This window comes from Pseudomonas sp. MF09156 (assembly GCF_059862305.1).
In genome coordinates, this window is record NZ_JCBCUR010000005.1 from 1 (window position 1) to 113,585 (window position 113,585).

Sequence of the window (113,585 nt, forward strand, 5' to 3'; positions counted from 1 at the left end):
ACACCGAGCCTAGGCGAGGTGCCGAGTGGTGGGGCAAGAGCCCTTTGCTTACTTTGGGGCTTTTCCAAAGTGAGCCGCCGTAAGGGCGGAACCCTAAGTGGCCATGACCGCAGCAACGGATATGTACACACACCCAAAAGTGCGAGCGGCGTAGAGACTCATGCCCATCGCAGCCAAGCCAAACCAGCTCCCACATTGAAGCGCATTTCACAGACCGATATGCGATTGTCACACTACAATGCCCCTCCACCCCCTCCGGAGCCGACATGGACATCGAACTGGCACGCACTTTCCTCGAAATCACCCGCTGCGGCAGCCTGGCCGCAGCCGCCGAGAAGCTGCACGTCACCCAGACCGCCATCACCGCTCGCGTGCAAAAGCTCGAAAGCCAGCTCGACAGCACCCTGTTTGTGCGCAACCGCGCCGGGGCGCGGTTGACGGCCGATGGCGAGGCGTTTGTGGTGTATGCCAATCAACTGGTGCAAACCTGGGAAGCGGCGCGCCGCGACCTGCCGTTGCCCGAGGGTTATCGCAATGTGTTGCATATCGGCGGCGAAGTCAGCCTGTGCAACCCGTTAATGCTCGGTTGGGCCAAGGCCCTGCGCGAACACATCCCCAGCCATGCGCTGCGCACCGAAGTGCGTGACGGTGAATACCTGTTGCGCCAGCTGGAGTTGGGCGTGCTGGACGCCGCGCTGGTGTTCCAGCCGCAGTACTGGCCGGGGTTGCAGGTGGAGCAGGTGCTGGAGGAAAAACTGATCCTGGTGCGCCTGGCCAGCCGTCCCGATCCCTATGTGTATATCGACTGGGGCCCGGGCTTTCGCCAGCAACACGACGCCGCCCTGCCGGACAAGGCCCGCGCCGCCGTGAGTTTCAACCTCGGGCCGCTGGCCTTGCAGTACATCCTGGAGAATGGCGGCAGCGGTTATTTCCGCACGCGGGTGGTGCAGAGTTACCTTGAAAGCGGGGTGATGGAGCGCGTGCCCAAGGCCCCGGAGTTCAGTTTCCCGACTTACCTTGTGTACTCGCGCGAGCGTGATTCGGCGATCCTGCAACAGGCCCTGGTGCTGCTGCGCGGGGTGGTCAAGGCCGAGAGCGATTGGTCACAGCGTTGGGATCCGGTGCTTTGAACCGGTGCCCATGTTAGCCTCCTGATGTTTTCTCCTGGTCCCACCTGCCGATGAACAAGAAAAAATCCGTCACCATCAGCGACATCGCCAAACGGGTCAACATGACCACCATCACGGTGTCGCGGGCGTTGAGCAAACCCGACCTGGTCAAGCCCGCCACCCTGGCGCGGATCCTTGAGGTGGCGCGTGAGCTGGACTACGTGCCCAACGCCTTCGCCCGCGGGCTCAAGCGCAGTGAAAGCCTGATCATCGGCGTGATCACCGCGTCAGTGGACAACCCGTTCTACAGCGAAATGATCAAGGCGATTTCCCGCGAGGCGAAAAAGCACGGCTACACCATCATGCTGGTGGACACCGATGAGCTGGAGGAATTGGAAAGCAAGGCCGTGGACACCCTGCTCGGTTATCGCGTGGCGGGGATCATCCTCTCGCCGGTCTCCGACGAGCCCGACTACCAGCCCGATTACCTGGAGCGCCTGGGCAACGGCAAGACCCCGGTGGTGCTGCTCGACCGCACGATCCACGACAGCCCGTTCAGCCGCGTGGTGCTGGACAACTACCACAGCGGGATCGAGGCCGCGCAGTACCTGTTGCGCCACAACCCCGCGCTCAAGCGCCTGCTGGTGCTGACCGGGCCCGAGCATTCGCGCATCACCGTAGAGCGCCTCAAGGGCCTGCGCGAAGTGCTCGCCGAGCATCCCCAGGTGCAGGTCCAAGTGTGCGCCGGCGACTACACCTTGATGCCCTCCTACCTGCACACCCTCGACTACCTGGCCGCCCACTGCGCACCGGATGCGATCATGGGCTTCAACCAGTTGATCACCCTGGGCGCCCTGCGCGCCTTGCGCATGCACAATATCCCCCACGACAGCCTGACCATCTGCGGCATCGACCGCCTGCCGTTTGCCGATATCTTCGGCGTGCCGATTGCCTGCGTGGCCCACGATGCGTCGCTGGCCGGCAGCAGTGCGGTGCGCCTGTTGCTCGACCGCCTGCAAGACCCGTACAAACCCCGGGACAAGGTGGTGATCGCCGGCAAGCTGGAGAACGGCTAGCGGCTGGTGTAGCCGCCATCGATCGGCAGGCTGACCCCACTGATCATGCTCGCCGCGTCACTCAACAAAAACAGCACCGGTAACGCCACTTCCCGGGGTTGGGCAAAGCGCCCCAGGGGAATCGCCGCCAGGGCCGGGTCGCGCTTGGCCGGGTCGGCCCAGGCCTGTTGCGCCATGGGCGTGAGGGTCACGGTGGGGTTGACGCTGTTGACCCGGATCCCGAAACGCCCCCATTCGGCACATTGCACACGGGTGATCGCATCCAGGGCGGCCTTGGACGCGCAATAGCCCAGATGATCGTCCAGCGCCACCAGCGAGGCCTGGCTGGAGACGTTGACGATACTGCCGGCGATACCTGCCGCAATCATCGCCGCCGCCACCCGGCTGGCGACTTGCGCGGCGGCGCGGGCGTTGACGTTCATCACGTGGTCGAAGGCGGCGCTGCTGATCGCCGCTGCCGGTTCCAGGCGCGAGATCCCGGCGCAATTGACCAGGCCGTGCATCGGCGGCAGGTCCTTCAGGGCCAGGTCCAGGGCGGCGCTGTTGGCGATGTCCAGGCACAGGGTTTCACAGCCCAATAGGGACAGGGCCTGGGCGTCACGGCCGATGGCGCAGACCTGGGCGCCGCTGGCGATCAGTTGCAGGGCGATTTCCCGGCCAATGCCGCTGGTGGCGCCGGTGACGAGGATGCGTTGGTGGGTGAAATCGAAGGTGGTGGTCATCAATGAATATCCCAAAGCAATAGAGAGCTCATGTGGGAGCTGGCTTGCCGGCGATGGCGGCGTGTGCGCCAACACATTAGTGACCGATACACCGCTATCGCAGGCAAGCCAGCTCTCACATTTTGGTCCGTGTTCACTTAACTCGTTTGCAGGCTGTGCATCACCGGCTTGAGTGCCGGATACAGCTTCAGGTAGTCGGCAAACGCCCGGTCATACGCCTGTACATTCTCAGCCCCAGGCTCAGCCCGCAGCTCCAACTGCACCCACCCCTGTGCCATCTGCCCCTCGTCCACCAACCCCACCGCATGCGCCGCCAACAACGCCGCGCCCAGCGCCGCCTCCACTTCCTGGACGATGGTGTACACCGGGTAACGGGTGACATCCGCGATAATCTGCATCCACAAATCCGAATGGCTCGCGCCACCCACCACGATCAGCCGAGGGTCCAGTGAATGGGCGCCGCGCATGCCCGCCTCGATGTTGTGCCGCAGGGCAAAACTCACGCCTTCGAGCACCGCGCGGTACAGGTGGATGCGGCTGTGATACAGGTTCAGGCCGACAAAACTGCCGCTGGCCTGGTAATCCCACACCGGGCTGCGCTCACCCATCAGGTACGGCAAAAACAACAGCCCTTCACTGCCCGCCGGGATCTGGCGCGCGCTCTGTTCCAGCAGCCACAGGCTGTCCTGGCCGGTGTCCCGCGCCTGTTGCTCCTCGGCCTGGCAGAACTGCTCGCGAAACCAGCTCACCGAGGCCCCGGCGGTAATCGCGCCGCCAAAGATGTACAGGTCCTGCTGGCCGTTGTAGACATGGGGCATGCTCACCAGGCCATGCCGGGCATCCACCTGCTGGTTGAGGTAGCCCCAGCACATGCTGGTGCCGATCATCGCCACGTGGTTGCCCGGCTGGGTGACACCGGCCGCCAGGGTCGCCATGGCCGCATCGACGCCCCCGGCCAGCACCGGCATGCCCGCCGCCAGGCCCAGGCGTTGTGCCCATTCCGGCAGCAGGCCGCCCACCACTTCGCCCGAATACAGCAGGCGCTCGGGCATCATCGCCAACGGGATATCCAGCGCCGCCAGCATCTCGGCCGACCAGCCGCGCGCCACCACGTCGTAGACCCCGCCGATATTGCCGGCGCTGCTGTGATCCACCGCCACCTCACCGGTCAGGCAGTAATTGATGTAGCTGTTGGGCGGCAACAGGTAGCGGGTGTTGGCCCAGACCTCGGGCTGGTGCTGCTTGAGCCAGAGCATTTTGGTGAAACCGTAGTAGCTGTCCAGCGAGTTGCCGGTGACCGCGAACAGGCGCTCCAGGTCGACCTGCTCGCGCACCCAGGCCACCTGTTCGCCGGCGCGGCGGTCCATCCAGATCAGGCAGGGGTGCAACGGTTTCATGGCGCCATCCACGGCTATCCCCGAGCCGCCGTACAGGCTGCTGATGCACAGCGCCTTGACCTGTTCTTTGGCGACCCCGGCCTTGCCCATGCACTCGGCCACACAGGCCTGCACTGCATCCAGCCAGACCTGTGGCCATTGCTCGGCCCAGCGCACTTTTGGCGTGTCCACGCGATAGCCCTGGCTGTGCTGGGCGATGATCCGCCCCTCGCCATCCACTAACAGCGCCTTGGTGCTCTGGGTGCCAATGTCCACGCCAATCACGTATTTCATACTCATTGCCCCGGCTTGAGCAGCACCTTGATCGACTTCACCGAGTTGGCCAGGTCGAACGCTTCGGCCCAGTTATCCAGGGGGAAGTCATGGGTGACGATGCCCTTGGACGTCACCAGGCCACGCTCGAACAGGTCGATGGCCACCGGGTAGCAATACGGCCCCAGGTGCGCGCCGCGTACGTCCAGTTCCTTGCGGTCGCCAATGATTGACCAGTCGGCACTGGTCTCGGCGCCGAACACGCTGAACTCGACAAAACGCCCCAGCTTGCGGATCAACTCCAGGCCCTGGGTCACGCCGGCCGGCACGCCGGTGGTCTCGATATACACGTCGCAGCCGTAGTTGTCGGTCAGGCCATTGATGATCGCGCGGGCGTCGTCCCGGGCGGGGTTGATCACTACATCGGCGCCGTATTTTTTCGCCAACGCCAGGCGTTCGTCGACCATGTCGATCACCACCAGTTTTTTCGGGGTCTTCAGCGCGGCCACCTGCACCATGCACAGGCCCAGGGTACCGGCGCCGGCAATCACCACCACGTCATCGAGTTGCAGGTCGCCACGGTTGACCGTATGGATCGCGCAGGCCATGGGCTCGATCAACGCCGAATCCTCCAGGGACACCGCCTCGGGAATCTTGTGCACGATGGCGGTCTTGGGGATGCGCATGTACTGGGCCATGCCGCCTTCGGCCACTTCGCGCTGGAAGCCGAAGATGTTGTGCACCTCGCACATCCAGTACTTGCCGGACTTGCAGAAGCGGCACTTGCCACAGGGCACGATCTGCTCGGCGATCACCTTGTCGCCGACCTTGACCTCGAAGTGTTCCTCGGCGCCCTCGCCCACTTGCTCCACATAGCCGAAAAACTCGTGCCCCGGCACCACCGGCGCCTTGACCCACGGGTTGTCGCCGCCCCAGAACATCGCCGCGCCCGAGTGGCATTTGCAGTCACTGGCGCAGATCCCGCAGGCGGCAATGCGGATCACCAGTTCATTGGGCCGCGCCTGGGGTTTGCTGATGCGCTCCAGGCGGTAGTCTTTGGGGCCGTGGCAGACGACGGCTTGCATTTGGCTGTGCTTTTCCATGAGGTACTGACCTTTATTGAAGATGAGAGAGCCCGTCGCGGCCACGGCGGCCGCGTTGAGGTACTGCGTTTTTTTACTTGTGGCGCTGACGGCTGATAAAGATCGCCAGCAAAATAATTGCGCCCTTGATCACGCTCTGCACATAGGGCGAGACCCCGAGCATGTTCAGGCCATTGTTCAACACGCCCAGCAGCATGGCGCCAAGCAAGGTGCCGACAATCACCCCGCGCCCACCGGCAATCGAGGCACCGCCCAGGACCACCGCGGCAATCGCATCCAGCTCAAAACCGATGCCGGCGTTGGGCTGGCCGCTCATCAGGCGTGAGGTCAGCACCAGCCCGGCAATCGCTGCGGTCAAGCCGCTGATGCCATACACCAGCAATTTGAAACGCGCCGCGCGCACCCCGGACAGGCGCACCGCTTCTTCGTTGCCGCCAATGGCGTAGATGTAGCGACCGATGCGCGTGTGTTGCAGCAGCACATAGGCCACCAGGTAGGTGACCAGCATGATCAGGATCGGCACCTGGATCCCCAGCAGGCTGGCGCGACCAAAGAAGCCGAACCACTCCGGCAGCCCGGAAATCGGGTAGCCATCGGTGTACATCAGGCCAAAGCCACGGGCGATGCCCATGGTCGCCAGGGTGACGATGATCGGCGGCATATGCAGGTACGCCACGAACAACCCGTTGCCGATACCAAACGCCACGCCAATCAGCAGCCCGGCGCCAATCGCCAGGCCCGGCGGCAGGCCCGCGACCATCAGCCCGGCGGTCAAGGTGCCGGACAAGGCCATCACCGGCCCCACCGACAAGTCGATGCCACCGGTGAGGATCACGCAGGTCATGCCCACCGCTATGATCGCGTTGATCGACACCTGGCGGGCGATGTTGGACAGGTTGCTGGCGGTGAGGAAGTTGTCGCTGGCCACGATCATCACCGCCGTGACCAGCAACAGCCCGATAAACGGATAAAACGCCGGCGAGCGCACCAGCCGCGCCAGGTTCGGGCGTAGCCCCTGGGTGCCTGCGCGGTTAATGGACGTATTCACTTGAGCCCCCTGTTGCATGGCGCATGACCTCTTGTGGGTTGACGGCAGACGCTTCCAGTACCTTGACGATGGCGCCCTTGTGGAACACGGCGACGCGGTCGCACATGCCGATGATTTCCGGCAGTTCGGAGGAAATCATGATGATTGCGTAGCCTTGCTCGGTGAGTTTGCGCATCAGCGCGTAGATCTGCGCCTTGGCGCCGACGTCGATGCCACGGGTGGGTTCGTCGAACACCAGCACGTCGCAGTGATGGTTGATCCAGCGCGCGATCACCACTTTTTGCTGGTTGCCGCCACTGAGGTTGAATACCCGGCTTTCGCCGCTCGGCGCCTTGATCGACAGCTGCTGCATCAGCTCATCGACACTGGCGCACTCCTTGCCCTTGTCGATCAGGCCGCTGGCGCCCTGGTACTTGTGCAGGTTGTTGATGGAGATGTTTTCACGAATGCTGAAATCGGTGATCAGGCCCTCGCTCTTGCGGCTTTCCGGCAACAGGCCGATCCCATGGGCCAGGGCCTGGGCCGGGTCGTCGAGGCTGACCTTTACCCCGCGCAGCCAGACGTCCTTGGTCACCGACGCCAGCGCGCCCATCATGCCCAGGGCCAGCTCGGTGCGGCCCGAGCCGACCAGCCCGGCAAAACCGAGGATCTCGCCCTGGTGCAGTTGGAAGCTATTGTGCGGGCCATTGCGCTTGAGCTGGATGTCCTTGACCTCCAGCAGCAATGGCCCGCGCTCGGTGCTGGGTTTGGCTGGGAAACTGCACTCCAGGCGCCGGCCGACCATCATTTCCACCAAGCGGTCGATGTCGCTGTCGGCCACGTCGGTGACGCCGGCATTGCCGCCGTCGCGCAACACGCTGATGCGGTCGCACACCTGGAAAATTTCTTCCAGGTGATGGGAGATGAAAATCACCGCCACACCCTGGCGCTTGAGTTCGCGCATGATCTCGAACAGCAGTTCGGCCTCGCTTGGCGTGAGGGTCGCGGTGGGTTCATCGAGCACCAGCAGCCGCGCATCCAGGGCCAGGGCCTTGGCGATCTCGACAAACTGCTGCTCGGCCACGCTCAGGTGCTTGACCGGGCATTGCAGGTCGATGCTCACCCCAAGCCGTTGGAACAGTGCCTGGGCGGCTTGCTGCATATCGCGCTTGCGCAGCAGGCCGAAGCGGTTGTTCAGTTCATGGCCGAGGAAGATGTTTTCTACCGCCGTGAGGTAGGGAATCAGGCTGAACTCCTGGAACACAATGCCGATGCCGGCGGCAATCGCATCACGATAGGTCGCGAACTGCTGCGCCTGGCCATCGATCAGGATGCGCCCTTCGTCCTGGTGCTCGACCCCGCCGAGGATTTTCATCAGGGTCGATTTACCCGCGCCATTTTCCCCGAGCAAGGCATGAATCTCGCCACGCTCCACTTGCAGGTTGATGGACTTGAGGGCCTGCACCCCGGGGTAGCGTTTACAGATGTTTTCCAGTTGCAAAAGACTGCTCATGCCGCCGACCTCTCGTTCAGAAGGGAGCCCCGCGCCCCACGATTGACGCGGGGCGTGGACGGTTTACCAGCTGAAGTCCTTGGCCTTGGCCTGGTCGATCAGGGCGATATCCACCGGGATACTGGCGGGCACGTGTGAGCCCCACTTCTTGGCCAGGGCAATGCCCAGGGCCAGGCGGATCTGGTCGCGCGGGTACTGCGCCGAGGTGGCGATGAACTTGCTGCCCGGCTTGAGGATGGCCTTGATCGCTTCCGGCGCACCATCGACGCTGACCAGCTTGACGTCCATGCCGCTGGCCTCGATGGCCGACAGTGCGCCGAGGGAGCCGTTGTCATTGACGCTGAAAATCCCCTTGAGGGTGGGCTGGGCCTGGAGCATGTTTTCGGTGACGGTCAGCGCCTGGTCACGCTCTTGCTTGCCGTTCTGGATGCTGACGATCTTGATATCCGGATGCTTGGCCACGGCCTCCTTGCAGCCGCGGACCCGCTCCAGGATCGGCACCACGGCAATGCCGTCGAGGATCGCGATATTGCCTTTGTCACCGATGTTCTTGGCCAGGTATTCACAGGCCTGGAAACCGGCGTCGAAGTTCTTTGAGCCGACGAAGGAATCCAGCGGGCCATCGGCCTGGGCATCCACCGCCACCACCACGACACCTGCTGCGTGGGCCGACTTGACGGCGGACTGCACGCCAACCGAATCCGTGGGGTTGATCAGCAGGATGTCGATGCCCTTTTGCAGCATGTCTTCGACGTCACTGACTTGCTTGGACACATCGTGGCGGGCATCGGTGATGATCAATTGCGCACCGATGGTCGCCGCCGCTTCTTGCAGGGCGTCTTTCATGGTGACGAAGTACGGGTTGTTGATTTCCTGGAAGGATGCGCCGATGCGCATGGGGGCAGGTTTGGTGTCGGCCAGGGCGACGGTGGAGATGCTTAAAGCCAACAAACACAGGGTTTTGCGAAGCATTTTCATGGCATGGGTCTCTGTTTTGTTTTTATTTTTAGAGCAAATGTTATCGTTAACATTTTGCCAGAAGCTAACAAGGAAATGAGGCTGGCGCAAGCCCCTTGCGCTTTCCCTGTAGGAGCCGGCTTGCTGGCGATGGTCTTTCACGATGACGGGGCATTATTTGACGTTGTGGGTGTTCTGGCTGGCGCCATCGCCGGCAAGCCGGCTCCTACAGGGGCAAGCTCAGTTCGCAAAATCGGCAGGCCGGGCTAAGCTCACTCACCAATAAAAAATACAACAGGCTGCGCCATGACCCATCCCACCGAGGCCTTTCGCCACCGCTACCGTGCCGCGGTCCACCCGCGCTACAACCCGTGGCTGCATGCCGGTTTTGTGCTGATCTACGGTTTGTCCTGCATCCTCCTGGCCTGGGGCAGCACCCAGCACATCCAGGCCTGGGAATGGCTGACCATTCCCCTGACACTGGTGTTTTTCAATCTGTGCATCTACCTCGTCCACCGTCACCTCGGCCATCATAAACACGGCCTCGCCAAGCTGTTCTATGCGCGCCATACCGGCGACCACCACAGCTTTTTCACCCCCGGCCATATGACCTATGACAGCCCCAGGGACTGGCGGGTGATCCTGTTTCCGGCCTGGTTGATCGTCCTCCACAGCCTGGCCATCACCCTCCCCGCCTGGTGGCTGCTCAAGCAGTTCAACCCCAACGTCGCCGGGTTGTTCGCCGGGTGCATGATCCTCGGTTACCTGCTCTACGAAACCTTCCACGCCTGCGAGCACCTGCCTGCCGCGCATCCCCTGGCCCGCTTGCCGTGGATCCGGCACATGCACCAGCTGCACGCACTGCATCACCGCCGTGAGTTGATGCAAGGGCGCAACTTCAACATCGTGCTGCCGCTGATGGACTATCTGTTCGGCACGTTGCACTGGGAGCCCGCCACACCCTCCTCCAAAGACCCGCGGGAAGCACCATGAGCCAAACAATCCGTCATCTGCTGTTGCTGGTGTTGATCCTTGTCGCCGCCTTTTTGCTGCTGATGCCCACCGAGGTGCAGCCAGTCAATTGGGCTGCGCCCAAGGCGCCATCCATGCGGGATGGGCCCTACAGCGAAAACCAGCGCCTGAAGGATGTCCAGCGGGTTGGCGCCCAGGGCATCGCCGGGCCCGAGGCGTTGCTGGTAGATGCCCAAGGTTTACTGGTTACCGGCCTGCATGACGGGCGAATCATCCGCACCGCGCCAGACAGCAACACCCTGGACGTGCTGGTCAACACCGGCGGCCGCCCGCTGGGCCTGGCGCAGCATCCGGACGGGCGCCTGATCATTGCCGATGGGGTCAAGGGCCTGCTGGCATTGGACGGCCAGCGCCAACTGAGCACCCTGAGCACCAGTGCCAATGGCCTGCCCTTCGGCTTTACCGATGATGTAACGGTGGATGCTGCCGGGCGCTACGCCTACTTCAGCGACGCGTCGAGCCGCTGGGGCTATGGCCAGGATGGTGAAGCGGTGATCGAGCATGGTGGCGATGGCCGGTTGTTGCGTTATGACTTCAGCAACGGCCAGACCGAGGTGCTGCTGGACCACCTGCAATTTGCCAACGGCGTGGCGCTGGGGCCGGATGAAAGCTATGTGCTGGTCAATGAAACCGGGGCCTATCGCATCAGCCGCTTTTGGCTCAAGGGCGACAAGGCTGGCACCCACGATCTGTTTATCGACAACCTGCCGGGGCTGCCGGACAACCTCACCTTCAACGGCCGGGATCGGTTCTGGGTGGCGCTGTATTCGCCGCGTAACCCCCTGCTCGATGGCTTGGCCGGTTACCCCGCGATACGCAAGATGATGGTGCGGGCGCTGATGGTGGTGCCCAAGCCCATCGAGCGCAAAGCCTTTGTGCTGGGGTTGGATGTGCATGGCCAGGTGGTCGCCAACCTGCAGGATGGTAGCGCGGGCAACTACTCACCCATTACCAGCGCCCGCGAACACGGTGAATGGCTGTACCTGGGCTCGCTGAAGAACACCAGCATGGCCCGCTTGCCGCTGAAACTGGCCCTGTAGAAGCTGGCTTGCCGGCGGGCGCCGGCAAGCCGCTTTCTGGTTAGCGCACGATGGTCTGGCTGCAGATATGCCCCAGGCTTACGTACTGCGTGATATTACCGCCTACACCAACACCCGGGAACTCCTTGAGCTCGATGCGCCAGCCGCCCATGTTGAACCAGGTCCGCCAGTTGTACGTCTGGCCGGACGAGCTGTCCGGGTAGACCACATTCAGATCGCCGGAGCAGGTGCCCAGGTCGACGTTGCCGGAGGCCGCGCCGGTGATACCGGTCTTGGCCTCGTAGTCGACCCAGTGATAGTTGATGGTGTTATCGAAGCGTTTGTCGACCCGCAGTACCGGGGTCACGCCGCGCAGCGGCTCACCGGTGCTGTCCGACCATTGGGTGCTCCAGCTCAGGCTACGGGAGGCCTGGGTGGCCAGTTGCATGATCGAACTGGGAATGCGCACCACGTTGTCGCCATTCACATTGTTCTGGTTCAGTCGTGGTGCCGAGCCAAAGGACAAGATGTATCGCGCCTGCGGGTTGAGCGCCACTGCCGGGTTGGCCCGCACCCGCACCTTGACGGTGTAGCCAGGCGTGAGGTTGGGGTACGTGGAGGTGTTGTTTGGCTGGATCACCACCCAGTTATTGCCATCGAAGCGCTCGAAAATCCACTGGTTGCGGGTGCCCGCGCCGTCATCGCCAAGGAACATGCCCACGCCCTGGCCGCGCAGCGCGGTGAAGTCGAAGTAATCGACATCGTTGACGCTGTCGAGGTTGCCGGCCACCTGGTTCAGCGCGTCTGGCAAGGCGAACGCGGTTTGCGCGGTGTCGTTGGGCTCGAAGGCGTCGATGTTGCTGTCCACCGCCACGCCAAAACTGAACTGCGAATTGCTCGCGGTGTTGGCCACCATGTACCAGTAGTAATCGCCGGCAGGCATCACGCCGTTGAGGTATTCATCGGCGCTGCCGGCGTTATCAGAGGTGCCCGCCAGCGTCAGGTTACCCTGGCCGTCGTCATGGAACAGGCTCAACGACATATCGGTACCGGCGCTCTGGTTCAGCAGCTGAACCTGGATGCGCGCGCTTTGCGCGAGGTTGAAGTGGTAGGCCACTTGCGCCCCGGTTTCCACACCGCTGACGGTGTACAGGGTGTTGATATCCAGGGTTGGGAACAAGGGAGTGAAAGCGGCAATCGCTGCACCTTGCAACTGCTTCTCGCCAGGTTTTTTCAGCTCATCAACCCGCGTGTCCACCGGCACGCTGCTGGCTGCGGCCTTGCTTGCCAGCGCCTTGGCCTTACCCGCCTTGGCCGCCTTGAGTTTTTGCGTAAGTTCGGCCGAAAGCTTCGAGGACTCAACCTTGCCCCCCACTTTAAGCGCCTGGTCCACCGCTTGCTTGACCGCCTGGGCGGACAGTTTGGCGGGGGCTTGCGAAGGGTACTGCTCGGCCAGGGCAAAGGCCGAAACGAAGCAGGAGGCCGCCATGGCCGCGCCCAGCATAAAGGCTTTTTTCGATTTCATTTTTTATCCATCCATAGTTAAAAAATTGTGGCGTCGGTGCGCGGTGAAATCCGTTCACCTGGGATGGACTGTAGGATATGACTGTATATATGTACAGTATTTTTTAAGATGAATGTGCGAAAGACCGTCACCGCCAAGGCAATTTTTTCACATCGATTTCACTGGCCGACCACGCCCCTGCCCCTACATTGCCCGGCAACACAAACAGCTGTACCTCAGGTGCCAGGGTGAAGAGCGTGGTTGAAATGAATTGCCCGGATGAACGCCGGGCGAAAACCCTCAGGCAGTCAGGGCTGCGTTTCGGTGCGCTGATCGCCCTGAGCCTTGTAGTGATGGGCGCCATGCTCTGGCCCACCACGCCGCAGAACCTGGGCGTCGACAATCGCCTGGTCACTTCCGGGGCCCTGGCAGCCTGGCGCAGTGGCAACCTGATCGTGCTGGTGCGCCATGAAGAACGCTGCGACCGCTCCAGCAATCCGTGCCTGGGCCCTGTCGATGGCTTGACCCGCCCCGGCAGTGTCTCGGCAGTGGCGGTGGGTAGCGCATTCCATACCCTGGGCATGTCCCACAGCGATGTGTTGAGCAGCCCCACCACGCGTACCTTGCAAACTTCGCAGTTCATGTTCGGCGACGTCCACGTGTTACCCGACCGCTTGACCTTGTGTGGCACCGCCCTCGCGCATGACCTGCCGGCACGCAAGATTGCCGGGCGCAACCTGTTGCTGGTCACCCATAGCGAATGCATCGGCGACCTGGAGCGGGTGCTGGGCTACCCCCACGCCGACGGTGCCGAATACGGCAGTTCACTGTTTGTCCGGGTCGGCACCAACGGCAAGCTCAAGGTACTGGGCGTCTTGAACAGCCAGGACTGGGCCGCCGCCCTTGGCCACCTCTAGCAGTCAGCTCACAATATCGCTGCGCCGCAACTCTCCCTGCACCTGCAGCATGAAGGGCGGCTCGGTAGGCTTTCCAGCAATCTGCAACGTGCTCATGTTCGACTGGCGGTCATAACTGACGATGGCTTCGCCGCTCGCCCCAGAAAACCTGCTGACAAACTGCAACGGTCTGCCGCCCAACTGCGCGGTGATCCCTGACACATCGACTTTGTCCTGGCCACTGACAAAGTCCTGGACCCGGTCCGGTGCCGCAGCATTGGACTCGTTGATTTTTCCATAGACGAAGGTGTCGTTGCCCTTGCCGCCCCACAGCGTGTCGGCACCTTCAGCGCCGTAGAGCACATCGTTCCCGTCACCACCGCGCAACTGGTTATTCGCTGCGTTGCCCACCAGCCAATCGTTGCCTTTGCCACCCGTGGCATGCTCGATCGTGACGCCATAAGCAATGCAAACGTTGCCTTTAAGGCCACCCACATCGGAAAACGTCCCCGCCTTGAGGCTGATTTTCTGGTCCTGCTCATAACCCGAAAAGTCCAGCGTGTCGGTCCCGCCGCCATCCCAAATAGCAGCGACCATCTTGTCGTTCTTGCTGTGGATACTCAGGAAGTCACGCTGGGTATTGGAGTTGAAACCGTAGGTGGTGTCGTCATTGCGCGTCTTGAGATTGGCGCCATATCGGGACTGGTAAGCCGTTATGTCGTCCAATTGTGGCGCCGATGAACGAAAGCCGTCATGCCGCATGTAGGCGGTGCGCTCGCCCCTGTAGCTCATGCCGGTGTGGCTTTGCGAATCTTCTTGAGAGTCGAGTTGGTTGCGCGTGAAGCTGCCGTCATAGCGCCCAGGATGCTGTAACCCCATCGCATGCCCCAGTTCATGGACAATCGTATGCCGGCCGGCATCGCCAAGGGCTGCGCTGGCAACGCTGTGCTCCTCTGGCGTGTTTACAAACCACACCTCACCCCCACGGCCACTGCCCGGCAGCACCGCATGGGGGTTGCCGCTCTGGGAACGGCCGTTGCGGTCGACCTTTTGCCCATAGTTGCCAATGCTGATATGCCCTTCGCTTTTTGCCGTCCTGGGCCCTTCGCTGAACTTCACGTTCGCCACATCTGCAATCGACTCAAGGCTGCGCCGGGTCTGCTGCCTCTGGTTCTCGAGGATATGGCTGAACCCGGTCTTGTTCTGCCAAACCTGCTTGGGGTCGGCGGGCGGGGCGCGGAACTCGTAGGAAACCAAGCGCGTGCCATCAGCGTTCGTGTCCGGCCAGCCCGAACTGGAACGCCACAGCGACTTGGCCGCATCCCCCGTGGTCTTGGACGCCAGCCCATTGTGCTGGATGCCATTGCCACGATCATCGCGATGGCGAAACTGATCAATCGTCTGGAACAGTGGACTGCCTTGCATTGCGGGGGTCGACATGGCTCTGGCTCCTGGGTCGTTTCAGATCCGAGAGGCACCGTTGCGTGCGCTCTACCGGCCGAACCTTGAAGGAGCCTGGCTGGCTGCGGTATCACGAAAAGTCTGCATTTGTTATGGGAAACAGCGACGCGCAGGCTGGTTGTTTCAAACAAAGACCGTCGTCACCCCGGCAACGGAATCACCCGCAACGGCCTGACCGACTTGTAGGAAAAGCTCGAATAGATTTCCTTCACACACGGCAATGTCTGCAACACCTCCCGGGCAAATTCGCCGAAGGACTCCAGGTCCTTGGCCACCACTTCCAGCAAAAAATCATAGCGCCCGGACACGTTATGGCAGGCGACGATTTCCGGGATGTCCAGCAACCGCTGTTCAAACGCCCGGGCGATTTCCTTGGAGTGGGTGTCCATCATGATGCTGACAAACGCCGTGACCCCATAGCCCAGGGCCTTGGGCGAGAGAATCGCCTGGTAGCCGCCGATCACGCCGCTGTCTTCCAGGTTCTTGATCCGGCGCCAGCACGGCGAGGTGGTCAGGGAAACGCGCTCGGCCAGTTCGGCAACGGTCAGGCGCGCGTTGCCTTGCAGGGCGTTTAACAGGGCTTTGTCGGTACGGTCCAGGCTGCTGGGCATGTCTTGCCTCAAATTGTTATTTTTATGGGACTTCATCCTTCGCCAGCGGTTTTTCTCGGCAAAGTAGGCAACGTTCGGCCTCGGTTATGAGCATAGCATTGTAGGAAATAAGGAGCGTCCGACATGCACAATAAACACAATACATTCGGCTTTTCTACCCGCGCCATTCACTACGGCTACGATGCGCAAGACCATCACGGGGCCCTGGTGCCGCCGATCTACCTGTCGGCGACCTTTGCCTTCCCGACCGCCGAATACGGCGCGGGGTGTTTTGCCGGTGAAGAAAGCGGGCACTTCTACACGCGCATTTCCAACCCGACCCTGGCGCTGCTGGAGTCACGCATGGCCACCCTGGAGGGCGGCGAGGCAGCAGTGGCATTCAGTTCCGGCATGGGCGCGATTGCCGCGACCTTCTGGACCCTGCTGCGCCCCGGCGATGAGGTGATCGTCAGCCAGACCTTGTACGGCTGCACCTTCTCCCTGCTGCACCATGGCATCGGCCAGTTCGGCGTCAAGGTGCGCCATGTCGACCTGTCGGACCTCGACGCCCTGCGCGCCGCACTCTCCCCCGCGACCCGCATGATCTACTGCGAAACCCCGGCCAACCCCAACCTGCAATTGATCGACATTGCCGCCGTGGCCAAGATCGCTCACCAGCAACCCAACATTACTGTGGTCATCGATAACACCTACTGCACCCCGTACCTGCAACGCCCGCTGGAAATGGGCGCCGATGTGGTGGTGCATTCAGCCACCAAGTACCTCAGCGGGCATGGCGATATCACCGCCGGGATCGCCGTCAGCCGCCATGACCTGGCACAACGCATCCGCCTGCAAGGCTTGAAGGACCTGACCGGTGCCGTCCTGTCGCCCCAGGACGCCTTTTTATTGATGCGCGGCCTCAAGACCCTGGCCCTGCGCATGGATCGCCATTGCAGCAATGCCCAGGCCGTGGCCGAAGCCTTGCAGGCGCACCCGGCGGTCGCGTCGGTAACCTACCCCGGCCTGCGCTCCTTCCCACAATACGAGTTGGCGGCGCGGCAGATGAAACTCTCGGGTGGCATGATTGCCTTTGAACTCAAGGGCGGCATCGCCACCGGCAAGCGCTTCATGAACGCGCTCAAGCTGTTCAGCCGCGCGGTCAGCCTGGGCGACGCCGAATCCCTGGCCCAGCACCCGGCGAGCATGACCCATTCCACCTACACCCCAGAGGAACGTGCCCAACACGGAATTGCCGAAGGGCTGGTGCGTTTGTCGGTAGGGCTGGAGGATATTGCAGACCTGCTGGCCGATATCCAGCAGGCGCTGGCGCATTGCGTCAAGCGTGCGCCGGCGAGCAAACCGGCGACCCATTCTGTGTAGGAATGGGGGTCACTTCACCAGCCGGGTTTCCTTCGAAGGCCGGTAGCCGAAGTAGGCGCTGTAGCATTTGCTGAAGTGGCTGGGCGACACGAACCCGCAGGCCACCAGCACATCGACCTGGGACAGTTCGGTGTGCTGCAGCAGGCGCCGGGCCTCGGTGATGCGCAACTCCATGTAATAGCGCTGCGGTGTGGTGCCCAACTGCTCGCGAAACAGGCGCTCCAGCTGGCGCCGCGAACGCCCGGCATACACCGCCAGTTGCTCCAGGGCCAGGGGTTCTTCGAGATTGGCATCCATCAGGCGCACCACCTCGCGCAGCGGCGCACTGACGCAGATATTTTCAGCGGGCTTGATCCGCCGGTAGCGCGACTCCTCGAACGCCAGGATATCTTCGATACCTTCCACCAGCGCCTTGTCGTGCAGGCTCTTGATCCAGTCCAGGGCCATATGGAACGCACCGGATGGGCTGGATGCGCTGAGACGGTCACGATCGATCACATAGGGCTCGCTGCTGACTTCGGTGGCCTTGGCGATTTCCGTCAGGGCCGGGCGATGCTCCGGATGAATGGCACAGCGATAGCCATCCAGCACCCCGGCCTTGCCCAGGAACCACGCCCCGTTCCATAGCCCGGCGAGGATCACGCCCTGCTGCGCGGCGGCCTTGAGCAGTTCGATAAAGCTTTCACCGGCCTTGAGCTGGGTGCGATAGCCGCCGCAGATCACCAGCAGGTCGAGCTCAGCCAGCGCGCTGTGCTCAAGGCGCGCGTCCGGGCGAATCACCAGGCCCAGGTCGCTGATCACCTCCTGCTCGTCCAGGCCGAAGGTGCGCGAGGTGAACAGCCCAGGACGCAGCAGGTTGGCGGTGATCAGAGTGTCCAGCGCCTGGGTGAAGGCCGGCAGGGAAAAATGTTCCAACAGCACAAACCCCGCGCGAACCAGGCGTGGGGCCTGGCCCGGGGTTTCGTTCAGGTAGCGCAGGTTCTTGCCTTTCATCCCGCCGCTAAATTGCCGTCTTTCCATGAGTGTTCAACCTGTCTGCGGCGCTGTATGAGGCGCCATCGCCAGCAACAGCTTAGGGCTTGATGTTTTTCAACTGGTTGAGCAATTCGAGCAGTTGCTGCAATTGCGCTTCGCCGAACTGTTCCTGGATCTTCTGGTAGTTGCTTTCCATCCCCGCGCTCATCTCGACGAAGCACTGTTGCCCTTGCTCGGTGAGGTTCACGAACACGCGGCGCTGGTCTTCGCTGGACTTGCGTCGACGCACGATGCCGTCGCGTTCCAGGCGCGTCAGCACGCCCGTCATGCTCGGCTTGAGGATGCAGGCCAGGTGCGCCAGTTGATGGCTCTCCAGTTCGCCTTGCTGGCGCAGGATCCGAATCACCCGCCACTGCTGTTCGGTCAATTGATGTTCATTGAGCAACGGGCGGAAAAACGCCATGGCGGCTTCACGGGCCTGCAGCAGGGTCAGCGTCAGGGAAGGTCTGGGAGTGGACATGGCTCACGCGCATAAGAGATCGAAGCGTCGAAGCTTAGGGTCGGCTCCACGGGCATGCAAGCCGGCCGCCGCACAAACTCGTTAATCTCGACACGAATTATTTTATGACGATGCAAATTGTCTACCCAGAATAAATATAACATGTTAACAATATGCCACTCCCTTCAGTGATCCGAAGGGCGATACCTACAAAAACAACAAAAGGAATCTGTCATGCATTTGCGCCTCCTTCCCCTGGCGGCCAGCGCCGGCCTGTGCGCTACGTTCAGCCCCCTGAGCGCCTACGCCGAGTTTATCCAGGACAGCAAGGCCAGCCTCGACCTGCGCAACTTCTATATGAACCGCGACTTTCGCCAGACAAACGCGCCGCAGAACAAGGCCGATGAATGGGCCCAGGGCTTTGTGCTGCGCCTGGAGTCGGGCTACACCGAAGGCCGGGTGGGCTTTGGCGTGGATGCCCTGGGTGAACTGGGGGTCAAGCTCGATTCCAGCCGTGACCGTCGTGGCACCGGCCTGCTGCCGTATGGCGCCAGCCAGCAGCCCGTCGACAACTACAGTGAACTGGGCCTGACGGCCAAGGTGCGAGTGTCGAAAACCGTGCTCAAGGCCGGCACCCTGCAGCCGCAGCTGCCGGTGGCCGCCTACAACGACACCCGGCTCCTGCCCTCGACCTATACTGGCGAGTTGCTCACCTCCCAGGACATCGCCGGCCTGACCCTGAACCTGGGCCGCCTGGAAAAACAAAACCTGCGCGATTCTTCCAGCAACGACCAGATGAGCTACGCCGGCGTCGACAGCAGCCACCTGGACCTGGCCGGCGGCACCTATGCAATCACCCCGCAGTTGGCGACGACTTACTACTACGCACAGATGCAGGACATCTACCGCCAGCACTTCATCGGCCTGGTGCACGACCTGCCGCTGAGCAACGGCATGAGCCTGCGCAGCGACCTGCGTTACTTCGATACCCGCGAGCAAGGCAGCCATGATTTGCGTGGCGCATCGCGAGTGGACGGCGGGCGCATCGACAACCGGTTCTTCAACGGCATGCTGAGCCTGTCGGCGGGGGCCCACAAGTTTGGCCTGGGCTATCAGAACCTCTCGGGCGACGGCGATTTCGCCTACCCCGGCATGGACCCCTATTCGGTCAACCTGGTAACCATCAACGTCTTCACCAAGGCCCAGACCGATGCCTGGCAGGCGCGTTACGACTACAACTTCGCCGCCCTTGGCCTGCCGGGGTTGACCTTCATGACCCGCTATGTGGATGGCAGCCACGTGCAGACCGCCAGCGTGCGTAATGGCCGCGAATGGGAGCGCGATACCGACCTGACCTACACCGTGCAGAGCGGGCCACTGAAAAACGTCAACGTCAGGCTGCGTAACGCGACCCTGCGTTCGAGCAACGGCCTGACCAGCGATATCGACGAAAGCCGCATCATCGTCGGCTACAGCCTGGCGCTGTGGTGATCAACGCAGGCCTGCCTGGCGCAGGCGGTACTCCCCCGGTGTCATGTGCGCATAGCGCTGGAAGAACCGGCTGAAATAAGCCGGGTCCTTGAACCCCAGCTGATAGCAGATTTCATTGGCTGAACCACCGGTAAACAGCAGCAGGCGCTTGGCTTCCTGCATCAGCCGTTCAAGCACCAGGCGCTTGGACGGCAGGTCGGCAATGCGCCGGCATACGTCATTGAGCCGCGCCTCGGTCACGCCGATTTGTTCGGCGTACGCCGACAGCGGCCAATGCCGCAAATAGTGGTCTTCGATCAGCTCATTGAAGCGGTGGAAGATGCGCAGGTCTTCATGGCGCGCCGGGCGTGCTTGCAGGGAGTTGGCGCACAGGCGCAGCAGGCTGATCATGATCAACCGCGTCAGGCTTTCCAGGGCCGCCGCCCGCCCCGCGCCGGTGCTGTTGATCTCGCCGCTCAACTCGTCGAACAGCCAGTCCAGCCGCTTGATCTCGGGCTCGAACTCAGGTGCCAGGCGGGCCAACGCCACGCAGGCGGGTGGGATCTGTGGGCCTGGCGCCAGGCTCGGGTCGGCATCGACCAGCGCCCGCACCCACTGCTGGCGCACGGTCAGTACGTGGCCATCGGCGTCGGCTTCAGTGACAAAGGCATGGGCCACCGTGGGCGGCGTGAGGAAAAACATCGGCCCCGATTCCAGGTACTGCTGATCGTCGAGGTAGACCCGCACGGCGCCGCTCTTGACGTAATGCACCTGGAAGAACCGGTCATGCCGATGCACGGGCATGTTGCGCCCGAAAAAACCCGCCAGGTTGCCGAGCCGATCGTAATGCACGTCGGCATCGCTGTAGCGCTGGTCGTAGACCTGGCCGATGTTGATGTTGGGGATCGGTTTCACAGGCTTCTCTTTATTGTTTTTTGCACCCGATGATTTTGCCACGCTTGACGGTAGTTAACATATTAATTATAACGTTAACACATTAACGAACTGCCTTTAGAGCAGTCGCCATCGCCAGGAGAAATCCATGAGCCGTACCCTGCATGATGTTGCCAGCGGCACCCTGTTCGGCGTCGCGCTGAACTACCAGGGCTTGCTGAACCAGCGTCTCGCCGAATTCGAGCAGCCGCCGTACCAGAAGCCCCCGGTCAAGCCGGTGCTGTTTATCAAGACCCCCAACACCCGCAACAGCCATGACGGCATCGTGCACCAGCCCCACGGCGAGCGCCTGCAACCGGGCCCGGCCCTGGGCGTGGTGATCGGCAAAAGCGCCAGCCGCGTCAGCGTGGAAAACGCCCTGGAGCATGTGGCGGGCTATGTCATCGTCAATGAGTTCAGCCTGCCGGAAGACAGCTACTACCGCCCCGCCGTCAAAGCCAAGTGCCGCGACGGGTTCTGCGCCCTGGGCCCTGAACTGGTGGCCCGCGAACAGATCGCCAACCCCCATCAGTTGAGCCTCAAGCTGTTGGTCAACGGCGAGTTGCGCCAGCAGAACACCACGGCCAATTTTGTCCGCGACATTCCCCGGCTGATCGCCGAAATCAGCGAATTCATGACCCTGCATGCAGGCGATGTGCTGATCACCGGCACGCCCGAAGGCCGGGTGGATGTGCAGCCCGGCGACACCGTCGAAGTCCAGATCAGCGGCCTGGGCCGCCTGGTCAACCACATCCAGGCCGAGGAACAGCCATGAAGCACGCGCGTATCCGTTTTGAAGGCCAGATCCATCAGGTCCACGTCGAAGAGTTCAATGCTGTGCGCCTGGCCGATGGTCGGTTGCTGGCCGAAGACCAGGTGCAGTGGCTGCCACCGGCCACCGGCAATATGTTCGCCCTGGGCCTGAACTACGCCGACCATGCCGCCGAACTTGCCTTCGCCCCGCCGACCGAGCCGCTGGCATTCATCAAGTCGCCGGGCACCTACACCGGGCACAACCAGATCACCTGGCGCCCGGACAACATCGCCTACATGCACTACGAGTGCGAGTTGGTGGCGGTGATCGGCAAGCCGGCGCGCAACGTCAAGCGCGAGGACGCCCTGGAGTACCTGGCCGGCTACACCGTGTGCAACGACTACGCGATCCGCGACTACCTGGAAAACTACTACCGCCCCAACCTGCGGGTGAAAAACCGCGACGCCACGACCCCGGTCGGCCCGTGGATCGTCGACGTGGCCGATGTGCCGGACCCAGGCAACCTGACCCTGCGCACCTGGATCAACGGTGAGTTGCGCCAGGAAGGCAGCACCCGCGACATGATTTTCGATATCCCCTACCTGATCGAATACCTGTCCAGCTTCATGACCCTGCAACCCGGCGACATGATCGCCACCGGCACCCCCGAAGGCCTGGCCGACGTGGTGCCAGGGGATGAAGTGGTGGTGGAAGTGCAAGGCGTCGGCCGCCTGGTCAACCGAATTGTCAGCGAGGCGGACTTTTTCGCCGCCCGGAAAGAGGCTTGAACCCCATGATCAAACACTGGATCAACGGCCGTGAGGTCGAAAGCAAAGACACCTTCATCAACTACAACCCCGCCACCGGCGAGGCGATTGGCGAAGTGGCCAGCGGTGGCGCCGAAGAAGTCGCCCAGGCCGTGGCTGCGGCCAAGGAAGCCTTCCCCAAGTGGGCCAACACCCCGGCCAAGGAGCGCGCGCGCCTGATGCGCAAGCTCGGTGATCTGATCGAGCAGAACGTGCCGCACCTGGCCGAACTGGAAACCCTGGACACCGGCCTGCCGATCCACCAGACCAAGAACGTGCTGATCCCACGGGCTTCGCACAACTTCGATTTCTTCGCCGAAGTCTGCACGCGCATGGACGGCCACAGCTACCCGGTGGACGACCAGATGCTCAACTACACCCTGTACCAACCGGTGGGTGTGTGCGCGCTGGTATCGCCGTGGAACGTGCCGTTCATGACCGCCACCTGGAAGACCGCACCGTGCCTGGCCCTGGGCAACACGGCGGTACTGAAGATGTCCGAGCTGTCGCCTTTGACTGCCAACGAACTGGGGCGCCTGGCCCTGGAAGCGGGGATTCCCAAGGGCGTGCTCAACGTGATCCAGGGCTACGGCGCCACCGCCGGCGATGCCCTGGTGCGTCACCCGGATGTGCGGGCGATTTCCTTTACCGGCGGCACCGCCACCGGCAAGAAAATCATGCAGACCGCCGGCCTGAAAAAGTACTCCATGGAGCTGGGCGGCAAGTCACCGGTGCTGATTTTTGAAGACGCCGACCTCGAACGGGCCCTGGATGCCGCGCTGTTCACCATCTTCTCGCTGAACGGCGAGCGCTGCACCGCCGGCAGCCGCGTGTTCATCCAGCAGAGCGTGTACCCGCAGTTCGTCGCCGAGTTCGCCGCCCGCGCCAAACGCCTGATTGTCGGTGACCCGCAAGACCCGAACACCCAGGTGGGCTCGATGATCACACAAGCCCACTATGACAAAGTCACCGGTTACATCAAGATTGGCCTCGAAGAAGGCGCCAACCTGGTGGCAGGCGGCCTGGAGCGGCCGGCGAACCTGCCGGCGCACCTGGCACGCGGGCAGTTTATCCAGCCGACCGTGTTCGCCGACGTCAACAACAACATGCGCATCGCCCAGGAAGAAATTTTCGGCCCGGTGGTGTGCCTGATTCCCTTCAAGGACGAAGCCGAGGCCCTGCAACTGGCCAACGATACCGAATATGGCCTGGCGTCCTACATCTGGACCCAGGACATCGGCAAGGCTCATCGCCTGGCCCGTGGCATCGAGGCCGGCATGGTGTTTATCAACAGCCAGAACGTGCGCGACCTGCGTCAGCCGTTCGGCGGGGTAAAGGGCTCGGGGACCGGTCGCGAAGGCGGCCAGTACAGCTTCGAAGTGTTCGCAGAAATCAAGAACGTGTGCATCTCCATGGGCAGCCATCACATCCCGCGCTGGGGCGTGTAACTGTGGGAGCGGGCTTGCCCGCGATGCTCGTCAACGATAACGCTGACTTTCAGGGTTAACGCGCTGACCTTGGGTTTTTCGCGAGCAAGCTCGCTCCTACACAGTCCATAGCGCACCAACAAGAATAATGAAATCAGGAGAATGATCATGGGTGAAGTAGTCCTGGCGGCGAAAATCTGCCACGTGCCTTCCATGTACCTGTCGGAACTGCCGGGCAAGCACCACGGTTGCCGCGCAGCAGCGATTGCCGGGCACAAGGAAATCGGGCGCCGCGCCCGTGAACTGGGGGCCGACACCGCCGTGGTATTCGACGTGCACTGGCTGGTCAACAGCGGTTACCACGTCAACGGTGGCGAGCGATTCCAGGGCACCTACACCAGCAACGAACTGCCGCACTTCATCAAGAACATGGAGTACGCCTACCCCGGCTGCCCGCAGCTGGGCGAGCTGATTGCCGCCGAAGCCAACCTGGCCGGGGTGCGCACCATGGCCCACAACATCCCGAGCCTGGAGCTGGAATACGGCACCCTGGTGCCCATGCGCTATATGCACATGGACGTGCCCCAGGAGCAGAAATTCAAGGTGATCTCCATCGCCGCCTGGTGCGCCTGGCATCGCCTGGAAGACAGCTTCGCCTTCGGTGCCGCCGTGCGCCGGGCCATCGAGAAGAGTGATCGCAAGGTGCTGGTGCTGGCCTCCGGCTCCCTGTCGCACCGCTTCTCCGACGACCGCGAAGCCGAAGCCAACATCCACAACTGGACCCGCGAGTTCGACAAGCAAGTGGACATGCACGTGGTGCAGATGTGGCGCGAAGGCCGCTTCAAGGAGTTCTGCGCGATGCTCCCGGACTACGCCGAACACTGCTTTGGCGAGGGCAAGATGCACGACACCGCGATGCTCCTGGGCTTGCTCGGCGGGCCTGAGTACAACCGCCCGGCAGAGATCATCACCGAGCCGTTCGGCAGCTCCGGCACTGGCCAGATCAACGCCATTTTCCCGATTTAACACGGTAGGAGCCGGCTTGCCGGCGATCGCGGTGTGCCTGGCACCCACGCGCCTGCAGTCCGGCCGCCATCGCCGGCAAGCCGGCTCCTACAAGGAGAGCAAAATGCCGCATTTCATCGCCGAATACACCGACAACCTCGAACACCAGGCCGACCTGCCGGGGCTGTTTGCAAAGGTCCACCAGGTGCTGGGAGACAGCGGCGTGTTCCCCCTGGGCGGCATCCGCAGCCGCGCGGTGCGCCTGGACACCTGGCGCATGGCCGATGGCAAGCACGACTACGCCTTCGTCCACATGACCCTCAAGGTCGGCCACGGTCGCGATCTGCCTACCCGTCAGGCGGTGGCTGAAGCCCTGTTCAGGGTGATCACCGAGCACTTCGCCGCCCTGCAGGCACAACGGCTGCTGGCCCTGTCCTTCGAGATGGTCGAGCTGCACCCGCAGTTGAATTTCAAACAGAACAACGTCCACGCGTTTTTAAGCAACCAGGCGGGTTGACCCCGCCTCCCCCAACGGCCTCTCAGACAAAAAGTACAACATCATGAGCACAGCCAATACCGCCCACAGCGTCACCCTTGCCGAGCATGATCGCACCCACAGCACCGTCACCTGGCGCCTGATGCCGTTGCTGCTGATCTGTTACCTGTTTGCCCACCTGGACCGGATCAACATCGGGTTCGCCAAGATGCAGATGAGCAGCGACCTGCACTTCAGCGACACGGTGTATGGCTTCGGTGCCGGCCTGTTCTTTATCGCCTACGCGCTGTTCGGCGTGCCCAGCAATATCGCCCTGGACCGCGTCGGGCCACGGCGCTGGATCGCCTGCCTGATGGTGGTGTGGGGCATCCTGTCCACCAGCATGCTGTGGATCGAAAGTTCCACCGGCTTCTACGTACTGCGTTTTTTGCTGGGCGTGGCCGAGGCGGGTTTCTTCCCGGGGATCCTGGTGTTTCTCAACCGCTGGTACCCGGCGCGCCGACGCGCGCAGATCACCGCCCTGTTCGCCATCGCCGTGCCCATGGCCGGGGTGATTGGCGGGCCGCTCTCGGGGGCGATCCTGGAAAACTTCCACGACTTTGGCGGCATGCGCGGCTGGCAGTGGATGTTCCTCATCGAAGGCGCCCCCGTGGTGTTGCTGGGCCTGGTGGTGCTCAAGTACCTGCCGGACAGTTTTGAAACGGTGAAGTGGCTGGAACCTGCGCAAAAGCAACAATTGCGCGAGCAACTGAGCACCGAGGAAAAGCGCAAGTCCATCACCTCCTTCGCCGGCATCCTGCGCGACCCGCAAGTGTGGCTGCTGGTGGCGATTTACTTTGCGGTGATGCTGGCGGTCAACACCCTGGCGTTCTGGATGCCCACCCTGATCCATGGCGCCGGCATCGGCCGCGACAGCCAGGTCGGCCTGCTGAGCGCCGTGCCGTATCTGGCCGGCTGCTTCTTCATGATCGGCTGCGGGCGCTCTTCGGACCGCAACCGCGAACGCCGCTGGCACTTGTGCGTGCCGCTGCTGATGGCCGCCGCCGGGATTGCCGTGGCTGGCCTGGCACCGGGCAACTCGCTGGTGGTGATGGGCGGCCTGATCGTCGCCGGCATGGGCGCCAGCGCCGCGCTGCCGATGTTCTGGCAACTGCCGCCGGCCTTCCTGTCAAACTGCACCCAGGCGGCCGGGATCGCCATGATCAGCTCGTTTGGCAGCATCGCCTCGTTCCTTGCGCCCTACCTGATCGGCTGGATGCGCGACACCACCCAAAGCGCCAGCCTCGCCCTGTACGTGCTGGCGCTGTTTATCGCCCTTGGCGGCCTGCTGGTGTTGCGCACCAACGCCGCCATCGTCAACCCTCAGTAAGAGACCCTTGTCATGCTCGATCCACAGCTCATCCTGCAAGCCGCTGCCCAACTGGACCATGCCGAACGCAGCCGCGAACAGGTACGCCAGTTTTCCCTCGATCATCCGGCGATCACGATCGAGGACGCCTATGCCATCCAGCGCGCCTGGGTCGCCCAGAAGATCAAGGGCGGGCGCAAGCTGGTCGGGCACAAGATCGGCCTGACCTCGCGGGCGATGCAGGTGTCGTCGAACATCACCGAACCGGACTACGGTGCGCTGCTCGATGACATGCTGTTTGAGGAAGGCACCGACATTCCATTCGAGCGCTTTATCGTGCCGCGGGTCGAGGTCGAACTGGCCTTCATCCTCGGCAAGCCGCTCAAGGGCCCCAACTGCACGATTTTCGATGTGCTCGACGCCACCGAGTGGGTGATCCCGGCCCTGGAGATCATCGACGCGCGCATCCAGCAGGTCGACCCGCACACCAAGGCCACGCGCAAGGTGTTCGACACCATCTCCGACAACGCCGCGAATGCCGGCGTGGTCATGGGCGGCCGCGCGGTGCGGCCAACCGAGATCGACCTGCGCAAAGTGCCGGCGGTGCTGTACCGCAACGGCGTGATCGAAGAGTCCGGGGTCTCGGCCGCCGTGCTCAACCACCCGGCCAAGGGGGTGGCGTGGCTGGCGAACAAGCTGGCGCCCTACGACGTCACCTTGCTGCCAGGGCAGATCATCCTCGGCGGCTCGTTTACCCGGCCGGTGGCCGCCAGCCCGGGCGATACCTTCCATGTCGACTACGACATGCTCGGCTCGATTTCCTGCCGCTTCGTCTGACACCTGGAGGACTGATTCATGGACATGCCTGTCAACCGCTTCAAACAGCGGCTCACCTGCGGGGAGCCGCAGATCGGCCTGTGGCTGGGCCTGGCGCACGCGTACTGCGCGGAACTGGCGGCCAATGCCGGTTTCGATTGGCTGCTGATCGACGGCGAACACGCCCCCAACGACTTGCGCGGCATGCTCGGCCAATTGCAGGCCGTGGCGCCCTACGCCAGCGAGGCGGTGATTCGTCCGGTCATTGGCGACACCGCATTGATCAAGCAGGTGCTGGATATCGGCGCGCAAACCTTGTTGGTGCCGATGGTCGAAAGCGCCGCCCAGGCCCGGGAACTGGTGCGCGCCATGCGCTATCCACCCCAGGGCATCCGCGGCGTGGGCAGCGCCCTGGCGCGGGCTTCACGCTGGAACAGCATCGACGGCTACCTGGACCAGGCCGACGCACAGATGTGCCTGCTGGTGCAGATCGAAAGCTTGCAAGGGCTGGCCAACCTCGACGCGATAGCGGCTGTCGAAGGCGTGGATGGCGTGTTTATCGGCCCGGCGGACTTGAGTGCATCCATGGGCCACCGGGGCAATCCGGGGCACCCTGACGTGCAAGCGGCAATCGAAGATGCCATTGCGCGGATCCGCCAGGCGGGCAAGGCGGCGGGGATTCTCAGTGCCGATGAGAAACTCGCCCGGCGGTACATCGAGCTGGGCGCGGGGTTTGTCGCTGTGGGGGTGGATACCACGGTGCTGATGCGTGGGTTGCAGGGGTTGGTGGGCAAGTTCAAAGACAAACCCGCGCCAGCGAGCACTGGCGGCGTGTACTAATCACCTTCAAGCGCCGCAGGACCCAATGTGGGAGCGGGCTTGCTCACGAAAGCGGTGTGTCAGTCAATATATTCGGTGACTGAACCACTGCTTTCGCGAGCAAGCCCGCTCCCACATTTTGGATGTGTGGTGTTTAAGAGATCGTGTTTCAGCGCTTGATGTTTTTCAGCTCATCCAACAACCCCAGCAAGGTCTGCAACTTCTCCTCCCCCAACTGCTCCTGCAAACGCTGGTAGTTGGCCTCCATGCACTGGCTCATGGACGCAAAACTCGCCCGGCCCTTGTCCGCCAGGGTCACCAGTACCCGTCGCTGATCCTGCTCGGCCTTGCGCCGATGGATCATCCCCGCCGCTTCCATGCGTACCAGCACGCCAGTCATGCTCGGCTTGAGGATGCAGGCCAGTTCCGCCAGTTGGTAAATCTCCAGTTCGTCGTGTTGATTGAGGATGCGGATCACCCGCCATTGCTGCTCGGTCAGGCCGTGTTCGTTCAGCGAGGGGCGGAAAAAACTCATGGCCGCTTCGCGGGCCTGTAACAGGGTGAGGGTCAGGGACTGCCGGGGTTTGAGCATAGAGTCAGGGTCACGTGATATTTAGTTAATGTTTTAACGAAACTCTAACATCCCCGCTCCACGCTCGCGCTATAACTTAAGGGTCGCGCACGTCCATGGCGCGCTGAATCAAAAGCCCCGGCAGGCAGGATCAAGACATTGATCGCGCCAAGGCCCCTAATGAAGACATCTGCTTTAGAGCCTTCCTTCACTTTTCAGGCTGCGCCATGATCACTATTGAAACCCCCACGTATTACACCGCTACCAAGAAGTACAACCTGAGCTTTCCCACCCTGGAACAGGACATCGAGGCCGACGTCGTGGTAATTGGCGGCGGGTTTTCCGGAATCAATACCGCCCTGGAACTGGCAGAAAAAGGCATCACCAATATCGTCGTGCTGGAGGCGCGCTACCTGGGTTTTGGCGGCACCGGGCGCAATGGCGGGCAGATCATGGCCGGCATTGGCCACGACCTCGAGAAGATCAAGCAAGACGTCGGCGAGGACGGCCTGCGCCAGGTGTTCGAGATCAGCGACCTGGGCGCCGACATCATCAAAGACCGGATCGCCAAGTACAACATCGATGCCGACTTTTGCCACGGCTACGGCTATATGGGCTTCAACGCCCGCCAGGAAAAAACCCTGCGGGCCTGGGAAAAAGACTTCAAGTCGATCAACAGCAAGCACGAAATCCGCTTCCTCGGCGGCTCCGACGTGAAGCAGATCATCGGCTCCGACGCCTACGGCAGCGCCCTGCTGCACATGGGCGGCGGGCATGTGCATTCGCTGAACCTGCTGCTGGGCGAAGCCACCGCCCTGGCTGGCCTTGGCGTGCGGATCTTCGAGAACAGCCCGGCGCTGGAAGTCCGCTATGGCGAGCGCATCACCGTGCGCACCGGGCGCGGCTCGGTCAAGGCCAGCAAGCTGTTGTGGGCGTGTGACAGTTTTCTCAACAAGCTGGAGCCGGAGCTGCATCGCTCGACCATCAACACCTACGCGTTCCAGATGATGACCGAGCCGTTGAGCGAAGAGCTGATCCAGCGGATAAGCCCGATTCGCGGGGCCTACAGCGATATCCGCCCGGTGATCGACTACTATCGCGTGACCAATGAAAACCGCCTGCTGTTCGGCGCCGCCACGCCATTGGTCGAGCACATTCCCGGCGATTTGAAAGCCTGGAACCGCAAGCTGATGCTGAAGATTTTCCCCTACCTCAAGGACGTGAAGATCGACCTCGCCTGGGGCGGCCCGATGGCCTGCAGCCCCAACCTGTTCCCACAGATCGGCACCTTGCCGGGGCGCAGCAATGCGTTCTTTGTCCAGGGTTACTCGGGCTTTGGCGTCACCCCCAGCCACATCATCTGCAAGGTCCTGGCCGAAGGCATGAGCGAAGGCTCGGCGCGCTATGACCTGGTCAGTTCGATCCACCGCCCGACGATCATCGGCAAGGACGCAATCCGCCCCTTGCTGCTGACCGCCGGCAAATCCTGGCACCAACTGTCCGGTTACTGGAATGGTCGCCGCTAACCCCGTTTTTATCCCTATGGAGCAACTGCCATGACCCTCGTCACCCTCAAGAAAGATATCCAACTGTCTGAACTCGATGCCTGGGGCACCGTTGCCGATCTCGGCAGCGAAATCCTCGCCGGCGAACTCAAGGCCTTCGGCAAAATGACCTTCGGCGCGCCGACCGACCCGGTCAGCAGCGCCTACTTCGGTACCACCCAGGGCAAGTTCCGCATGGTCTACCCCTTTAACGAACAGGCCACCGTGGTCACCGGCGAGGTGCGGCTGACCGACGAGTCCAGCGGCCAAACCACCACCTACAAGGCGGGCGACAGCTGGTTCGTGACCAAGGGCACGCCAGTGCTGTGGGAAGTGCTCAGCGCAAGTTTCGTCAAACATTACTTCGCGGTCGTATGAACGGAGGCCGGTGATGACTCACCCATCTGACTGGATCACCGTCGGCGCCCTCGCCGACGGCTTTGCCCCCCAGGCCTTTATCCTGCCCAACCTGGCAGACCTGGACGGCAAGACGTTCACCCTGCACTTCGCCAATGGCTGGCAGATAGCGCATCGTTTCGCTCAGCAGAGCCTGTCCTGGAGCGCCCTGGACGGGCACTCCAGCGGCACGGCGCCCTACCGTGCCACGTCGATCCGCCCGGGCCTGTACCTGGTGGACTTCATCAAGCATGAAGGCGGGCAGGACTGGTCCATCAGCCTGGTGCTCGACACCCACAGTGCCTCGTTCACCGCCGTCATCGGCCGCCTGCCCTCCCCGGCAGACACCGCCGAGGGCCTGTACAGCCGCGCCCTGGCGGGCAAGCCGTTAACCGCGGTGGCCGTGGACTTCCTGCATGGCAGCCTCGACCGCCCGTGGCAGGAAGGGTTGTGCCCCCACACGCCGACACGCGAGTTGGTGGGCCTGCGCAACCAATACCGCTACAGCCCGAGCGAGGTCTACGAGCACCTCTACCTCAACGACCAGTTCTATGCCTGGCAGTGCCTCAAAGGTGTCGAGCAAGGCCTGTGCGACACCGATCGCTGCCATTACTACAAGATTGCCGATGAGCTGTACCTATTTGTCTGGCGCGAAAAAATCATTCCCACCCTGGGCCTGGTGCTGATTGACCTGCAACAGCACCGCAGCGACGGCAAGATCTTCGGCTATGCAGGTTCCTCGTTCGATGCGCTATCGAACTTCCCCATCAGTTCCTATTGCCAGGTGCTCAACCGCACGGAGTATGCCGATGACTGAGCCACGCACGGTGCTGATCACCGGGGCCGGCACCGGTATCGGCGCCGCGTGTGCCCGGCTGTATGCGGGCGAAAAGGCACAACTGGTACTGATCGGCCGGCGTCGCGAACCGCTGGAGCAGGTGGCCGCAGACACCGGCGGGCTGATCCTGGTGGGCGACGCGGCCTGCCCCGTGACCTGGGAAGGGTTCATCACGCAGATCCGCCAGCGCTATGGGCGTCTCGATGTGCTGCTGGCCTGCGCCGGCGGCCATGGCGTGGGCAGTGCCACGCAAACCCCACCGGCCACCTGGGAAGCAGCGTTGCGCAGCAATCTCGACAGCGCCTTCTACAGCGCGCGGGCCTGCCTGCCGCTGTTGCTGGAAAGCGCCGGCAATATTGTGCTGATCGGCTCCATCGCCTCACTAGCGGCAGGCCCCGAGGTGTGCGGCTACACCACCGCCAAACATGCGCTGCTGGGGCTCAACCGCTCGTTGGCCCGGGATTACGGGCCGCGCGGGGTGCGGGTCAATGCGGTGTGTCCGGGCTGGGTGCGCACGCCCATGGCGGATCAGGAAATGCAGCCGTTGATGCAGGCCTATGACGAGAGCCTGCAGCAAGCCTATGCCCGCGTGTGCGCCGATGTACCGCTGCGCCGCCCGGCCAGTGCCGACGAGATCACCAAGGTCTGTCGCTTCCTGGCATCGGCTGACGCGTCGATCATCACCGGCGCAGCCCTGGTGGCCGACGGCGGTTCAAGCATTGTCGATGTGCCGACACTGGCCTTCGCCCATCTGGAGCCCACTCATGCCCCATGACCTGGACTTCAGCGGCCAAGTGGTTCTGGTCACTGGCGGCGCCCAGGGCATCGGTCGTGGGATTGTCGAAGGGTTTGCCAGGCGCGGCGCCCAGGTGCTGATTGCCGACCGTCAAGTCGCCACGGCCCAGGCCCTGGCTGACGAACTTATAGCCCATGGTTGCCAAGTCGCGGCCGTTGGTATCGACCTGGCGGATGCCAGCGCGGTGTTCGCGCTGATGCAACGCCAGGAACGACTCGACGTACTGGTCCACAACGCCGGGTATTTCCCGCTGACCTGCTTTGAGGACATCACCCCGGCCATTCTCGAACGCACCCTGGCGGTGAATCTCTCGGCCCTGTTCTGGCTGACTCAAGGCGCCCTTCCGATGTTCCGCCGCCAGGGCCGCGGCTGTGTACTGGTGACTTCATCAGTGACCGGCCCCAGGGTGGCGTACCCCGGGCTGAGCCACTATGCGGCGTCCAAGGCCGGGGTCAACGGCTTCATTCGCAATGCTGCGCTGGAACTGGCGGGGTTGAATGTACGGGTCAACGGGGTTGAACCGGGCATGATCGCGACACCGGCAATGAGCAATCTGGGAGATGGCCAACTCAACGCCAGTATTGCCAGCCGCGTGCCGTTGGGACGCTTGGGCAGCGCCGCCGATATCGCCGGGGCCATGCTGTTTCTGGCTTCGGGGCTGGCGACCTATATCACCGGGCAAACGCTGGTGGTAGATGGCGGCTCAACCCTGCCGGAAGTCTGAAACCCAACCTGTAGGAGCCGGCTTGCCGGTGATGGCAGTCTGTCAGCCGGCTCCTACGTTCAATCTACTGGGCGGGTCAGATCCTGTTCAGGCCATTCGGCTGGAACGAAACGCCTTGGGTGACTGCTCGAACTGCTTCTTGAACGAGCGGCTGAAATGCGCCGAATCGGTAAAACCCCACTTATAGGCAATCGAGGTAATCGATTCGCTACGCAGGAACGGGTTGGTCAAGTCATCGGCGCTGCGCTTGAGCCTTGCGCGCTGGATGTAGCGGCAGACGCTATCGTCCTGTTCTTCGAACAGCCGGTACAAATGGCGTACCGAGATGTTCAAGCGGCTGGCCAGGCCGACGGGGCTCAGGCCAGGCTGGCTGAGGGACTCATCAATGACCTTCTGCACGTAGCTGCGCAGGTTGTTACCTTGCAACGCGCCGGTGTCGTCGCGCGCGTCCTCGTCCTGCTCCAGGGCTGAGCCCAGCAGCGACACAAAGGCACACTGCAACGCCTCGACCTCATCCTCGGCACCTTCGCCGCCCTTGCACAACTGGTCCATCAACACATGCAGCATGCGCCCACAGGCTTTGCTGGAGGAAATCTTGCCAAAGGTTTTTGCTTGGCTGCCCATCTGCTTGCACACCTGGGCGCGCGGCAACGACAGCGAGATATGTTCGATCAAGCCGAACGGGGTGATTTCAATGGAGCCCACCGAGTCCATCAGCAGCAGTTCGCCAGGGGCCAGTTGCACGCGCTGGCCGTTCTGCACGACCTGCGAATAGCCGCTGCGCTGGCTGACCAAAAAGCAATCCTGGTCATTGTCATGGTCGGGGTTGCTGACCTGGCGCTTGATCAGGCCGGCGTTGGTACGCAGGCTGGCCAGGGGCAACCCGCCGTTTGAAAGCATGGAAAACTCGCCGATAAACAGCGAACGGTTAAAGGCCAGTTCGGTGTCGAAGTGGCCGCACATCGCACGCAAGTCGCGGTTCCAGGTGTCGAGCCCCTGTTGTGCACTCTGTTGGATACCCATGGGTGTCTCCACAATGGCTTATTGTTTTTGTCGGGCAATAGTTAACATGTTATCTATATGCGCGCAACAAGTACCTGTCCACCCTTGTGTTTGCACTAATGATGCCAATCAGAGCGTGCGCAATACACGCTGCAAGCCGAGCAGCGCTGCCAGCAGCACGTCCCGCTGTTCGCGGCTCAGGGCGATGTAGCGGCGAAAGGCAGGCATGCGGTTGACCACCTCGCTGCCGCCCATGTGTTCCAGGCGCACGTGCCAGTGCCGGGCGTGCAATTCAATGTGCAGGCGCTTGAAATCCAGGGGCATCAATGCCTGGTGCAAGGCACTGTCCTGTTGCAAGCGCACCTGCAGCTGCCCCAGCAATGCACCCTCGCCCGAGCGTTGCCGGCAGCGGATCCCGGTACGTCGAACGGCCCCGCCATGGTGCAATTCAAAGCGTGCCGCGCCCTCTGTCGAGGCGGGCAGGCACAAGCTGAACTCGGTCATGACCAGGTGCATCAACAGCTGCGATTCGGTGCGCTCGCGAATTTCCAGGTGCAGGCTGCCGTCGTCCAGGGCAGCCCGCGCCAAGGTCGGCGACACCTGCTCGAAACGCGCCAGCCCCAAATTGCGCCGCAGTTGCCCCAGGGTGCGCCCCGGCTGATAGCCCGCTGGCGCCCGTTGTGCGCTGAACAGCTCAGACAGCTTTTGCCGCAGTGCTGACATAGCCGTTGTGAGAGTGACCCGGTTCATTGGCAAACTCCTTGGCCAGCACGTCTTCCACCGACGCCGGCGTGAATGGATTGACCTTCTGCACCACCAGGGTCCAGAACAGCGCATACACCGCAGTGCCGCCCAGCATCACGCCGAACGGGACATAAATATCCGCCGGGTCCATCCCCGGCGGTGTGATAAACCACATCCCCAGCAGGATGCCGGCGCTGGACAGCAGCTGCGGCAGCGGGAACCACGGCGAGCGGTAGGCCCGTGGCAAGTCGGGACGGCGAATGCGCAGGATCACCACCGACACCGTGACCAACAGGTAAGCGAAACTCCACGCACACACCGCCGCCAGCACCAGGTGCATGATGTTGTCGGTGTTGCCGCCCAGGTACAGCGCGTGCAGGCAGGGAATCAGCATCGCCACCAGGATGCACAGCACCGGGGTCTTGAAGCGCGGGTGCAGGTAGGTGAACACCTTGGGCAACGCGCCATCCACCGCCATGCCGTAGAGAATCCTTGGCACGCCGGCCATCAAGGTATTGATGGTGGCGGCGCCGGCAAACAGAAAGCCGATCCCCAGCCACAGCGGCCCGACCTGCCCCATCACCTGCTCGGCAAAGCGTGGAATGGCCATGGGCGTATCCAGCAAATGCACGCCGCTGGCCGCGTCCAGCACTACGTTTTGCACCTGGCGCTTCATGGCCGCGCCGTAGATGAACATGCACGTCGCCACCCCCATCAGGCCGAGCATCATCGCCCGCGGCATGACCTTGGCCGACTGGCGCAGGTCCGGCGCCAGCGGGGTGACGAATTCGCAGCCGACAAACATGAACATCGCCATGCCCACCAGGGACAACACCGTCACCAGGTCGCTGCCCACCATGGACTGGCCAAACCAGCCGTCCAGTTGTACCGCTGGCGCGGCGATCAGGCCGAGCACGCCAAACACCATCAAGGTGGTCCACATGCCGAAAGTGAGGATGATCTCGGCGCGGCCAAAGGCACTGACGCCAAACACATTGAGCAGGCCGAACACCAGCACGAAGCCCACCCCCAGCAACCAGGAGCCACCGGCGGATTCGGCCAGGGTATTGAGGTGTTCAAAGTTCACCAGGGCCATGACCCCGGCCAGGATGGTTTCGGCGGTGCCGGCAAACACGTGCACGATCAGATAGGCCGACAAGGTGCCGGTGATCGCAAAAAAACGCCCCATGCCGCAATTGATGTAGTCGTACACCGAGCCGGTGGTGGGCAGTATCGAGGCGGCCTCGGCGAAGGTCGTGGCCTGGGCCAGCATCATCACCACGGCAATCAGCATGGCCAGCGCAAACGCGCTGCCGCCGATGCCAAAGCCCATGGTCGCGGTAAGGATCACCGGGCTTGCCATGATCAGGCCAATGGTGCTGGCCAATGCGGTGGGGAAACCCACCGTACCCCGGTTCAGGTGCGCGGTGAGTCTGTCATTGATCGACATGGTGCAGATCCTCGAAAGGGATTTTTTAGAAGTGTTTGCACTGTGCGCCCCGCCCAACCTGATCGTCTTGCCCCTGGCTGCCGCCGGTTTTGTTGCTCCCTGCCAGGGCCTGCGGCCTGGCGGCCAGGATCAATTGCCTGGCACGCAGGTGAAAGACTTGCGCCGCCGACGCTCGCCCTAATGCGCCCTCAACTTAACTCTTGGGGACTATAACAATGGAGCACACACTAAAAACCCGCCACCTGCGCCCGGCTGTCGGCCTGGGTCTTGCGCTGTTGATCGGCCAACCGGCGGCCCAGGCGATTGAACTGTATGCCGACGACGACACCACCGTCACCGGCAACTTCCTGGCCGTTTACGGCATGTTCAATAGCCGCAAGAACTACGAAGGCAGCCAGGGCGGTTCGACCTGGCGTGAAGGCTTCATCAAGTACGGCTTGAGCATCGACCAGACCCTGGCTGGCCTGGGCAGTGTGTACGGCACCGCCAACCTGGTGAGCTCCGGCACCTGGGGCGATGGCGATGCCTCCCGCGTGACCGACGGCAGCGAGCGCACCACCAAGTTCGAGGAAGCCTTTGCCGGCTGGCGCTCCGGGGACCTGTTGCCAGCACTGGGCAAGGATGGCCTGGACCTGTCGTACGGGCGCCAGATCATTACCGTGGGCGACGGCTTTATCATCAACGACGACGGCCCGAACCTGGGCAATGGCGTGGCCGACGGTCAGTTCGACCGTGGCGGTGCCTATTACATCGCGGCCCGGCATGCCTTCGACAAGGCAACCGTGGTACGCCTGGGCGGCAAGGACGGCCTGCATGGCAGCCTGATGTGGATCGAGTCCGACAACCGCGCCCAGGCCCTGACCGAAATGGCTATCGGCACCCTGGAGTACAGCGCTGCGCCAGGCACCCTGGGCCTGACCTACCTGCATGGCATCGATGTGGATGAGCGCTTTGCCAACGACCTGCAAAAGCAACGCAAGGGCATGAATCTCTACAGCCTGCGCGGCACCGGCAACGCCGGGATCGACAACGCGCACTTCTCGTTCGAGTACGCCTGGCAAGACAAGGACCCCGGCCCGGAAAAAGCCTGGTACGCCGAGGCCGGCTACACCTTCGCCGACCTGCCCTGGTCGCCGGACCTGACCTACCGTTATGCGCGCTACTCGAAAAACTGGGACGCGCTGTTCGCTGGCTTCAATCGAGGGTTTGGCACCTGGGTCCAGGGCGAAGTGGCGGGCAACTACTCCGGGCCCTACAACAGCAACACCTCGGTGCAGCACGTGGCGCTCAAGGTCAAGCCGCTGGACAACCTGACCCTCGGCGCGCTGTTCTTCGACTACCAGACCGTCAGCAAGCGCAACATGCTCGACCTCGATGGCCGCGAGCTGGACCTGTATGCCGAATGGGCGGTGAACGAGCACCTGATCATCACGCCATTGATTGGCCTGTACCAACCGGACAAGGACCAGGACACCGGCGGCAACCAGGTCGGTGGCAACGGCACCAACGTCTATAGCCAGTTGGTGGTGGCGGTGCCGTTCTAAGACCTGGGTTGCCCCTGAACCACCGCACTTCCCCTGTAGGAGCGGGCTTGCCCGCGATAGCGGTAGTTCATCCGCCGAATGTATCGACTGACACTCAGCCATCGCGGGCAAGCCCGCTCCTACAGGGGCATGGCAGCCACAGACATACGTCCCGGCAGGCACAGTCAAGCTCTAGCTACCCGCGTTGGTTAGCCTCGGGTTTTCCTTTCTGATCAGGAACACCCCCATGAGCGATATCGCGCTGCTGCCCGCCGTCGAAGCCTTCTTGCGTCGAGACCACGGCCTGTTTATCGACGGTGGCTACGTCCCCAGCCAGTCCAGCCAGACCCTGGAGGTGATCAACCCAGCCACCGGCCAGGCCATCGCCACGGTCGCCGATGCGCAAGCCAGTGATATCGAGCGGGCCGTGGCCTCGGCGCGGCGCGGCTTCAAACAGTGGTCGCAGACCGCTCCGGCGGTCCGTGGCAATGTGCTGCTCAAACTCGCCGACCTGCTGGAGCGCAACCGCGAGGAACTGGCGCAGATCGAGACCTGCCAGTCAGGCAAGATCATCCAGATTTCCCGCGCCTTTGAAGTGGACCAGGCCGCGCATTTTTTGCGTTATTACGCGGGCTGGGCAACCAAGATCAGCGGCCAGACCCTCACCCCGTCACTGCCCTCGTTTGCCGGCGAGCGCTACAGCGCCTTCACCCTGCGCGAACCGGTGGGCGTGGTGGTGGGCATCGTGCCGTGGAATTTCTCGACCATGATCGCCATCTGGAAACTCGCCTCGGCCCTGGTGACCGGTTGCAGCATCATCATCAAGCCCAGCGAATTCACGCCGCTGACCCTGCTGCGCATTGCCGAACTGGCGGTGCAAGCCGGCCTGCCCGCTGGGGTACTGAACGTGCTGACCGGCGGCGGCCAGGTGGGCAAGGGGCTGATCGAACACCCAGGCACTGACAAGGTGTCGTTCACCGGCTCGGTGCCCACCGGCATTGCGGTCGGCCGCGCGGCCATGGGCGCCGGCCTGACGCGCGCGACCCTGGAGTTGGGTGGCAAGAACGCGGCGGCGTTCCTGCGCGATGTGAAGCTGGAAACCGCCGTCAACGGCATTATCGAAGCGGGTTTCCTGCACTCGGGGCAAATCTGCGCGGCGGCCGAGCGGTTTTTCGTCCACCGCTCGCAGATCAACCCGGTCATGGAAGCCCTGGCCCAGCGTTTGAGCCGCCTGAATATCGGCTCGCCACTGGATGAGCGCACCGAGTTTGGCCCGGTTACCCATCGCCAGCACCAATTGAAGCTGGAAGGTTTTTTTGCCACCGCCCGCGCCGAAAACAACACGATCATCCACGGCGGCCAACCGATGGAGCGGCCCGGTTGCTATGTGCAACCCACGATCATTCTCGCCAACAGCATCAACGACACGCTGCTTACCGAAGAAACCTTCGGCCCCATCGCCACGTTCCTGCCCTACGACGACGAGGACGAGTTGCTGGCGCTGATGAACCACACCGCCAGCGGCCTCAGCGCCAGCCTGTGGACCAACGACCTGGGCAAGGCCCTGCGCATGGTCCCGGCGATCAACGCCGGCACGGTGTGGGTGAACATGCACACCCTGCTCGACCCCGCCGTGCCGTTCGGTGGCAACAAGTCCTCGGGGATTGGCCGGGAGTTCGGCAGCGCCTTTATCGAGGACTACACCGAGCTCAAGTCGGTGATGATGCGTTACTGATCACTGTGGGATCAGCGCCTCCGCCTCGATCTCGATCAACCATTCAGGCAGCGACAAGCCGCTGACGATGATCCACGACGAGGGCGGCGGGTTTTCGGGAAACCGCTCGCGCAACGCGGCAGCGATAGGCTCCTGCTGATCGCGGGCGGACTCGACGATATACAGGCGCAGCATGATCACATGGGACAGATCGCCCTCGGCCGCCGCCAGGACTTTTTCGATATTGTCCAGGGCGGTCGCGGTCTGTTCGGCGATGCCAGGGCCGACTGTGCGCTCGTCAGCGTCCACGCCCACCTGGCCGGACAGCAGAATCCGCCGACCATCGCGCACTTCCATGGCCTGGCTGAAACCGTATTGCAGGGAGTTGAAGACGGTCGGAGGGTTGAGGGTTTTTCGCTGCATGACGACTCCTTGTTATCTGTAGGAAACAAGGCTACCCCAAGGGTTTTGCCAACTCCTGGAGAAACTGCACATTTCAACATCCAGAAACAGAACGCCTTGCAATCAACCGTGCAAGGGCCGCGCCCAGGACATGCCTGCAGACCTCATCACCACGACTCCCAACCTTAAAGCGCGCAAGGTTTGTGCAAGCAGGTCGTGCCCGGCCACTTGCTGACGCGGGCGTGCCAACCTGGCGAGGCTAACGCCCCTGGCTGAGCATCTGCAGGGTATAGCGCAAGGACGCCGGCAACATCAGCCCATGCCCCAACCCGGCAAAGGTCAGGTGGCGCACCTGTAGCCCATCCACCTGATGCAGTGTGCCCAGCAGCGCCTTGAATGCCGTGTCACTGGCCTCTTTGGCCGGCGCCGCGGCGGCCGGGCTGGCCGGTTCCTGGTCGCCACGCATCAGCAGCAAGCGGGGCTGGCTGCCCCGCAGGCGTTGCGCCAGGCCGTGGGCCTCTGCCGTCACCACCCCTCGGTTCCACCACAACGAAGGGCTCGCCGCCGCGTAGTCATCAAAGGCATGCGGGCGTGTCATCAACGCATGCAGCACCAGCAAACCACCGTAGGAGTGGCCCCACAGCAATTGCCGCTGCGGGGTGATGCCCAGGCGCTGATTGACCAGCGGGCGAATGTTCTGCGTGAGCAAGTCAAGAAACACATCCGCACCGCCACTGGGCACCGCAGTCAACGGGTCCCGTTGTTCCACGGCGCTGCCGACGCTTGGCGTGTAGTCAAAGGTGCGCGCCGTGCGCTCGATCCGCAGTGGCGTGGCATAGCCCACGGCAACCAGCACCGGCGGCGCCACACTGTGCGCCAGTTGCTCCAGGCCCTGGTGGTCCAGCGCGGCTATCGCGGCGTTGCCATCGAGCAAGTACGCCACCGGGGTGGCCGCACTCACGGCAGGCGGCTGCCCCAGCCAGATCCGGTAATGGCGCGCGCCATCGGCCGAATCCAGCTCCAGGGTGCTGAAGCTATAGGCGCTGGCTTCGCGCAACACCTTCGCATCCATCAACTGGTCCGGCGCAGGCCGGGCGACGGCGGCCTGGGCGATCAACAGCAGCGCCAGGCTGATTAAGCGCCCCATCAGAAGGATGCCGTCAGGCTGGTGTACAAGGTACGGCCGGACTGGTTATAGGTCGCAGCCCCCGCCCCTTCGATATTGGCCACGCCCTGGGCGTTGCCTTCACGCCACAGGCGTTTGTCGAACAGGTTATCGACGCCGGCCGTCAGGCTCAGGTTCTTGCTCAAAGCGTACGTTCCGCTGACGCCGGCGATGGCATAGGGCGACAGCTGGTTATTGCCCGAACCCGTCACGCGGTTGCCGTGGTAATCGTATTTTTTCGGGGTTTGCTTGCCGTACCAGGCCACGCTCATTTGCAAGGACAGGTCATCTGTGGCCTGCCAGTCGAGCATCGAGTTCAGGGTGTACTTGGGCGCGACGGACAGCACATCGCCGGTCTGCTTGTTTTTCGATTGCAGCATGTAGGTGAAGTTGTTGGTCCAGTTCAGCTGCTCGGTCAGCGGCAGGGCCAGGGTGCCTTCCAGCCCTTCGACCAGAGCCTTGGGCACGTTCTCCCAGCGGAAGATGCTGGCGTTGGCCGTGCTGCCGGTGCCGCCGCTGGCGTTGCCGACCGGGGTCAGGCCCGACTCGATTTTGTTTTTGTAGTCATTACGAAAGTACGTCAGGCCGGCCACGACCCCGTCATTGCGGTACTCGATCCCCAGCTCCTTGTTGACGCTGGTTTCGGCGTCCAGCTCGGCGTTGCCTTGCAGGTAGCAACTGGTGGTCTGCCCGTAGCAACCCTGGCCGTTGCTGTACAGCAGGTAGTTGGGGTTGAGCTGGTAGAGGTTGGGCGCCTTGTAGGAGCGGGCGATCCCGGCTTTCAGGGTCAGGGTGTCGGTGAGCACCTGAGACAGGTTCAGCGACGGGCTCCAGTTGTCGCCCACGATGTCGTGGTGATCCAGGCGCAGGCCGGGGGTCAGGCGTGTGCCGGGGCGCAGTTCGATATTGTCCTCGACAAATACCGAGAAGATCCGCGCCGAGGACGAGCTGCTGCGGTTGGTCCCGGCAAGCCCGGCGACGTTGCCGCCGGCAGTGGTGGTTTGCCCGTTGGAACTTGGGTCATCGAGTTGCTGCTCGACCCACTCGGTGCCCACGGTCAGCACCTGGTCCACCCCGGCATGCAACGGCAGACTGACTTCGCCATGGGCGGTCAGGTCGCGCAACACCGTGGTGTTGAAATTGCTGCTGGAGAAGATCCCTTCGGTACCGCCCGCCAGGCCCTCGCTGATCCGGCTGTTGCGGGTCTTTTCGTATTGCAGGTAGGCCAGGCTGGTGCCCAGCTCCCAGTCGCCGCGATGGGTCACGGCGTAGGTCTCGCGGTACAGCACATTGGTCTCGTGGCCGAGCAGTTTTTTCACGTTGGCGTTGCTGTTGGTGTTCTGCGTATCGCCGGTATAAATGTTGCCCTGGCGGCTGAAACCGGCTTCCAGGTCGAGGGTTTGTTCGGGCGTGATCTTCCAGCTCAACAGGCCGTTGATGTCCTTGTTGCGCACCCCTTCGCGCCCCGCAGGCAAGGTGCCGATCTGGTTCCCGGTGCGTCTGGATTCATGGCCGCTGTTGATATCGGCGTCGTCGGCATTGGTTTTCGCCACATTGCCGTACACCCGGTAGCTGAGGGTGTCGGTGAGCGGGCCGTTCAGGCCGAAGTTCATGCGCTCGGTCTCGCCTTCGGCGCTGTGCTGGGCGAAGTTGTGATAGATCGTCGCCGAGCCGTGGGTCTCGGTGCCGGGTTGCTGGGTGATGATGTTCACCACGCCACCGGCGGCGCCGTTACCGTAACGGGCGGCAGCCGGGCCACGGATGACCTCGATACGCTCGACCTGGTCGGCGGGCACCCAGTTGCTGTCGCCACGGCTGTCACGCTCGCCGCGCCAGCCATAGCGCACGGAGTTGCGGCTGCCCACCGGCTTGCCATCGATGAGGATCAGGGTGTTTTCCGGGCCCATGCCACGGATATCGATCTGCCGGTTGTTGCCTCGCTGGCCGCTGCTGGAATTGCCCGTGAGGTTGACGCCGGGCATGGTGCGGATGATGTCCGACAGGTCGTTGGCCGGTGGGCGCTTCTTGATGTCTTCGGCGGTGATGATCGACACACCGGGCGCCTGCTTGATCTCTTCCTGCGCCGTGCCCAGGACGGTCTGGGTTTGCAGTTCAAGACGCGCAGGGGTCTCGGGCTCGGCAGCAAAGCCGCTGGCGGGCAGCAGGCTGCAAATACTCAGGGCAAGCAGGGACAGGGGCGGCAGGCGGTGCATGAGGTATCTCCGAAACGTCAAGCCCACCGATAGCGGTAGGCCAGCAAAGATCGCAGATGATAATCAGATGCAATTGCGAGTAAAGAACATTAACTTTCTAAACATTTGCCGCCGCCACCCGCAGGTTCATGCGCAAACCCTGCGTGCCGTGGCTGGCCCATAACTGCCCGCCCTGCAACTGGAGGGCGCGGCGGGCAATGCTCAAGCCCAGGCCAAAACCAGTGCCGGGTGCCCCGTCCAGGCGCAGGTAGGGTTCAAAAATCCGCTCCAGATCGGCTTCATCGACGCCGGGGCCCTGGTCCTCGACGGTCAACAGCCACGTATCCCCTTCACGCTCGCCGCTCAAGCGGATGACACCCCCTGGAGGTGAATGGCGGATCGCGTTGCGCAAGACGTTTTCCAGGGCCTGGGCGAAACTGTTGAGATGGACCCTGATTTCACAATCACCGTCGACTTCGCACACCAGCGCCTGCAATGGCCAGTCCGTTTCGAAATGCGCGTCCTGCACCAGCGCTTCCCACACCGAGGCCACCCGCACGTCCTCAGACTGCAACCGGGGCTTTTCGGTATCCAGCCAGGCCAGGTTGAGGGAGTCATCCACCAGGCGCCGCATCTCCTCGACTTCCCGCGCCAGCCGTTGCTCCAACTGCTGGCGCGCCAGGCCGCTTTCGCTGGCGATTTTCAAACGGGCCAAGGGCGTGCGGATTTCATGGGACAGGGTGCGCAGCAGTTGGCGTTGCTGCTGCAGGCTCTGGCGCAGGCGTTCGGCCATGTGCTCGTAGGCTCGCGCCAACTCACCCAGCTCATCGCCGCGTCGGGTCACCGAACTGCTGGCCAGCGGCGCCAGGTCACCGGCACTCAGGGCGTTCGCGCGCTCGCGCAATTCGTTCAATGGCAACACCAGGTGGCGATACAGCAACAGCCCCAGGCCCAAGGCCAACACCACCGGCACCACGCCGTGGGTAAACAGGTGCGTCCAAGGCGTGAGCCCCGGTGGCAGCAAGCGCTCGGGCAACTGCATGACCAAACGGCCGCGCTCCGGGTGCTGGGGGAAGGCGATGCTGACATAGGGCAGTTCATCCTCCAGACGCTTGCTCATGGGCCAACTGGGCTTGCGCATAAAGGTCAGGTGACTGACTTCGGCCGCCGTCAGCGGTTGGGTGCCGAGGCTTTGCAGGAACGGATCGAGCACACCGACCCAGGTCTGCTCGCGCTGTTGCAGGGCGAGTCGCCATTGCTCCACGGCCCGGGCATCGCCGGTGGCGGCCACCTCTTCGGCCTGGGCGGCGTAGGCACTCAGGGCATCGCGGTCGGGTTGTTCAAGAAAGTAAGTACTGCGCTCGACCTGCAAGCCCCAGCCCCACACCAACCACACCAGCAGCAGGCAGAAACACACTTGCAGCAGTGCCATTTTCCACAGCAGTGGGTGCCGGCGCTGCATCAGCTCAAGCCTTCGCACAGCAACACATACCCCTGATGCCGCACCGCTTCGATGCGCACCCCTTGCAGGTTGATCGCCGCGAGCTTGCGCCGCACATTGCACACATGCACATCCAGGCCGCGATCCAGCCGGGTATAGGCGCGGTGCAACACATGCTGGTACAGGAACGCCTTGGACAGGGGTTCGCCGGCGTGTTCATGCAAGGTGCACAGCAAGCGGAACTCCGAACCGGTCAGGCCTGCCGGGCAGCCGTTGAACATGAGATCCCGGGCGCCTGCATCCAGGTCCAGCAATGGCGGCCTGCTGGCGGGTGCGCCGCGATCAAGTGCCACACGCCGCAGCAACGCGTCGATACGCACATCCAGTTCGGCGAGGCTGAAAGGCTTGGGCAGGTAGTCGTCCGCGCCCTGGCTGAAACCGGTGATGCGATCCTGCTCGGCGCCCAGTGCCGACATCAGAATCACCGGCGTACCCCGCTCGCTGCGCAAGCGCGCCAGTACTTTCAGGCCGTTTTCGTTGGGCAGCATGATATCCAGCAGGACCAGCTCGACCGCTGGATCCAGGGCCAAACTCAAGCCTTCATCGCCACGATGAGCACTGCTCAACATGAAGCCGCGCCGGCTCAGATGGCTACAAAGGTGGGCGCACAGTTCGACGTCATCCTCGATGACCAGGATGCGTGCGGAAGAAGATGGTTTAGGTAGTGGATGATAACTGTTCACAATTAGGCCAGTTTCTCATCCGGAGAAACATTGCGCAACGAACGTTGCGTGTTGAGCTGCTTGGGCGCGGATTATCAATATTTTGAAGAAACTGAATCCGTGGAACCTGGGCTTTTTCAGCTAAACACCAACAATCAAGCTATCTCCTCGTTAGGTCACTTCACCGGATGCAGGAGAATCATCATGTCCAAAGCCACCGTCAGCCAGTTCATGCACACCCTCCATCAACGTCTCACCGAGTTGTGGGATACCTGTGCCCGCGCAGGGGGCGCTCGCTCATGACCCGCTTGCTGCTGGGCGCCGCCATGCTGGCACTGCTTGCCGGGTGCGCCACCGTCAAACAGCCCGAGCTGGACGTTGCGGTCCAAAGCTCCGGGCAGATCTGGAACGCCGTAGCGCACTACAGCGGCCGCACGTTTCTCTCTGGGCCACGCTGGACCGGGACCCAGGGGCCACAACTGACGGCAATCGACCAAAATGGCCAGCGCGCTGCCTATCCAAGCGGTGCCTGGAACAGCTGGGCACCAGGGCGGGATGCTGCCAACGTCTTCGTGAACATCAATGCCCTGCGCCTGGAAGGCGACAAACTGTGGGTCGTGGACACCGGCTCGCCCGAGTTCGGCGGCAACCCCGTCAGCCAGGGTGCGAAACTGGTGTGTATCGACCTGCGTACCAACCAGGTGGTTCGCACCTACTTCTTCGGGCCGGATATCGCCATGGCCGGCAGCTACGTGGATGACGTCCGCTTCAGCGCCGGTAAGGCCTTCCTCACCGATGCGGGCAATGCCGGCATTATTGTCGTCGACCTGGAGACCGGCGCGGCCAGGCGCGTGCTGGACCAACACGCCTCAGTGGTCGCCCGGCCTGAACGGGACTTGATCCTCAGCAACCAGGTAGTCAAGGCCCCCGACGGCCAACCCCTGCGCGTCAACGCCGACCCGCTGGAAGTCAGCATTAACGGCGTCTGGCTGTATTACGGCGCGCTGCAAGGCCCTTGGTTCAAGGTGCGGATCAACGACCTTGCAAACCAGGCCCTGCCCCCGGAACAACTGGCCGCACGGGTGGAGTTCTTTGCCGACATCCCGGCAACCGGCGGGTCGGTCATGGATGCACAGGGCAACCTGTACTTTTCCGACCTGGCCCACGACGCCATGCGGGTACGCCGACCTGACGGACAGATCGACACCCTGATCGTGGACGAGCGCCTGCATTGGGTTGATGCCCCCTTCCTGGACAAGGATGGGACGTTGTGGCTACCCACCCCACAGATGGACCGGGTAGCGCTGTTCAACAAGGGTAAATCCCTGGTGCAGTGGCCAGTGGCGGTTTATCGCTTATCGACACAGCGCTGATCGCCTAGCGCTTTCACATCCCTTTCACAGTCGGGCGCCTAGGGTGGTCCCAGCTCCTAGTGAAACCCTTTAAGCCCGCACTCCCCATCGCGGGCTTTTCTTTGTCTGTAGGGTTTGGCTGAAAGCTGGGTGAACCGTCGCCGGCATGGGCCAGCCTGGCGGTGACTACCTCGCTGTAGATTGCACAAAACTCACCGATCACCATCAACCCTAGAGCAAAAACTCCGAGTAGTTCTTTGGACATATCAAAAACTCCTTCGTATTCAGCGCAATGTTTTTCAGCTCCCAGCGCGCGATGCCGCTCACCAGGGAGTTGTTGCAGTGATACGAAGCAGCCTTGAACAGGCCTGGAACTACCGAAGTGCTTTTCCATGCCCATGTCCTTCAATGGGTGTGAGTCGGCGCAGCCCTAACAAAGGACGGCTGGCTCAGCGATCATACGTTCCGTTGAGCGGCGTGAACAACCAGCACTAGAGCGCCTATAGCGGTGAAGCTGCGATCGCCAGGGCCAGTTGTGCGTCGGACATCAGCGGTGGCGTGTAGGTCGAGCGGTAAAACCTGCACGCCTGCTCGAACTGTGCTCCACGGATCTCGCCATCGGAGCCGATGAACGCCAGGGCATCGCTTTTGGATGATTTGAAAAGCTCTGGAATGTATGAAGTTCCTGCGGTGGCACCCGAGGTAATCACGAAGGGCGCTACCGAGGTGAGCATAAGCGCCCCCTGGAACGGGTTGTTGTTTTCCGCGGCTACCGCCAGATTGCCAACCGATGCCAGGAGGACGATTGCCAGGGATTTGCGCAAATGCATGGGTGATTGCTTCCTTGCGTTCAGAGGGGCGCCACGATAACAGAGTTGGGCCATCCACCACGCAGGTGTCGCAGGAGCATGCCCGGAAACGTGTACAACACGCCCCCGGGCATGCTAGGTCACGGCTTGAGTTCAAACAACGCCGGCATCGGCGGCCATTCGGAAGGCACCTTGCGAAAGTGGCTGAACCCGGCGGCTTGCGCCATTTGCCGTGCGCGCTTCTCGCCCATGAACGCCCCCAGCCCTGCCCCGCCGTGGGACAGTGAACAGGTCATGCAGTACAGGGTGCTCTGCGGGTACATCACTCGACCGAACAGGTTCATGTTCTCGTGAAGCTCATCGGACAGGTTGAGCTCAACCATCAGGTAAGTGCCATCTTCGGCCGTCGCTGCGCGCAGGTCCTTGAGCATCTGCTGGGGATCGGTGGCATCGTGGATCACCACAAAGGTGGTCACAAAGTCGAATTGCTGGCCTCGCAGGGCATCCGAATCGTTCACTTCAAATTGCACCCGGTCACCGACCCCGGCGGCCTTGGCGTTGGCCCGTGCCAGTTCGATGGAAGGCAGGTGGAAGTCGCAGCCGACAATACGGGCCTCGGGGTACGCCTTGGCCATGGTGATCGCCGCCAGGCCAGCGCCACAGCCGAAATCCAGCACGCTGCCGCCGGTCTTGAGTTTTTCTTCAACGCCGTCCAGGGAGGGAATCCAGTGTTGGACCAGGTAGTGCTTGTACCAAGGCATGGTCATGCGTTCCATGCCTTTCCAGGTTTCCAGCGGAAACGCCTCTTCGGCGCAACCACCGCCATGGCGAAAGGCTTCGATGACCTTGGGCGCCATGCTCACGAACGGCACACTCAGCTGGATGATCCCCCCGGCAAAATACGGCGAGTCTTCGTCGGCGAGTACCGGCACAAACTCGGCGGGCATCTGGTAGCGGCGGGTTTGCGCGTCGTACGTCACATAATTGCCGGTAACCATGCTGCCCAGCCATTCGCGCAAATAGCGTTGGTTGTAGCCACTCTTTTGCGCCAGTTGCTCCAGGGTCACGGCCTCGCCGTCGGCCAGTGTCTTGAACAAGCCAAGCTGGTCGCCGATGTAGAGCATCGCACCGCGCAGCGTGTTGCCGTAATCCTCCATGATCCGTGCGGAAAACTGCTGGACCTTGGCTTTATCAACTTCCATAACGTTTGACATCTGTCTCTCCTTGATAAGATTGCAAGCCTTCTCAGTAAGCAATAGTCAGCGGGCCGTCACGTTGGACAGCACGTTATCGACAATGCGTTCGGACATCCCCAGATGGCTTCGGGGCTCGAACAGCCGCGCCAGGACGCCTGCATCCATGACAGCGACAACCCGGGCATCGGCCTCGATCGCCGTGCGGATCGACACGTGATCGCGCTGGCTCGCCTGGGACACTTCGAAGATGATCTGGTAGGCACTGCTCTTGCCGAGCTTGCGGGCCATTTCGAACACCACGGCTTCGGTGCAGATCGCATCGCCATAGGCCTGGGCGGTGCATTCCATCTTCTTGACGTTAACGGTCAGCCCGTCGATGGTCTCGGTCAGGATCGAGAGTGCCATCAACGCATAGTGCGAAACGTCCGCCACCGCACACCATTCCAGGCGTGTGCCACGGTAATCGCGCTCGTGTTCGAGGATCATCGCATCCAGCGCCAGCATGACCTGGGCCTTGGCCAACCGCGCCAGGACCACGACCTGCTCGCAGCCTTCGGGGTTGCGCTTGTGGGGCATGGTGCTGCTGCCAATCTGCTGGTCGCTCCAGCCCACTTCAACTTCACCGATTTCCCAGCGATTGAGCGTGCGGATTTCGTCGGCCACGCGGGCCAGCGATGCCGTGACCATGGCCAAGGTGCTGACGAACTCTGCGACACGGTCTCGGGACACATGCCATCCCGCCAGGGGCACTTGCAGCGACAAGCGCTGCGCGAAGCGCTCAAGCATAGGCATCGCGTGCGGACCAAACGCTGCCATCGTGCCCACCCCACCAAACAGCTGCACCACCAGCACTCGCTGGCGGGCCTCGGCCAGGCGCTGGCGGTGGCGCAACAGTTCGTCGATCCAGCCGGCGACCTTGAGTCCGAAGGTGGTCGGCAACGCAGGGATCGAATGGGTCCTGGCGACCATCAGCGAATCACGGTGCGCATCGGCCAGCGTCGACAGTTTGCCCAGCAAGGTCTCCAGGGCCAGGTCCATCGCGTCGAGGACGTCGCGCATTTCCAGGGACTGGGCGGTGTCCTGGATGTCTTGGGTGGTGGCGCCGTAGTGCACGAATTCACGGGCACTCGGGCTGCAGTTTTTTTGCAGGGCGCTCAGCAATGGCATCAGCGAATGGCCGGTGGCAGCCACGCCCTCGGCCAGCTGGCGCACATTGATACCCGACAGCAAGGCGGCTTTTTCGATTTCCAGGGCCGCCTCGCGCGGGATGATATTGACATCGGCCTGGGCCATGGCCAGCGCGGCTTCCACATCCAGCCAGCGCTGCAAGCGGCAGTGACTGCAGAAAATCTTGCGGCTCTGCGGGCCGGCATAGCCTGAGCCATGGGTTTTCGAGTCGAGAATGTGGCTGTGTTCGTGGCGGCATTGCTCGCCGTCATGACCAAGGCCGAGGTGTTCCGAACGTGCGGTGCAAGACGCACGGGCTGCCATTTCCATCGTTTGCGAATCCATCACATACCCTCCATCGCGTACTGGGGCTGACCGGGGTTTCCTTGGGTTGCCATCACCGCTTCAAGGCCTTCGCTTGAACAGCGGGGTATTGCTTTGTTCGCTACCAGGTCGACCATCTGTGCTGCAAGCCCGGTGTAGGTGGTCGGGTCGAGCAGGTCGTCGAGCGCTTGGCGGGTAAAACAGCCGTGCAGACGCTTGTCGTTGAGCAGGGCCTGGCGAAAAGAAGCGCCCGCGCCCTGGGCCTGCTGGGCGATTTCGTGGACCAGGTGATGGGCCGTCTGCTTGCCCAAGCGAGGCGCCAGCGCGAGCATCACCCGTTCCGACAGGATCAGCCCGCCCAGCAAATCCAGGTTGCTGCGCATGCGCGCTTCGCGCACATCCAGCCCGGCCAGCAGCACGCCCTCCATACGGGCGAGCAAGGCACCGGCGTAGATGAACAGCTCCGGCAAGGCCGCCCATTCGATGCGCCACGTGGTGCCGTCGCGTTCATGCAGTTGGAACGCCGCATCGGTCAGCGCGAGCATCTGTGCGCGCACCAGCCGCGAAAGCGCGCTGATCAGATCCACCGTCGACGGGTTTTGCTTGTGGGGCATGGTGCTGCTGCCCACCTGCCCTGCCCGGCGGCCTTCGCGTACTTCATCGATCTCGGTGCGCTGCAGGTGGTAGATCTCATTGGCGACCCGGCCCAAGGTCGCCGAAGCCTGGACCAGCAGCCAGGCCGCCTCCAGGATCCGGTCGCGGGCGCTGTGCCAACTGCTCAACGGCGCCCCCAGGCCAAGGCTTTCCAGGGTCCGGCGCTGCACCTCAAGCCCCTGTGGGCCAAACGCCGCCAGGGTGCCCACCGCGCCGGTCAGGTTGCCCACCATTACCCGGGCATAGGCCTCATCGAAGCGCTCAAGGTGTCGATCGATTTCATCGACCCACACCGCGACCTTGTAGCCGAACGTGGTGGGCAGTGCTTGCTGCCCGTGGGTCCTGGCGACCATCGGAGTGTGCTTGTGCCGCAGGGCGAGCGTGAGCAAATGCCCACGAATCCCCCGCAGGCGCTGCAACACCAGGCCCCAGGCATCGCGGACCTGCAAGATAAGCCCGGTGTCGAGGATGTCCTGGGTGGTCACGCCGTAATGCACGTACTCACCCAAGCCATCGGCACACAAGGCCTCCAGGGCGCGAATGGTCGGCACCAGGATGTGCCCGGTTTCCATGCTCTCGCGCCCCAAGGCGTCAAGGTCGAGCAGCTCCACACTGGCCACCCGGGCGATTTCCCGTGCCGCTTCGTGGGGGATGATGCCCATCTGCGCCTGGGTCGCCGCCAGCGCGGTTTCAACATCGAGCCACTTCTGCACCTGATTAGCATCAGAGAAGATCGCGGCAAATTCCGGGGACGAGTAAGCGCCCCCGTGGATACGGGACTCTGTTATATGACTCGGCATGTCTGGGTACTCGCGTTGTCCAGGGAGGGCTACTTAACGCGCTGCACGTGTGCCCAGACAGCGTCGTAATAAGCCCTCTCGAGCCGGAAATGCTGGGCCAGGGAGGTCAGGAATGAATTCTGGAACGCGAGGTCCGGAATACGCCGTGAGATCAGCGCCCACTCACGCTTGGCCCGCGGCGGGACCAGGCTGATATGCACCTCGTAGTACTCCGCGTCGTCCTGGCTCAGGCCAGCGTTGCGCAAGGCGTTGTACAGCTTGCCGTGATTGCCGGGGACCACCAGCTCGGTGATGTAGAACACCGCCAGGCCCCAGCCGACATCCGGGTTGCGAAAGCATCGGGCCCGGTTGTTCAGGTAGGCGACTTCCTCGGGCATGGTCGAGATGGCCTCGAAATCGGCAGACAAGCCCACGGCGCCGAGGAGCTTGGCCAACAGCCGGGGGTGGGAGCGCTGCTCGTCCTCTTCGCCCAGCTCGCCGTACAGGTAACGGCCAAGCGCGGCCGCCTCGTCCACGTCGGTCAGGTTGACCAGCAGGTCCGCGGCATCGCGGTACAGGCGGAAGGTGCGGAACCACTGGTGATGCAGGAACACCTGCAGTTGATCACGGGAGGCCTTGCCTTCAAATATGTACTGCGACATCGGGTGGTTTTCCCGCGACTGCGCGGCGATCTCTTCTTCCAGGCGCTGCTGGAAACCGGCTTCGGACAGGGGCGATGCCAGGTCCGCAGACGGCATGAAGCGCTCTTGCACGCTATAGATGGCATTGGCCAGCCAGCGCCGGGTCGAGGCTGTCGCAACGTCATCGCTCAGCGACAGGATGTACAACAGTTGCTGGCACTGCGCGGCGTTCGCAGCATCGCCCTGGTGGCCCGATTCACACAGGGCGCGCAGCATATTGGCAGCGATTTCGATGCGGTTGAACGTCGCATCGGGTTTGAGCGCCTCGGCCAACAGGCGGGCTTCAGCGGTGTGAATATTCTGCAATTGCGGCAACGAGAAATTACGTGGGCTCATCATGTGCTCCATTTTTTTGTTCTGGGGTCGCTGGGAGGATCACGCGGACAGGCGTTGTGCCTGCATCTGCTGCCACAGGCTGTCGAAGTAGGCCTTGTTGATCTCGAAGTGACGCTTGAGCGCACGCATGAACGTGCGCTGGAAGCCGTCATCGCTGGCGAACTTGGCAATCAGAGCCCACATTTCCTCGGTATCGATCTCATCCTGGGTGCCGTGCAGGCGGTGGAATTCACTAGGCCCCTCTGGCACATCGAGGCGCTGCAACAGCTCATAGATGCGCCGATGGTTGACGCAACTGACCGACTCGACGGCGTACAGCAGCGCCAGTCCCCAGGCCACATCGGTGTGGCGCACACAACGAATGCGATTGTTCAGGTAGGCCTTTTCCAGGGGATGCAGTGCCGGGAAATCGATTGCCAACGGAATATCGAAATACTCCATGAGGTGGGCCAGCATCGCCGGGTGCGAGCGCTCAGGTGTCTCCGCCCCCGCTTCGCCGTAGAGGTTGCGGTAAAACACCGAGGCGTCCTCGATGGCTTCGAAGCGAAAGGCCAGTTCCGCCAACAGGCTGTAGAAGTTGTAGGAGCGGGTCCAGTGGTGTTCCAGGAAGAAACGCACGTCTTGCGCAGGCGGCGTGCCCTGGAACAGGTGCAGCGACATGGGGTGGTTGACCCGGCTGCGAGCGGCGATTTCAGCGTCGACCTGCTTGCGGAACTCATCCACCGGCAGCGCGGTGAAACTTGGCAGGTCGGCGGCGAACTCATCTTCGACGCGGTACACCTCACTGGCCATCCAGCGCCGGGTCGGCTCGGTGCGCGGATCGCCGGGAATGTGCAGTTGCAGCAGTGCTGACTGGTAGTGGGCGTAGGCGCCGGTGTCTCCCGACAGGCCTTGGCGGGTCAGGGCGAGCAGCGCGTCCAGCGCGCCAGTGACTTGGGCGTATTGCGCGCCGGGCTTTAAAGCATCAGCCATCAGCGCCGAAGCGTTGTTGCACTGATGGGCGTCCGAGCGTTGTTGCAGGGTAGCAGTATCCATTGATAACCCCTTGATCCTTGTTTTTATGATTTTTTGCGTACTCGAAAAAAAAGCCTAAAGGTTCCTCCAGTGGCAAGGTCAATACCTGTAGGACAATTCTTTTTAATAGAGTTGAAACAGCCAGCATCCATTGGTGATTCACCCGCCGATGGCTGACCAACGGCGAGGTGAACAGGCTTCAGGACGCCGCGGGAACCGTCACAAGAAATGGCACGGTACGAATCTGGTCGCCGCCCTTGAATTGAATCCACAGGGCGTAAGGGCCCGCATGCGCAGGTTTGGCATGCAGCATCAACTGCGCCGACACCGCGCCTGGCTCGCCATGCCCGGCGTGGGCGGCCTGCCCTGGCATTGGCGCCGCCATGGCATGCGCGTGCACGTAGTCCAGCTCATCGGTACTGACGAACACCGCATGGGCCGCCACCCCCAGGTAGGTGTCCAGGTCCTGGGCCGGCTTGCCATCCTTGAGCACCGTCAGCGACATCATGCTTTCGCTGCCGGCACGCAGGGCCGAAGTGTCCAACTTGACCGTGTAGGGCCCATCGCTACCCTGCTCCGGTTTGGCCGGCGCCTGGGCCACCGCCTCGGTGGCGCCCTGCACCGGCACCTCGAAGCGCACCACCTGCTGGCCGAGCCCGCTCGGTACGGCATCGGCATAGACGTAATAGGTGCCCGGCCGAGGAAACTTCATCGCGACCTTGAAACGACCGTCAGCGCCCAGCTTGGCCGCATGCTCATGGATAAAGCTGGTGAAATGGCTGTCGGTCGCCAGCACATGAAGGCGCTGGGTCAGTTCTTCGTCAAACTGCACGATCGGTTGCCCGGTGGCCTTGTCGGTAAAGGCGATCGACAACTCACGTGTCAGCGGCCCGGTTTCCTTGACGATCAGCGCTCCCACGGCCTTTTCACTCTCGCCGGGCAAGGCGAACGTGCCTTTGATGCTTTCCTGGGCAGCCATCGACGGCATTGCCGCCGCGCCTAGCACCGCCAGACCAACGGTCAGAACCTGCTTGGTATCCATATGGGTGACTCCTCATTCGATAAATGGTGGCTTGCGCCAGGAAATCTGCCGCCTCGCCGTCCTTCGCCGAACACCGCAAGCACAGCGCTTGCGTACAACAACGGCGTCTAACGCAGCGCCGCAGCGCCGCTGCACACCTGCCCCGCCTGCTCGCAGATCTGCCAGCCACCGCCGAGCGCCTTGTAGATGCCGACCACCGCCAAGCGCTGCTCGGTGCGCGCCACGGTCAGTGCGCGGCGGCTGGTGAAGTCCGCGCGCTCTGCCTCCAGTACGTCCAGGTACACCCCCTCACCGTCCGTGAAGCGCGTGCGGGCCAACCTCGCCGCCTCGCGATTGGCCGCGGCCTCCAGCAGTCGCAGGCCCAGGGTGCTGCTCGCCGCACTGTTGGCCTGGAACGCGTCATCGGTTTCCTGCAGGGCGCGTAATACGGTCTGGTCGTAGCTGATCAATGCCGCCTGGGTGCGCGCCTCGCTGGCGGCAATCCGCGCACGTACGCGCCCAGTGTCCAGCAGCGACCAGCGAATGACTGGTGCAATAAAGTTCGACTGCATGCCCGAATCGCCCAAGGCGCCGAGGCTTCCGGCCAGCAGGCCGATGGAGCCCTGCACCTGGATGTCCGGATACAGACCGGCTGTTTCCACGCCGATCTGCGCGGTCTCGGCCGCCAGCACACGTTCGGCTGCGGCGATATCGGCGCGCCGGGCCAGCAAGCCGGCCGGGTCGCCCACCTGCAGGGTGCGCAGGTTCAAGGTCTCACGACCGGGCCTGGCCTGCGGTGGCTTGAACCCTTGCGGCGCCTGCCCCAGCAAGACCGCCAGTGCATTGGTAGTGGTTGCGCGACGCCGCTCAAGGCCGGGGGCGACCGCCTCGACATTGCGCAGCAAGGCCTCGGCTCGCAGCCGATCGAACTCGGTGGCGGCCCCCACACTGACCAAGTGCTCCACCAGGCCCAGGCTGTCGCGCTGGCTTTGACTGATGTCCGCCACCACCGCCTGCTCGGCTTCGACTCCTTGCAGCTCGAACCAGGTCGCGGCAACCGTGGCGGCAACGCTCGCCTGTACGCTGCGCAGCAACGCCTGGCGCGAGCCCGCCTGGGCCTGCGCGGCCTCCACCGAGCGCCGGACGCGGCCAAACAAGTCGATTTCCCAGGCGGCATCCAGCGCTGCGCGCGTGGTTTCAAGGGAGCGCTGCTGGCCGGATGGCGTCTCGACTTCGCTGCGCTGTCGGTGCTCATACCCTAACGCGGCACCGCCGCTGGGCAAGAAGCCCTGGCGGCTCTCGCGCAGCATCGCCTTGGCTTCGTCGAGCCGCGCGGTGGCGATGCCGATATCGTGGTTGGCCGCCAGCGCCTGCTGGATCAGTTGGCTGAGGGCCGGCTCATCGAACACACGCCACCACTGCACCTCGACCTCGCCCGTACCGAGACCGGCGATGGGTGCGCCGAAGCTCGCCGGCCGTTGCGCGGCGGGCAGCACCGGCGCGGAATAATCGGGCCCGACTGCGGTGCAGCCAGTCACCAGGAGCGACGACAACAGAAACGCTTGATAGGCCAATCTCATGACGCGCTCTCCTCCAATTGCAGCTTGGGACTCGCGCCCTTGCGCTGCAAACGCAGGGCAAGGCTGCGCATCACCACATAGAACACCGGCGTCAGGAACAGACCGAACAGCGTCACCCCCAGCATCCCGGCAAACACCGCAACCCCCATGGCATGGCGCATCTCGGCCCCGGCTCCGCTGGCAAATACCAGCGGCACCACGCCAGCGATGAACGCCAGCGAGGTCATCAGGATCGGCCGCAAACGCAGTTGGCACGCGTGGATAACCGCTTCCAGCGGGCTGGCGCCTTCGGCTTCAAGGCTGCGGGCAAACTCGACAATCAGGATCGCGTTTTTCGCCGCCAGCCCCACCAGCACCACCAACCCGATCTGCACGAACACGTTGTTGTCGCCGTCCACCAACCAGACGCCAATGATCGCGCTGAGCAGACACATGGGCACAATCAGCAAGACCGCCAGGGGCAGCAGCCAGCTGTTGTACTGCGCGGCCAGGATCAGGTAGGCCAGCAACACACACAGCGGGAAAATAAACAGGGCCGATGACCCGGCGAGCTTTTGCTGGTAGGTCAAGTCCGTCCATTCAAAGGTCACGCCCTCGGGCAGCACCTCCTGCGCCAGGCGCTCCATGAGCGCGACGGCCTGCCCCGAACTGACCCCCGGCATCGCTCCGCCGGAGATGTCGGCCGAGGGGTAGCCGTTGTAGTGAATCACCCGATCGGGTCCGGAACTCGGTGTGACGGTGACAAACGCCGACAACGGCAGCATGTCCCCGGCCGCGTTGCGCACCTGCAGGCGGCCGATGGCTTCGGCCTGCATGCGGTGGTCCGCGTCGGCCTGGGCCGTCACCTTGTAGGTGCGGCCGAAACGGTTGAAGTCGTTGACATACAGCGAACCGAGGTAGACCTGCAAGGACTCGAACACATCGGCCAGCCGCACCCCCTGGCTCTTGACCTGGGTGCGGTCGATATCGACATTCAACTGAGGCGCGTTGACGTCAAGGCTGGTCATCAACCCAGCGACCTGGCCCGACTCGGTGGCTTTGGTCATCAGCACCTGGGTCTGCTGCACCAGAGCCTGGAGCCCGACCCCGCCACGGTCCTCGACCTGCAGCTTGAAGCCGCCGGTCACCCCAAGGCCGGGCACTGGCGGCGGAGGGAATACGCCGAGGAAACCGTCGGGAATGTTCGCGAACTTGGCTTGCAGGCGCCCGGCGATGGCAACCGCCGCCATGTCCGCAGAGGTACGCTCTTTGAACGGATCAAGCATGATGAACATCACGGCAGCATTCGGTACGTTAACGAAGCCGTTGACCGACAACCCAGGGAACGCCACCACGCTTTCGACTCCTGGTTCATCCAGGGCGATTTTCGACATTTGCCGCACCACTGCGTCGGTACGATCCAGGGAGGCCGCGTTGGGCAATTGGGCGATGCCTACCAGGTAGTACTTGTCTTGCATCGGCACGAAGCCCGCCGGTACAGCGCTGAAACCAAACCAGGTCAGCGCCAGCAACCCACCATAAACCAACAGCGCCACGCCGCGACGGCCCACCACCTTGCGCACCGTGTTGCCATACGCCTGCGGTGCCCGCTGGAACGGCCGGCTCAGCACCTGCACCAGGTGCGCGGCACGGCCGCGCAGGCTACGCGGGTCATGTACCACGGCGGCACCGCGCGGGCGCAGCAACAGTCCGGCGAGTGCCGGGCTGAGGGTCAGGGAGTTGACCGCCGACAGGATCGTGGAAATCGCGATGGTCAGCGCGAACTGCCGATAGAACTCACCTTGCAAGCCACTGAGGAAGGCCGTGGGGATGAACACCGCAGCCAGTACCGAGGTGATCGCAATGATCGGCCCGGTCACCTCGCCCATCGCTCGTCGCGCAGCCTGCGTCGGCTCCTCGCCGTTCTCGATATGCCGCTCGACGTTCTCCACCACCACGATTGCATCGTCGACCACGATCCCGATGGACAGCACCAGGCCGAACAACGACAGGGTATTGAGGGAAAAGCCCATCAGATGCATGACCGCAAAGGTGCCGATAATCGACACCGGCACGGCCATCAACGGGATCAGGGATGCGCGCCAGTTACGCAGGAACACCACCACCACCAGGACCACCAGCAGGATCGCTTCCATCAGGGTGATGGCCACTGACTCCAGCGATGCACGCACAAACACTGTCGGGTCATAGGCAATCCGCGACACCATCCCCTCGGGGAAGTTGGCCTCCAGGCGCTGCATGGTATCGCGCACCGCCTGCGCCACATCGAGCGCGTTGGCGCCCGGGCTCTGGATGATCTGCAAGGCAACGGCCGGCTCGCCATCCAACAGGCTGCGCAACGCGTACGCATCGGCGCCCATTTCCACACGGGCCACATCGCGCAGGCGCGTCACCTGGCCGTTATCGCCGGTGCGGATGATGATGTCGTCAAACTGCTCCTCGTCCGTCAGGCGCCCGAGGGTATTGACCGTGACCTGAAATGCCGCACTGGAGTCAGGCGCCTGGCCGACCGAGCCGGCCGCCACTTGCACGTTCTGCTCACGCACGGCGCTGATCACGTCGCCTGCGGTCAAGCCACGGGCGGCGATCAGGTCCGGGTCGAGCCACAGACGCATGCTGTACTCGCCCGCCCCCCACACCAGCACGTCGTTGATCCCCGGAATCCGCGACAGCTCATCGCGCACCTGGAGGTAGGCATAGTTGGAGATATAGAGCGGGTCGTAACGTTGGTCGGGCGACAGCAGGTGGACCACCATGAGGATGTCCGGGGAGGTCTTCTGCGTGACCACGCCGAGGCGCTGTACCTCTTCGGGCAAACGCGGCAGGGCCCGCGAGACGCGGTTTTGCACCTGGATCTGCGCCATGTCCGCGTTGGTGCCCTGGGCAAAGGTTGCGGTCAGGATCATGCGGCCATCGGTCGCCGATTGCGACGTCATGTACAGCATGCCCTCGACCCCGGTGATCACCTGCTCAAGTGGCGCCGCCACCGTCTCGGCGATCACCTGGGGGTTGGCGCCCGGATAGGATGCGGTCACTTGCACGGTGGGCGGCGTCACGGCGGGGTATTCGCTGAGCGGCAAATGAAAGAAGGCCACGATGCCAGCGATCATCATCAACACCGACAGCACGATGGCGAAGATCGGCCGGTCAATGAAAAAGCGTGGGAAACTCATTGCACGCCCCCCATGACCAGCGGTGCATCCAACGGCGCGCCGTCGATGTTGGCGGCCAGCGGCGTCACCTGCATGCCGGGGCGCACCAGCCCCTTGACCACAATGCGCTCACCCGGCTGCAGGCCCTGCTCAATCACCCGCAGGCCGTTGGCCATCGGCCCCAGCTCGACGGGGCGGTATTCGGTCTTGTCGCCTGCGCCGACCACCAATACATAGCGGCGACCCTGGTCAGTGCCGATGGAGTGGTCGGCCACCAACACCCGGGGTTGCGGCGCGCCGGTGTCCAGCTTGACCTTGGCGAACAGCCCCGGCGTCAGGCGCCCGTCGGGGTTATCGACCACTGCACGCGCACGCACTGTGCCGGTCTTGCGGTCGGCCGCATTCGCCAGGAAGTCCACCCGCCCGGCCCGCGCATAGTTTGCATCGTTAAGCATCGCCACCATGACCTTGGCGGCCTTTTCCCCCTTGGACGCGGCATCCTCCCGAGTCGCGGCGAGCGAGCGCAGGTAGGTGCGTTCATCGACATCGAAATACACATGCAACGGGTCAATGGAGACGATCGTCGTCAGCGGCGTCACCCCACGGGTGACGTAGTTGCCCTCCGTGACCAGGGCACGGTCCACGCGACCGCTGATGGGCGCGGTGACACGGGTGTAACTCAAATCCAGTTGGGCGGCGTCCAGCGCTGCCCTGGCGGCATCAACCTGGGCCCTGCCGGCGTTCAGCGAAGCAATGGCAGCGTCGAGCCGATCACGCGCCACCACTTTTTTGGCGAACAGTTGCTCGGCTCGGCCATGCTCGGCCTGGGCCAGCAATGCGTTGGCCTGCGCCTCACGCAAGCGCCCCTTGGCAGCGTTCAGCGCGGCCTGGAATTCCCGTGGGTCAATCACAAACAAAAGACTGCCCTTGGCCACGGATTGGCCTTCGGGCACGCTGACCTGTTGCAGGTAACCACTGACACGCGGGCGCAGCTCAACCTGCTCAATCGCGGTCAAGGAACCGGTGTATTCGACAAACGGAGTCACCGGCTGCGCAACCACCTCGGCCACCGGCACACCAGGCGGCTTGGCGGCATCAGCCACAGGCGCGCTCTCATTACAGCCACCCAACGTGAACACGACAGCTATCGCCACGGCGCCCAGGGTTATTCGCTTGCCGTACATCGTGTACCTCCTTGTAATTTTCAGGACAAACCAACACTTGAGGTTTTATCCGGCTTGCCATGAGGGGAAGGTCAAGTGTTATGAAAATGACAGGTGGGGTTTGTTTGAGGCTTGAGCGTGCGGGGTGGGTGTCGCGTAACTTCGGCTGCTGGGAGGGGCTGGCACTCGTAAGCAGGGGATGCATATCGAAGGGAAATAGTTGATGCAGGCTTTCAAGAAGGCACGGGAGGCCGGGAATTTTTGCAAGGGATGAAAGGAGGAAGAGAGGCTGGGATTAACCGAGACTTTTACCAGGTGCGCCATCAACTAATCGAAAAGTTACTCGCCTCACAAAGCTTTTTACACGTTCGATCTTCGTGATTTTGATTTCCTCCATGATTCGATTTCCAGAGCAAGGTAACAAGAATAAAGAGGCACACCATCTCTTGGTACGCCTCTCTATTGAATTTCAAACCATTCCTAGTGCATTACTTCGACTTAGTCACAGTGAACACGAAATCACTGTCTTGATACGCCGTTGTAGCAGGCCCCCTGAACGCAAACTGAAACTCATTGGCGCTGTTCCTGGTGATGTAGGCAAGACGAACGTCTGCCACGAGACCAACAGGAATCACGCTCGGCACATAACCCTCTTTCGTGCTGCCGTACCCGCCGGGGGTCGAGATTTTATACTCGCCTGGATTTATACGAGTGATGAATGTATTGAACGGGGCGTTAAGGATAGTCCCGTTGCCCAGAGCCGACCCGCTGACTACCGCACTGGCCGCTGAGTTAAAGGCATGGCCCACTGACACGACTTCGTTTGTCGTACAAGTATCCCAACCAATCACCTGGCAATTGGCGCCCATATCAATGAATGGGCGGGAGATATCCGGAACGTAGTCGCCGCCGCTCACAAAGCCACAACCCTCAAGGATAAGGGTGAGCTTTCCTCCACCGGAGGATCGAAGCTGAATATTGCAGCTCGTAAAGTGAACATTCGAAAGGCGATGGAACTGGGTATTACGCACGATGACCGATACTGGTGATGTCCCGACGTTATCCAGGGACAGGTCAGCCACGCCCGCGTTACTCTCAAAATATCCCGAACTCATGTCGAGACAGGCAAGGCCGTTGTCACCAAGAACATTCGCTTTAAATCCGAATGATGCGGGGCTCCCGGGCGTTCCGTTACCCTCGATGCTACCGCCCGTCCAGGTATTGCCAGCACCCATTAAGTCAAAGTAAACGCCTGTCGTGCTATTCCCAGTAGCCACGATCTTGGAAAAAACCATCGCGTTCGGTAGTGTTCCCCCCGCAACCGACCTCGCGATAACAAACCCGATGTTGTTCTCGCGAGCGTATAGGTTGGTGTACTCGTTGCTCAGGCAGTCGCGAATGCTGAAACCGGTGCCCATGTGCTGGACGGATATGTTGGATATATGGTCATACCCGAGGGATTTATGATCAATGCCATAACCGACTCGTTGCGCAGGGACATAACTTCTTTCCTTGCCGACAATCGAAAAATTTCCAAACCGACTATAGCCCCACCCCCCCATGCTACCTGCCGAAATACCACCTATGAGCTGGAAGCCAATGGGCACGCCGGTGGCAACTTCAAATATCGTGTTGCCGAGGGAATTACCCAGGAAGGTAAGGCGCTTAGAAGGGGCGCCAGTATGGGGAAAGTCCGCAGCCGAATGGTCATACGAAACAGTAGAGCCCAGCAGGTACACCCCATCAGCAGCACTCTTGGATCCACCCTCATCGAATGTTTTTTGAATTTCGGCGCTGGAGGAAGCGGCTGATCCATTTCTTGCGCCAAACTGCCGAATATCGACTACATCCGTTGTAGCCAGCTTCCAGCGTGCACCATCAGTGGCTACGATCACAGTACCGCCATTGTCCACCGACGCCGTGTCGGCCAGATCAACGTAGTAATTGCCACCCCCGCCATCACCTTTGTTGTAATAGCCAATCACGGTTGCGCGCTGATTTCCGGATGAACTCAGGGCGCGAAGCGCGACAATGCTATCGACTGTTCTACTATATTCTTGCAAGCCAAGCGCGAGCCATTCATCTGTGCCTTGGGCTTGCTCGTCTACTAAGGCTTGCTGGTTGTGAGTCAATAGTTTCGATTCGATCATGTGGATTACCTCATTAATTAGGGAATTCATTTCAGTACCTTCAATGCCAGTTGTTAGAACGCCTGACGTTCAGCCGCTCGATTGGGCGCGCTTCATGAAACTACCGATGTTCTGGATGTCGCTGACGTTATCCAACGCTCGTTAAGCCTGTTCTCACTCCAAAAACAGGCAGTAGCGATAGCGGTGCATTCTTTGGCGGTTCAAATGGAGGCGGGCTATAGATCTGGTAAAGGCCCACCAACCACCAAGCAGGCCGTATTGGGCTCTCTCCCTCGCTTATTGTCGCGCTGTTGTCGAGGCTAGCGACGGCATACCCCTTAACGGGTCTAGAGAGCGACAGGCTGCAGACCGTACGAGAACCATCAGGTGACTCGACAAACAAAATATCTCCCAAAGAGATTTTTATTTCAACTCCAATGGAGATACAAATATCCCAGATACAAAAAAACCCGCTCGGTGGCGGGCCTGTTCATACAATTGAGGAGCATCACGCGCGTCCTCGCTTTCCGTAAATCACCTCGTGCTTAGGCCCAAAATCGAGACAAGTTCACTCGATATTGGGTCTGATCGACCGACTGACTTGGAGCCGACTTCGAAGGTACGAAAGTGTTTTAAAGCATACCGCCTCGCCAAACCACCCGGCCAATGATACGAATTTCGTTTATCTCACCATCACGCAATGTCTGATCGCCATAACGCGCTTTGTCTGGGTTATCGCTACGGATGATCCAACCGCCGAAATCAGACTTGACCAAGCGTTTCACGATCGTTCCTTTGGACTCGCTCTGCATGGCAAATATCTGACCGTCCCTCGGCTCAATCTTTGATTCATCTATTAGTAGGACATCGCCGTCGTTAATCGTTGGCTCCATGCTGTGGCCGTTGGCGTAGATCACATCTAGATATTTTTGACTAAGGTGATTTGCACGCAACCAAGAAGACTTGAACGCCATGACTCCGCGAATCTCAACGTGCGAATTCTCTTCGCCGTCTCCAGTAGAGCCTTGCGCCGTCAGTTGAAGAACGCCGGTATAGCTTGAGTCGTTTTGAAGATCGAAACCTCGGGCATACACCCGATCATCACTAGATGAGCTTGCTCTGAGTTGGCCAAGGCCGGCAGCCGAAGCCATCCGCTCAATATCACCCTCGATCCTTTTGCTGAACTTGCCAATCGGAATGCCCAGCATCGCCGCCATTGAAACAGCCAATTTTTGGGTCAGTGGCCGATGACCGTTGAGGTGGCTTCCAAGCGTGCCCTGGCTCATGCCAACTGCATGCGCAATCTCATCCTGTGTTAGGCGCTTGTCTTTTGGGCGAGCTGCGTTGTAGTCCGCAATAGCCCTCTTTAGGGCTGCACACTCATCCCGCTCCCACTCCAGCAACTGGCGTCTTTCTCTATTCATTTCGCAAGAATATTCCCAAGGGAAATGGTTAACCATCCAAGAGAGGTAACAACCCGCTTAATCCTCTCAAACAACTAATGAGCGACATCCGACGACAAGGTTTCGAGAACAGACTCTAGCGGACCGTCGCTGCCGACCTTAAGAAGGAAACCGCGATTCGCCTCGCAAAAAACCGCACACATGAAAAAGCCCAACCTTTTCAGATTGGGCTAAGTCATTGAAAAATATGGTCGGGACGGAGTGATTCGAACACTCGACCCCTAGCACCCCATGCTAGTGCGCTACCGGACTGCGCTACGCCCCGACTAGGCGTGAAACTGGGTTCGCTTCATAACGAAGCGATCAGGAATATACCGCAAGCATTTGAAATGTGGAAGTATTTTAAAGGCTTGTTTCACTTTTTCAAAACCACCAGTACATCTTCCAATTCGGAGATCATCTGGCGTATCAGTTGCTTGTATTGGGTGGTGTCGTCTTTGGCTTCATCACCAGACATACGCTGGCGTGCGCCGCTGATGGTGAACCCCTGGTCGTACAGCAACGCGCGGATCTGTCGGATCATCAGCACATCCTGTCGCTGATAATACCGACGGTTCCCGGTGCGTTTGACGGGGTTGAGTTGAGGAAACTCCTGCTCCCAATAGCGCAACACATGCGGTTTTACCGCACAGAGCTCGCTGACTTCACCAATGGTGAAGTAGCGTTTGCCTGGGATGACGGGTAGCTCGTCGTTATGACTTGGTTCCAGCATAAGCCTCAACTCGGGCCTTCAACTTCTGCCCTGGACGAAAGGTGACCACACGGCGAGCCGTGATCGGGATTTCTTCTCCCGTTTTTGGATTGCGGCCAGGCCGCTGGCGTTTGTCCCGCAGGTCAAAATTGCCGAAACCGGACAATTTGACCTGTTCGTTGTCTTCCAGAGCGTGCCTGATTTCTTCAAAAAACAGCTCGACCAATTCCTTGGCCTCGCGCTTGTTCAGACCCAACTCTTCGTACAGACGTTCCGCCATCTCAGCTTTCGTCAAAGCCCCCATACGTCACTTCCTTAACGTGGCGTTCAACCTTTGTTCGAGCGAGGTGAGGATATTTTGCGTCGTGGTATTCACCTCATCGTCATTAAGAGTGCGCGATGGATGCTGCCAGGTCAAGCCAACTGCAAGGCTTTTTCTATGCGGATCAATGCCTTTACCCTGATAGACGTCAAATAGCCTGAGGTCCGTCAGCCATTCGCCTGCATTTTCTCGGATTACTTGCAGCACGGCGCTGGCCGCGACATCACGATCCGCCACCAGGGCCAGGTCACGACGCACTTCCGGGAAACGCGACAGCTCGCTGAATTTAGGCATCTTGCCCGCAGCGACTTCAGCCAACACCAGCTCGAAGACGAACACAGGACGGTCGAGACCGAGGGTTTTCGACAGTTCAGGGTGGATCGCACCGACGAAACCGACCAGGCGACCTTCGCGCTCGATGCGCGCAGTCTGGCCTGGATGCAAGGCCGGGTGGCTGCCAGGGACAAACGCGAAGGCATCCAGCGCGCCGGCAAAGCCCAGCACCGCTTCCACGTCCGCCTTGACGTCAAAGAAGTCCACTGGGTCGCGACCCTGCGCCCAACCTTCCGGCAAACGGCTGCCGCAGACCACACCAGCCAGCATCGGCTCTTGCTTCAGGCCGTCCAGTTGGCCGACAAAGCGCAGGCCGCTTTCGAACATGCGCACGCGGTCCTGCTGACGGTTCAGGTTGTGGGAAAGTGCTTTCACCAGGCCTGGCCACAGGGACGAGCGCATGGCTGCCATGTCGTTGGAGATCGGGTTGGCCAGCAGCAGCGGCTCGACACCCGGGGTGAACAGTTCGAACTGCTTGGGATCAATGAAGCTGTAGGTCACCGCTTCCTGATAACCACGGGCGACCAGCAGGCGACGCAGCTCAGGCAGGTGTGCACGGGCTTCGGTCTTGGGTTGCGGGGCCAGGCGCGCTTGCGGGTAACGAACCGGAAGGCGATTGTAGCCGTACAGACGGGCCAGCTCTTCGATCAGGTCGACTTCAAGGCTGATATCAAAGCGATGGCTTGGCACTTCTACACGCCATTGCCCTTCCCCATCAGCGCTGACGCCCAGGCCCAGACCGGTCAGCAGGCGCACGATTTGCGCCTCTTCAATCACCAGGCCGAGCATTTGCTCGACGCGCTGAGCGCGCAACGTCACCGGTGCAATCGACGGCAAATACTGCTCGCTGACCGTCTCGGTGATCGGGCCAGCTTCACCGCCGGTGATTTCCAGCAGCAGGCCGGTGGCGCGCTCCATGGCTTCACGGGCCAGTTGCCAGTCCACGCCACGCTCGTAGCGGTGCGAGGCATCGGTGTGCAAGCCGTAAGAACGAGCCTTGCCCGCCACAGCGATCTGGTCGAAGAACGCGCTTTCAAGGAACACGTCACGGGTCGTCGCGGACACACCACTGTGCTCACCGCCCATCACACCGGCAATGGCCAGGGCGCGGGAATGATCAGCAATCACCAGGGTATCGCTGCGCAGGGTGACTTCCTGGCCATCGAGCAAGACCAGCTTTTCGCCTTCCTCGGCCATACGCACGCGGATCCCACCGTTGATCTCGGCCAGATCGAAGGCGTGCAGCGGTTGACCCAGCTCCAGCATCACGTAGTTGGTAATGTCGACAGCGGCATCAATGCTGCGCACATCGGCACGACGCAGGCGCTCGACCATCCACAGCGGGGTCGGCCGGGACAGGTCGACATTGCGGATCACACGACCCAGGTAGCGCGGGCACGCGTTTGGTGCCAGCACTTCGATGGAACGCACTTCGTCGTGGACTGCTGGGACCGCTGTCACTACCTGACGCGTGACAGGCACGCCGTACAGCGCACCGACTTCACGGGCCAGGCCAGCCAGGGACAGGCAGTCGCCGCGGTTCGGAGTCAGGTCGACTTCGATGCTGGCGTCTTCCAGGTCCAGATAGACACGGATGTCCTGGCCTACTGGCGCATCAGCCGGCAGCTCCATCAAGCCATCATTGCCTTCGCCAACCTGCAACTCCGCCTGGGAGCACAGCATGCCGTTGGACTCGACGCCACGCAGCTTGGCTTTCTTGATCTTGAAGTCACCGGGCAGCTCGGCACCGATCATCGCAAACGGAATTTTCAGGCCCGGGCGCACGTTTGGCGCACCGCACACGACCTGGAAAGTTTCCGCGCCATTGCTGACCTGGCACACACGCAGCTTGTCGGCGTCCGGGTGCTGCTCGGTGCTCAGCACCTCGCCCACTACCACGCCACTGAAAACACCGGCGGCCGGCGTAACGCTATCGACCTCAAGACCGGCCATCGACAGACGAGCAACCAGCTCATCGCGATTTACCTGCGGGCTTACCCAGCCACGCAGCCATTGTTCACTGAATTTCATCCTGCTCTCCTAAAGGTTCGTTACGACTAGCGAAATTGCGCGAGGAACCGCAAGTCGTTGTCGAAGAACAGGCGCAAGTCGTTCACGCCGTAACGCAGCATGGCCAGACGCTCGACGCCCATGCCGAAGGCAAAGCCCGAGAATTCTTCTGGATCGATCCCGGACATGCGCAGCACGTTGGGGTGAACCATGCCGCAGCCCATGACTTCCAACCAGCCAGTCTGCTTGCAGACCCGGCAGCCTTTACCGCTGCACATCACGCACTCCATATCAACTTCGGCGGATGGCTCGGTGAACGGGAAGTAGGACGGGCGGAAACGTACCGCCAGTTCTTTTTCGAAGAACACCCGCAGGAATTCTTCGATGGTGCCTTTGAGGTCGGCGAAATTGATATCGCGATCAACCAGCAGGCCTTCGACCTGGTGGAACATCGGCGAGTGGGTGATATCGGAGTCGCTACGGTACACACGGCCTGGGCAGACGATGCGGATCGGCGGCTGCTGCGATTCCATGGTGCGGACCTGTACCGGCGAGGTATGGGTGCGCAACAGCATGTTCGCATTGAAATAGAAGGTGTCGTGCATCGACCGGGCCGGGTGATGGCCTGGGATGTTGAGCGCCTCGAAGTTGTGATAGTCGTCTTCGACCTCAGGGCCTTCGGCAATGCCGTAGCCGATGTGGGTAAAGAACTGCTCGATACGTTCCAGAGTCCGGGTAACCGGATGCAGACCGCCAGAGGTCTGGCCGCGGCCAGGCAGGGTCACGTCAATGGACTCGGCGGCGAGCTTGGCCGCAAGATCGGCCTCCTCGAACAACGCCTTGCGCGCATTGAGAACCTCTGTGACACGCTCCTTGGCAACGTTGATCAGCGCGCCGACTTGCGGGCGCTGTTCGGCCGGCAGATTGCCCAGGGTCTTCATCACCTGAGTCAATTCACCTTTTTTGCCAAGGTAGTGAACCCGGATTTGCTCCAGGGCATTGATATCTTCAGCGCTTTGCACAGTCTCAAGAGCTTGAGCGACCAGCGCGTCCAGGTTTTCCATGTACAGACTCCAGATACAAAATAGGGGAAGAGCTTGAAGGCTCTTCCCCTATTTATGACGTTTACCACCTTGGACTACGGCGTAGCCCAGGGTGACTGTCGGGGGTACTTAAGCCAAGGTGGCTTTAGCTTTCTCGACAATCGCAGCAAACACCGCTTTTTCGTTCACGGCCAGTTCAGCCAGAACCTTACGGTCGATTTCGATGGACGCTTTTTTCAGGCCAGCGATGAAACGGCTGTAGGACAGACCGTTAACACGAGCACCAGCATTGATACGAGCGATCCACAGAGCGCGGAACTGACGTTTTTTCTGACGACGGTCACGGTAGGCGTATTGGCCTGCCTTGATTACCGCTTGCTTGGCAACACGGAATACGCGTGAACGCGCGCCGTAGTAGCCTTTAGCGAGTTTCAGAATTTTTTTGTGACGCTTACGGGCAATGACGCCACGCTTTACACGAGCCATGAGTTACTTCCTCTATTCTTGATCCAAAATTAACGAAGGCGCAGCATGCGCTCGACTTTTGCCACGTCAGACGGATGCAGCAAGCTGCTACCGCGCAGTTGACGCTTACGCTTGGTCGACATTTTGGTCAGGATGTGGCTCTTGAAAGCGTGCTTGTGCTTGATACCGTTAGCAGTTTTCAGAAACCGCTTAGCAGCACCACTTTTAGTCTTCATCTTTGGCATGTTCGGATACTCCGCATTCAGTTGATAAACATAATCAGAAGGCCTGCCGTGCCCTATTGATTACTTCTTCTTTTTCGGGGCGATGACCATGATCAGCTGGCGTCCTTCCATCTTAGGATGCTGTTCGACGGAACCGTACTCCAGCAGGTCAGCTTCAACCCGCTTGAGGAGTTCCATACCCAGCTCCTGGTGGGCCATCTCACGGCCGCGGAATCGCAAGGATACCTTGGCCCTGTCCCCATCACTCAGGAAACGTACCAGGTTGCGCAGTTTTACCTGGTAATCCCCTTCCTCCGTCCCTGGACGAAACTTGATTTCTTTAACCTGGATCTGCTTCTGGTTCTTCTTGGCTGCGGCAATCTGCTTCTTCTTTTCGAAGATCGATTTGCCGTAGTCCATCAGCTTGCAGACAGGAGGTACAGCATCGGCGGAAATTTCCACCAAATCGAGCTTGGCTTCTTCAGCCTTAAGAAGCGCGTCTTCAATTGACACAATCCCAAGCTGCTCACCCTCAGCCCCAATTAACCGAACCTCGCGTGCCGAGATATTCTCGTTGATCGGGGCTTTCGGTGCAGCTCGTTTATCTTGTCTCATTTCACGCTTAATAATAATTACTCCGAATCTGGGCGACCACGCCGGGAAACCGCTTGCGCGAGGAACTCAGCGAACTGGGCGACGGGCATCGAGCCCAGGTCAGCACCTTCACGAGTACGCACAGCGACAGTCTGCATCTCGACTTCCCGATCTCCGATAACCAAAAGATAGGGAACCTTGAGCAAAGTATGCTCGCGGATTTTAAAGCCGATCTTTTCATTTCTCAAGTCGGACTTGGCACGAAATCCGCTTTCGTTGAGTGTTTTTTCAACTTCAGCGGCAAAATCGGCCTGTTTATCAGTGATATTCATGATCACTGCCTGGGTCGGAGCCAACCACGCAGGGAACGCGCCCTCGTAGTGCTCGATCAGGATCCCGACGAACCGTTCGAACGAACCGAGGATCGCCCGGTGCAGCATAACCGGGTGTTTACGGCTGTTGTCTTCGGAGACGTATTCGGCTCCCAAACGGATCGGCAGGTTAAAATCGAGCTGCAAGGTACCACATTGCCAGACACGGCCAAGGCAATCTTTCAGCGAGAACTCGATTTTAGGACCGTAGAACGCGCCCTCGCCCGGCTGCAGATCGTACGCAAGGCCCGCACTGTCTAGCGCTGCGGCCAGTGCAGCTTCGGCGCGATCCCACAGCTCGTCGGAGCCAACGCGTTTTTCCGGACGAGTGGACAGTTTCATTTCCACTTCGGTAAAGCCGAAATCGCGATAAACGTCCATGGTCAGCTTGATGAACGCGGCGGACTCGGCCTGCATCTGCTCTTCAGTGCAGAAGATGTGGGCGTCGTCCTGAGTGAAGCCGCGCACACGCATGATGCCGTGCAGTGCACCCGATGGCTCGTTACGGTGGCAGGCACCGAACTCGGCCAGACGCATCGGCAGCTCGCGGTAGCTCTTCAGGCCCTGGTTGAACACCTGCACATGGCACGGGCAGTTCATCGGCTTGATGGCGTAGTCGCGGTTTTCCGACTGGGTCGTGAACATGTTGTCGGCGTAGTTGGCCCAGTGCCCGGACTTTTCCCACAGGCTACGGTCAACGACCTGCGGAGTCTTGATCTCCAGGTAGCCGTTTTCGCGCTGAACCTTGCGCATGTATTGCTCAAGCACCTGGTACAGGGTCCAGCCGTTCGGGTGCCAGAACACCATGCCCGGCGCTTCTTCCTGGAGGTGGAACAGGTTCAGGCGCTTGCCGATCTTGCGATGGTCACGTTTTTCGGCTTCTTCGATGCGCTGGATGTAGGCAGCCAGCTGCTTCTTGTCAGCCCAGGCAGTGCCGTAGATCCGCTGCAGTTGCTCGTTCTTCGCATCGCCGCGCCAGTAGGCACCGGACAACTTGGTCAGTTTGAACGACTTGAGGAAGCGCGTGTTCGGCACGTGCGGACCCCGGCACATGTCGACATATTCTTCGTGGTAATACAGGCCCATGGCCTGCTCGTCCGGCATGTCTTCCACCAGACGCAGCTTGTAGTCCTCGCCACGGGCGGTGAACACGTCGATCACCTCGGCGCGCGGCGTGACTTTCTTGATGACGTCGTAATCTTTCTCGATCAGCGCGTGCATGCGCTGTTCGATGGCGGCCAGGTCGTCCGGAGTGAAAGGACGCTCGTAGGCGATGTCGTAATAGAAGCCTTCGTCGATGACCGGGCCGATCACCATCTTCGCGGTGGGGTACAGCTGCTTGACCGCATGGCCAATCAGGTGCGCGCAAGAGTGGCGAATGATCTCCAGCCCCTCTTGATCCTTGGGCGTGATGATTTGCAGGCTGGCATCGGAGGTGACCAGGTCGCTGGCATCAACCAGCTTGCCGTCGACCTTGCCAGCCACGGTGGCCTTGGCCAGGCCTGCACCGATGGATGCGGCGACCTCGGCTACGGAAACCGGATGATCGAATGAACGTTGACTGCCGTCGGGAAGAGTAATAGTTGGCATGGCGCCTCCTCTCCTAGTGGTGACCCCTACCAAAGGTCACGTGGGTTGGGATGAGCCAGTACAAGATCCAACACCAGGCCGCTCATTGCTGAGCGCCTGCCTTACAGCGGCAGGAGCCTTTCGGCCAACCGATAATCGAACCAGAGTGACTGGAGTTAAACAAAAGAAGCCTGGCATGAAAAAAGCCAGGTCGTGGATGCTAGCACAGATGAACGGTCATGGCGCTGCCCTACCGCCTTGTAGCGACAAACTCCAGGCTTTTGCAGCCAAAAGTGAACTTGGGCTGTACGACGGGCCTCAAACACACTGAAAATCGCCGTTCGTCATATCGACTCAAGGAGCATCTAACCATGCGCAGCACCTCGATCTTCGCCCTTGCCGCTTCCCTGGCCCTGTTCTCCATCGGCGCACAAGCCGCCGCGCCCTCCAACTGGCCTGCCGGCGCCCGGGACAGCTTTGTTCAGGACTGCAGCGCTGCTGCAAGCCAGAACGTTGATGCCAAAACCGCCAAAGCCCATTGCGAATGTGGCGCGGACAAGATCAACGCAGAATTGAGCACCGCGGAAATCAAGGAGCTGATGACCAACCAGAACGCCAGCCCGGAGCTTAGAAACAAAGCAGTCGCGGCTATTTCGTCCTGCAAGGTCGTAAAGAAAAAGTAAGCACGACGAGAATTCAGTCCATCAAAAGGACCTGAAAACTCTGTGAAAACTGCTATTTCGCACAATTTACACAGCTTTTACGGCTTTTTTTACTAGCGGATATTTCGTGCTAAAGCCCCGTAAACCGGGGCTTACAGCCAGCCAGGGCACTGAAGAAAACGCGATTGATTAGCAAACAGTGCCTTGGGGGGGCTCCCAAGCCGAACATTTCGACTATGATAGCCCAGTGTGCCCAGTTGGCCTGAGCAGCACAGTACTACTGAAAATATATGTTTCTTGGAGATACACCATGTCTAATCGCCAAACCGGCACCGTTAAATGGTTCAACGATGAAAAAGGCTTCGGCTTCATCACTCCTCAAGGTGGCGGTGACGACCTGTTCGTACACTTCAAAGCTATCGAAAGCGACGGTTTCAAAAGCCTGAAAGAAGGCCAAACCGTTTCCTTCGTGGCTGAGAAAGGCCAAAAGGGTATGCAAGCTGCACAGGTTCGCGGCGAGTAATTCTCCGCTGAGCTAAAAAACCCCGTCCATGTGACGGGGTTTTTTATGGGCGATACAAAAGCGCTGCGTTATCAGCCGCAGTTGACGCGGGTGATCACCAGGTTGTCATCGGTATTGAGGTTCAGGCGATCGGAGCGGTATTCAAGGGTGATCATATCGTTGGGCTTGAGAATGCGTGCATTCTGCGCACCTGCGCGAGTACGGGCCTGCTCCAGCAATTGCGGCGAGGCTTTCTGCCCGATTGCAAACTCCGCAGCCTTCGATTCACAGCGTGTATGAACAGCCGCAGCCGTGTCTTTGGCCGGCTCAGAGGTACCCGAAGTGCTGCAGCCCGCCAGGACGGTTGCCGCCAACAAAGTACCGAATGATGCGAGCTTCCAAGGCATGAAGCCTCCTATGATAAAAATGGACAGAGATCGTGCGACCGTGATTTGGCCAATAGGTTTCAGAATTGTCACAATTGGCCGTAAGCGAGTCTGCCTGACTCGGCCCTACGGCCGGATGAATCATTCGTCACCAGATATGAACAAGTGTCAGTAGACGTCGATGTAGTCAAACGGCGGATTCGGCCAATTCTGTTTCAGCGCGTTATAAATCTGTGTCACCCACACCTCATCACTGGCTGCTATCCGGCCCACATAGCCCGACCCTGCCGCCCAGGTCTCCAGGCGAAACAACAGGCCGTTGACGTCCATCCCGCCCACCACGCAGGAGGAGATATAGGCGATACCAGCCTTGGTCACCCGCAATTGGGTGTGCTGGTCGTCGCTGGCACTGGCAATCATTTGGCGAACGGCTTCCAATGTGAGGCTCTTGGGGTTGGTCAAATCGATGTGCACGTGGCTTGTCCTGGCAATTAAACAAAGTACCAGTGTCGCACAGCCCTCCCCTCATGCCTAAGTAGCAGTGCCAAACGCGGCGCAAGATGGTTAACTCTGCAGGCCATTCCAGCCTTTGCGAACCGCGAGAACCCGATGACCATCGTTACCATCAATGCCGATATCAAAGCCAAGTGGCCCCAAGGGCAAAGCTCCTACAGCCCAGGCAGCCCGGAAGAATTGGCAATCATCGGCATAGACCTGCTGGTCAAGGAACTGGGCACCCAGGCCGCACAAGCCTTTATCGGCCAGATATTCGAAAAATACCCGGCCGACCATATGGGCGTCGAAGACCCCCAGCGCGAATAGAAACCCGCCAACAGGCCGCTTACTTCAGGCGCGCCAGGCGTTCGGTGAGCAGGTCGAAGAAGCCCTGGGCATCGCCGCTTTCCACCCAGAACACGTTCTTGTCGTGCTTGAGGCCATCGTACCAATCGACGATGGTCTGGCCGAACGTCGGGCCTTCGCGGCTATCGACCACCATATTGGCCTGGCGCCCGGTGAACAGCTCAGGCTTGAGCAGGTAGCCGATCACGGTGGCGTCATGCACCGGGCCGCCGCTCATACCGTAGTGCTCCATATCGCCTTTGACGTATTCATTGAGAATATCGCCCACCACTTTGCTGGCGTTGTTGTTCAGGTCGGCGATCTTCTTCAGGCGCGCGTCGCTGGTGAGTATCTTGTGGGTCACGTCCAGCGGCAGGTAGGTCAGCTTGACGCCACTTTTGAGGACAATTTCAGCAGCCGCCGGATCGGCAAACAGGTTGAACTCGGCTACCGGGGTAATGTTGCCGCCATTAAAATGCGCGCCGCCCATGACCACCACCTCCTTGATGCCCTGGGCGATTTGCGGCGCCTGGGTCAGTGCCAGCGCCAGGTTGGTCTGCGGGCCGAGCATGGCAATGGTGATGCTATGGGGCTTGGCGGTGCTCAGGGTCTTGATCAGGTAGTCCACCGCATTGCCTTCGGCCAGGCCTTTTTTCGGCTCATGCACGGTGACCCCGGAAATGCCTTCCTTGCCATGAATATTCTCGGCATAGATCGGCGTGCGCAGCAGCGGCTGCGGCGCGCCGGCATACACCGGAATCTCTTCACGGCCCGCCCACTCACGGGCCAACCGGGCATTGCGTGAGGTCTTGTCCAGGCGCACGTTGCCGGCCACGGTGGTCAATGCCCGGATATTCAGTTCCTGTGGCGACGCCATCGCAAACAGCAGCGCGACCACATCGTCTGCGCCCGGATCGGTATCAATGATCAGGTCGATTTTTTCCGCCGCCTGGGCGCTTGCAGCAGTTAGTACGGACAAAAGCAGCACACTCCGAAACAGGTGTCGCAGGGTTGGGGTTCTACGTTGCATGACGCACTCCTTGTCATTGTGGGAAATGCTAGAAAGTCACGCCAGACACCAGCGCGATATTACAGTAGGGCTGGCACTCGCCTGTACGCACCACCGCGCGTGCCTTGTGGCTGAGCAACTTGAATTGTTCATGACTGAGCAGGCGACGCTCACCCAGGCCACCCTGGTCGAGCGCGTTGAGATCCGCCAGCGCCGGCGGCTGCTTGAGCAGGATTTCCTCGGCCAATACGTGGCTTTCAACCTGCATCTCGCTGAGCACCACGCGCAGGGTGCTGATGAAATCGGGAATGCCCTGGGTCAGCGCCAGATCGATCAGTTCCACGCCCGGCGGCACTGGCAGACCGGCATCACCGATCACCAGGATGTCGCCGTGGCCAAGAGAGGCAATCAGCCGCGACAGGGCAATGTTGAGCAATGGAGTCTTTTTCATGGGCGAGCAACGCCTTGAACGTCATGCAGTGTAGGAATGGAGGGTTGCGCACCGGCACGGGTGACCGACAGGGCCGCCGCGACCTGGCCGAAACGAATGGCCTCGGCCTCACCCTGACCATTGGCCAGTGCCGCGGCAAAACCACCGACAAAGGTGTCGCCCGCCGCTGTGGTATCCACGGCCTGCACCTTGGGCGCCAGCAAATGCTCGAAGCCCTGGCCATCGGCGAACAGTGCGCCCTGCGAGCCAAGGGTCACAATGACCTTGCCTGCCCCGGCTTTTAGCAAATGGGCAGCCGCGACCTTGGCTGTTTCCAGCGAGTCCACCGGCACACCGCTCAAGGCCGACGCTTCACTCTCGTTGGGGATCAGGTAATCGATCGCGGCGTACCAGTCTGCCGGTAACGGGCCACTGGCGGGCGCGGGGTTGAGGATTACCGTCTTGCCCAGTTCACGACCGCGCTTGAGGGCATACCCCACGGTATCCATCGGCACTTCGAGCTGGCAGACAATCACCTGCGCCGCTTGCAGCACGGCGTCGAACGCCAGCAGCGACGCGGGTGTCAGCTGGCCGTTGCTACCAGCGACAATCACAATCGCATTCTGGCTACTATCATCGACCACAATCAGCGCGACGCCACTGGAGCCCTGCACCTCACTGACCGCCTGGCAGTCGATACCCTCCACCACCAGCGCATCGCGCAGTTGGGCGCCGTAGGCATCGCTGCCCACACAGCCAATCATCGCAACGTCAGCCCCCAGACGCGCCGCAGCGACCGCCTGATTGGCGCCCTTGCCGCCCGGCACCGTGGCAAACGACTGGCCCACCAGGGTTTCACCGCCGCGAGGCAGCCGGCTGGCCCGGGTCACCAGGTCCATGTTCAAACTGCCTACTACCACTACTGTTGCTGGCATACATCAATACTCATCAATTCGTTCAGCGGTTTGAGGCAAACACGCCAGCCAACGGCGCCGTTGACTCACGCAAGACAATGCTCGGCGTGACAATGCGCTGGTCAGCCGGCAATTGTGGTGTCGCAATCCGTCGCAATAACAACTCCGCCGCCGTTTCCCCCAATTGCAGGATCGACTGGCCCACGGTGGTCAACGCGGGGTACACATAGCGGCTCATTTGAATGTCATCAAAACCTATCACCGACAGCTCGGCAGGCACCCGCAGGTTGCGCTCGGCGGCCGCGCGCAGCACACCGAAACCGATCATGTCGTTGCCGGCGAATATCGCGCTGGGCGGTTGGTCCGCCAACAACTGCACCGCCGCCGCATAGCCGCCGGTACTGGTAAAATCGCTCTCCAGCACGCGACTGGCAGACACGACAATCCCGGCCTCCTGCAACGCACGCTGGTAACCGGCCAGGCGCATCTGCGCGACACGCGTGTGCGCGGGCCCACCGATACAGGCGATATCCCGGTGCCCCAGCTCCAGCAAATGCCGGGTTGCCAGGTACGCGCCCTGCTCGTGATCGATGCGCACCAGATCCACATCAACGCCCTCCAGGCCCCGGTCGACAATGACCATGGGCGTGCGCACCGCCTTGAGGCCCGTGGCCAGGCCACTGTCATCACCGCCGACCGAGGTGACGATCAAGCCGTCGACACGCTTCTCCAGCAGCACCCGCAAATAATTGCGCTGCTTCTCGGCGTTATCGTCGGAATTGCACAGGATCACGCAGTAGCCATTGCGCTCGCAGTAGTCCTCGATGCCCCTGGCCAGCTCAGCGAAATACGGGTTGAGGCTGTTGGGCACCAGCAAGCCGATGGTCGCGGTGGTCTTGGCCTTCAGCGAGCGGGCGACCGCACTGGGTACATAGTCCAGCTGCTTGATCGCAGCTTCGACCTTGAGCCGCACGGGCTCGCTGACCGGACGGGTCCTGTTCACCACATGGGATACCGTGGTGTAGGAAATGCCCGCCAGCGCCGCCACATCCTTGATGGTTGCCATGGCTCAGCCCCGCCGACTGGCGCGTTGACTGCGGTAGGTGTCGAGCACCACTGCAATCACGATCACGGCGCCGGTAATGATGCGCTTGGTCGGTTCGGTCGCGCCGATCTGCGCCAGGCCGGCCGCCAATACCGAAATGATCAGCACCCCGAAGAACGTGCTGATCACCGAGCCACGCCCGCCCATCAGGCTGGTGCCGCCGATCACCACTGCGGCAATCACCTGCAGCTCCAGGCCGGAGCCCGCATTCGGGTCAGCCGCTTCCAGGCGGGAAATCTGGAACAATGCTGCCACCCCAGCCAACAGCCCCATCAGGCTGAACACCAGGATCTTGTAGGGTTTTGGATTGATCCCCGCCAGACGCACCGCTTCTTCATTGGTGCCGATGCCGATCAGGTAGCGCCCAAAGACGGTACGCGTCAGCACTGCCTGGGCGACGATAATCACCAGCAGCGCAATGATGAATGATGGTGAGATACCAAAGGCCACCGGGTTGGACAGCCAGGCGAAAGAGTCGCCGATATAGGCAGTGCGCGACCCGGTCATCTGGTAGGCCGCGCCACGGGCCATTTCCAGCACGCCCAGGGACACAATGAACGACGGAATCCGCCAGGCCACGGTGATCGAGCCGGTGATGGTCCCCGCCAGTGCCGCGCAACCCATGCCGAGCAGCGCTGCCGGGACCACGCTCCAGCCCCAGCCGAGGATCGCCACGCTGACCGCAGACGCGGCCAGGGCCAGCACCGAACCCACCGACAGGTCGATGCCGCCAATGATCAGGATGAACGTCATGCCCACCGCCAGCACCATCAGGTCGGGAATCTGGTTGGCGATGGTGCTGAACGTGTCATAGGACCAAAAGTGGCTGCTCAGAGCCGAGAACAGCGCGATCATGGCCAGCAGGGCGCCGGCCAGGCCCAGGTAAGTGCCCAGGCCGTAGAAATTACCGCCGGCTTTTGCGGTTGGAGTAGCTGTTTTCATGGGGTTGTCCTGGGCGCCGCTTCATTGAGCAGCGCATCACGTTTCTGATAGCCGGCAAATGCGGCGGCAAGCAATTCGTCCTGGGTCCAGCTGTCCCGCTCAAAGGTCTCGATCAGGCGCCCGGCAGACAGCACCCCGATGCGGTCGCAGATCAGCATCAGCTCGCGCAGGTCACTGGACACCACCACCAGCGCCTTGCCCTGGCGGGTCAAGTCACCAAGCAGCGCATAGATATCGAACTTGGCGCCCACGTCGATGCCACGGGTCGGTTCATCAAACAGCATCACCGCACAATCGCGCTCCAGCCAGCGGCCAATCACCACCTTTTGCTGATTGCCGCCCGACAACTCGGACACCAATTGCGCCGGGCTGGAACTGCGGATACGCATGGCGTCGATCTGGCGCTTGGCCAGGGCCGCCTCATCGCGCCCATTGACCAGGCCGGCGCTGGACACTTTGGCCATATTGCCCAGGGCCGTGTTGGCGCTGATGGACTGGCTGAGCAACAGGCCCTCGCCCTTGCGATCCTCGGTAATCAGCGCAATGCCATGCCCTACCGCGTCCACCGGCGAGCGAATGCTCACCATCCGCGCCGGCGAGCCAAGGGCGACCGTGCCACTGTCGGCCAGGTCGGCACCAAAGATCAGGCGCAGCAACTCAGTACGGCCGGCGCCGATCAACCCAGAGATGCCGTAGATTTCACCGGCCCGCACTTCAAAGGACACATCACGAACCTTGTCCGAACGGGTCATGCCCGTCACCGTCAAGGCCGGCGCGCCGATGGTGCGCGGGCCGAGGTCGATGTGCTCGCCCAGTTCGCGACCGACCATCAACGTGACCAGTTGCTCGCTGTTGTAATTGGCCATCGGCTCGACACATACCAACTGGCCGTCACGCAGCACCGCAATGCGCTGGGCTACCCGCGCCAGTTCTTCCAGCCGATGGGAAATATAGATAATTGCCACCCCCCGGGCCTGCAGGCGGGTGATTTGTTCAAACAGCATCTCGACTTCACGGGCGGTGAGCATCGCCGTCGGCTCGTCGAGGATCAGTACATGACAGTCGCCGATCAGGTTACGGGCGATCTCGACCATCTGTTGATGGCCGATGCCCAGGCTGCCGACCAGGGTGTCTGGATCGATGGCATCCAGGCCCACTTGCGCCATGGCCTCGATCGCGGCCTTGCGCAGTTGCTTGCGGCTGATCCAGCCACCACGGCTGGGCAGGTTGTCGAGGAACAGGTTTTCGGCCACGGTCAGGGTCGGCAGCAGGTTGAGCTCCTGCATCACCATGCGAACCCCCTGCTTTTCTGCCTGGGTGCGGCTGGCCGGGGCATAGTCCTGGCCGTTGAACTGCATCTGCCCAGTGGTTGGCGTGACCAGGCCGCCGATGATCTTCGACAGGGTGCTTTTGCCCGCGCCATTCTCGCCGGTCAGTGCCAGCACCTCGCCGCGATTGAGCGTCAGGGTGATGTCGGACAGGACGGGCTGGGCATAGGTCTTACCGATACCGCTGACCGAGAGGACAGTGGCCGGTGCGGAAGATGACATAGGAAAATCTCCAGGCGCCCGCTCGACCTGAGCGGGCGCTGTAGTGCGCAGCCAGGGATTATTGCTTGAGGACGAGTTCAACCGGTGTTTCGATCACACCGTCCACGGACTCGACTTTTTCACCCTTGACCAGCTTCAGCGCATTCTGGATACCAAACACTGCTTGTTGTGCAGCCGCCTGGTCGGCGGTGGCCAGGACGCGACCGTCGTTGAGCATCGGCTTGATCGCGGCAATGTTGTCGTAGCCAACTACCTGCACCTTGCCCGCCTTGCCCGCCGCACGCACCGCAGAAACGGCGCCCAAAGCCATATTGTCGTTACCGGCCAGCAGTGCCTTGAGGTCCGGGTATTCGCTCAACATGGCCGCCGCGACCTTGTTGCCCTGGTCAATTTCCCAGTTACCGGACTGCACGGAGACAATCTTCATGCCGGCCGCATCCATCGCATCCTTGAACCCGGCGGTGCGTTGCTGGGCGTTGGTGGTGGTCGGCACACCTTCGATGATCCCAACCTTGTCACCGCTCGCCAGTTGCTTGGCCAGGTACTCGCCGACCAGGCGCGAACCCTTGCGGTTATCCGGGCCGACAAAGGGAACGTCGAGGTTTTTGCTTTTCAGCACTTCAGGGTCGAGGCGGTTATCGATGTTGACCACCTTGATCCCGGCGTCGGAGGCTTTCTTCAGCACGTTGACCAACGCCTTGGAGTCGGCGGGCGCGATGACGATGGCGTTGACTTTGGCGAGAATCATTTGGTTGACGATATCGATCTGCGCCGAGGTATCGGTTTCGTTCTTGATGCCGTTGGTGATCATGTCGAAATCAGCGGCGTGGGCTTTCTGATAGTCCTTGGCACCGTCTTGCATGGTGACGAAAAACTCGTTGGCCAAAGACTTCATCACCAGGCCGACCTTGGGTTTGCCGGCGGTGTCATCAGCGAATGCAGAGGAGAGAGGCAGGGCAGCGGATGCGGCAGCCAGTACAGCGGCAGCCAGTAATCGTCCAGCGAATGGCAGCTTCATGGGTTCACTCCGATCTTATGATTATTGTGAGCAACGCCTGCACCTTCACCTCACTCATGGACTGCTCGTGAAACAGCTCGCAAACGTTTGCGCTAAACAAACTATGCGAAGACTGCTGAATTTTGTCAACGAGAGAAATGTGCTTTTCCTGCGCAGGCTCTAGCGCCTGCCTTACAACTTGACCGCGTGCGGGCTAAACATTCGGGTTGGGTAATCGTTCTCTAAAACGACAGTTGCGCAGGAACACTTCAGGAGGGTGATGCTGATTTTTCCAGGGTGATTTTCGGACAACCGAACGCCGAAGCCGCCAGCGTTCGGAAATTCGGACACGAGTTAAAGCCAGCAAATTTTCTAAATGTAAAAAAATGATTTAAATCAATAAGTTAAAATCAAACTTAGAACAAAATCCGCCTGGTACAAATCCTGCTCTTAAACAGCACCTTGTGGCGCTCAGCGCAGCCCTGGGTGTTCTGGATGAACCTGCACACGCACTCATCAAAACTAGAGAGAAAAATAATGAAATCTGCACTCAAGAACTTTGTTCCGGGCGCCTTAGCCCTGCTGCTGCTCTTCCCGGTTGCCGCCCAGGCCAAGGAAGTTGAATCCAAGACCAAGCTGTCCAACGTGGTCGTGCTGGCCACTGGCGGCACCATCGCCGGCGCCGGCGCCAGCGCTGCCAACAGCGCCACCTACCAGGCCGCCAAAGTCGGTATCGAACAACTGATCGCCGGCATTCCCGAGCTCAGCCAGATCGCCAACGTGCGTGGTGAGCAGGTGATGCAGATTGCTTCCGAAAGCATCACCAACGAAAACCTGCTGCAACTGGGTCGTCGTGTCGCCGAACTTGCCGACAGCAAGGACGTGGACGGTATCGTGATCACCCACGGCACCGACACCCTCGAAGAAACCGCCTACTTCCTCAACCTGGTGGAAAAAACCGACAAGCCAATCGTAGTCGTGGGCTCCATGCGTCCAGGCACTGCCATGTCTGCCGATGGCATGCTCAACCTGTACAACGCCGTGGCTGTAGCCGGTAGCAAAGACGCACGCGGCAAAGGCGTTCTGGTGACCATGAACGACGAGATCCAGTCGGGTCGCGACGTCAGCAAAATGATCAACATCAAGACCGAAGCCTTCAAAAGCGCCTGGGGCCCACTGGGCATGGTTGTAGAAGGCAAGTCCTACTGGTTCCGCCAGCCGGCCAAGCGTCACACCATGAACTCTGAGTTCGATATCAAGAACATCAAGAGCCTGCCGGATGTTGAAATTGCCTACGGCTATGGCAACGTCAGCGACACCGCCTACAAAGCCCTGGCCCAGGCTGGCGCCAAAGCCATCATCCATGCCGGCACCGGCAATGGCTCGGTACCGGCCAAGGTAGTACCTGCCCTGCAGGAACTGCGTAAGGAAGGCGTGCAAATCATTCGCTCTTCCCACGTCAATGCCGGCGGTTTCGTTCTGCGCAATGCCGAACAGCCTGACGACAAATACGACTGGGTCGTGGCTCATGACCTGAACCCGCAAAAAGCCCGCATCCTGGCCATGGTCGCCCTGACCAAGACCCAGGACAGCAAAGAACTGCAACGCATGTTCTGGGAATACTGAGTCACTGATGTAACCCTTGCCGGCGATGGTGATCCCAGGGATGCCATCGCCGGCAAGCCGGTTCCTACAAAAAATCCTCGCTGTACACCAATCCGCGTAAACCGTTGTCACACGGACTTCTTGAATTTTAAGCAGTTGCGAATTTCCTCACAGTTAAATACTGTATGTTCGTACAGCTAATTAAGGACTCCTCCGTGGCCAAGCCCTCCTCCGCAGCACCGACACCTCCCGACGCCTATCAACGCCTGGCGATCCGCGTGCAAAAAATCATCAATTCCACCAACGCGCAAAAAAACAAGGCCGCGCTGATTTTTCGCCTGCCCGAGGAACCCGAGGACGAATGGGCACGACTACTGGAGGAAATCGCAGAAAACGACAACGTCACCCTCGCCTATCGCGATGATGGCGGCGTGCAGATTTTCTGGGTCGTACCGAAGGAAGATTGAGTCAATGAGTGTCCGTTTTATCGCCCTGTTCTGTGTGTTTTTTGCCACCACTGCCCACGCCCAAGCCCCACGCACCTTCAGTGAAGCCAAGAAAATCGCCTGGAAACTCTACGCCCCCCAATCCACGGAGTTTTATTGCGGCTGCAAATACACGGGTAACCGGGTAGACCTGAAAGCCTGCGGCTATATTCCCCGTAAAAACGCCAACCGCGCGGCGCGCATCGAGTGGGAGCACATTGTCCCGGCGTGGCAGATCGGCCATCAACGCCAGTGCTGGCAGGACGGTGGTCGCAAGAACTGCACACGTACCGATAGCGTCTTCAAACGCGCCGAAGCTGACTTGCACAACCTGGTGCCGAGCATCGGCGAGGTCAATGGCGATCGCAACAACTTCAGTTTTGGCTGGTTGCCGGTGCAGGGTGGGCAATATGGTTCATGCCTGACCCAGGTGGACTTCAAGGCCAAGAAGGTCATGCCCAGGCCATCCATCCGCGGCATGATTGCCCGGACGTACTTTTACATGAGCAAACAATACGGCCTGCGCCTGTCGAAACAGGACCGCCAGTTGTATGAAGCCTGGAACCGCACCTATCCCGTGCAACCCTGGGAGCGCCAGCGCAATCAGACCGTGGCCTGCGTGATGGGGCGTGGCAATGAGTTCGTCGGCCCGGTGAACCTCAAGGCCTGCGGATAAACGCGAGCGGGATCCACGGATCCCGCCAACCACCGTATTACGGGCGGGCCTTGTGCTCGATCACCAGCGACTCGGCGTCGGTTTTCTTCTTTTTCACCAGCCTTTCCTGCAATTGGGCCTGCTTTGCTTCGGCCTCGGCCTTGCTGGCGAACGGCCCTAAAAGCACCAGGTCCTTGCCGTCTTCCTTGGCCAGATAGAACGTGAAGCCGTTTTCCAGCAACCAGGCGGTCAGGTCACTCAGCGCCTGCAGCTTGTTGTCGGGCGAGCGCACCAGGATGTCCCACTGCACAGCGGCAACCGCAGGAGCCTGGGCCTTGGCGGCTTCAGCCTTGTCTCGGGGGGTGTCGAGATTGGGCCCGTCACCGCATCCGGCCAACGCCAATACCACAATTGCCATCGCTACTTTACGCACTGCCCTGCCCCTTTAAGGATCAAAGAGGCAACTTTATCATTCACTGTCTATTCTGGCCGTCATAAACGTTGGCTTAAACATTGCGAAGGATGTTTCCCAGACCTGTATGATGGCGCCATGGGAATTAATGCCGCCTCCATGCGTCCTAAAGAGGCAGCCACAGGGAAGCGCTTCACAGTAAGCTACACACAACCGACATCCGCCCTGTTAGAAACATGCGTCCTTCAAAGCAATCAAGGAGAAGTCCATGCTGATACTCACCCGCAAAGTCGGTGAAAGCATAAATATCGGTGATGACATTACTATCACCATTCTGGGCGTTAGCGGCCAGCAAGTAAGAATCGGCATCAATGCTCCCAAGGATGTTGCCGTGCATCGCGAAGAGATTTACCAGCGCATCCAGGCAGGCCTGACTGCACCGGACAAACGCGAAACACCTTGAAGCCTCCCCAGTAGCCAGCCCGCTCGCCCCTGTAACGGCTGGCGAAAGCCCCTTGGCCTGCCCACGGAATCCCGTGATCCGCGCAACTTGCGCCAGGCCCCGCCACCAGTGGTCAGCACACAGGTTCAGACACGGAACTTGCTGCACATTTAGCAGACAAATCTCTCCAGGAACGTAACAAAACCTTACGGTGCATTCGGAGCGCGTTGATGAGGCGATCCCTCAAAGAGCCTTATGCCTACAAATCCTGGATGATTGCCCTACTGATTGCCCTTGCTTTCGTGACAATCGGATACGGCCTCAGGTTTTACATGGAAGGCAGTACCCCCGCGCAGGATGCCGATTCTTGGCCTGACCTGGCGCTGTTTCTCGGTGGCTATCTGTTCTGCTTCTGCCTCAAGCCCCTTCAGGCTGCGATCCAGCGCAAACTCAACCGCCGCGCATTTGGGCGTGATCGCCAGAAAACCCCCTCTTGAAGCACCGATTGGATCCTATATTCAAACTATGAGGAACTATCCACGTCGGTAGCACCCATACCCATATCTTTCATAAAAAACATTATCGATATGGACATAGAACATAACGCCAAGCACCTACAGTCCCTGATCGAACAACTCTCGGTAGATAACCCGAAATCCTCCAGCGAACTGCGGGGCAAGCCCGAAGAAATCCTCGCTGGCCTGCGCGAGCTTTATCTGCTGAAACTGATCACGGGCACCTTCACCCTTGGGCACATTGTCGACCCTCTGGGCCACCAGTGGATTGGCGCGCAAAACATCCTGCTGACCCGGCGCGGCATGGCATTCAAGCCGTTGTAGACGGCAGCAGGCGCAGCCGGCCATCAGCATCGCACTGGGCACGCACGTCGTTATAATTTGCAATAGTCCCATGCTCCGTCAGCATCGGCTCGCCATGGGTGGATGTCACCACTACCACGTCCGCGCCCGCCGCCTCGCCTGCACGAATGCCCGCCGCTGCATCCTCGAACACCAGGCACTCGCCTATCGGCACTCCCAAACGCTGCGCGCCGAGCAGATAACAGGTCGGGTCCGGCTTGCCATTGGTCACATCCTCAGCCGTGACCATGACGGCCGGCGGGACCAGGCCTGCGGCGTGCATACGGCTCAACGCAAGGGCCTTGGGCGCAGAAGTGACCACGGCCCAGCAGTGCGCAGGCAAGCTCTGCAAAAAAGCCACGGCACCCGGGATTGCCACCACGCCCTCCACGTCCTCGATCTCTGCCTCGGTAATAGCGCGCGCTTGCGCTTGCGCGTCCACCCCTGGCAAGGCCTGGCGGCTGATCGTGTCGATGGCCCGCACGCCATGGATGGTGGTCAGGAACGCCTCGACGTCCAGGCCATGGCGCAGCGCCCAGGCAGCCCAGACCCGCTCTGCGGCGGCGATGGAATTAAGGAGCGTGCCATCCATATCAAACAGAAATGCACGGTACTGGCGATCAAATACGGCCGGATGTTTGGCGGACACTGCTGGGTTTCCTCGTGCGCTCGTCGCCCGTGGTTGGGCCGTGATGCAATCTACGGATCAGCCCAGGCGTTGTAAACGGCGGATCGGCCGTCATCAGCAGACCTGGCCAGCGCTCTCTGTGATGTCACGTGGCGTATTCCAGGCGGCCAGGATTGCCACCCGCAGCCCTTCAACCGTTGTCGCCAACGCCATCGAGGGCTGAGGCTCGGCCGCCTGCCCTGGCAGAAAAGGCACATGGATAAACCCACTGCGCACACCCGACCCCGCCAACGCATGCTGCAAGCTGTAGAACACCTGATTGCATACGAAAGTGCCCGCTGTGTGCGAGACCGAGGCGGCAATTCCGGCCGTGCGTAGCGCCTTGACCATGGCCTTGACCGGCAAGGTGCTGAAGTAGGCAGCAGGCCCCCCAGGAATCACTGCCGTATCCACGGGCTGGGCACCGAGGTTGTCCGGGATCCGTGCATCGTTGAGATTGATCGCAACCCGCTCGATGGAAATATCACTGCGCCCAGGCCCCAGCCCGGTAGCAATCACCAGTTGCGGTCGATGCTCGGCCAATAACTGTTCCAGGCAGGCGCCGGCAGTGGCGAAGGCACAGGGCAATTGGCGGGCGACGATTGTCACCCCGTCTTGCAGTTGCACCCCATCGAGCAGGCGCACTGCCTCCCAGGACGGGTTGATCAGGTCTTGATCGAACGGCTCGAAACCCGTCAGCAGCACAGTCCCCATCACCACCTCACATCAATACATAAAGAAGGACGATATTGACCAGCAACATCATCAACGCCGTGGGCATCTGCGCCTTGATCACCGCGTTTTTGTCCGGTAACTCCAGGAGCGCCGCAGGCACAATATTGAAGTTCGCCGCCATCGGGGTCATCAGCGTGCCGCAGTACCCGGAAAACATGCCGATGGCCGCCATCACCGCCGGGTTGCCGCCATAAATGCCCACCAGTACCGGCACGCCAACCCCGCCGGTCATGACCGGGAAGGCGGCGAAGCCGTTACCCATGATCACGGTGAACAGCGCCATGCCCAGCACGTAGACCATCACCGCCACCAACTTGTAATCCAGGTTGATGTAGGTGGTGGTGACATGAGCCACGGCCGTGCCAACGCCGGCTTCGTTGAACAGCAGGCCGAGCATGGCCAGCATCTGCGGCAGCACCATGGCCCAGCCCAGGGCTTCGGTCAGGCGTCGCGATTCACGCAAGGCCTGCACCGGCGTATCGCGGGTCAGCCAGCAGGCCAACCCCAGGGCAATCAGGCAACCGAGCCCCAGGGACACGAACGTGGTGTTCTTCGGATCCAGCAGCGGCACGCCACCAATCTCGGTGTGCTTGAGCAGCACCGAGCCAATCACCGTGGTCAACGGAATGGCCAGGGCCGGAATAAATAGTTTATGGCCCAGCCGGCCAGCGCTGGCGCGGGACGCCTTGTCATGCAACTCGGCATGGGTGCCACGCCCTACCCCGCCGAGCCCGGCGATCAGTGCCATCAGCACCACGCCAACACCCACCACCACCGACGGCAGGTGCTCGCCCACCAAAAACGGAATGGCGAACAGCAACCAGAACAACGCGCTTGACCAACGCTTGGGATGGGTCCGGTCAGCCAGGATCATGCCCGCCGTAATCAGCAACAAAACGCCGGCGAGCCAGTACAGGTATTGGATGGAAATGATCATTGCGCGACCTCCGACTGAGCGGTGACTGGCGCAGTGGCCGTCAGCTCACGGGTCAGCCTCCGGTCAAAGCGATGCAAGCGTATGGCATGCACAATGAACGCACAAATCGCCGTGGGGATGCCCCACACCGCAATATGCAGCGGCTCGACATCAATACCCGAACCCAGCAGGAAGGTATGCATCAGGGCAATCGCACCAAAGGCCACGAAGATGTCTTCACCAAAAAACAGACCCACGTTGTCTGTGGCGGCGCACATCGCCAGGACCTTGTGCCGCACCTTGTCCGGCAGTTTTCCGAAGCGTTTCTCGGCAGCGCCTTCCGCCATGGGCGCCAGCAACGGGCGCACCATTTGCGGGTGCCCGCCAAGGCTGGTCAGGCCCATGGCCGCCGTGGACTCACGAACAAACAGATAGATGATCAACAGGCGCCCGACGGTGGCGCGCTCGAAGCGCGCAATCCAGTTCTGCGCGTGCAGGCGCAGGCCATGGCGCTCCAGCAGGCCGATAACGGCCAGGGGCAGCAACAGGATCAGTTGCAAAGCGCGGGTCTGCAGGAAGCCATCGCCCATGGTGGCGAGGATTTTTTCCAGGGGGAAGTGCGCGGCAAATCCGGTGGCAATCGCCGCCGCCGTTACCACCAGCAACGGATTGAAGCGCAACACAAAGCCGACCACGATGACGAGCACGCCAATCAGCGGCCACAGGTTCACAACAGTTTGCATGGCGTTGAGTCCTTGATTGCGTGCTGCGACGCCTGCATCGCCGATAAACGATAACGGGCAGCCCGACGCGGATTTTTATTATTGACCGGGTAGGTCGAGGGTCACTGGCGGGCATCTTTGCCGCTTGGAGCGGAGGGTGTCCAACAAGAAAAATTGTTGCTGCAAATCAATAAAGTTTGTGAGGGGATGTAATCCAATCAGGGCTTGCCACGATGTGCAAGGCTCAAACCGTGGCAAGCCCTTTTGGGTCAACCTGCTTGATCAGGGCTGCCAAGCCTTGGAGCCGGCTGCAGCCTTGAATTTGGCGCTGTTTTGCGGTGTGGCGGGCGGCTCGGAATCACCAAAGATGGCTTTGAGCCAATGCCCATCGGTGGGGTTGGGGAAGAGAATAAACTTGCGCCCGAACTGTTGTTTATCCTCGGTCATCAACGCCATGCGTTGCTGCACATCAGACACGTAGTACTTGCGTTTGAAGTCATTGAGGTTGTCGCCCAGCATCACGACCACCTCATAATCCTTGGCAATTTCTATCTGCCGGGGCTCTTTATTGGAAGAGTCGCGATAAACCGTCAGGTGCTTTTCATCGGCAAAGGGCAGCTTGTTCTTACGCAGGTTGGCCAAGGCGTACTCATAGGTTTTTTCGCTCTGGTCACGGCTCGTGACGTAGAAAACCTCGACCCCTTTGGCTTGCGCATAACTCAAGAACTCCACTGCACCGGGGGTGGCCACCGGGCCGTTTTCAGCCACCCATTGGTCCCAGGCGGCATCATCGAAGAACTCTTTGTCCGAATTGATCATGTAGCCCCAATAGCTATTGCTGCTCAACACGGTGTCGTCGATGTCACTGATGATCGCCAACGGCCGATCACCGGCCTTATGCGCTTGCAGAGCGCTGTCCAGGCGCATCTTGGCGACGTTGAAACCTTGATAGTAGAGCGCCTCGAATTCAGCAGCCGTCTGCCTCCAGGCAACGGCTGCCGTCAAATCATTGGAAACAGCGCCTGTGACTTGCCCGGACCATGCGGGCGCGCACTGAAGCATCAAAAGCGAGAAGAGAATGGGAGCGGCCAGGATCTTGTTGGTTTTCTCTACTTTCATTTTCAAACCCATAGTTAAGCTCTAGACAGCCTCAGCAGGCACTGCAAGGGTGTTGTTCTATAACACCCGGCAGGCCGGCTCAATATGGGTGTCGCGATCATGGATCAATCAGACGCAACTTGCGCACACACTGTGCTGTTTACCACTGATGTGTGTAGCTTGCCGTCAGTACGGTGCCTGGCGCAGGCAGGTGGCTGGTGTTGTTGCTGCTACGCATCAGTTGACTGTAAAGCGGGTAGTAACTGCGATTGAACAGGTTCTGGACCCCCATGCTGACCTGATCATTTTCACTGATTTGGTATTGGCTGATCATATCGACGGTGGTGTAACTGTCGACCTTGCGTCGCCCAAAGCTGGCAACACCATCCAGGCGATAGTCGGCGCCGTCAAAAAAGTTGGCCTGCAAGCGGTTGCTCCAGGCTTCAGTCGGCTTGAACTCCAGGTACGCGGTCAGTTTGAGCGGCGGGATGCGATACCCGGTCATGTCTTGCCAGCCACGGCCTTCGGGCTGCTCCCGGCCTTTGATCCAGGTAAAGGTGCCGCCGGCGCCCCAGCGCTCATCGTCGGCCAGCCAGTCGGCACTGCCTTCCACACCGTAGATTCGCTCTTGGGTGCGGGTCAGGATCAGGCCATTGTTGAAACTCTGCACATCCCCAAGCTTGGACGTGGTGTAGAACACGGCCAGGGAGGCCAATGTCTGCTCGCCCAGCGCGCCGCGCCAGCCCAGTTCGTAGTTGTTGGTTTTCACCGGCTCCAGGTTGGAGGAGCCGATATCGAATCCACGCCGGGCATTGCGCATTTGCACCCCGATATCGGGCAGCTGGAAGCCCTGGCTGAACGCCGCGTAGACCTCCTGGCCCGCTACCGGCGAGTAGGTCAGGCTGATGTTGGACAGCACCGAATCATAGTGCACCTTGCCCCCGCGAACAGTGGCCGGCTGGGTCGCTGCCGACTCCGAGAGCGGGATAAAGTCATCGTACTGGGCAGTGGCATATTCGTAGCGTACGCCGCCTTCCACCGACCATTGTTCGTTGAGCTTATGCTGCAACTGCGCAAAGCCGCCAAGGCTGCGGGTTGTCAGGTCGGGCATGTAGGTGAGCTTGCCGATCTTGTCAAACACCCTGCCGCCGCTGGCGTCAAAGGCTCGCGGGTCGAAGATGTCGATGGGCATATCGCTGCGCTCCTGGTTGAAGTCAGCGCCCCATAACAACTCTGTAGTGCCCAGGCTCCCCAGCGGCGTGCGTAGCGTGACCCGACTGCCAAACACTTCACTGTTCTGCATGACCTGGTCGACATTGCGTCCACGGGTCGCCACTGCGCGGGCATCGAACGGCGTGAACCGGGTGAAGTAGTCCCGGTAGTAGATCTGCGCATTGAGCGTGCCGCCCAGCACGTCGGCATGGGCGTACTCCAGGTTGAGCAGGGTGTTTTTGATCTGGTTCTGCTCCTCCAACGACAGGCCGGACAACGGGCGCGCAGGCACCGAGCCCGCAGGAAGCCTGGCCACGGACGGGTCGGAGGTGTAGTCGCTGTTTTGCTCGGCGTTGTAATGGCTGGCAGAAAGCTGGATGCGCTGCACATCATCAAGGCGCAAGCCCAACTTGCCGCCGACATTGAAGGTATTGGAGTCGAACAGATCGCCCTGGCTTGGCTCTGGCGCAAGGCGGTGCCCCTTGGCGTCGTAGGAGGCGCCAATGTGGCGGGCACCAAAGTCCAGTGCGTAATCCACCCGGCCCTGGGACCCGGCAACATGATGCTGCAACTGGCCGCCCAGGCCATCGCTACCCAGTTTGCTCAAGGGCGAGACGGCGCTCAGGCTGGTGGTCGCTCGCGGCTCGCCGCCTGCCGGACGCGTCGTGATGGAGATGATGCCCCCAGTCGCACCGGCGCCGTAGATCGCACTGCTGCCACGGATCACTTCGATACGCTCGATCAGCGCGGGGTCGATGTTCGCCAGGTTGCGCGAGGAATCGCGGTTGGTATTGAGCGGAACACCGTCGACCAGCACCAGCATCGTCCGCCCGCGCAAGGTTTGCCCGTAGTCGGTAATGGTCCGGCTTGAGTCGGCCATGCCCGGGATGCTCTTGGCCAGCAAGGTGGCCAGGCTGTCCGAGCCCTGGCGCAGTTGCTCCAACTGTTTGTGTTCGATGACATTGACCTGGCGAGCCTGGGGCACCAGGTCGCTGTCGAGCCGCGAGGCGCTGATGGTCAGGCTGGACAGCTCCATTGTGCCTGGCGTGGGGGCCGGCGCCTGGGAGGTGTTGGCGGTATGCCCCTGGACCACCAGGAACGTTTGCTCATCACGCGCCTGCACCGTCAGCCCGCTTTGGCCGAGCAACCGTTCAAGCGCTTCCTGCAATGTGTAGCGCCCGCGCAAGGCCGGTGCGGTCTTGCCGGCCGTGATTTCACTGGCGAACAGGATCTGTGCCGAAGATTGCCGGGCTACGGCATTCAGGGATTTCTCCAGCGATGCGGCCGGGACATCGAAATCAACCGGTGCAGATTCTGCCAACGACCATTGGCTCAGGAGCAAGCTGCTGGCCAGCAAGGACATGCGCACCGGCGCGCGCAGGAAGGACTGACTCACGTTTTTATTCTCCACGAAGTAGGGTTACAGGGAGATAGCCGTCAGCACTGCGGCGCAACCCTACCTCGGTTGAAGATTATTTTTTCTGGCCGGGGGAATCGATCAGGACCGAGCCATCGGTCGCAGTGGAAACGCGCACCGGCAGGATCCCGGGCAACAGCGCCAGCAAGCGATCAACGTGACCACTGTCAAACACACCGGAAACCGGCAGGCGCGCAAGCCTGGGGTCCATGAGCCTTATGGGCTGGCGGTGATAGCGCTGCAGTGTGTCGATGACGTCTTCGAGCGGAGTGCTTTCAAAGACCAGCCGGCTTTGTTGCCAGGCGGTGACGTCATCCACGTCCACCCGTCCCAACCGAGCCTCTTGCCCCTTATGCACACGCAACTGCTGCCCGGGCTCCAGCGCAGCCACTGCCCCCGTAGCGGCCGCACGCACGGCGACCCTGCCTTCAGCCACCGCGACCTGCACATCCTGTTCCTGGCGCCTGACGTTAAAACGGGTGCCCACCACTCGCACCACAGCCAACCCGGCATCGACCAGAAACGGCCGGTAGACCATCGGCGACACTTCAAACAACGCCTGCCCCGCCTTCAGCTCGACCTGGCGGCTGCGCAGGTGCCAACTGATCGTCATCTCGGTGTTGCTGTCGAGCAACACCTGAGTGCCATCAGCCAGCAGCAGCGCCTGGCGCTGCCCTACCTGGCTGGCAACATGCTCGCTGCGGTAAGCAGGATCAATCCAGGCCACACCTGCAACAATCGCCAACAGCAGCAGCCCGAGGGTTTTTCCTGCCGGGCGTTTGTTTTTCGCGGGCGTCGGCGAGGGCAACGGAAATCGTTGCTTGAGGTCCTCACGAACCCGTGCGATGGCCTCGTCTTCCTGGCTGAAGTCCTTGCTCTTGTGCGGGTCGCGACTCATGGCAAGACCTCCGAGCCTAGATGTGCGCGGCAGATCCCCATACCCAGGCGTAGGTGCTTTTCGACGGTCTTCAGGGAAATACCCAGGCGCGCAGCCACTTCGGCCTGGGGCAGTTCATGCACTTTGTGCATGACAAACACCATTTGGCAGCGCGGCGGCAGACTGGCAATCGCCTCGGCCAGCAGCTCCAGGGCCCTTTCCCCATCAAGATGACGCTCCTGGCTCGGCGCACCGCAGACCACTTGTGGCAACACCGAAACACCGACCACCCAACCCTGGCGCCGACGCTCGCTGCGATACCGGCTGATCGCCATATCGCTGGCGATCTTGCGCAACAAGGCCACTGGCGTGCGCACACCTTGCTTTTCATCCTGCTCAAGCAACTGCAGGCACAAGTCGTGTATCACCTCACGAGCGAAAATCCGTTCGCCAAAACGCCGGCGCACATGATCCACCAACTCGTCGTAGTGCCGAACCAATGCTGCCAGCAGTGTGGGTTTTGGAGGGTCGGCCTGCACAATGACCTGCGCGATGAGAGGAACGGATGACCTGGAGAAAGGTGCGATTGCGCGCAGTATAAATGCGAATGTTTTACATTTGAAGCGTAGAGATGGACCTTTAGGCGCAATCGCTAAGCGGGTCAGAAATGGCAAATTTCTCGGGATAAGCAACGCTACCTCTACCGGGTAGGTCGTCGGCCTTCAAGCGCAGAAACATGAAGCTGAAAGCCGACCTGAAGGTGCAGTGCAATTGTCGGGGCGAAGCTTTGCATGAAATCCCAGACAACAAAAAAGGGCCCACCTTTCGGTGAGCCCTTCTAGACCGCCCAGCAGAGCGGATTTTGTTTGGTAGGCGCGATTGGACTCGAACCAACGACCCCCACCATGTCAAGGTGGTGCTCTAACCAACTGAGCTACGTGCCTGCTGTGAGGCGGCATTCTACGGAATTCCCGAGGGGTGTCAACACCTTTTTTGCAGCTAAGCCTATGAATATGCGAATTTTTTATTTTTTATTGGCGCCGCTGCTTTTTCCGGGTGGCTGGCAGGGCATTTTCAACTGAGGTAGGATCGGCGCACTCGTAAAAAATATAAAACAGAGGTTCCAGTATGGCGAACACCCCCTACCCCCAGTCCTATTACGCCGCGTCCGCCAATGCGGTACCTCCCCGGCCAGTGCTGCAAGGTGAAGTCGAAACCGATGTATGCGTGATCGGTGCGGGCTATACCGGGTTGTCGAGCGCGCTGTTCCTGCTGGAGAACGGCTTTCGTGTGACGGTGCTGGAAGCCGCGAAGGTAGGTTTCGGTGCATCCGGGCGCAATGGTGGCCAGATCGTCAACAGCTACAGCCGTGATATCGACGTGATCGAGCGTAGCGTCGGTGCGCAGCAGGCACAGCTATTGGGGCAAATGGCATTCGAGGGCGGCAGGATCATTCGTGAGCGGGTCGCCAAGTACCAGATCCAGTGCGATTTAAAGGACGGCGGTGTATTCGCCGCGCTCAATAGCAGGCACATGGGCCACCTGGAGTCGCAGAAGCGCTTGTGGGAACGCTACGGCCATACTCAATTGGAACTGCTCGACGAGCGGCGCATCCGCGAGGTAGTGGCCTGTGAGAACTACGTGGGCGGCCTGCTGGACATGAGTGGCGGGCATATCCATCCGCTCAACCTGGCATTGGGTGAAGCGGCAGCCGTGGAGTCCCTGGGTGGCACGATCTACGAACAGTCCGCCGCCGTGCGCATCCAGCGTGGCGCCAACCCTGTCGTCCACACCGCCCAAGGCAAGGTGAAGGCCAAATTCATCATCGTCGCCGGCAATGCCTACCTGGGCAACCTGGTGCCCGAGTTGGCGGCCAAGTCGATGCCTTGTGGCACACAAGTGATTACCACGGCGCCCCTGGGTGATGAGCTGGCTAAAAGCCTGCTGCCCCAGGACTTCTGCGTCGAAGATTGCAACTACTTGCTCGACTACTACCGACTGACCAGCGACAAGCGCCTGATCTTCGGCGGTGGCGTGGTGTATGGCGCGCGGGACCCGGCGAACATCGAAGCGATCATCCGGCCGAAGATGCTCAAGGCCTTTCCACAATTGAAGGATGTAAAAATCGACTACGCCTGGACCGGCAACTTCCTGCTAACCCTCTCGCGCCTGCCCCAGGTCGGCCGCATCGGCGACAACATCTACTACTCCCAAGGCTGTAGTGGCCACGGCGTGACGTATACGCACCTGGCAGGCAAGGTACTGGCCGAAGCCCTCAGGGGCCAGGCAGAACGTTTTGATGCGTTTGCCGACCTGCCGCACTACCCGTTCCCGGGCGGCCAACTGCTGCGCACGCCATTTGCGGCGCTGGGCGCGTGGTACTACGGGCTGCGGGACAAGCTGGGTTTCTGATCGATACCCTGTAGGAGCCGGCAAGCCGGCTCCTACAAGTTGCATCATCAAATCGCAGACACAAAAAACCCCGGTCTTTCGACCAGGGTCTTTGCTATCGATCCAATCAAGCATAAAGCTCTTCTTGGCGCTCTCAGGGTGTTCAGTGGACCCTGGAACAGATATGGCGCAGCGGACGGGACTCGAACCCGCGACCCCCGGCGTGACAGGCCGGTATTCTAACCGACTGAACTACCGCTGCGTATCGCTCAGACTGCCGAAGTGTCACCTTCAACCGCCTTCAAACATCTGACTGAGCAGCCTTGGCTGTTCAATCTCAAATCCGAAACATCGGACCTGGAAAATATGGCGCAGCGGACGGGACTCGAACCCGCGACCCCCGGCGTGACAGGCCGGTATTCTAACCGACTGAACTACCGCTGCGCGTCGGTGCAACCTTTAACGTTGCGTCTTGCCCTAGGGCAAAACTCTCAAGAAGTGGTGGGTGATGACGGGATCGAACCGCCGACCCTCTGCTTGTAAGGCAGATGCTCTCCCAGCTGAGCTAATCACCCTTTGCTTCGTTGAGGCCGCGAAATTTACGCAGGTAGCGGACCTAAGTCAAGAGCCTGCTTGAAGTTTTTCTGAAAAAGACAAAATCGCTTCAAGACCGCTCCCCGCTCTACTCGCTGTAAATCATCTTCTTGCTCATGCCACCATCCACCACGAACTCTTGCCCGGTGACAAACCCGGCGCTACGCGACAGCAGCCATGCCACCATGGCCGCCACATCCTCAACCGTGCCTACCCGGCCCGCAGGATGCTGCGCATGATCGGCGTCACTCAGTGGCTCTGCACGGCGCGCAGCGGGATCACGGGCGTCGATCCAGCCAGGGCTGACGGCGTTGACCCGCACCTCCGGCCCAAGACTGATGGCCAGCGCGTGCGTCAGGGCTAACAGGCCGCCCTTGCTCGCCGCATAGGCCTCGGTGTCCGGCTCCGACTGCCGGGCCCGGGTCGAGGCCAGGTTGACGATGGAGCCACCATGGGCCCGCAGATAAGGTGCGCAGTGCTTGGCCAGCAACATCGGCCCACTGAGGTTCACCGCCAGCACCCGGTTCCAGTACGCCAGGTCCAGGCTATCCAGCGTGATATTGCGCGGATCGGCCACAGCAGCATTGCACACCAGCGCATCCAGGCGCCCGAACTGGCCCAGCACCTCGGCAACTCCCAGCGCCACCTGCTGCTCATCGGCCACATCCATGGTGATAAACCAGGCGTTATCGCCCAGCACCTTGGACACCTTGGCGCCCCGCTCGCGATCCAGGTCGGCCAACACCACTTGCCAACCTTCGCTGACCAACCAGGCCGCGATCCCCAGGCCGATACCCCGCGCCGCACCTGTCACCAACGCGACCCTGCCATTACTGGCGCCAGCCGCCTCCAGGGACCACTCGATCACAAGGCAGCCAGCCCGCGAGCCAGGTCGGCCTGCAAGTCAGCCACGTCTTCCAGCCCCACCGCAACGCGGATCAGGCTGTCGCGAATACCGGCCGCCTCACGCTCCTGCGGTGCCAGGCGACCATGGGACGTGGTGCTTGGATGGGTAATGGTGGTTTTGCTATCACCCAAGTTGGCGGTGATGGAAATCAGGCGCGTGGCGTCGATAAAGCGCCATGCGCCCTCCTTGCCACCCTTGACCTCGAAACTGACCACCGCACCGAATCCACGCTGCTGACGCTGGGCCAGTTCGTGTTGCGGATGGCTCTTCAAGCCGGCGTAGTGGACTTTCTCGATGCCATCCTGCTGCTCCAGCCACTCGGCCAGGGCCTGGGCGTTGGCGCAATGGGCCTTCATCCGCAGGCTGAGGGTTTCCAGGCCCTTGAGGAAAATCCAGGCATTGAACGGGCTCAGAGTCGGGCCAGCGGTACGCAAGAAACCCACTACTTCCTTCATTTGCTCGCCACGGCCGGCCACCACGCCGCCCATGCAACGCCCCTGGCCGTCGATGAACTTGGTGGCCGAATGCACCACAATATCTGCGCCCAGCTTCAGCGGCTGCTGCAAGGCAGGCGTGCAGAAGCAGTTATCCACCACCAACATCGCACCTTTGGCGTGGGCCACTTCGGCGAGGGCGGCGATATCCACCAGCTCTGCCAACGGGTTGGACGGCGATTCGACGAACAGCAATTTGGTATTGGCCTTGATGGCCCCATCCCAGGCAGAAAGGTCCGCCAGCGGCACGTAGTCGACTTCAATGCCAAAGCGCTTGAAGTACTTCTCGAAGAGACTGATGGTCGAACCAAACACACTGCGCGACACCAACACGTGGTCACCGGCACTGCACAGGCTCATGACCACCGCGAGGATGGCCGCCATGCCAGTTGCCGTGGCGACGGCCTGCTCTGCCCCCTCCAGTGCCGCGATGCGCTCTTCGAAAGCGCGTACCGTCGGGTTGGTGTAGCGGGAATAGACGTTACCCGGCACTTCGCCAGCAAAGCGTGCCGCCGCGTCTGCCGCAGTGCGGAACACGTAGCTGGAGGTGAAGAACATCGGGTCACCATGCTCACCTTCCGGCGTGCGGTGCTGGCCGGCGCGCACAGCCAGGGTATCGAAAGCCACGCCATCGAGGTCGCTGTCCAACCGACCGGCATCCCATTCCTGACTCATGCTGCCACTCCTTCACTCAATTCTTTATTTAAGATACAAAACCGGCCCCTCAGGGCCGGTAGTTACTCAGTTGTTGTACAGATCGATGATCGCGCTGACCGCCTGGGTCTTGATCTTGGAGGAGTCGTTACGCGCCTGCTCGATCTTGTTCAGGTAAGCCTCGTCGACATCACCGGTCACGTACTTGCCATCGAAAACTGCGCAATCGAAATGCTCGATCTTGATCTTGCCGCCGCCAACCGCTTCGATCAAGTCAGGAAGATCCTGATAGATCAGCCAATCAGCGCCGATCAGGTCAGCCACATCCTGGGTCGAACGATTGTGCGCAATCAACTCGTGGGCGCTCGGCATGTCGATGCCGTACACGTTCGGGTACCGCACCGCAGGCGCAGCGGAACAGAAGTACACGTTCTTCGCCCCGGCTTCACGGGCCATCTGGATGATCTGCTTGCACGTGGTACCCCGCACGATGGAGTCATCCACCAGCATCACGTTCTTGCCGCGGAACTCCAGCTCGATGGCGTTGAGCTTCTGGCGTACCGACTTCTTGCGAGCCGCCTGGCCCGGCATGATGAAGGTGCGGCCGATGTAGCGGTTCTTGACGAAACCTTCGCGGAACTTGACGCCCAGGCGAGTGGCCAGCTCCAGCGCGGCGGTACGGCTGGTGTCCGGGATCGGGATAACCACGTCGATATCGTGCTCCGGACGCTCGCGCAGGATCTTCTCGGCGAGCTTCTCACCCATGCGCAGGCGCGCCTTGTACACCGAGACACCGTCGATGATCGAATCCGGACGCGCCAGGTAGACGTGCTCGAAGATGCATGGGGTGAGTTTCGGGTTGATCGCGCACTGACGGGTATGCAGCTTGCCGTCTTCGGTGATGTACACCGCTTCGCCCGGCGCCAGGTCACGCACCAGGGTGAAACCCAGCACATCCAGGGACACGCTTTCGGAGGCGATCATGTACTCGACGCCTTCGTCGGTATGGCGCTGGCCGAACACGATCGGGCGGATGCCGTGGGGGTCGCGGAAACCGACGATCCCGTAGCCGGTGATCATTGCCACGACCGCGTAGCCACCCACGCAGCGGTTGTGCACGTCAGTCACGGCGGCGAACACGTCTTCTTCGGTGGGCTGCAACTTGCCGCGCTGGGCCAGTTCGTGGGCGAACACGTTGAGCAGCACTTCCGAGTCGGAATTGGTGTTGACGTGGCGCAGGTCAGATTCGTAAATCTCCTTGGCCAGTTGCTCAACGTTGGTCAGGTTGCCGTTGTGCGCCAGGGTGATGCCATAGGGCGAGTTGACGTAAAACGGTTGAGCTTCGGCCGAAGTCGAGCTACCGGCAGTCGGGTAACGCACATGGCCAATGCCCATGTGCCCGACCAGGCGCTGCATGTGACGCTGATGGAACACGTCACGTACCAGGCCATTGTCCTTGCGCAGGAATAACCGGCCGTCGTGGCTGGTCACAATACCGGCAGCGTCCTGGCCGCGGTGCTGGAGGACGGTTAGCGCGTCATACAGCGCCTGATTGACGTTCGACTTACCGACGATACCGACGATGCCACACATGCGACGCAACCCCTACTTAATGAATCTTGACTGAACACTACTTACTGCGGCGTGTTGCCCGGCAAGAGGTGCTCCTTGAACGGAAGATCAGCGGGTACGCTGATTCCGCTGGCCAGCCACTGACTGCTCCACCCCAATATGAGGTTCTTGGACCAGTCTGCAACCAATAGAAATTTTGGCACGAGACTCGACTCCTGCCACCACGAATCCTGCTGTACCGGGCCCAGGCTCAACAGCCCGACCGCAATGACCACCAGCAGCGCGCCACGCGCGGCACCGAAGGCCATGCCGAGAAATCGATCGGTCCCGGAGAGGCCGGTGACACGTATCAATTCGCCGATAAGATAATTGACCATTGCTCCCACCAGCAGCGTGGCGATGAACATGATGGCGCAGCCCGCGATGACACGAGCCGAAGGTGTTTCGATATAACCGGCCAGGTAAACGGCCAGGGATCCGCCGAACATCCAGGCGACGACTCCTGCAACGATCCAGGTCAGCAGCGATAATGCTTCTTTGACGAAGCCGCGGCTTAGACTGATCAATGCGGAGATGGCGATGATGGCTACGATCGCCCAATCAACCCAGGTAAATGGCACAGTACAGCCTACAGACGGATAAGGCGGCGCATTTTAGCAGAGCGCCGGGCTATCGGTAAGCGGTGTTTGGTGGTCCATTGCAAATCAATGGGTTGTGGCAAGCTACGACCATCTCAAGATAGGCAAAAACCAATGTGGGAGCGGGCTTGCCCGCGATAGCGGTGTGCCAGCCAACTGTAATATCGACTGGTGCACCGTCATCGCGGGCAAGCCCGCTCCCACACTGAGACCGCATTGGCAGAATCAGCCGCGCTCTGGCTGGAAGCGCACCACAAAACCTTTCAGGTTCTGCTGGCGACCCAACAGGTCACGCAGGCGGTCCGCCTCGGCGCGCTCGATCAGCGGCCCGACAAATACCCGGTTCTTGCCATCGGCAGTCCGGATATACGCGTTATAACCCTGGCTGCGCAGGGTTTTCTGCAAGGCTTCGGCACTTTCGCGATTGGACAGGCTGGCGAGTTGCACCGACCAACTGATCGGCAGGCCGTTAGGATCGATGCGACTTTGCCCCACATCAGGCTTGCCCGGGGCTGCCGGCTGCGGCGCCACTGGCTTCGGGGCCGGAGCAGGTGTAGCAGGCTTGGCCGCCACCACCGGTGCAGGAGCAGGCTTTACCACCGGCACACTCGGCTGGATCGGCGCCGAAGGTGCTTGCTGTTCGGCAATTTCCGTATCAGTCGGCACCGGCTCTTCCTCGGGCAACGCCTGCGGCTCAGGCACCACCACTGGCTCGACCTGGACCTGCGGCATCACCGGGGCCTGGGGCGCGGCCGGGGCCTCAACCGTGACCTGGCGCTGCTCGTCCTGGCGAGAAAACAGCATCGGCAGGAAAATCACCGCCAATGCCACCAACACCAGGGCTCCGACCATTCGCTGCTTGTATGCGCTATCCAGTAATGCCATGTGCAGCTTCCTCCGTGGAGCGCCGGGCCAACCACTCAAGCGCCTCGGCAACACAATAAAATGATCCGAACAACAGAATTTCGTCCTCGGCCGTTGCCACCGCGCATTGAGCCTCCAATGCAGCGGTTACGCTTGCATGGGACGTCACCGTCGCGCCAAGGTTCTGCAACACCGCCTGCACATCATCGGCCGTACGGGTGCGCGGCGTATCCAGCGGGGCGACTGCCCAGGACTGCACACTGCTCAGTAAAGGCGCGACCACACCGTCCAGGTCCTTGTCCGCCAGCAGGCCGAATACCGCCAGGCGCCGACCCGCTGGCACCTGGCCGGCCAAACGGCGTGCCAGGTACTGTGCAGCATGCGGGTTGTGCCCAACATCCAGCAACAGGTTCAAGCGCTTGCCTTGCCATTCGAACGAACGACGATCCAGGCGCCCGACCACCTGCGTACGCTGCAAAGTATCGGCGATCTGCGCGCCATTCCACGGCAGATCCAGCAACAAATAGGCCTGCAGCGCGAGTGCCGCGTTTTCCATGGGAAGGTTCAGCAGCGGCAGGCCGTGCAACTCGACGCCCTGGCCCCGCGTATCGACACCGCGCCACGACCATTGGTCACCAGACACCTCCAGGGCAAAATCACGGCCCCGCAGGAAAAACGGGCAATCCAGCTCGCGCACCTTGTCCAGCAAGGTATGCGGCGGATCCAGGTCACCACACAAAGCCGGCTTGCCCTGACGGAAGATCCCGGCTTTTTCATAGGCCACGGATTCGCGGGTATCGCCCAGGTAATCGGCATGATCCACACCAATACTGGTGACCAACGCCAGGTCGGCATCCACCACATTGACGGTATCCAGGCGACCACCGAGGCCGACTTCCAGCACCACCGCATCCAGCTGTTCACGCTCGAACAGCCAGAACGCGGCCAGGGTGCCCATCTCGAAATAGGTCAGGGAGATTTCGCCACGCCCGGCATCCAGCGCCGCGAACGCTTCGCACAACTGCTCGTCAGTGGCTTCGACGCCGTTGAGTTGCACGCGCTCGTTGTAACGCAGCAGGTGTGGCGAGCTGTAGACGCCAACCTTCAAGCCCTGGGCCTGCAGCAACGCCGCGACAAAGGCGCAGGTAGAGCCCTTGCCATTGGTGCCAGTGACCGTGATCACCCGTGGCGCAGGCCGACCCAACCCAAGGCGGGCCGCTACCTGTTGCGAGCGCTCCAGGCCCATGTCGATGGCTGACGGATGCAACTGCTCAAGGTAGGCGAGCCATTCGCCCAGGGTTCGTTGGGTCATAGGTTTGCAGGCACCGGCGGCACAACGATGGGTTCGACCTTGGGCGCGACGTACACCGGTGTCGGCAAGCCCATCATCTGTGCCAGCAGGTTGCCCAGGCGCGGACGCAGTTCGGAACGGGCGATGATCATGTCGATGGCGCCGTGTTCCAGCAGGAACTCGCTACGCTGGAAGCCTTCGGGCAGCTTTTCACGCACGGTCTGCTCGATCACGCGTGGGCCGGCAAAACCGATCAGCGCCTTGGGCTCGCCGACGATTACGTCGCCCAGCATCGCGAGGCTGGCGGAAACGCCGCCGTAGACCGGATCGGTCAGCACCGAGATGAACGGGATGCCCTCTTCACGCAGACGCGCCAGCACCGCAGAGGTCTTGGCCATCTGCATCAGCGAGATCAGCGCTTCCTGCATCCGTGCACCACCGGAGGCGGCGAAGCAGATCATCGGGCAACGGTTTTCCAGGGCGTAGTTGGCGGCGCGTACAAAGCGCTCACCGACAATGGCGCCCATGGAACCACCCATGAAGGAAAACTCAAACGCCGACACCACTACGGGCATGCCCAGCAGCTTGCCACTGACGGAAATCAGCGCGTCTTTCTCGCCGGTCTGCTTTTGCGCAGCAGTCAGGCGGTCCTTATATTTCTTGCCGTCGCGAAACTTGAGGCGGTCCACCGGCTCCAGGTCAGCGCCCAGCTCGGCACGGCCATCGGCGTCGAGGAAGATGTCGATACGGGCGCGGGCGCCGATACGCATGTGGTGGTTGCACTTGGGGCAAACGTCCAGGGTCTTTTCCAGCTCCGGGCGGTACAACACCGCGTCGCAGGATGGGCACTTGTGCCATAGACCTTCAGGAACCGAGCTTTTCTTCACCTCGGAACGCATGATCGAGGGGATCAGTTTGTCTACTAACCAGTTGCTCATGCTTTCTTTCTCCAGTACCGGTGGCTTGAACACAGCCCCGCGTATGCCCTTGAGCTAAATTCATTGATGTGGCGATAACAACCACAGGACGGGGTCAGACGTTCGACCAGCCATTTCCTGCACCTGCCCTCAGCCTTCCAGACAACCCGCCAGTGCGTGGCTGCCACTTCATTGGCGCCACCCGAGGGCAACGCCGGCCTGTTTTACACAGTGGTAGTTACTGACGGCGGCAGACTGCCAGCCGTCACATCGCGCCACTGCTGCTGCGCACTGCCTGCATGAATGCGTGAATCTTGCCAGGATCCTTGATGCCCTTGGCCTGCTCCACCCCGCCGCTGACGTCGACGGCATACGGGCGAACCTGGGCAATGGCCTGCGCCACATTGCCAGCGTTCAAACCGCCCGCCAGGATGATCGGCTTGCTCAAGCCCTGGGGAATCAGCGCCCAATCGAAAGCCTCGCCTGTACCACCGGGAATGCCCTCGACATAGGCATCGAGCAATATCCCACTGGCCCCGGCGTAGGCGGCGCAACTGGCGGCGATATCGTCACCGGCCTTGACCCGCAACGCCTTGATATACGGGCGATGGTAGCCGGCGCACTCCTCCGGGGTTTCGTCGCCATGGAACTGCAACAGGTCCAGGGGCACGGCATCCAGGGTTTCATTGAGCTCGCAGGCGCTGGCGTTGACGAACAGCCCCACCGTGGTCACGAACGGCGGCAAGCCGGCAATGATCGCCCGGGCCTGCTGCACCGTCACCGCGCGCGGGCTCTTGGCATAAAACACAAAACCAATAGCGTCAGCCCCCGCCTCGACTGCCGACAGCGCGTCTTCCATGCGGGTAATCCCGCAAATCTTGCTGCGAACGCCTGACATATCGTCAAAACCTCAGGGGGCTGTCCAGGAAAGTCCCGGATGGTAACAAATGCTTTTCCGGGCGTCAGCCGCCAAGTTCAGTGAAACCTGTGAGGAAGTGTGGCCCGATGAAACGCTGCGGCAGCTCGAACTCATCTCGGTACTCCACATCCACCAGATACAGGCCGAACGGGTGCGCCGTCACCCCGCCGGTCCGCCGCACCCGACTCTCCAGCACTTCCCTGGCCCACTCCACCGGGCGCTCGCCAGTACCAATGGTCATCAGCACCCCGGCGATATTGCGCACCATATGGTGCAGGAACGCCCCGGCGCGGATATCCAGGACAATCATCTTGCCGTGACGTGTCACCCGCAGGTGATGGACTTCCTTGATCGGCGACTTCGCCTGGCACTGCCCGGCGCGAAAGGCACTGAAGTCGTGGATCCCCACCAGATGCTGGGCCGCCTCGGCCATGCGCTCGGCGTCCAGCGGGCGGTGGTTCCAGGTGATTTCTTCGTTCAAGTGCGCCGGACGGATCTGATCGTTGTAGATCACATAGCGGTAACGCCGGGCAATGGCCTTGAACCGCGCATGGAAGTGCGCCGGCATGACTTTGGCCCAACTGACGCTGACATCGTGGGGCAGATTGATATTGGCGCCCATGACCCACGCCTTCATCGAACGCTCGGCCTGGGTGTCAAAATGCACCACTTGCCCGCAGGCATGCACGCCCGCGTCGGTGCGCCCTGCGCACATCAATGAAACCGGCGAGTCGGCGACCTTCGACAGGGCCTTCTCCAGGGTTTCCTGCACAGTCGGCACGCCAGAGGCCTGGCGCTGCCAGCCGCGATAGCGCGAACCTTTGTATTCCACGCCCAGGGCGATTCTGAAAAAGCCGGCGGCCGCCATTTCGGCGGCCGCGTTATCTATATTTGCCAAGAGCTGAGAGCCTGATAGTTGCGCAAAGGCGGCCATTATAAAGTGCCGGGCCTGGTCCTGGGGCATTTTGTGGGAGCTGGCTGGCCTGCGATAGCCTCGCCTCGATTCTACCGAAGGACCGAGTCGCCTCTATCGCGGCCAAGCCCGGCTCCCACCTTTGAATGCAAAACGGCGACCCGAAGGCCGCCGCTGCGTTAATTGCCAGTAATCACGCCAGGCGGCTAAGCATTTCCTTGGCTTCGCTGCGTTGGCCGTCGTCGCCTTCGGTGAGGACTTCGGCCAGGATGTCACGTGCACCACCCTCATCGCCCATGTCGATATAGGCCTGGGCCAGGTCGAGCTTGGTGGCGACTTCGTCGGTGCCCGACAGGAAGTCGAACTCCGGCTCATCGTCGCCCTTGGCGGCATCTTCAGCGGTGAAGCTCGGCTCGATCGACGGGCTTTCCAGGCTCTGGGACAGGCGCTCCAGCTCGGCGTTGACATCGTCAAGCTCGGAGGTGAACGCATCAGGCTTGTCCGATGGCGCAGGTTCGTCGGCCAGGGACAGGTCGAAGTCTTCCGGCAGGTCAAAATCTTCCAGCGCGGCGGGTGTCAGGGTCGGCGGCTCTACCGGTGGCAGGTCCTTCATCTCTTCTTCCAGGCCCGAGAGGAAGTCGTCGTCGGACTGGGAAGCCGGTGCATCCAGTTGCAAGTCGAGATCAAAGTCAGACAAGTCGTCCTCGCTGGCCTTGGCTTCGGTCTGCTGCTGCAAGACCGAGTCGAAGCTCAGGTCATCGACCTCGGGGGCGACCACCGCCGGCGACGCCGCCTCGAGGTCGTCCAGGCTCAGGTCGAAGTCGGTGTCGAACGCATCGGTTTGAGGCGTGGCGGCAGGCGCCGGTTCTTCCTGGAGCAGATCCTTGACGTACTGCGCATCCAGCGCGGCAGCGGCGACTGCAGCACTCACGCCCGCAGCCAGCACGGCCATGGCCGGGTAGCGATTTTTCAACAGTTCGACCTGGGCGTGGTTCTCGCCATTGGCGACCAGTTGGCGCTCCTGGGTCACGAAACCATCCTTGTCGCCCTGCTGGCCGTAGACCTCCAGGAGTTTGAGGCGCAGATCGCTGCGCTTGGGCTCCAGCTTGATCGCTTCTTCCAGCACCGCAGCGGCCTGGTTCAAGTGACCACGGTCCAGATGGGACTGGGCCTGGGCCAGGGCATCAGAGGAACCGGGCTCGATGATGGGCTTGCTCGGCGGCGCCATGCTGGTCGCAACTGCAGCTACAGGCGCCACGGCAACCGGAGCTGGAGCTGGAGCTGGAGCTGGAGCTGGAGCCAGCATGACGTTTGCCGCCGGGACTTCAAGGCCTTCGAAGCTATCGAGCGACAAGTCTTGTTCAAGTTTTGCGGAAAACTCTGGCTCTTCCGCCAGCGCCCGCGCCATGCGCAGGTGTTTTTCCTCTTCCAGGCGCGCATTGCGATGACGTGCCCACAGCAGCAGGAGCAACAGCACCAAGAGGCCGGCAGCGCCGCCGATCACCCCGAGAACAATGGGGTTGGTCAGCAGGTCATTGAATTTGCCTTCGGCGCTGGCCTCGGGCGCAGGCTCAGCGGGGATTTGCACGGGCGCAACCACCGGCGTTTCGGCCGCCGGAGCAGGCGCAGTCGGCGCCGCAGCCAGTTCGGCAGGTATTACCGCCGGTTGCGCCGGGGCGCCGCCTTCGGCCTGCAATTTGGCCAATTGGTTGTTCTTCAGTTCGATCAGCCGCTGCAGCTTGTCCAACTGACTTTGCAGGTCAGACATGCGGCTTTTGAGTTCTTCGTTTTCGCGGCGGGTCGAATCCAGGCTTTCCTGGGTCACGGCCAACTTGTTGTTCAGGGCCTTGCTGTCACCTGCGGCGCCTTTGACGCCGGCCTTGGCAGCCTCAGCCGAGACAAGGCTCAGGTTGTCCTTGGCGGCCGTTTGCGACGGCGCTGCGCCAGCCTGGGCGCGCTTGGTGGCGTCCAGTTGCTGACGCCCCGCTGCTTGATTAGCGGCACCGCGACGCCCCTGGCGCCAAGCCGCATTCTGCGCGGTCACTTCGGCAATCGCCTGGGGTTGCGGCAGGCTGGTGCTTTGTACCGGATCCGGCAGGCGCAATACCTGGCCGGTCTTCATACGGTTGATATTGCCGTCGACAAAGGCGTCCGGGTTCAGCGCCTGGATCGCCAGCATGGTCTGCTGGATCGAGCCGCCATTGCGGTTTTTCGCGGCGATTTCCCACAGGGTGTCGCGAGAAGTCGTGGTGTGTTCAGCCGCCTTGGTCACGCTGGCAGCAGCCGGCGTGGCAAGGCGCGGCGCTGGGGCAATGACCTCTGGAGCCTTTTGCTCGAACTTGGCCGGGTCCAGCAAGACGCTGTAGTCCCGCATCAACCGGCCATTGGGCCATTGCACCTGCAACAAGAAGCGTACGTAGGAGTCGGGCAACGGCTTGCTGGAGGTGACGCGCACCACACTGCGGCCACTGGGGTTGAGCACCGGGGTAAAGGTCAGCTCATCGAGGAACGCCTGGCGATCGACACCCGCATCCACAAAGGCCTGGGAAGACGCGAGGCTGGGCACGATATCGGAGGCGCTGAGCCCGCCCACATCGAGCAGCTCGATCTCCACCGACAACGGCTGGTTCAACTTCGACTTGAGGGTCATCTCCCCAAGTTGCAGCGCTTGCGCCATACCGGAGGACAGCGCCGAGACGGCCGCTATTGCTAACACCAGTTTGCGAACTTGAACCATAGCCTCATCCTTTGTTTGAACACTCCTCGGCCCGCGAGAAGGTTGGGTACCGCTGCCATTCGGCATGGCGAGCCGATAGGTCACCGACGCGCAACTTTTCCTGCATGGGGCCAAGCATAGCGCTTGGCTAGAATCAATCTACAAATTGCCGCCAAGTATCTTTTACACAAGGTGTTTTATCAACAACTGTGCCAGTTGCACCGCGTTAAGCGCCGCGCCTTTGCGTACGTTATCTGACGTCAGCCACAAGTTTAGTTCCGCCGGGTCATCAATACCGGCCCGCACCCGACCCACGTAGACCACGTCCTGACCGACCGCATCCCCAACAGCGGTGGGGTAATCGCCCTCTTCCACCAGTTCGATGCCCGGCGCCGCCTCCAACACGCGATTGACGGCGCCAAGGTCCACGGCCCCCGCCAGTTGCAGGGACACGCTCAGGCTATCGCCAAAAAACACCGGAGCTTGAACGCAGGTTGCGGAAATCTTCAGTAAAGGTAATTCAAGCAGGCTACGCAGTTCGTGGACCAGGCGTTTTTCCAGGGCGGTGTGGCCCTGCGCATCCGGCGTGCCGACCTGGGCCAGCAGGTTGAAGGCCATCTGCCGATCAAAGAACTTGGGCTCCAGGGGCCGCACATTCAGCAGCTCGGCGGTTTGCCGGGCCAGTTCGCTGACGGCTTCACGGCCCTGGGCAGACACGGCCAGGTTGGCGGTGACGCTCACGCGCTGGATGTCCAACAGGCCGCGCAACGGTGCGAGCACCACCGCCAGGTGGGTGGCGCAAGGGCTTGGGCTGCCCACCTGGAACGGCTTTTTCAAGCCGTCCAGTACCTGGGCATTGGCTTCCGGCACCACTTGGGGCGCCTGTTCGGCCGGCAGGGCGCCGGACAGGTCGATCAATGAGCAACCGGCTGCCGTGGCGCGCGGCGCGAAACTCAGGGTGACCGCCGGGCCTGCGGCGAAGAAGGCCAGTTGCACCTTGCTGAAATCGAACTCATCGACTTCCCGTACCCGCACGTTTTTGCCGCGAAACGGCACCGACGCGCCGGCCGACTCGCTGCTGGCCAGCAGGTGCAGGGCGCCTACCGGGAACTCAAGTTCTTCGAGGATCTGCACCAGGGTTTCGCCCACCGTGCCGGTGGCGCCGATCACGGCGATATCAAAGGTCTGGGTCATGGAGGCTGCCTCGGGCATTGCGGGGGGAGCGGCACTTTACCGGGTGGTGGGGGGTGAGGCAATTGGCCTGGGGTTTGTGGTGTGGCGCGGGCCGTCATCGCGGGCAAGTCCGCTCCTACATTTGGATTTGTGAACATATTCAAGTGTGGGAGCGGGCTTGCCCGCGATGAGGGCCTAAGGCGCAATAAAAAACCCGCGCCTGTCACCAGAACGCGGGTTTCTTCAACACCACTAAGCGATCAACGCTCCAGCAGAATCCGCAACATCCGACGCAGCGGCTCGGCCGCGCCCCACAGCAATTGGTCACCTACAGTGAAGGCGCCCAGGTACTGGGTGCCCATGTTCAGCTTGCGCAGACGGCCCACCGGTACATTCAGGGTGCCGGTGACCTTGGTCGGGCTCAGCTCCTGCATGCTGATATCACGGCTGTTGGGCACCAGCTTGACCCATGGGTTGTGCTGGCTGATCAGCCCTTCGATATCGGCGATCGGCACGTCTTTATTGAGCTTGATGGTCAGCGCCTGGCTGTGGCAACGCATGGCGCCGATCCGCACGCAAATACCGTCCACCGGGATCGGGTTCTTGAAGCGCCCAAGGATCTTGTTGGTCTCGGCCTGGGCTTTCCACTCTTCGCGGCTCTGGCCGTTCGGCAGTTCCTTGTCGATCCATGGGATCAGGCTGCCGGCCAAGGGCACGCCGAAGTTCTCGGTCGGGTAGGCTTCGCTGCGCATGGCCTCGGCCACACGGCGGTCGATATCGAGGATCGCACTGGCCGGGTCGGCCAGTTGATCGGCGACGGCCGCGTGGGTCGCGCCCATCTGCTTGATCAGCTCGCGCATGTTCTGCGCGCCGGCACCGGAGGCCGCCTGGTAGGTCATGGCGCTCATCCACTCCACCAGCCCGGCTTCGAACAGGCCACCCAGGCCCATCAGCATCAGGCTGACGGTGCAGTTGCCGCCGACATAGTTCTTGGTGCCGGCGTCAAGTTGCTGGTCGATGACCTTGCGGTTGACCGGGTCGAGGATGATCACCGCGTCGTCCTGCATACGCAGGCTGGACGCTGCATCGATCCAGTAGCCCTGCCAGCCGGCTTCGCGCAGCTTGGGGAAGACTTCACTTGTGTAGTCGCCGCCCTGGCAGGTCAGAATGACGTCGAGGGTCTTGAGCTCTTCAATGTTGTAGGCGTCCTTGAGCGGGGCGATATCCTTGCCCACGGACGGCCCTTGGCCACCGACATTCGAAGTGGTGAAAAACACCGGCTCAATAAGATCGAAATCCTGCTCTTCCAGCATCCGCTGCATGAGCACGGAACCGACCATACCGCGCCAACCGATCAGACCTACACGTTTCATCGCAACTACACCTTGTTAAAAAGTGGGCCGCCTTGCAGCAACAACTGCAAGCGGGCCCGAGAGATTACAGATTCCGCAGCGCGGCGACTACTGCGTCGCCCATTTCCTGCGTCCCGACCTTGGTGCAACCCTGCGACCAGATGTCGCCGGTACGCAGGCCCTGGTCCAGCACCAGGCTCACCGCTTGCTCGATGGCATCCGCCGCTTCGCTGAGGTTGAAGCTGTAGCGCAGCATCATCGACACCGACAAAATCGTCGCCAGCGGGTTGGCAATGCCCTGGCCCGCGATGTCTGGCGCCGAACCGTGGCATGGCTCGTACATGCCCTTATTGTTGGTGTCCAGGGACGCCGACGGCAGCATGCCGATGGAACCGGTGAGCATCGAGGCCTGGTCGGACAGGATGTCGCCGAACAGGTTGTCGGTGACGATCACGTCGAACTGCTTGGGCGCACGCACCAACTGCATGGCGGCGTTGTCGACGTACATGTGGCTGAGTTCGACGTCCGGATAGTCCTTGGCCACTTCTTCGACGATCTCGCGCCACAGCTGGCTGGAGGCCAGGACGTTGGCCTTGTCTACCGAGCAGACCTTCTTGCCGCGCACGCGGGCCATGTCGAAACCGACACGGGCGATACGGCGGATTTCACTCTCGCTGTACGGCAGGGTGTCGTAGGCCTGGCGCTCGCCATTTTCCAACTCACGCACGCCCCGTGGCGAGCCAAAGTAGATACCGCCGGTCAGCTCACGCACGATCAGGATATCCAGGCCCGCCACCACTTCCGGCTTGAGGCTCGACGCGTCGGCCAGTTGCGGGTAGAGGATTGCCGGGCGCAGGTTGCCGAACAGGCCCAGTTGCGCACGGATTTTCAGCAGGCCGCGCTCCGGACGGATGTCACGTTCGATCTTGTCCCATTTCGGCCCACCCACGGCGCCGAGCAGCACCGCGTCGGCAGCACGGGCACGGTCCAGGGTTTCGTCGGCCAGGGGCACGCCATGCTTGTCGATGGCAGCGCCGCCGATCACGTCGTGACTCAGTTCAAAGCCCAGGCTGTACTTGCTGTTGGCCAATTCCAGGACCTTGACCGCTTCGGCCATGATTTCCGGACCAATGCCGTCGCCAGGGAGAATCAGAATCTGCTTGCTCATGGGTTCCTCATTTCATCAAGCGACCCGCCCTCGGGCAGGTCGGGAAAATTATTAGCGTTCGGCCCAGACCACCAGCACGTCGGTGCTGAAGGTGCCATCGGCTTGAATCTCAAAATAATCGCGCACTTCCTGGCCCATCGCCTTTTGCAGCTCCAGGATCGCGGCGCGCAATACCTCTGGCGTGCGCATGCGCTCGACCCACGAGGTGTATTCCAGGCGCAGGCGCTGGCGATTGCTGTTGCGTACATGCAGGCCGGCTTCGCTGAGCTGGCGCATCCACTCGCCGGCGGAGTAATCGCGCACATGGCTGGTGTCGCGCAGCACTTCGACGGTTTGCAGGTAAGTGTCCAACAGCGGGCTGCCCGGTGACAAGACATCGACAAACGCCGCTACGCCGCCCGGCTTGAGCACCCGGCGCACTTCGCGCAGGGCCTGGCCCAGGTCGCTCCAGTGATGGGCCGAGTAGCGGCTGAACACGAAGTCGAACTCGCCATCGGCGAATGGCAGGCGCTCGGCGGCGCCGTGCCGGGTACGAATATTGTCCAGGCCACGCTCTGCAGCAGCGCCAGCAACCACGTCGAGCATCTGCTGCGACAGGTCGTAGGCCACCACTTCCTTGACCAGCGGTGCTACGTGGAAACTCACGTGACCGGCGCCACAGCCCAGGTCCAGCAGTCGTGCAGCGCCCTGCCCGGCCAGTTCGGCCTGCAGCAGTGCGAATTCGCTGCCCTGGGCGTGCACGGCACTGCTCAGGTAGGCCGAGGCCTGTTCGCCGAATTGTTTTTGCACGACTTGGGTGTGGGCGGTGTTGGTCATGGTGGCTTTCCTCAGGTTTTGGGGTGGCTGTACGGGCGCTATCGCAGGCAAGCCAGCTCCCACAGTTGGAATGCATTCCAGTGTGGGAGTCGGGCTTGCCCGCGATGGGGCCCGCACGGTTACCGCAAATCAGGCATCACGAAACAACCAAGGCTGGCTGGCCCGGTGCTTGGCTTCAAACGCGGCAATTGCCTCGCCGTCCTGCAAGGTCAGGCCGATGTCGTCCAGGCCGTTGATCAGGCAGTGTTTACGGAAGGCATCCACTTCAAAGTGGTACACCTTGCCATCCGGACGGGTCACGGTCTGTGCAGCCAGGTCGACGGTCAACTGGTAGCCCACGTTGGCTTCCACTTGCCCGAACAACTCGTCCACTTCGGCATCGCTCAGGATGATCGGCAACAAGCCATTCTTGAAGCTGTTATTGAAGAAGATATCGGCGTAGCTCGGCGCGATGATGCTGCGAAAACCATATTCTTCCAGGGCCCACGGCGCGTGTTCGCGGCTGGAGCCGCAACCGAAGTTTTCCCGGGCCAGCAACACGCTGGCGCCCTGGTAGCGCTCGGCGTTGAGTACGAAATCCTTGTTCAACGGGCGCTTGGAGTTGTCCTGGTAGGCGTAGCCCACGTCCAGGTAGCGCCACTCATCGAACAGGTTGGGGCCAAAGCCGGTGCGCTTGATCGACTTCAAGAACTGC

The 113,585-nt window shown here is 61.2% G+C and carries 109 protein-coding genes and 5 tRNA genes (1 of these 114 running past the window's edge); 34 read left to right on the plus strand and 80 right to left on the minus strand.

Features of this window, described 5'->3' with window-relative positions:
• Positions 1–266 precede the first annotated feature (266 nt).
• Positions 267–1,130 (plus strand): LysR family transcriptional regulator, encoded by an 864-nt coding sequence (locus AC19YY_RS13870; RefSeq protein WP_169956860.1) that lies wholly within the window; start codon positions 267–269, stop codon positions 1,128–1,130.
• A gap of 50 nt (positions 1,131–1,180) precedes the next feature.
• Complete coding sequence (locus AC19YY_RS13875; protein WP_169956861.1) at positions 1,181–2,185, plus strand: LacI family DNA-binding transcriptional regulator; 1,005 nt, start codon at positions 1,181–1,183, stop codon at positions 2,183–2,185.
• On the opposite strand, the gene AC19YY_RS13880 is transcribed toward AC19YY_RS13875, so the two are convergent.
• The 6 genes from AC19YY_RS13880 to AC19YY_RS13905 all read right to left on the minus strand — a co-directional run bounded on the left by AC19YY_RS13880 (position 2,182) and on the right by AC19YY_RS13905 (position 9,177).
• Complete coding sequence (locus tag AC19YY_RS13880; protein ID WP_170043523.1) at positions 2,182–2,907, minus strand: SDR family oxidoreductase; 726 nt, start codon at positions 2,905–2,907, stop codon at positions 2,182–2,184. The two genes, AC19YY_RS13875 and AC19YY_RS13880, sit on opposite strands and share 4 nt — an antisense overlap.
• 137 nt (positions 2,908–3,044) lie before the next feature.
• Positions 3,045–4,577 carry an FGGY-family carbohydrate kinase gene (locus AC19YY_RS13885; RefSeq protein ID WP_500604468.1) on the minus strand — a complete coding sequence of 511 codons (1,533 nt, stop codon included), beginning with the start codon at positions 4,575–4,577 and terminating at the stop codon, positions 3,045–3,047.
• 2 nt (positions 4,578–4,579) lie between these two features.
• The gene (locus AC19YY_RS13890; RefSeq protein WP_170057867.1) at positions 4,580–5,659 is read right to left on the minus strand and encodes an alcohol dehydrogenase catalytic domain-containing protein; all 1,080 of its coding nucleotides are present in this window, start codon (positions 5,657–5,659) and stop codon (positions 4,580–4,582) included.
• A gap of 73 nt (positions 5,660–5,732) precedes the next feature.
• The gene (locus AC19YY_RS13895; protein WP_169956864.1) at positions 5,733–6,725 is read right to left on the minus strand and encodes an ABC transporter permease; all 993 of its coding nucleotides are present in this window, start codon (positions 6,723–6,725) and stop codon (positions 5,733–5,735) included.
• Entirely contained in the window at positions 6,691–8,199 is a 1,509-nt protein-coding gene (locus AC19YY_RS13900) for a sugar ABC transporter ATP-binding protein (protein WP_169956865.1), read from the minus strand. Before AC19YY_RS13900 ends, AC19YY_RS13895 begins: the two co-directional genes overlap by 35 nt.
• 63 nt (positions 8,200–8,262) lie before the next feature.
• Entirely contained in the window at positions 8,263–9,177 is a 915-nt protein-coding gene (locus AC19YY_RS13905) for a substrate-binding domain-containing protein (protein WP_169956866.1), read from the minus strand.
• A gap of 285 nt (positions 9,178–9,462) precedes the next feature.
• On the opposite strand from AC19YY_RS13905, the gene AC19YY_RS13910 reads away from it, so the two are divergent.
• A complete protein-coding gene (locus AC19YY_RS13910; RefSeq protein ID WP_169956867.1) occupies positions 9,463–10,149 on the plus strand; it encodes a sterol desaturase family protein in 687 nt (228 codons plus the stop codon).
• Entirely contained in the window at positions 10,146–11,228 is a 1,083-nt protein-coding gene (locus AC19YY_RS13915) for an SMP-30/gluconolactonase/LRE family protein (protein WP_170057862.1), read from the plus strand. Before AC19YY_RS13910 ends, AC19YY_RS13915 begins: the two co-directional genes overlap by 4 nt.
• 40 nt (positions 11,229–11,268) lie before the next feature.
• Here AC19YY_RS13915 and AC19YY_RS13920 read toward each other — a convergent pair whose 3' ends face one another.
• Complete coding sequence (locus AC19YY_RS13920; RefSeq protein ID WP_492634381.1) at positions 11,269–12,732, minus strand: hypothetical protein; 1,464 nt, start codon at positions 12,730–12,732, stop codon at positions 11,269–11,271.
• A gap of 245 nt (positions 12,733–12,977) precedes the next feature.
• Between AC19YY_RS13920 and pmrG the strand changes: the two genes are divergently transcribed.
• Positions 12,978–13,628, plus strand: a complete 651-nt coding sequence (pmrG, locus tag AC19YY_RS13925; RefSeq protein ID WP_262381468.1) for a lipopolysaccharide core heptose(II)-phosphate phosphatase PmrG — start codon at positions 12,978–12,980, stop codon at positions 13,626–13,628.
• Positions 13,629–13,631: 3 nt separating this feature from the next.
• On the opposite strand, the gene AC19YY_RS13930 is transcribed toward pmrG, so the two are convergent.
• On the minus strand, positions 13,632–15,047 hold the full coding sequence (locus AC19YY_RS13930; RefSeq protein WP_500604374.1) for a M10 family metallopeptidase C-terminal domain-containing protein: 1,416 nt from the start codon (positions 15,045–15,047) through the stop codon (positions 13,632–13,634).
• A 161-nt stretch (positions 15,048–15,208) separates the two neighbouring features.
• Positions 15,209–15,679 (minus strand): Lrp/AsnC family transcriptional regulator, encoded by a 471-nt coding sequence (locus tag AC19YY_RS13935; protein WP_169956871.1) that lies wholly within the window; start codon positions 15,677–15,679, stop codon positions 15,209–15,211.
• 123 nt (positions 15,680–15,802) lie between these two features.
• Here AC19YY_RS13935 and AC19YY_RS13940 point away from each other — a divergent pair, with 123 nt between their 5' ends.
• Complete coding sequence (locus tag AC19YY_RS13940; RefSeq protein WP_170057859.1) at positions 15,803–17,041, plus strand: methionine gamma-lyase; 1,239 nt, start codon at positions 15,803–15,805, stop codon at positions 17,039–17,041.
• 9 nt (positions 17,042–17,050) lie between these two features.
• Here the strand turns inward: AC19YY_RS13940 and AC19YY_RS13945 are convergent, their stop codons facing one another.
• Positions 17,051–18,061, minus strand: coding sequence for a GlxA family transcriptional regulator (locus AC19YY_RS13945; RefSeq protein ID WP_432755400.1), 1,011 nt, complete (start codon positions 18,059–18,061; stop codon positions 17,051–17,053).
• 52 nt (positions 18,062–18,113) lie between these two features.
• A complete protein-coding gene (gene hpaR / locus AC19YY_RS13950) occupies positions 18,114–18,536 on the minus strand; it encodes a homoprotocatechuate degradation operon regulator HpaR (protein WP_500604375.1) in 423 nt (140 codons plus the stop codon).
• Between the two features lie 213 nt (positions 18,537–18,749).
• Between hpaR (AC19YY_RS13950) and AC19YY_RS13955 the strand changes: the two genes are divergently transcribed.
• Positions 18,750–20,006: an OprD family porin gene (locus AC19YY_RS13955; protein ID WP_500604376.1), complete on the plus strand. Its 1,257-nt coding sequence runs from the start codon at positions 18,750–18,752 to the stop codon at positions 20,004–20,006.
• Here the strand turns inward: AC19YY_RS13955 and hpaA are convergent, their stop codons facing one another.
• Positions 20,007–20,900, minus strand: a complete 894-nt coding sequence (gene hpaA, locus AC19YY_RS13960; protein ID WP_169956876.1) for a 4-hydroxyphenylacetate catabolism regulatory protein HpaA — start codon at positions 20,898–20,900, stop codon at positions 20,007–20,009.
• A 127-nt stretch (positions 20,901–21,027) separates the two neighbouring features.
• Here hpaA and AC19YY_RS13965 point away from each other — a divergent pair, with 127 nt between their 5' ends.
• The 8 genes from AC19YY_RS13965 (at position 21,028) to hpaI (ending at position 28,410) form a co-directional block, all read left to right on the plus strand.
• Positions 21,028–21,693, plus strand: coding sequence for a fumarylacetoacetate hydrolase family protein (locus tag AC19YY_RS13965; protein ID WP_169956878.1), 666 nt, complete (start codon positions 21,028–21,030; stop codon positions 21,691–21,693).
• Complete coding sequence (locus AC19YY_RS13970) at positions 21,690–22,460, plus strand: fumarylacetoacetate hydrolase family protein (RefSeq protein WP_492634376.1); 771 nt, start codon at positions 21,690–21,692, stop codon at positions 22,458–22,460. Before AC19YY_RS13965 ends, AC19YY_RS13970 begins: the two co-directional genes overlap by 4 nt.
• A gap of 5 nt (positions 22,461–22,465) precedes the next feature.
• The gene (gene hpaE / locus AC19YY_RS13975) at positions 22,466–23,926 is read left to right on the plus strand and encodes a 5-carboxymethyl-2-hydroxymuconate semialdehyde dehydrogenase (RefSeq protein WP_500604377.1); all 1,461 of its coding nucleotides are present in this window, start codon (positions 22,466–22,468) and stop codon (positions 23,924–23,926) included.
• A 147-nt stretch (positions 23,927–24,073) separates the two neighbouring features.
• Positions 24,074–24,931 (plus strand): 3,4-dihydroxyphenylacetate 2,3-dioxygenase, encoded by an 858-nt coding sequence (hpaD, locus tag AC19YY_RS13980; RefSeq protein ID WP_500604378.1) that lies wholly within the window; start codon positions 24,074–24,076, stop codon positions 24,929–24,931.
• Between the two features lie 103 nt (positions 24,932–25,034).
• Entirely contained in the window at positions 25,035–25,427 is a 393-nt protein-coding gene (locus AC19YY_RS13985) for a tautomerase family protein (protein WP_169956111.1), read from the plus strand.
• 43 nt (positions 25,428–25,470) lie between these two features.
• Complete coding sequence (locus AC19YY_RS13990) at positions 25,471–26,775, plus strand: MFS transporter (RefSeq protein ID WP_500604379.1); 1,305 nt, start codon at positions 25,471–25,473, stop codon at positions 26,773–26,775.
• A gap of 12 nt (positions 26,776–26,787) precedes the next feature.
• Complete coding sequence (hpaH, locus tag AC19YY_RS13995) at positions 26,788–27,591, plus strand: 2-oxo-hept-4-ene-1,7-dioate hydratase (RefSeq protein ID WP_169864354.1); 804 nt, start codon at positions 26,788–26,790, stop codon at positions 27,589–27,591.
• An 18-nt stretch (positions 27,592–27,609) separates the two neighbouring features.
• Positions 27,610–28,410 (plus strand): 4-hydroxy-2-oxoheptanedioate aldolase, encoded by an 801-nt coding sequence (gene hpaI, locus AC19YY_RS14000; protein WP_169956107.1) that lies wholly within the window; start codon positions 27,610–27,612, stop codon positions 28,408–28,410.
• 148 nt (positions 28,411–28,558) lie between these two features.
• Here hpaI and hpaR (AC19YY_RS14005) read toward each other — a convergent pair whose 3' ends face one another.
• The gene (hpaR, locus tag AC19YY_RS14005) at positions 28,559–28,981 is read right to left on the minus strand and encodes a homoprotocatechuate degradation operon regulator HpaR (protein WP_057960125.1); all 423 of its coding nucleotides are present in this window, start codon (positions 28,979–28,981) and stop codon (positions 28,559–28,561) included.
• A gap of 206 nt (positions 28,982–29,187) precedes the next feature.
• On the opposite strand from hpaR (AC19YY_RS14005), the gene AC19YY_RS14010 reads away from it, so the two are divergent.
• From AC19YY_RS14010 to AC19YY_RS14030, 5 genes are read left to right on the plus strand one after another with little or no spacing between them, the layout of a single operon-like run.
• On the plus strand, positions 29,188–30,486 hold the full coding sequence (locus tag AC19YY_RS14010; protein ID WP_500604380.1) for an NAD(P)/FAD-dependent oxidoreductase: 1,299 nt from the start codon (positions 29,188–29,190) through the stop codon (positions 30,484–30,486).
• Positions 30,487–30,516: 30 nt separating this feature from the next.
• A complete protein-coding gene (locus tag AC19YY_RS14015; RefSeq protein ID WP_169956103.1) occupies positions 30,517–30,882 on the plus strand; it encodes a cupin domain-containing protein in 366 nt (121 codons plus the stop codon).
• 13 nt (positions 30,883–30,895) lie between these two features.
• Positions 30,896–31,717 carry a molybdenum cofactor biosynthesis F family protein gene (locus AC19YY_RS14020; RefSeq protein WP_500604381.1) on the plus strand — a complete coding sequence of 274 codons (822 nt, stop codon included), beginning with the start codon at positions 30,896–30,898 and terminating at the stop codon, positions 31,715–31,717.
• Positions 31,710–32,513, plus strand: a complete 804-nt coding sequence (locus tag AC19YY_RS14025; protein WP_500604382.1) for an SDR family NAD(P)-dependent oxidoreductase — start codon at positions 31,710–31,712, stop codon at positions 32,511–32,513. Before AC19YY_RS14020 ends, AC19YY_RS14025 begins: the two co-directional genes overlap by 8 nt.
• The gene (locus tag AC19YY_RS14030) at positions 32,503–33,258 is read left to right on the plus strand and encodes an SDR family oxidoreductase (protein ID WP_500604383.1); all 756 of its coding nucleotides are present in this window, start codon (positions 32,503–32,505) and stop codon (positions 33,256–33,258) included. The genes AC19YY_RS14025 and AC19YY_RS14030 overlap by 11 nt, the downstream gene beginning before the upstream one ends.
• A gap of 87 nt (positions 33,259–33,345) precedes the next feature.
• On the opposite strand, the gene feaR is transcribed toward AC19YY_RS14030, so the two are convergent.
• From feaR to AC19YY_RS14045, 3 genes are all read right to left on the minus strand, one after another.
• Positions 33,346–34,281, minus strand: a complete 936-nt coding sequence (gene feaR / locus AC19YY_RS14035) for a transcriptional regulator FeaR (RefSeq protein WP_169956095.1) — start codon at positions 34,279–34,281, stop codon at positions 33,346–33,348.
• A gap of 108 nt (positions 34,282–34,389) precedes the next feature.
• Positions 34,390–35,010 carry a DUF3156 family protein gene (locus tag AC19YY_RS14040; RefSeq protein WP_170043510.1) on the minus strand — a complete coding sequence of 207 codons (621 nt, stop codon included), beginning with the start codon at positions 35,008–35,010 and terminating at the stop codon, positions 34,390–34,392.
• Positions 34,955–36,454 (minus strand): APC family permease, encoded by a 1,500-nt coding sequence (locus AC19YY_RS14045; RefSeq protein WP_170043509.1) that lies wholly within the window; start codon positions 36,452–36,454, stop codon positions 34,955–34,957. Before AC19YY_RS14045 ends, AC19YY_RS14040 begins: the two co-directional genes overlap by 56 nt.
• On the opposite strand from AC19YY_RS14045, the gene AC19YY_RS14050 reads away from it, so the two are divergent.
• The 3 genes from AC19YY_RS14050 (at position 36,432) to AC19YY_RS14060 (ending at position 39,712) form a co-directional block, all read left to right on the plus strand.
• Positions 36,432–36,635, plus strand: coding sequence for a hypothetical protein (locus AC19YY_RS14050; RefSeq protein WP_346266499.1), 204 nt, complete (start codon positions 36,432–36,434; stop codon positions 36,633–36,635). The two genes, AC19YY_RS14045 and AC19YY_RS14050, sit on opposite strands and share 23 nt — an antisense overlap.
• 34 nt (positions 36,636–36,669) lie before the next feature.
• A complete protein-coding gene (locus tag AC19YY_RS14055) occupies positions 36,670–37,998 on the plus strand; it encodes an alginate export family protein (protein WP_500604384.1) in 1,329 nt (442 codons plus the stop codon).
• A gap of 226 nt (positions 37,999–38,224) precedes the next feature.
• Positions 38,225–39,712: an aldehyde dehydrogenase family protein gene (locus tag AC19YY_RS14060; RefSeq protein WP_500604385.1), complete on the plus strand. Its 1,488-nt coding sequence runs from the start codon at positions 38,225–38,227 to the stop codon at positions 39,710–39,712.
• Here the strand turns inward: AC19YY_RS14060 and AC19YY_RS14065 are convergent, their stop codons facing one another.
• From AC19YY_RS14065 to AC19YY_RS14085, 5 genes are all read right to left on the minus strand, one after another.
• A complete protein-coding gene (locus AC19YY_RS14065; RefSeq protein ID WP_169956084.1) occupies positions 39,713–40,114 on the minus strand; it encodes a RidA family protein in 402 nt (133 codons plus the stop codon).
• Between the two features lie 238 nt (positions 40,115–40,352).
• A complete protein-coding gene (locus AC19YY_RS14070; protein ID WP_492634371.1) occupies positions 40,353–41,240 on the minus strand; it encodes an alpha/beta hydrolase in 888 nt (295 codons plus the stop codon).
• Positions 41,240–43,471, minus strand: a complete 2,232-nt coding sequence (locus tag AC19YY_RS14075; protein ID WP_169956080.1) for a TonB-dependent siderophore receptor — start codon at positions 43,469–43,471, stop codon at positions 41,240–41,242. The genes AC19YY_RS14070 and AC19YY_RS14075 overlap by 1 nt, the downstream gene beginning before the upstream one ends.
• A gap of 97 nt (positions 43,472–43,568) precedes the next feature.
• Entirely contained in the window at positions 43,569–44,912 is a 1,344-nt protein-coding gene (locus AC19YY_RS14080) for a HAMP domain-containing sensor histidine kinase (RefSeq protein ID WP_500604386.1), read from the minus strand.
• Positions 44,912–45,637 (minus strand): response regulator transcription factor, encoded by a 726-nt coding sequence (locus AC19YY_RS14085; protein ID WP_500604469.1) that lies wholly within the window; start codon positions 45,635–45,637, stop codon positions 44,912–44,914. Before AC19YY_RS14085 ends, AC19YY_RS14080 begins: the two co-directional genes overlap by 1 nt.
• Positions 45,638–45,912: 275 nt before the next feature.
• On the opposite strand from AC19YY_RS14085, the gene AC19YY_RS14090 reads away from it, so the two are divergent.
• The gene (locus AC19YY_RS14090; protein WP_500604387.1) at positions 45,913–46,986 is read left to right on the plus strand and encodes an L-dopachrome tautomerase-related protein; all 1,074 of its coding nucleotides are present in this window, start codon (positions 45,913–45,915) and stop codon (positions 46,984–46,986) included.
• A 13-nt stretch (positions 46,987–46,999) separates the two neighbouring features.
• Here the strand turns inward: AC19YY_RS14090 and AC19YY_RS14095 are convergent, their stop codons facing one another.
• From AC19YY_RS14095 to thrS, 22 genes are all read right to left on the minus strand, one after another.
• Positions 47,000–47,359: a hypothetical protein gene (locus tag AC19YY_RS14095; RefSeq protein ID WP_492634739.1), complete on the minus strand. Its 360-nt coding sequence runs from the start codon at positions 47,357–47,359 to the stop codon at positions 47,000–47,002.
• Positions 47,360–47,465: 106 nt separating this feature from the next.
• Positions 47,466–47,795 carry a DUF2388 domain-containing protein gene (locus tag AC19YY_RS14100; RefSeq protein ID WP_169956072.1) on the minus strand — a complete coding sequence of 110 codons (330 nt, stop codon included), beginning with the start codon at positions 47,793–47,795 and terminating at the stop codon, positions 47,466–47,468.
• Positions 47,796–47,914: 119 nt separating this feature from the next.
• Positions 47,915–48,988: a class I SAM-dependent methyltransferase gene (locus AC19YY_RS14105; protein WP_169956070.1), complete on the minus strand. Its 1,074-nt coding sequence runs from the start codon at positions 48,986–48,988 to the stop codon at positions 47,915–47,917.
• Between the two features lie 45 nt (positions 48,989–49,033).
• On the minus strand, positions 49,034–50,482 hold the full coding sequence (locus AC19YY_RS14110; protein WP_169956068.1) for a class-II fumarase/aspartase family protein: 1,449 nt from the start codon (positions 50,480–50,482) through the stop codon (positions 49,034–49,036).
• Complete coding sequence (gene purB, locus AC19YY_RS14115) at positions 50,482–51,915, minus strand: adenylosuccinate lyase (protein WP_170043471.1); 1,434 nt, start codon at positions 51,913–51,915, stop codon at positions 50,482–50,484. The genes AC19YY_RS14110 and purB overlap by 1 nt, the downstream gene beginning before the upstream one ends.
• A gap of 29 nt (positions 51,916–51,944) precedes the next feature.
• Positions 51,945–52,931, minus strand: coding sequence for an HOASN domain-containing protein (locus tag AC19YY_RS14120; protein ID WP_169956064.1), 987 nt, complete (start codon positions 52,929–52,931; stop codon positions 51,945–51,947).
• Positions 52,932–52,970: 39 nt separating this feature from the next.
• Positions 52,971–53,966, minus strand: a complete 996-nt coding sequence (locus AC19YY_RS14125; RefSeq protein WP_169956062.1) for an HOASN domain-containing protein — start codon at positions 53,964–53,966, stop codon at positions 52,971–52,973.
• A 178-nt stretch (positions 53,967–54,144) separates the two neighbouring features.
• Entirely contained in the window at positions 54,145–54,987 is an 843-nt protein-coding gene (locus AC19YY_RS14130) for a DUF8832 domain-containing protein (RefSeq protein ID WP_169956060.1), read from the minus strand.
• Between the two features lie 107 nt (positions 54,988–55,094).
• Complete coding sequence (locus AC19YY_RS14135; RefSeq protein ID WP_500604388.1) at positions 55,095–56,546, minus strand: efflux transporter outer membrane subunit; 1,452 nt, start codon at positions 56,544–56,546, stop codon at positions 55,095–55,097.
• Positions 56,543–59,719, minus strand: coding sequence for an efflux RND transporter permease subunit (locus AC19YY_RS14140; protein ID WP_500604389.1), 3,177 nt, complete (start codon positions 59,717–59,719; stop codon positions 56,543–56,545). Before AC19YY_RS14140 ends, AC19YY_RS14135 begins: the two co-directional genes overlap by 4 nt.
• The gene (locus AC19YY_RS14145; RefSeq protein ID WP_500604390.1) at positions 59,716–60,882 is read right to left on the minus strand and encodes an efflux RND transporter periplasmic adaptor subunit; all 1,167 of its coding nucleotides are present in this window, start codon (positions 60,880–60,882) and stop codon (positions 59,716–59,718) included. Before AC19YY_RS14145 ends, AC19YY_RS14140 begins: the two co-directional genes overlap by 4 nt.
• A gap of 467 nt (positions 60,883–61,349) precedes the next feature.
• Complete coding sequence (locus AC19YY_RS14150; protein WP_500604391.1) at positions 61,350–63,011, minus strand: putative phage tail protein; 1,662 nt, start codon at positions 63,009–63,011, stop codon at positions 61,350–61,352.
• Positions 63,012–63,622: 611 nt separating this feature from the next.
• Positions 63,623–64,414 (minus strand): LexA family transcriptional regulator, encoded by a 792-nt coding sequence (locus AC19YY_RS14155; RefSeq protein ID WP_262377069.1) that lies wholly within the window; start codon positions 64,412–64,414, stop codon positions 63,623–63,625.
• A 227-nt stretch (positions 64,415–64,641) separates the two neighbouring features.
• Positions 64,642–64,718: transfer RNA gene (locus AC19YY_RS14160), tRNA-Pro, on the minus strand.
• Between the two features lie 90 nt (positions 64,719–64,808).
• Positions 64,809–65,165, minus strand: a complete 357-nt coding sequence (locus AC19YY_RS14165) for a MerR family transcriptional regulator (RefSeq protein ID WP_003174972.1) — start codon at positions 65,163–65,165, stop codon at positions 64,809–64,811.
• A complete protein-coding gene (gene ihfA, locus AC19YY_RS14170; protein ID WP_002553164.1) occupies positions 65,146–65,448 on the minus strand; it encodes an integration host factor subunit alpha in 303 nt (100 codons plus the stop codon). The genes AC19YY_RS14165 and ihfA overlap by 20 nt, the downstream gene beginning before the upstream one ends.
• Before the next feature lie 3 nt (positions 65,449–65,451).
• The gene (gene pheT / locus AC19YY_RS14175; RefSeq protein ID WP_172314741.1) at positions 65,452–67,830 is read right to left on the minus strand and encodes a phenylalanine--tRNA ligase subunit beta; all 2,379 of its coding nucleotides are present in this window, start codon (positions 67,828–67,830) and stop codon (positions 65,452–65,454) included.
• Positions 67,831–67,856: 26 nt separating this feature from the next.
• Positions 67,857–68,873 carry a phenylalanine--tRNA ligase subunit alpha gene (gene pheS, locus AC19YY_RS14180; protein WP_500604392.1) on the minus strand — a complete coding sequence of 339 codons (1,017 nt, stop codon included), beginning with the start codon at positions 68,871–68,873 and terminating at the stop codon, positions 67,857–67,859.
• A gap of 108 nt (positions 68,874–68,981) precedes the next feature.
• Positions 68,982–69,338: a 50S ribosomal protein L20 gene (gene rplT / locus AC19YY_RS14185; RefSeq protein WP_003174975.1), complete on the minus strand. Its 357-nt coding sequence runs from the start codon at positions 69,336–69,338 to the stop codon at positions 68,982–68,984.
• A 29-nt stretch (positions 69,339–69,367) separates the two neighbouring features.
• On the minus strand, positions 69,368–69,562 hold the full coding sequence (gene rpmI / locus AC19YY_RS14190) for a 50S ribosomal protein L35 (RefSeq protein WP_002553160.1): 195 nt from the start codon (positions 69,560–69,562) through the stop codon (positions 69,368–69,370).
• Positions 69,563–69,622: 60 nt separating this feature from the next.
• The gene (infC, locus tag AC19YY_RS14195; RefSeq protein WP_169851780.1) at positions 69,623–70,174 is read right to left on the minus strand and encodes a translation initiation factor IF-3; all 552 of its coding nucleotides are present in this window, start codon (positions 70,172–70,174) and stop codon (positions 69,623–69,625) included.
• Entirely contained in the window at positions 70,174–72,096 is a 1,923-nt protein-coding gene (gene thrS, locus AC19YY_RS14200) for a threonine--tRNA ligase (RefSeq protein WP_169953513.1), read from the minus strand. Before thrS ends, infC begins: the two co-directional genes overlap by 1 nt.
• Positions 72,097–72,446: 350 nt before the next feature.
• Between thrS and AC19YY_RS14205 the strand changes: the two genes are divergently transcribed.
• Both AC19YY_RS14205 and AC19YY_RS14210 read left to right on the plus strand, forming a co-directional pair.
• Entirely contained in the window at positions 72,447–72,758 is a 312-nt protein-coding gene (locus AC19YY_RS14205; protein WP_169953512.1) for a hypothetical protein, read from the plus strand.
• A gap of 289 nt (positions 72,759–73,047) precedes the next feature.
• Positions 73,048–73,260 (plus strand): cold-shock protein, encoded by a 213-nt coding sequence (locus AC19YY_RS14210; RefSeq protein WP_003234260.1) that lies wholly within the window; start codon positions 73,048–73,050, stop codon positions 73,258–73,260.
• A 71-nt stretch (positions 73,261–73,331) separates the two neighbouring features.
• Here the strand turns inward: AC19YY_RS14210 and AC19YY_RS14215 are convergent, their stop codons facing one another.
• Together AC19YY_RS14215 and AC19YY_RS14220 are read right to left on the minus strand one after the other, a co-directional pair.
• A complete protein-coding gene (locus AC19YY_RS14215; protein ID WP_169953511.1) occupies positions 73,332–73,646 on the minus strand; it encodes an I78 family peptidase inhibitor in 315 nt (104 codons plus the stop codon).
• 147 nt (positions 73,647–73,793) lie between these two features.
• The gene (locus AC19YY_RS14220; protein WP_169953510.1) at positions 73,794–74,099 is read right to left on the minus strand and encodes a hypothetical protein; all 306 of its coding nucleotides are present in this window, start codon (positions 74,097–74,099) and stop codon (positions 73,794–73,796) included.
• A 135-nt stretch (positions 74,100–74,234) separates the two neighbouring features.
• Here AC19YY_RS14220 and AC19YY_RS14225 point away from each other — a divergent pair, with 135 nt between their 5' ends.
• The gene (locus AC19YY_RS14225; protein WP_169953509.1) at positions 74,235–74,447 is read left to right on the plus strand and encodes a hypothetical protein; all 213 of its coding nucleotides are present in this window, start codon (positions 74,235–74,237) and stop codon (positions 74,445–74,447) included.
• A gap of 19 nt (positions 74,448–74,466) precedes the next feature.
• Here AC19YY_RS14225 and AC19YY_RS14230 read toward each other — a convergent pair whose 3' ends face one another.
• Genes AC19YY_RS14230 through AC19YY_RS14260 form a run of 7 tightly spaced genes read right to left on the minus strand, consistent with a single transcriptional unit; the run spans position 74,467 to position 81,433 of the window.
• Complete coding sequence (locus tag AC19YY_RS14230) at positions 74,467–75,495, minus strand: nucleoside hydrolase (RefSeq protein ID WP_500604393.1); 1,029 nt, start codon at positions 75,493–75,495, stop codon at positions 74,467–74,469.
• 28 nt (positions 75,496–75,523) lie between these two features.
• Positions 75,524–75,925 (minus strand): D-ribose pyranase, encoded by a 402-nt coding sequence (gene rbsD / locus AC19YY_RS14235; protein WP_169953506.1) that lies wholly within the window; start codon positions 75,923–75,925, stop codon positions 75,524–75,526.
• Positions 75,922–76,839, minus strand: coding sequence for a ribokinase (gene rbsK, locus AC19YY_RS14240; protein ID WP_169953504.1), 918 nt, complete (start codon positions 76,837–76,839; stop codon positions 75,922–75,924). The genes rbsD and rbsK overlap by 4 nt, the downstream gene beginning before the upstream one ends.
• 22 nt (positions 76,840–76,861) lie before the next feature.
• The gene (locus tag AC19YY_RS14245) at positions 76,862–77,884 is read right to left on the minus strand and encodes a LacI family DNA-binding transcriptional regulator (protein ID WP_169953502.1); all 1,023 of its coding nucleotides are present in this window, start codon (positions 77,882–77,884) and stop codon (positions 76,862–76,864) included.
• 3 nt (positions 77,885–77,887) lie between these two features.
• Positions 77,888–78,865, minus strand: a complete 978-nt coding sequence (locus AC19YY_RS14250; RefSeq protein WP_169953500.1) for an ABC transporter permease — start codon at positions 78,863–78,865, stop codon at positions 77,888–77,890.
• Complete coding sequence (locus AC19YY_RS14255; protein WP_500604394.1) at positions 78,862–80,415, minus strand: sugar ABC transporter ATP-binding protein; 1,554 nt, start codon at positions 80,413–80,415, stop codon at positions 78,862–78,864. The genes AC19YY_RS14250 and AC19YY_RS14255 overlap by 4 nt, the downstream gene beginning before the upstream one ends.
• Before the next feature lie 58 nt (positions 80,416–80,473).
• A complete protein-coding gene (locus tag AC19YY_RS14260; RefSeq protein WP_500604395.1) occupies positions 80,474–81,433 on the minus strand; it encodes a sugar ABC transporter substrate-binding protein in 960 nt (319 codons plus the stop codon).
• A gap of 516 nt (positions 81,434–81,949) precedes the next feature.
• Between AC19YY_RS14260 and AC19YY_RS14265 the strand changes: the two genes are divergently transcribed.
• The 3 genes from AC19YY_RS14265 to AC19YY_RS14275 all read left to right on the plus strand — a co-directional run bounded on the left by AC19YY_RS14265 (position 81,950) and on the right by AC19YY_RS14275 (position 84,178).
• Positions 81,950–83,038, plus strand: coding sequence for an asparaginase (locus AC19YY_RS14265; protein ID WP_057438625.1), 1,089 nt, complete (start codon positions 81,950–81,952; stop codon positions 83,036–83,038).
• 194 nt (positions 83,039–83,232) lie between these two features.
• The gene (locus tag AC19YY_RS14270) at positions 83,233–83,484 is read left to right on the plus strand and encodes a DUF1654 domain-containing protein (RefSeq protein ID WP_057438624.1); all 252 of its coding nucleotides are present in this window, start codon (positions 83,233–83,235) and stop codon (positions 83,482–83,484) included.
• A 4-nt stretch (positions 83,485–83,488) separates the two neighbouring features.
• Entirely contained in the window at positions 83,489–84,178 is a 690-nt protein-coding gene (locus tag AC19YY_RS14275) for an endonuclease (protein ID WP_169953494.1), read from the plus strand.
• Between the two features lie 37 nt (positions 84,179–84,215).
• Here AC19YY_RS14275 and AC19YY_RS14280 read toward each other — a convergent pair whose 3' ends face one another.
• Entirely contained in the window at positions 84,216–84,590 is a 375-nt protein-coding gene (locus tag AC19YY_RS14280) for an SPOR domain-containing protein (RefSeq protein WP_346266867.1), read from the minus strand.
• A 247-nt stretch (positions 84,591–84,837) separates the two neighbouring features.
• Between AC19YY_RS14280 and csrA the strand changes: the two genes are divergently transcribed.
• From csrA to AC19YY_RS14295, 3 genes are all read left to right on the plus strand, one after another.
• Complete coding sequence (gene csrA, locus AC19YY_RS14285; protein WP_007920550.1) at positions 84,838–85,032, plus strand: carbon storage regulator CsrA; 195 nt, start codon at positions 84,838–84,840, stop codon at positions 85,030–85,032.
• 209 nt (positions 85,033–85,241) lie between these two features.
• On the plus strand, positions 85,242–85,508 hold the full coding sequence (locus AC19YY_RS14290) for a hypothetical protein (RefSeq protein WP_432755308.1): 267 nt from the start codon (positions 85,242–85,244) through the stop codon (positions 85,506–85,508).
• Positions 85,509–85,598: 90 nt separating this feature from the next.
• The gene (locus AC19YY_RS14295; RefSeq protein ID WP_169953490.1) at positions 85,599–85,850 is read left to right on the plus strand and encodes a hypothetical protein; all 252 of its coding nucleotides are present in this window, start codon (positions 85,599–85,601) and stop codon (positions 85,848–85,850) included.
• Here AC19YY_RS14295 and AC19YY_RS14300 read toward each other — a convergent pair.
• From AC19YY_RS14300 to AC19YY_RS14340, 9 genes are all read right to left on the minus strand, one after another.
• Positions 85,837–86,517, minus strand: a complete 681-nt coding sequence (locus tag AC19YY_RS14300) for an HAD family hydrolase (RefSeq protein ID WP_500604396.1) — start codon at positions 86,515–86,517, stop codon at positions 85,837–85,839. The two genes, AC19YY_RS14295 and AC19YY_RS14300, sit on opposite strands and share 14 nt — an antisense overlap.
• A 93-nt stretch (positions 86,518–86,610) precedes the next feature.
• Positions 86,611–87,249 (minus strand): pyroglutamyl-peptidase I, encoded by a 639-nt coding sequence (gene pcp, locus AC19YY_RS14305; protein ID WP_500604397.1) that lies wholly within the window; start codon positions 87,247–87,249, stop codon positions 86,611–86,613.
• Between the two features lie 7 nt (positions 87,250–87,256).
• A complete protein-coding gene (locus AC19YY_RS14310; RefSeq protein WP_170043456.1) occupies positions 87,257–88,207 on the minus strand; it encodes a DUF979 domain-containing protein in 951 nt (316 codons plus the stop codon).
• The gene (locus tag AC19YY_RS14315; protein WP_170057810.1) at positions 88,204–88,929 is read right to left on the minus strand and encodes a DUF969 domain-containing protein; all 726 of its coding nucleotides are present in this window, start codon (positions 88,927–88,929) and stop codon (positions 88,204–88,206) included. The genes AC19YY_RS14310 and AC19YY_RS14315 overlap by 4 nt, the downstream gene beginning before the upstream one ends.
• Positions 88,930–89,190: 261 nt before the next feature.
• Positions 89,191–90,027 (minus strand): 5'-nucleotidase, lipoprotein e(P4) family, encoded by an 837-nt coding sequence (locus tag AC19YY_RS14320; protein ID WP_500604470.1) that lies wholly within the window; start codon positions 90,025–90,027, stop codon positions 89,191–89,193.
• 139 nt (positions 90,028–90,166) lie between these two features.
• Complete coding sequence (locus AC19YY_RS14325) at positions 90,167–92,614, minus strand: TonB-dependent receptor (RefSeq protein ID WP_500604398.1); 2,448 nt, start codon at positions 92,612–92,614, stop codon at positions 90,167–90,169.
• 76 nt (positions 92,615–92,690) lie between these two features.
• Entirely contained in the window at positions 92,691–93,533 is an 843-nt protein-coding gene (locus AC19YY_RS14330; protein ID WP_500604399.1) for a FecR family protein, read from the minus strand.
• Entirely contained in the window at positions 93,530–94,051 is a 522-nt protein-coding gene (locus AC19YY_RS14335; RefSeq protein ID WP_500604400.1) for an RNA polymerase sigma factor, read from the minus strand. The genes AC19YY_RS14330 and AC19YY_RS14335 overlap by 4 nt, the downstream gene beginning before the upstream one ends.
• A 328-nt stretch (positions 94,052–94,379) precedes the next feature.
• A tRNA-Val gene (locus AC19YY_RS14340) sits at positions 94,380–94,456 on the minus strand.
• Positions 94,457–94,640: 184 nt separating this feature from the next.
• Between AC19YY_RS14340 and AC19YY_RS14345 the strand changes: the two genes are divergently transcribed.
• Positions 94,641–95,924 carry an NAD(P)/FAD-dependent oxidoreductase gene (locus AC19YY_RS14345; protein WP_500604401.1) on the plus strand — a complete coding sequence of 428 codons (1,284 nt, stop codon included), beginning with the start codon at positions 94,641–94,643 and terminating at the stop codon, positions 95,922–95,924.
• A gap of 164 nt (positions 95,925–96,088) precedes the next feature.
• Here the strand turns inward: AC19YY_RS14345 and AC19YY_RS14350 are convergent.
• The 18 genes from AC19YY_RS14350 to leuD form a co-directional block, all read right to left on the minus strand.
• Positions 96,089–96,165: transfer RNA gene (locus AC19YY_RS14350), tRNA-Asp, on the minus strand.
• A 105-nt stretch (positions 96,166–96,270) separates the two neighbouring features.
• A tRNA-Asp gene (locus AC19YY_RS14355) sits at positions 96,271–96,347 on the minus strand.
• Positions 96,348–96,402: 55 nt separating this feature from the next.
• Positions 96,403–96,478 (minus strand) — tRNA-Val (locus AC19YY_RS14360).
• Between the two features lie 107 nt (positions 96,479–96,585).
• On the minus strand, positions 96,586–97,350 hold the full coding sequence (locus AC19YY_RS14365; RefSeq protein ID WP_170043540.1) for an SDR family oxidoreductase: 765 nt from the start codon (positions 97,348–97,350) through the stop codon (positions 96,586–96,588).
• An 11-nt stretch (positions 97,351–97,361) separates the two neighbouring features.
• Positions 97,362–98,573 (minus strand): O-succinylhomoserine sulfhydrylase, encoded by a 1,212-nt coding sequence (locus AC19YY_RS14370; protein ID WP_169953475.1) that lies wholly within the window; start codon positions 98,571–98,573, stop codon positions 97,362–97,364.
• A gap of 66 nt (positions 98,574–98,639) precedes the next feature.
• On the minus strand, positions 98,640–100,145 hold the full coding sequence (purF, locus tag AC19YY_RS14375; RefSeq protein WP_169953473.1) for an amidophosphoribosyltransferase: 1,506 nt from the start codon (positions 100,143–100,145) through the stop codon (positions 98,640–98,642).
• 41 nt (positions 100,146–100,186) lie between these two features.
• Entirely contained in the window at positions 100,187–100,744 is a 558-nt protein-coding gene (locus tag AC19YY_RS14380; RefSeq protein WP_169953471.1) for a CvpA family protein, read from the minus strand.
• A 243-nt stretch (positions 100,745–100,987) separates the two neighbouring features.
• The gene (locus AC19YY_RS14385) at positions 100,988–101,647 is read right to left on the minus strand and encodes an SPOR domain-containing protein (protein WP_170043451.1); all 660 of its coding nucleotides are present in this window, start codon (positions 101,645–101,647) and stop codon (positions 100,988–100,990) included.
• Complete coding sequence (folC, locus tag AC19YY_RS14390; protein ID WP_170057808.1) at positions 101,631–102,938, minus strand: bifunctional tetrahydrofolate synthase/dihydrofolate synthase; 1,308 nt, start codon at positions 102,936–102,938, stop codon at positions 101,631–101,633. Before folC ends, AC19YY_RS14385 begins: the two co-directional genes overlap by 17 nt.
• Positions 102,935–103,855 (minus strand): acetyl-CoA carboxylase, carboxyltransferase subunit beta, encoded by a 921-nt coding sequence (gene accD / locus AC19YY_RS14395; protein WP_038442050.1) that lies wholly within the window; start codon positions 103,853–103,855, stop codon positions 102,935–102,937. The genes folC and accD overlap by 4 nt, the downstream gene beginning before the upstream one ends.
• Before the next feature lie 244 nt (positions 103,856–104,099).
• Positions 104,100–104,732: a phosphoribosylanthranilate isomerase gene (locus AC19YY_RS14400; protein ID WP_500604402.1), complete on the minus strand. Its 633-nt coding sequence runs from the start codon at positions 104,730–104,732 to the stop codon at positions 104,100–104,102.
• A gap of 64 nt (positions 104,733–104,796) precedes the next feature.
• Positions 104,797–105,621, minus strand: a complete 825-nt coding sequence (gene truA, locus AC19YY_RS14405; RefSeq protein ID WP_169953538.1) for a tRNA pseudouridine(38-40) synthase TruA — start codon at positions 105,619–105,621, stop codon at positions 104,797–104,799.
• A 238-nt stretch (positions 105,622–105,859) separates the two neighbouring features.
• Positions 105,860–108,403, minus strand: coding sequence for a FimV/HubP family polar landmark protein (locus AC19YY_RS14410; protein WP_500604403.1), 2,544 nt, complete (start codon positions 108,401–108,403; stop codon positions 105,860–105,862).
• Positions 108,404–108,565: 162 nt separating this feature from the next.
• Entirely contained in the window at positions 108,566–109,576 is a 1,011-nt protein-coding gene (locus tag AC19YY_RS14415; RefSeq protein ID WP_169953461.1) for an aspartate-semialdehyde dehydrogenase, read from the minus strand.
• A 239-nt stretch (positions 109,577–109,815) separates the two neighbouring features.
• On the minus strand, positions 109,816–110,928 hold the full coding sequence (asd, locus tag AC19YY_RS14420; protein WP_169953460.1) for an aspartate-semialdehyde dehydrogenase: 1,113 nt from the start codon (positions 110,926–110,928) through the stop codon (positions 109,816–109,818).
• Between the two features lie 64 nt (positions 110,929–110,992).
• Positions 110,993–112,075 carry a 3-isopropylmalate dehydrogenase gene (leuB, locus tag AC19YY_RS14425; protein ID WP_169953458.1) on the minus strand — a complete coding sequence of 361 codons (1,083 nt, stop codon included), beginning with the start codon at positions 112,073–112,075 and terminating at the stop codon, positions 110,993–110,995.
• 51 nt (positions 112,076–112,126) lie between these two features.
• Positions 112,127–112,891 carry a class I SAM-dependent methyltransferase gene (locus tag AC19YY_RS14430; protein WP_500604404.1) on the minus strand — a complete coding sequence of 255 codons (765 nt, stop codon included), beginning with the start codon at positions 112,889–112,891 and terminating at the stop codon, positions 112,127–112,129.
• Between the two features lie 129 nt (positions 112,892–113,020).
• On the minus strand, positions 113,021–113,585 hold the 3' portion of the coding sequence (gene leuD / locus AC19YY_RS14435; RefSeq protein WP_169953454.1) for a 3-isopropylmalate dehydratase small subunit. It continues 80 nt past the right edge of the window; only the last 565 of its 645 coding nucleotides appear in the window; its start codon lies beyond the right edge, outside the window; the stop codon is at positions 113,021–113,023.

Coding starts and splice junctions, on each gene's coding strand:
- AC19YY_RS13870 (WP_169956860.1), top strand. CDS start 267: ATGGACATCGAACTGGCACGCACTTTCCTCGAAATCACCCGCTGCGGC.
- AC19YY_RS13875 (WP_169956861.1), top strand. CDS start 1,181: ATGAACAAGAAAAAATCCGTCACCATCAGCGACATCGCCAAACGGGTC.
- AC19YY_RS13880 (WP_170043523.1), bottom strand. CDS start 2,907: ATGACCACCACCTTCGATTTCACCCACCAACGCATCCTCGTCACCGGC.
- AC19YY_RS13885 (WP_500604468.1), bottom strand. CDS start 4,577: ATGAAATACGTGATTGGCGTGGACATTGGCACCCAGAGCACCAAGGCG.
- AC19YY_RS13890 (WP_170057867.1), bottom strand. CDS start 5,659: ATGGAAAAGCACAGCCAAATGCAAGCCGTCGTCTGCCACGGCCCCAAA.
- AC19YY_RS13895 (WP_169956864.1), bottom strand. CDS start 6,725: ATGCAACAGGGGGCTCAAGTGAATACGTCCATTAACCGCGCAGGCACC.
- AC19YY_RS13900 (WP_169956865.1), bottom strand. CDS start 8,199: ATGAGCAGTCTTTTGCAACTGGAAAACATCTGTAAACGCTACCCCGGG.
- AC19YY_RS13905 (WP_169956866.1), bottom strand. CDS start 9,177: ATGAAAATGCTTCGCAAAACCCTGTGTTTGTTGGCTTTAAGCATCTCC.
- AC19YY_RS13910 (WP_169956867.1), top strand. CDS start 9,463: ATGACCCATCCCACCGAGGCCTTTCGCCACCGCTACCGTGCCGCGGTC.
- AC19YY_RS13915 (WP_170057862.1), top strand. CDS start 10,146: ATGAGCCAAACAATCCGTCATCTGCTGTTGCTGGTGTTGATCCTTGTC.
- AC19YY_RS13920 (WP_492634381.1), bottom strand. CDS start 12,732: ATGAAATCGAAAAAAGCCTTTATGCTGGGCGCGGCCATGGCGGCCTCC.
- pmrG (WP_262381468.1), top strand. CDS start 12,978: ATGAATTGCCCGGATGAACGCCGGGCGAAAACCCTCAGGCAGTCAGGG.
- AC19YY_RS13930 (WP_500604374.1), bottom strand. CDS start 15,047: ATGTCGACCCCCGCAATGCAAGGCAGTCCACTGTTCCAGACGATTGAT.
- AC19YY_RS13935 (WP_169956871.1), bottom strand. CDS start 15,679: ATGCCCAGCAGCCTGGACCGTACCGACAAAGCCCTGTTAAACGCCCTG.
- AC19YY_RS13940 (WP_170057859.1), top strand. CDS start 15,803: ATGCACAATAAACACAATACATTCGGCTTTTCTACCCGCGCCATTCAC.
- AC19YY_RS13945 (WP_432755400.1), bottom strand. CDS start 18,061: ATGGAAAGACGGCAATTTAGCGGCGGGATGAAAGGCAAGAACCTGCGC.
- hpaR (WP_500604375.1), bottom strand. CDS start 18,536: ATGTCCACTCCCAGACCTTCCCTGACGCTGACCCTGCTGCAGGCCCGT.
- AC19YY_RS13955 (WP_500604376.1), top strand. CDS start 18,750: ATGCATTTGCGCCTCCTTCCCCTGGCGGCCAGCGCCGGCCTGTGCGCT.
- AC19YY_RS13965 (WP_169956878.1), top strand. CDS start 21,028: ATGAGCCGTACCCTGCATGATGTTGCCAGCGGCACCCTGTTCGGCGTC.
- AC19YY_RS13970 (WP_492634376.1), top strand. CDS start 21,690: ATGAAGCACGCGCGTATCCGTTTTGAAGGCCAGATCCATCAGGTCCAC.
- hpaE (WP_500604377.1), top strand. CDS start 22,466: ATGATCAAACACTGGATCAACGGCCGTGAGGTCGAAAGCAAAGACACC.
- hpaD (WP_500604378.1), top strand. CDS start 24,074: ATGGGTGAAGTAGTCCTGGCGGCGAAAATCTGCCACGTGCCTTCCATG.
- AC19YY_RS13985 (WP_169956111.1), top strand. CDS start 25,035: ATGCCGCATTTCATCGCCGAATACACCGACAACCTCGAACACCAGGCC.
- AC19YY_RS13990 (WP_500604379.1), top strand. CDS start 25,471: ATGAGCACAGCCAATACCGCCCACAGCGTCACCCTTGCCGAGCATGAT.
- hpaH (WP_169864354.1), top strand. CDS start 26,788: ATGCTCGATCCACAGCTCATCCTGCAAGCCGCTGCCCAACTGGACCAT.
- hpaI (WP_169956107.1), top strand. CDS start 27,610: ATGGACATGCCTGTCAACCGCTTCAAACAGCGGCTCACCTGCGGGGAG.
- hpaR (WP_057960125.1), bottom strand. CDS start 28,981: ATGCTCAAACCCCGGCAGTCCCTGACCCTCACCCTGTTACAGGCCCGC.
- AC19YY_RS14010 (WP_500604380.1), top strand. CDS start 29,188: ATGATCACTATTGAAACCCCCACGTATTACACCGCTACCAAGAAGTAC.
- AC19YY_RS14015 (WP_169956103.1), top strand. CDS start 30,517: ATGACCCTCGTCACCCTCAAGAAAGATATCCAACTGTCTGAACTCGAT.
- AC19YY_RS14020 (WP_500604381.1), top strand. CDS start 30,896: ATGACTCACCCATCTGACTGGATCACCGTCGGCGCCCTCGCCGACGGC.
- AC19YY_RS14025 (WP_500604382.1), top strand. CDS start 31,710: ATGACTGAGCCACGCACGGTGCTGATCACCGGGGCCGGCACCGGTATC.
- AC19YY_RS14030 (WP_500604383.1), top strand. CDS start 32,503: ATGCCCCATGACCTGGACTTCAGCGGCCAAGTGGTTCTGGTCACTGGC.
- feaR (WP_169956095.1), bottom strand. CDS start 34,281: ATGGGTATCCAACAGAGTGCACAACAGGGGCTCGACACCTGGAACCGC.
- AC19YY_RS14040 (WP_170043510.1), bottom strand. CDS start 35,010: ATGAACCGGGTCACTCTCACAACGGCTATGTCAGCACTGCGGCAAAAG.
- AC19YY_RS14045 (WP_170043509.1), bottom strand. CDS start 36,454: ATGTCGATCAATGACAGACTCACCGCGCACCTGAACCGGGGTACGGTG.
- AC19YY_RS14055 (WP_500604384.1), top strand. CDS start 36,670: ATGGAGCACACACTAAAAACCCGCCACCTGCGCCCGGCTGTCGGCCTG.
- AC19YY_RS14060 (WP_500604385.1), top strand. CDS start 38,225: ATGAGCGATATCGCGCTGCTGCCCGCCGTCGAAGCCTTCTTGCGTCGA.
- AC19YY_RS14065 (WP_169956084.1), bottom strand. CDS start 40,114: ATGCAGCGAAAAACCCTCAACCCTCCGACCGTCTTCAACTCCCTGCAA.
- AC19YY_RS14070 (WP_492634371.1), bottom strand. CDS start 41,240: ATGGGGCGCTTAATCAGCCTGGCGCTGCTGTTGATCGCCCAGGCCGCC.
- AC19YY_RS14075 (WP_169956080.1), bottom strand. CDS start 43,471: ATGCACCGCCTGCCGCCCCTGTCCCTGCTTGCCCTGAGTATTTGCAGC.
- AC19YY_RS14080 (WP_500604386.1), bottom strand. CDS start 44,912: ATGCAGCGCCGGCACCCACTGCTGTGGAAAATGGCACTGCTGCAAGTG.
- AC19YY_RS14090 (WP_500604387.1), top strand. CDS start 45,913: ATGACCCGCTTGCTGCTGGGCGCCGCCATGCTGGCACTGCTTGCCGGG.
- AC19YY_RS14095 (WP_492634739.1), bottom strand. CDS start 47,359: ATGGAAAAGCACTTCGGTAGTTCCAGGCCTGTTCAAGGCTGCTTCGTA.
- AC19YY_RS14100 (WP_169956072.1), bottom strand. CDS start 47,795: ATGCATTTGCGCAAATCCCTGGCAATCGTCCTCCTGGCATCGGTTGGC.
- AC19YY_RS14105 (WP_169956070.1), bottom strand. CDS start 48,988: ATGTCAAACGTTATGGAAGTTGATAAAGCCAAGGTCCAGCAGTTTTCC.
- AC19YY_RS14110 (WP_169956068.1), bottom strand. CDS start 50,482: ATGGATTCGCAAACGATGGAAATGGCAGCCCGTGCGTCTTGCACCGCA.
- purB (WP_170043471.1), bottom strand. CDS start 51,915: ATGCCGAGTCATATAACAGAGTCCCGTATCCACGGGGGCGCTTACTCG.
- AC19YY_RS14120 (WP_169956064.1), bottom strand. CDS start 52,931: ATGAGCCCACGTAATTTCTCGTTGCCGCAATTGCAGAATATTCACACC.
- AC19YY_RS14125 (WP_169956062.1), bottom strand. CDS start 53,966: ATGGATACTGCTACCCTGCAACAACGCTCGGACGCCCATCAGTGCAAC.
- AC19YY_RS14130 (WP_169956060.1), bottom strand. CDS start 54,987: ATGGATACCAAGCAGGTTCTGACCGTTGGTCTGGCGGTGCTAGGCGCG.
- AC19YY_RS14135 (WP_500604388.1), bottom strand. CDS start 56,546: ATGAGATTGGCCTATCAAGCGTTTCTGTTGTCGTCGCTCCTGGTGACT.
- AC19YY_RS14140 (WP_500604389.1), bottom strand. CDS start 59,719: ATGAGTTTCCCACGCTTTTTCATTGACCGGCCGATCTTCGCCATCGTG.
- AC19YY_RS14145 (WP_500604390.1), bottom strand. CDS start 60,882: ATGTACGGCAAGCGAATAACCCTGGGCGCCGTGGCGATAGCTGTCGTG.
- AC19YY_RS14150 (WP_500604391.1), bottom strand. CDS start 63,011: ATGATCGAATCGAAACTATTGACTCACAACCAGCAAGCCTTAGTAGAC.
- AC19YY_RS14155 (WP_262377069.1), bottom strand. CDS start 64,414: ATGAATAGAGAAAGACGCCAGTTGCTGGAGTGGGAGCGGGATGAGTGT.
- AC19YY_RS14165 (WP_003174972.1), bottom strand. CDS start 65,165: ATGCTGGAACCAAGTCATAACGACGAGCTACCCGTCATCCCAGGCAAA.
- ihfA (WP_002553164.1), bottom strand. CDS start 65,448: ATGGGGGCTTTGACGAAAGCTGAGATGGCGGAACGTCTGTACGAAGAG.
- pheT (WP_172314741.1), bottom strand. CDS start 67,830: ATGAAATTCAGTGAACAATGGCTGCGTGGCTGGGTAAGCCCGCAGGTA.
- pheS (WP_500604392.1), bottom strand. CDS start 68,873: ATGGAAAACCTGGACGCGCTGGTCGCTCAAGCTCTTGAGACTGTGCAA.
- rplT (WP_003174975.1), bottom strand. CDS start 69,338: ATGGCTCGTGTAAAGCGTGGCGTCATTGCCCGTAAGCGTCACAAAAAA.
- rpmI (WP_002553160.1), bottom strand. CDS start 69,562: ATGCCAAAGATGAAGACTAAAAGTGGTGCTGCTAAGCGGTTTCTGAAA.
- thrS (WP_169953513.1), bottom strand. CDS start 72,096: ATGCCAACTATTACTCTTCCCGACGGCAGTCAACGTTCATTCGATCAT.
- AC19YY_RS14205 (WP_169953512.1), top strand. CDS start 72,447: ATGCGCAGCACCTCGATCTTCGCCCTTGCCGCTTCCCTGGCCCTGTTC.
- AC19YY_RS14210 (WP_003234260.1), top strand. CDS start 73,048: ATGTCTAATCGCCAAACCGGCACCGTTAAATGGTTCAACGATGAAAAA.
- AC19YY_RS14215 (WP_169953511.1), bottom strand. CDS start 73,646: ATGCCTTGGAAGCTCGCATCATTCGGTACTTTGTTGGCGGCAACCGTC.
- AC19YY_RS14225 (WP_169953509.1), top strand. CDS start 74,235: ATGACCATCGTTACCATCAATGCCGATATCAAAGCCAAGTGGCCCCAA.
- AC19YY_RS14230 (WP_500604393.1), bottom strand. CDS start 75,495: ATGCAACGTAGAACCCCAACCCTGCGACACCTGTTTCGGAGTGTGCTG.
- rbsD (WP_169953506.1), bottom strand. CDS start 75,925: ATGAAAAAGACTCCATTGCTCAACATTGCCCTGTCGCGGCTGATTGCC.
- rbsK (WP_169953504.1), bottom strand. CDS start 76,839: ATGCCAGCAACAGTAGTGGTAGTAGGCAGTTTGAACATGGACCTGGTG.
- AC19YY_RS14245 (WP_169953502.1), bottom strand. CDS start 77,884: ATGGCAACCATCAAGGATGTGGCGGCGCTGGCGGGCATTTCCTACACC.
- AC19YY_RS14250 (WP_169953500.1), bottom strand. CDS start 78,865: ATGAAAACAGCTACTCCAACCGCAAAAGCCGGCGGTAATTTCTACGGC.
- AC19YY_RS14255 (WP_500604394.1), bottom strand. CDS start 80,415: ATGTCATCTTCCGCACCGGCCACTGTCCTCTCGGTCAGCGGTATCGGT.
- AC19YY_RS14260 (WP_500604395.1), bottom strand. CDS start 81,433: ATGAAGCTGCCATTCGCTGGACGATTACTGGCTGCCGCTGTACTGGCT.
- AC19YY_RS14265 (WP_057438625.1), top strand. CDS start 81,950: ATGAAATCTGCACTCAAGAACTTTGTTCCGGGCGCCTTAGCCCTGCTG.
- AC19YY_RS14275 (WP_169953494.1), top strand. CDS start 83,489: ATGAGTGTCCGTTTTATCGCCCTGTTCTGTGTGTTTTTTGCCACCACT.
- csrA (WP_007920550.1), top strand. CDS start 84,838: ATGCTGATACTCACCCGCAAAGTCGGTGAAAGCATAAATATCGGTGAT.
- AC19YY_RS14290 (WP_432755308.1), top strand. CDS start 85,242: ATGAGGCGATCCCTCAAAGAGCCTTATGCCTACAAATCCTGGATGATT.
- AC19YY_RS14295 (WP_169953490.1), top strand. CDS start 85,599: ATGGACATAGAACATAACGCCAAGCACCTACAGTCCCTGATCGAACAA.
- pcp (WP_500604397.1), bottom strand. CDS start 87,249: ATGGGGACTGTGCTGCTGACGGGTTTCGAGCCGTTCGATCAAGACCTG.
- AC19YY_RS14310 (WP_170043456.1), bottom strand. CDS start 88,207: ATGATCATTTCCATCCAATACCTGTACTGGCTCGCCGGCGTTTTGTTG.
- AC19YY_RS14315 (WP_170057810.1), bottom strand. CDS start 88,929: ATGCAAACTGTTGTGAACCTGTGGCCGCTGATTGGCGTGCTCGTCATC.
- AC19YY_RS14320 (WP_500604470.1), bottom strand. CDS start 90,027: ATGAAAGTAGAGAAAACCAACAAGATCCTGGCCGCTCCCATTCTCTTC.
- AC19YY_RS14330 (WP_500604399.1), bottom strand. CDS start 93,533: ATGAGTCGCGACCCGCACAAGAGCAAGGACTTCAGCCAGGAAGACGAG.
- AC19YY_RS14345 (WP_500604401.1), top strand. CDS start 94,641: ATGGCGAACACCCCCTACCCCCAGTCCTATTACGCCGCGTCCGCCAAT.
- AC19YY_RS14370 (WP_169953475.1), bottom strand. CDS start 98,573: ATGAGTCAGGAATGGGATGCCGGTCGGTTGGACAGCGACCTCGATGGC.
- purF (WP_169953473.1), bottom strand. CDS start 100,145: ATGTGTGGCATCGTCGGTATCGTCGGTAAGTCGAACGTCAATCAGGCG.
- AC19YY_RS14385 (WP_170043451.1), bottom strand. CDS start 101,647: ATGGCATTACTGGATAGCGCATACAAGCAGCGAATGGTCGGAGCCCTG.
- folC (WP_170057808.1), bottom strand. CDS start 102,938: ATGACCCAACGAACCCTGGGCGAATGGCTCGCCTACCTTGAGCAGTTG.
- accD (WP_038442050.1), bottom strand. CDS start 103,855: ATGAGCAACTGGTTAGTAGACAAACTGATCCCCTCGATCATGCGTTCC.
- AC19YY_RS14400 (WP_500604402.1), bottom strand. CDS start 104,732: ATGTCAGGCGTTCGCAGCAAGATTTGCGGGATTACCCGCATGGAAGAC.
- truA (WP_169953538.1), bottom strand. CDS start 105,621: ATGGCGGCCGCCGGCTTTTTCAGAATCGCCCTGGGCGTGGAATACAAA.
- AC19YY_RS14410 (WP_500604403.1), bottom strand. CDS start 108,403: ATGGTTCAAGTTCGCAAACTGGTGTTAGCAATAGCGGCCGTCTCGGCG.
- AC19YY_RS14415 (WP_169953461.1), bottom strand. CDS start 109,576: ATGACCCAGACCTTTGATATCGCCGTGATCGGCGCCACCGGCACGGTG.
- asd (WP_169953460.1), bottom strand. CDS start 110,928: ATGAAACGTGTAGGTCTGATCGGTTGGCGCGGTATGGTCGGTTCCGTG.
- leuB (WP_169953458.1), bottom strand. CDS start 112,075: ATGAGCAAGCAGATTCTGATTCTCCCTGGCGACGGCATTGGTCCGGAA.
- AC19YY_RS14430 (WP_500604404.1), bottom strand. CDS start 112,891: ATGACCAACACCGCCCACACCCAAGTCGTGCAAAAACAATTCGGCGAA.